Genomic DNA, 113,905 nt, shown 5'->3' on the forward strand with positions numbered 1-113,905 from the left:
GCTCGTGGAGCTGAAATCAGTCGAAGATACCAGCTGGCTGCAACTGTTTATTAAAAACACAGCACTGTGCAAACACGAAAGTGGACGTATACGGTGTGACGCCTGCCCGGTGCCGGAAGGTTAATTGATGGGGTTATCCGTAAGGAGAAGCTCTTGATCGAAGCCCCGGTAAACGGCGGCCGTAACTATAACGGTCCTAAGGTAGCGAAATTCCTTGTCGGGTAAGTTCCGACCTGCACGAATGGCGTAATGATGGCCAGGCTGTCTCCACCCGAGACTCAGTGAAATTGAACTCGCTGTGAAGATGCAGTGTACCCGCGGCAAGACGGAAAGACCCCGTGAACCTTTACTATAGCTTGACACTGAACATTGAGCCTTGATGTGTAGGATAGGTGGGAGGCTTTGAAGCGTGGACGCCAGTCTGCGTGGAGCCAACCTTGAAATACCACCCTTTAATGTTTGATGTTCTAACGTAGACCCCTAATCGGGGTTGCGGACAGTGTCTGGTGGGTAGTTTGACTGGGGCGGTCTCCTCCCAAAGAGTAACGGAGGAGCACGAAGGTTAGCTAATCCTGGTCGGACATCAGGAGGTTAGTGCAATGGCATAAGCTAGCTTGACTGCGAGCGTGACGGCGCGAGCAGGTGCGAAAGCAGGTCATAGTGATCCGGTGGTTCTGAATGGAAGGGCCATCGCTCAACGGATAAAAGGTACTCCGGGGATAACAGGCTGATACCGCCCAAGAGTTCATATCGACGGCGGTGTTTGGCACCTCGATGTCGGCTCATCACATCCTGGGGCTGAAGTAGGTCCCAAGGGTACGGCTGTTCGCCGTTTAAAGTGGTACGCGAGCTGGGTTTAGAACGTCGTGAGACAGTTCGGTCCCTATCTGCCGTGGGCGCTGGAGAATTGAGGGGGGCTGCTCCTAGTACGAGAGGACCGGAGTGGACGCATCACTGGTGTTCGGGTTGTCATGCCAATGGCATTGCCCGGTAGCTAAATGCGGAAAAGATAAGTGCTGAAAGCATCTAAGCACGAAACTTGCCCCGAGATGAGTTCTCCCTGACTCCTTGAGAGTCCTGAAGGAACGTTGAAGACGACGACGTTGATAGGTCGGGTGTGTAAGCGTAGCGATACGTTGAGCTAACCGATACTAATGAACCGTGAGGCTTAACCTTACAACGCCGAAGCTGTTTTGGCGAAGAGACGAATTATCAGCTTGATGACAGATTAGCTGACAGGCCGAAGTGGCATGTTGGTAAACAGAATTTGCCTGGCGGCAACAGCGCGGTGGTCCCACCTGACCCCATGCCGAACTCAGAAGTGAAACGCCGTAGCGCCGATGGTAGTGTGGGGTCTCCCCATGTGAGAGTAGGGAACTGCCAGGCATCAAATTAGCAGTATGGCACTGACTTTCGAGGTAGTTTGCTATTCGAAAGAGTAGCAGAACAAAAGCGAATGCTTTTGAACGTTGCGAAGCAACGGCCCGAAAAGTTATTGCCCGGTAGCAAATTAAGTGTGCTGATATGGCTCAGTTGGTAGAGCGCACCCTTGGTAAGGGTGAGGTCCCCAGTTCGACTCTGGGTATCAGCACCAGTTTTTAAGTTAGAACACAGTATTTTAAAGAATTTGCCTGGCGACGATAGCGCGGTGGTCCCACCTGACCCCATGCCGAACTCAGAAGTGAAACGCCGTAGCGCCGATGGTAGTGTGGGGTCTCCCCATGTGAGAGTAGGGAATTGCCAGGCATCAAATAAAGCAGAAGGCCCAGTCGAAAGACTGGGCCTTTTTGCTTGCCTGCTATAAACGACTGCATCTCTGTGCTCGTAGAGCGGCCTTTATAACCTGCAGTCTACTAAAAAAGGCCCGGTCTCTCGACCAGGCCCTTTCTTTATATCCGTTCTCTCATTGGGGAATGAACCCTGTCCACCGGGAAGGCAAGGGTTAACGGGTCAGCGCTACAATCCCCAGAGTTAATCCCGCTACCGCCGCCGCGCCGCCGGCAATTGCTCCAGCCGTTTCCCAGTTATCCTGAGTCGTGCCTTTCATGCAGGTATTGGTATGAACTAACCTGCCTTCAGAATCGTATACCGGCACGCAGGGAGAGTCATGTGCGCAGCCGGCGAGTAAAGTCGCCAGCAGCGTCACTAAAATAAATTTCTTCATAATATTACCTCTGAATAGTCCGTTTTTCTGCATCGGATGAGATACACGACGGAATAGCTTATTTTAGCATCGCGAATACAGAGGCCGGATAGAGGAAATCATCTCAATTTATGAGCTACGTAAATATCATGGAGATAAGCGAAGGATTGCGTAGAAAATATGCAGAATAAAATGATGAAATAAAGCCAGGGACTGCTGATTTTATAATTATTGAATATAACGGATGGCATCCAACTCATTGATTCTTAGAGCACAGGATAAAAAAAGCGCCGGGGTGGCGCCTTTGATGGGATAAGCACTCCTCGCGCCGGGTAAAGCGGCCCCTTACAGCCACGAAGAACACCTCTACGAAGAGGATTGCCGGCAGCGTAGCGGTTAACATTCCGTCCATTAGGCCGGTGTCCACCGCATTTTTCGCCCCTGGTCCTGGTCTGTGGCTAATAATTAAAAGCAGCACCCCGAGAATAAAAGCCAATGATGTCATGAGGATCGGAGGCAGGTGCATACGCGATATCTCGAGCGTCGGCTCGATAATTCTTTTACCTTCTTTACCCATAAGTTCTTTAGCAGACCCGTCGATCGGAATGGTATTTTTTGCCGATAAGCCAATCGCAGTTAATAAGCCGACCTGGAAATCAACATCATTATTTAGCCCGAGAAACGATGCTGCCGGCAACGCTCCAGGAATCCCTAAGAATGACCAAGGTTACAGAGAGCGGGAGATACCCTCTTTCATAGCGCGCAGGCGCCTGGCTTCCGGAGAGCCGTTCCTGAGACGACATTCCAGTCCAGTCATAGCCAGTTCCGTTCGGCAGCCTGCCTCCATCAGGAGCATTGTATCCCCGGTACTTTTTACCCGGCGCGATGTGACGAACGAAGAGAGTGGCGCCATTTCACCGCTGGCGCTACGCGCATACATATTGTTGATAGTATCCGGCAGCGTACGGAAATACGCGCCAGCTGCTCCGGATGCAGCCGGGCAGCTGATTACGCGCCTGGGTTAGCGCGCTGTGGCCGAGGTTGCCCTGATCGATAAGGTCAAAGTCAAAACCCGCTGCGCTACCGAGTTCGACAATGGCCGGCAGATTGCACGGTAAGACCATAGCGTCCTTCTTGCTGAAGGCGCCGGTAGGCACGTTGGATAATCGCCTTTACGCCGTTCTCTGCGTCGCTGCGTTCCTGCCACGGCCTGAGGCTGCGCAAGGCCATGAGCACCATCGCAGTGCCAACGAGGGCTGTCGTGGAAGGCTCTCTTCAACCATCACGCGCACGACGTTTTCCACCGCTACTGTCGATGCTCTGCGTACCGAATCGTCGGACGGCGAGTTAACTCAGATGAGAAGTCAGCTGTCTGCTGCAGGGAGGGAGTAAACGCGAGGCAGTAAAAAGGCGCTTCCCCATGCCGAAGAGCGCCTTTTATTCAAGCAATTAACTGACTAGTATCAGTTCATGCCGTATTTTTTCAATTTTTTACGCAGTGTACCGCGGTTGATGCCCATCATCAGGGCAGCACGGGTCTGGTTACCGCGGGTGTATTGCATCACCATGTCCAACAGGGGCTGTTCTACTTCAGCCAGTACCAGCTCATACAGGTCACTAACGTCTTGACCGTTCAGTTGAGCAAAATAGTTCTTCAGTGCCTGTTTAACCGAGTCACGCAGGGGTTTTTGAGTTACCTGATCCTGAGAGTTAACGGTAGAAACGGTCAGTACGTCAGAATTTACGCGTTGTTCGAACATAGTTCTGTCAGCTCTTTATTTCTGTTTACGCAAAATTTTCGAAGTATGCCTCCAACGCCTCCAGCTGATCGCTGGCATCCTCTATGGCGTTGAATGTGCGCCGAAACTGGTCATTTGGAGCGTGCTCCTGGAGATACCAGGAAACGTGTTTACGCGCAATTCGGTACCCTTTTGCCTGACCGTAAAAGTCATGCAATTCCCGAACGTGAGCGCAAAGCAAGCGCTTAACCTCTGCCAACGGCAGGGGGGGCAGCAGCTCTCCAGTGTCCAGATAATGCTGGATTTCCCGAAAGATCCAGGGTCTTCCCTGAGCCGCGCGGCCTATCATAAGGGCATCAGCCCCCGTATAGTCGAGCACAGCTCTGGCTTTAAGCGGGTCAGTAATGTCGCCATTCGCGATAATCGGAATGGAAACTTTCTGCTTAACTGCCCGAATACTGTCGTATTCAGCGTCTCCGTTAAACAAACAGGCGCGGGTGCGTCCGTGAATAGTCAGAGCCTGAATGCCACACTCTTCAGCCAGTTGGGCAATTTCTACACAGTTACGGTGTTCCGGCTCCCAACCGGTGCGAATCTTGAGCGTCACGGGAACGTCCACTGCCTTGACGACCGCCGTCAGGATTAACTTCACCTGCTCGGGATGCTGCAAGAGGGCTGAACCTGCGAGCTTGCGATTCACCTTTTTCGCCGGGCACCCCATATTAATATCAATAATTTGGGCGCCGCTTTCCACGTTAATACGGGCGGCTGCGGCCATCTCTTCCGGTACGCTACCGGCGATTTGCACGGTACGAATACCGGGCTCATCAACGTGCACCATCCGTAAACGGGACTTGTCGCTCTCCCAAACCTGCGGGTTGGAGGACATCATCTCGGAAACGGTTAAACCTGCTCCCATCTCATAGCACAGCGTCCTGAATGGTCTGTCAGTAATGCCAGCCATAGGTGCTGCGATCAGGCGATTTCTAAGCTGGTAGTGTCCGATGCGCATGAGTTAAGAAATGACCATACTGTGACTGCAAGGCGGCGTATATTACGCATTTTTTGCACGAGATGAAAGGCCAAACTTTGAGCAATCCCCTGTCACAGATCAATGAATCCAGGGGTAACGAAAATGCCATGAATAAATTACTATATTAATCATTGTGTTAATGATGGGTGGGTAATTTGTGTCCATTTATAAAATCGTAAAACTTCTCTATTTTTCTTAGAAAAAGGGGGGCATTAACGGCATAAAACGCTGTTTTTGTAGCCAAAAAAGCGCTTCGTAGTGCGATCTGGCTCCCATTTCTTGACGTCATTTGGCGGTTACTGGAAACAAAAATGCGGCCCGCAGGCCGCATTGGCGCTTACTTCCGCTGGCCGGTAATGCGGCACCACTCTTCTTTTTCTACCACCGGGTCGAGATTAAAACGATCGGCGTAGGCTTCGCAGACGCCGTCAGCCTGGCTGGCAAGGATGCCGGAGAGGCCCAGCAGGCCGCCTGCAACGGGCAGCACGCTGATTAACGGAGCCAGCTCGCGTAACGGGCCGGCCAGAATGTTGGCGACCACGACGTCGGCGCTGAGAGCTTCTGGCTGATCCTGGGGTAAATAGAGTTCCAGACGCTCTGAGACGCCATTGCGTTCGGCGTTATCGCGGCTGGCCTGAATCGCCTGCGGGTCGATATCGATACCGATAGCCTTCGCCGCACCGAGCTTCAGGGCGGCAATCGCCAGGATCCCGGAACCACAGCCGAAATCAATAATCGTTTTACCCGCCAGATCCAGCCCATCCAGCCACTGCAGGCACAGAGAGGTCGTCGGGTGCGTACCGGTACCGAAGGCGAGGCCCGGATCGAGCATCACGTTAACCGCGTTGGCATCCGGTACTTCACGCCAGCTTGGGCAAATCCACAGCCGCTCGCCGAAGCGCATCGGGTGGAAGTTATCCATCCATTCGCGCTCCCAGTCTTTGTCTTCCAGCTGCTCGATTTTATGCGCGAAGCCGACGCCCAGAAGAGGATGCTGCTCAAGGATGGCAACGACTTCGTCCATATCGCTCTCTGCGTCGAACAGGCCGATAACGTCGGTGTCTCCCCACAGGCGGGTTTCCCCCGGCAGCGGTTCGAATACCGGCGTATCGTGGGTATCCTGGAAGGTGATAGAGACGGCACCGGCCTCCATCAGCGCATCGCTTAAATCTTCAGCGTGTGCGCCGGTCGTGTTCAGTTTCAGTTGGATCCATGGCATGGCAAAACTCTTTATTTATCAGTAGTCATAATAGGGGCTGGAGGGACGGGCTGACCGAAACGGTTGCCAATCACAAAAGCCAGCAAGCTTAACAGCAGCGAGGGCACAATCGGATGAAAGCCCAGGTACTGGATATTGAATGTCGCCAGCACGGCGTAGAGCACGCCGCCAACGATCATCGCGCTCAGGGCACCGGTCGCGTTAGCGCGCTCCCAGTACAGGCCCATAACCAGCGGCCATAAGAACACCGCTTCCAGGCCGCCGAAGGCCAGCAGGTTGAGCCAGATGATCATTTCAGGCGGCCGCCAGGCTGCCAGCATCATCAGGATCCCGATAACCAGGGTGGTGGCGGTGGAGATCCTTTTCAGCTTTTGCTCATTATGCCTTTTGGCAGGGCGAGCGCTGAGCCAAAGATCTTTAACGATCGTAGCCGATGCCTGCAATAAATGGGCGTTAACGTTCGACATGATCGCCGCCATTGGCGCCGCTAAAAACAGGCCTGCGGCCCACGGCGGCAGCACCTGGACCATCAGGGTTGGGATCACCCGATCGGGAACGGTGAGATGCGGCAGCACCGCGCGGCCCAGAGCGCCCGCGAGGTGCATACCAAACATCAGCAGAGCGATGACCACGGTACCGATGATGATCCCGCGGTGAACGGCTTTGCTGTCTTTATAGGAAATGCAGCGTACGGCGGTATGCGGCAGGCCGATCACGCCGAAGCAGACCAGCACCCAAAATGAGGTCATAAAGGTCGGGGTAAGGATGCCGTCGACGCCGTGCGGCGATACCAGCTGCGGATCGATCTTTTGTAAGGTATCAACGGCGTGATGCAGACCGCCCGCAGCGTGAACAACCCCGACCAGCAGCACGATAGTGCCAATCAGCATCACCAGGCCCTGCATGGTGTCATTGAGCACGCTGGCGCGAAAGCCGCCGAACGCGGTGTACAGGGCGATAGTGATGCCGAAGATCAGCAGGCCGTGTTCATATTTAATCCCAGCCGCGGTCTCCAGCAGGCGCGCGCCGCCGATAAACTGCACGGCGATCGCTCCGACGAAGGCAACCAGCAGGCTTATGCTGGCGATCCAGACGACGGCGCGGCTTTGGTAGCGAGCCTGCAGCATGTCGTTGAGGGTGATGGCGTTGTAGCGTCGCGCCAGAATGGCGAACTTCTTGCCGAGGATCCCCAGCGAAAGCCAGATCGTCGGCACCTGGATCATCGCCAGCAGCACCCAGCCGAGCCCGTACTTATAGGCGGCCCCAGGCCCGCCGATAAATGAACTGGCGCTGATATAGGTTGCGGTGAGGGTCATGGCCAGCACGAAGCCGCCCATAGAACGGCTGCCGAGGAAATATTCGCTGAGAAAACTGCCGCTGCTGCGTTTGCGCATGGCGTAAAGCGACAGGCCGAAGACCACGAACAGATAGGCAATCAGGATAACGATGATTTCAAGCTGCATCGCTATCCTCCAGCGGAATGTCGCGGAATACAAAACGCACCATCGCCCAGCACAGCAGGATAAATACCAGCGGCACCAGCAGGCAGGCCATTTCGAACCAGTGCGGCAGCCCGGTGATGCCGATTGCGCTGTCCGGGAGATAGGCCGCAGCCAGCCAGGCGGCAAGATAGAGAAGGGTCAGCCACAGCGCCCAGCGCGCTTCTTTGTGGGCCTGAACAAAACGATTGTCCATTTTTTAGTCCCAGGAGGATGAAGAAAGCGGGGATTGTACCGCATGGCAAAGATGAGGGGAGAGAAAAAGAAAAAAGGCCGGATTATCCGGCCTTTTGCTGCGATACAGGATTATTTTTCCTGCATACCGAGCTTTTTCTCCAGATAGTGGATATTGGTACCACCATGCTGGAAGTGCTCGTCGTTCATGATGCGAATCTGCAGATCGACGTTAGTTTTGATGCCGTCGATGATCAGCTCCTGCAGCGCATTTTTCATGCGTGAAATCGCCACATCACGGTTTTCGCCGTAGCAGATAAGCTTGCCGATCATTGAGTCATAGTAAGGCGGCACGGTATAGCCGGCGTAGATATGAGACTCCCAGCGAACGCCGAAACCGCCCGGCGCGTGGAAGCGGGTAATTTTACCCGGGCTCGGCAGGAAGGTATTCGGGTCTTCGGCGTTAATACGGCATTCAACCGCATGGCCACGGACCTGAACTTCTTCCTGCTTGATAGACAGCGGTTGGCCTGCGGCAATGCGCAGCTGCTCTTTAATCAGATCCACGCCGGTGATCATTTCTGTTACCGGGTGTTCAACCTGAATACGGGTGTTCATTTCGATGAAGTAGAACTCGCCGTTTTCGAACAGGAACTCGAAGGTACCCGCCCCGCGATAGCCGATATCAACGCAGGCCTTGGAGCAGCGCTCGCCGATGTAGCGACGCAGTTCCGGAGTAATGCCCGGCGCCGGCGCTTCTTCGACAACTTTCTGGTGACGGCGCTGCATGGAGCAGTCGCGCTCGGCCAGATAGATAGCGTTACCCTGGCCGTCAGCCAGTACCTGGATCTCGATATGACGAGGATTTTCCAGGTATTTTTCCATATACACCATGTCGTTGCTGAAAGCGGCTTTCGCTTCAGCTTTGGTCATGGAGATGGACTGCGCCAGCTCGGCATCGCTGCGCACAACGCGCATGCCGCGGCCGCCGCCGCCGCCGGAGGCTTTGATGATAACCGGGTAGCCGATGCGTTTCGCATGGGCGCGGTTAGCGTCCATGTCGTCGCCCAGCGGGCCATCGGAGCCAGGAACGGTCGGCACGCCGGCTTTCTTCATGGCGGTAATCGCCGACACTTTGTCGCCCATCAGACGAATAGTGTCGGCCTTCGGGCCGATAAAGATAAAGCCGGAACGTTCAACCTGCTCAGCAAAGTTGGCGTTTTCGGAGAGGAAGCCGTAGCCCGGGTGAATCGCTACCGCGCCGGTGATTTCAGCCGCGCTGATGATCGCCGGAATATTCAGGTAGCTTTTAATGGACGGAGCCGGGCCGATACAGACCGTCTCATCCGCTAACAATACGTGCTTTAAATCGCGATCCGCAGTGGAGTGCACAGCAACGGTCTTGATGCCCAGTTCTTTACAGGCACGCAGGATACGCAGTGCAATCTCGCCACGGTTGGCGATAACAATTTTATCCAGCATGTTCGCCTCGTTACTCGATGACTACCAGCGGCTCGTCAAATTCTACCGGTTGGCCGCTTTCGATCAGAATGGCTTTCACCACGCCGGCTTTGTCGGCTTCGATCTGGTTCATCATTTTCATTGCTTCGACGATGCACAGAGTGTCGCCCACGTTGACTTTCTGGCCGATTTCCACAAACGCTTTAGCGTCCGGGCTCGGGGTGCGGTAGAAAGTACCGACCATCGGGGAACGTACGATGTGACCACTGATTTCCGCTTTCGCCGGAGCTTCTGCCTGCGCGGCTGCCGGTGCTGCGGCAACAGGTGCCTGTGCCTGCATCATCGGAGCGGCATAAGCCTGCTGCATCACTGGATAGCCGGTGTTCGGAGCTGAGCGGCTGATGCGCACAGACTCTTCACCTTCAGAAATTTCCAGTTCGTTGATGCCAGACTCTTCGACCAGCTCGATCAGTTTTTTAATCTTACGAATATCCATGAGTGGGTTCCGTACTCTTTGTTTAGTGTGATTGTGACAGGCGTTTTACCGCCGTCTGTAAAGCGTATGAATAACCGTCCGCCCCGAATCCACAGATAACGCCTGCGGCGATATCCGACAGATAAGAGTGATGACGGAATGGTTCGCGGGCATGTACGTTGCTCAGGTGGATCTCGATAAACGGGATGCTCACCGCAAGTAGCGCGTCGCGGATTGCCACGCTGGTGTGCGTAAACGCGGCCGGATTAATCAGGATATAGTCTACAGCGTCTTTAGCCTGATGAATTCGGTCGATTAACGCGTACTCCGCGTTTGATTGCAGGTGATCCAGCGCCACGTTCAGAGCCGCAGCTTCTGATTCCAGACGGTTAACAATCTCAGAAAGCTTAAGGGTGCCATACTTCTCAGGCTCGCGTGTACCAAGCATGTTAAGGTTGGGTCCGTTCAAAAGCAAAATGCGAAACTTGTCAGCCATTGTGCGGCTATCTCCTGCCATTCTCGGGTAAAAAACAAAATATACCTTCGAAACGCGCTTGTCACCTTTTCAGGGTGTTAAAACCCCTCCAGGAAAACCAAAGTCGCACATTATAACGATTTCGTAGCATTTGGCAGCTAAATACTGGTCTTATCAGGGAAGATTATCAACCGCTATCGTTAAAAGAGTCGCGGTTGATAAAAGATCTGCGGGAAACTGCACATATCCGGGGATTAGCGCCACCACTGGCGGAACTTCTTGTAACGCCATGCCAAAAGCACAACCGCCAGTCCGGCATATATCAACGGCTGTGGGGATAATATCTTCACGGACCATAGATAGTGGATGGGCGCAAGGATCGCCACCAGATAGACGAAGTTATGCAACGTTTGCCAGCGTCGGCCTAATTTTCGCTGCAGCGCCTGAGTTGACGTTACCGCCAGCGCCAGCAGGGTAAGCCAGCTGATAAACCCCAGCGTCAGATATGGCCGGCTAACCAGCTCAGAACCCAGCAGCGCCAGATTGTTAATCCCTAGCTCCAGCAGCGTGTAGCTGGTCAGGTGCAGCGTCGCCCAGGCAAAACACCATAATCCCAACAGGCGACGGGTACGAATCAGCAGCGGCTGTTTAGCGTAGCGCGCCAGCGGTGAGACAAGCAAGGTTGCCAGCAGAAATTTAAGAGCCATCCTACCGGTAAAGTGTTGGATATCCTTTGCCGGATCGGCGCTGAAATACCCCTGCTGTGCAGCCCAGAATAGCCAGATAAAGGGGAGAAGCCCGGCCAGATGAAGGATGACCTTCAGCCAGGTAATCTGTTTTATGCTCAAACGCACTAGTAGTTCTCCCGCAAATTCAGGCCCCGATAGAGCGATGCCACCTCATCAGCATAGCCGTTGAACAGCAGCGTCGGCTGGCGCTTAACGTCCAGCACGCCTCCTGAACCGATAAAACGTTCCGTTGCCTGCGACCAGCGCGGATGATCGACGTGCGGATTGACGTTGGCGTAAAAGCCATACTCATTCGGCCCCGCCAGATTCCAGGTGGTCGGCGGCCGCTCGCGGGTGAGTTCGATACTGACAATCGACTTAATCCCTTTGAAGCCATACTTCCACGGGACCGTCAGCCGCACCGGCGCGCCGTTTTGCGGCGGTAGCGCCTTGCCGTAAACGCCGACGCTTAGCAGGGTGAGGGGATGCATCGCCTCATCCAGACGCAGGCCTTCTACATAAGGATAGGCCAGGCCGCCGCCGATAAAGCGATCCTTCTGCCCCGGCATCTGGTCAGGAGCATAGATGGTTTTAAACGCCACGTAGCGGGCGCTGCTGGTGGGCTCAACCAGTGCCAGCAGCTTATGCAGCGGGAAGCCCACCCACGGCACCACCATCGACCAGGCTTCGACACAGCGCATCCGGTAAATGCGCTCTTCGAGCGGAAAACGGGTGGTCAGATCGTGATGATCGAGCGTCAGCGGTTTGGCAACTTCTCCGCCGATGGTCAGCGTCCACGGATCGGTTCGCAGGCTGCCCGCGTTGGCCGCCGGATCGGCTTTATCCAGACCAAATTCATAGAAGTTGTTGTAGCCGGATACCTTATCCTCCGGCGTGAGCGTCAGCGCGTTTTGCCATTCGGCGGGTTTGTTGAACGTCAGCGCTTTGCCCGCCGGCGCGGGAGGGCGGTCGTGACCTTTGAACCAATCGAGAAGATCGGCTTTTGCCGTGGGGGAAAGAGAAAGGGCCGTAGCGGTAATCCCCAGGGTTTTCAGAACCTGACGACGCTGCAGCATAAACACGGATTCTGCCGTGACGTCGGCTTCCGTTAGCTTTTTGTGTTTCATGACATCCTCCGGCATGCTTTTTCCTAAGCATGACGGAGGCGGAGAGTTATCGCGAATATGTCACGAAAAATTGCATATTAGGCGATTTTCACCAGCGTCCGGCCCTGGATTTGGTTAGCCATAATCTTATCGGCAAAGGCCGGCGCTTCGGCGAGCGTAATTTCCGTGGCGCTTTGCGTATAGAAGGATTCAGGCAGATCGCGAACCAGCCGCTGCCAGGCTTCAGCCCGGCGTGCGGGCGGAGTCATTACCGAATCAACTCCCTGCAGACGGACGTTACGGCATAACCGTCGTCGGCAGAGCAAAGCCGCCGGCCAGGCCGCAGGCGGCCACGCAGCCGCCGTAGTTCATTTGCGCCAGCACTTTCGCCAGCACCTTATCGCCGACGGTATCGACCGCGCCGGCCCACAGCTGTTTCTCCAGCGGACGGGTTTCGGCAAACTCCTCGCGCCCAACGATACGCTGCGCCCCCAAAGCTTTCAGGTAGTCATGGGTGCTTTCGCGACCAGAAACGGCGACAACCTGGTAACCCAGGTGATGCAGCAGGGCAACCGCGGTGCTGCCGACGCCGCCGCTGGCGCCGGTGACGACAACCTCGCCGTCCTGTGGACGAATGCCGGCATCTTCCAGCGCCATGACGCACAGCATGGCGGTGAAACCGGCGGTGCCGATAGCCATCGCTTTTCGGCCGTCCAGCCCTTCAGGCATCGCAACCAGCCAGTCGCCTTTCACGCGCGCCTGCTCGGCCAGGCCGCCCCAATGATTTTCGCCAACGCCCCAGCCGGTGAGAAGCACCTGCTGGCCTGCGTGGAAACGCGGATCTTCGCTGGTATGGACGATACCGGCAAAATCGATGCCAGGAATCATCGGAAAGTTGCGGATGATTTTTCCGCTGCCGGTGATAGCCAGCGCATCTTTATAGTTGAGGCTGGACCACTGGATATCGACGGTGACATCGCCCTGCGGTAGCCGGCTGGCGTCGATGGTTTGCACCGAAGAGATTGTTTTGCCATCCTGCTGTTCTAATATTAAAGCCTGCATATGCGGGTCCTTCTTATTGGTACAAAGATTGGAAAAATTTTTCTGCAGACTATACTCGCTATCGGCATTATTACGCCGATACAGCGCAATAAATTGCCAGATACGTCAGCTTTGATAGTATGCCTCGCACTTTAGAAAGTTAGTGCTTACTTTGGGAAAAGCGCCAGTACCGGAGTCCGAATATCTATCGGGCAGTCATTCACACGCGGAGTTAACACAGGGATGCGATTAACGACGAAATTCTCAGCATTTTTCACGCTGCTAACCAGCCTGACTATCTTTGTCACGCTTATCGGCGCGTCGCTGAGTTTTTATAACGGTATTCAGCAAAAAATGGAGAACCGCGTCCAGGCCGTGGCGACCGTGCTGGATAACCGCCTGATCTCTTCATCCTTTGCCCGGCTCGAACCGCAGATGGATGAGCTGATGACGCCGGTAGATGTTGTGCAGGTTGATTTTCTGCTTAACGGCAAATCGGTGTACAGCCACTCGCGTAGCGACAGCTACCGTCCGCTGGGCAGCAATAACCAGTTTCGGGAAATCACGGTCCCGTCGCTAAAACACCCCGGCATGACGCTTCATCTGGTCTATCTGGACCCGATGGTCAACTACTTCCGCTCGCTGCACATAACCGCACCGCTTTCCGTTGCCATTGGCTTTATGGTGCTGATGATCTTTTTTTCCGTTCGCTGGATCCGCCGTCAGCTGTCAGGGCAGGAGCTGCTGGAGCTGCGGGCGACAAGGATCCTTAACGGCGAGCGCGGGCCTCAGGTGCGGGGATCGGTGCACGAGTGGCCGGTGAGCACCAGCAGCGCGCTGGATATGCTGCTATCAGAACTGCAGTTTGCCAGCGATCAGCGAAGCCGTATGGATACGCTTATTCGCTCCTATGCCGCTCAGGACACCAAAACCGGGCTCAATAACCGTCTGTTTTTCGATAACCAGCTCGCCACGCTGCTGGAAGATCAGGAAAAAGTCGGCTCATACGGCATTGTGATGATGATCCGCCTGCCGGAGTTCGATTTGCTGCGCGATAACTGGGGCCGCGCTGCAGCGGAGGAGCATTACTTCACGCTTATCAACCTGCTTTCTACTTTTATTATGCGTTATCCCGGGGCGCTGCTGGCGCGCTATCACCGCAGCGATTTTGCCGTCCTGCTGCCGCACCGCACCCTGAAGGAGGCGGACAGCATCGCCGGGCTGCTGCTGAAGGCTATGGACGCGCTGCCGCCCACGCGCATCCTTGACCGCGATGACATGATGCATATCGGTATTTGCGCCTTCCGCAGCGGGCAGACGACGGCTCAGGTGATGGAGCGCGCGGAAGCCGCAACGCGCAACGCGGTCCTGCAGGGGAGCAATAGCTGGGCGGTTTATGACGATTCGCTGCCGGAGAAAGGGCGCGGCAACGTGCGCTGGCGTACCCTGATTGAACAGATGCTAAGCCGCGGCGGGCCGCGGTTATATCAGAAACCGGCGGTGAATCGCGACGGTCGCGTCCATCACCGTGAGCTGATGTCCCGCCTGTACGACGGCACGGAAGAGGTGATTGCGGCGGAATATATGCCGATGGTGCAGCAGTTTGGCCTGGCGGAAGAGTATGACCGCCTGCAGATCACGCGGCTGCTGCCGTTTTTAGGCTTCTGGCCGGACGAAAACCTCGCTTTACAGGTGACGGTGGAATCGCTGATCCGTCCTCGATTCCAGCGCTGGCTGCGCGATACTTTGATGCAATGTGAAAAATCGCAACGTCAGCGCATTATTTTTGAACTTGCAGAGGCAGATGTTTGTCAATATATCGGCCGCCTGCAGCCGGTTATGCGGCTGGTTAACGCTTTAGGTATACGAGTCGCCGTTGTTCAGGCCGGATTGACGCTGGTTGGAACCAGCTGGATCAAGCAGTTGGACGTCGAAGTTATCAAGCTACACCCGGGACTGTCGCGTAATATTGAAAAACGCAGTGAGAACCAGCTGCTGGTTCAGAGTCTGGTAGAGGCCTGCAAGGGTATGCCGGTCCAGGTTTTTGCAACCGGAGTACGCAGTCGTAGCGAGTGGCAGGTCCTGTCTCAATGCGGTGTTACCGGTGGCCAGGGGGAATTTTTTGCCGCCTCACAGCCACTTGACACAAATGTGAAAAAATATTCGCAAAGATACTCGGTTTGATCTGCCGTTTGGCGTTATTTCACGTAGAATAACGCGCGCCATAGTGAAGGGGGTGTGCTTGTCTACCTGCCGGATTATCGCAATGTAAATGCCAGTAAATGACCTTTGACAGGTTGCAAATTGAAGCGTGGAGCGCTGCTGAAGATTTCAGCACCGAACGGAGGCGGAAAATTTGTAACGAAGGAAATGAACTGCACTAATTTTCACCGTAGCAGATGATTCTTGCGCCTTGTCGCTGCTGCGTGTGGTTGGTAAAGTAAGCGGATTTTGTTTTCCGCCCCAGCTTTCAGGATTATCCCTTAGTATGTTAAAAAAATTTCGTGGCATGTTTTCCAATGACCTGTCCATTGACCTGGGTACCGCGAATACCCTTATCTATGTAAAAGGACAAGGCATCGTATTGAATGAGCCTTCCGTTGTGGCCATTCGTCAGGATCGTGCTGGATCGCCGAAAAGCGTCGCCGCTGTCGGTCATGAAGCGAAGCAGATGCTCGGGCGTACACCGGGCAACATCGCGGCGATTCGCCCGATGAAAGACGGCGTTATCGCCGACTTCTTTGTTACCGAAAAAATGCTGCAACACTTCATCAAACAGGTGCATAGCAACAGCTTCATGCGTCCGAGCCCGCGCGTTCTGGTATGTGTGCCGGTTGGGGCGACCCAGGTTGAACGCCGTGCAATCCGCGAATCCGCTCAGGGCGCTGGCGCCCGTGAAGTCTTCCTGATCGAAGAGCCGATGGCGGCTGCGATCGGCGCAGGCCTGCCGGTTTCTGAAGCAACCGGGTCGATGGTTGTGGATATTGGTGGCGGTACCACGGAAGTGGCGGTTATCTCCCTGAACGGCGTGGTTTACTCCTCTTCCGTACGTATCGGCGGTGACCGTTTCGATGAAGCCGTGATTAATTATGTGCGTCGTAACTACGGCTCCCTGATCGGTGAAGCGACCGCAGAACGTATCAAGCATGAAATCGGCTCCGCTTATCCGGGCGATGAAGTGCGTGAAATCGAAGTGCGCGGTCGTAACCTGGCTGAAGGCGTTCCACGCGGCTTCACCCTGAACTCGAATGAAATTCTCGAAGCGCTGCAGGAACCGCTGACCGGCATCGTTAGCGCGGTGATGGTGGCTCTTGAGCAGTGCCCGCCAGAGCTGGCTTCTGATATCTCCGAGCGCGGTATGGTCCTGACCGGCGGCGGCGCGCTGCTGCGTAACCTCGACCGCCTGCTGATGGAAGAGACAGGGATCCCTGTCGTAGTTGCAGAAGATCCACTGACTTGCGTCGCGCGTGGCGGCGGTAAAGCGCTGGAAATGATCGATATGCACGGCGGCGACTTGTTTAGCGAAGAGTAGTCAGCCGAAGGTCTGGGGCGGCTCAAGGGCTGCCCCCGGTCTTAACTGACACGAGAATACGCATAGCCTATGAAGCCAATTTTTAGCCGTGGCCCGTCGCTACAGATTCGCCTTATTCTGGCGGTTTTGGTGGCGCTTGGCGTGATTATCGCCGACAGCCGCCTGGGTACGTTCAGCCAAATTCGAACGTACATGGATACAGCCGTCAGTCCTTTCTACTTTATTTCTAATGGTCCTCGGGAATTGCTGGATAGCGTATCGCAAACGCTGGCCACCCGCGATCAGCTCGAACTGGAAAACCGCGCGCTGCGTCAGGAACTGTTGCTGAAGAACAGCGACCTGCTGATGCTGGGCCAGTACAAGCAGGAGAACGCGCGTCTGCGTGAACTGCTGGGCTCCCCGCTGCGCCAGGATGAGCAAAAGATGGTGACCCAGGTCATCTCAACGGTTAACGATCCTTACAGCGATCAGGTGGTTATCGATAAAGGCAGCATCAGCGGCGTTTATGAAGGCCAGCCGGTTATCAGCGATAAGGGCGTTGTCGGCCAGGTTGTTGCCGTCGCGAAAATGACCAGCCGCGTGCTGCTTATCTGTGACGCCACCCATGCGCTGCCGATTCAGGTGCTGCGTAACGATATCCGCGTGATTGCCGCCGGTAATGGTTGTACGGACGATCTGCAGCTGGAGCATCTGCCGGCGAATACCGATATTCGCGTCGGCGACGTGCTGGTGACCTCAGGTCTTGGCGGCCGTTTCCCGGAAGGGTATCCGGTGGGAGTGGTCTCTTCCGTCAAGCTGGATACGCAGCGGGCGTATACCGTTATTCAGGCTCGCCCGACCGCAGGCCTGCAGCGTTTGCGCTATCTGCTGCTGCTGTGGGGGGCCGATCGTAACGGCTCCAACCCGATGACCCCGGAAGAGGTTCATCGGGTAGCGAATGAACGTCTGATGCAGATGATGCCGCAGGTTCTGCCTGCGCCGGATTCCGTCGGGCCACAAATGCCGGCTCCAGCTACCGGCCTGACGCCACCCGCGAAACCTCTGCCTGCAGGGGGGCAATAGTGGCAAGCTACCGTAGCCAGGGACGCTGGGTTATCTGGCTCTCGTTTCTTATTGCACTATTGCTACAGATCATGCCCTGGCCGGCGGACATCAGCGTCTTCCGGCCAAACTGGGTATTACTTATCCTGCTGTACTGGATCCTCGCGTTACCGCATCGGGTGAACGTCGGCACGGGCTTCGTGATGGGCGCTATCCTCGATCTCATCAGCGGCTCGACGCTGGGCGTTCGCGCGCTATCGTTAAGTATCATCGCTTATCTGGTCGCTCTGAAATATCAGCTGTTCCGTAATCTGGCGCTCTGGCAGCAGGCGCTGGTGGTGATGATGCTCTCCCTCGCGGTGGACATCGTTGTTTTCTGGGCAGAGTTTTTAGTGATCAACGTCTCTTTCCGTCCGGAAGTGTTCTGGAGTAGTGTAGTAAACGGTGTGCTCTGGCCATGGCTATTCCTGCTGATGCGTAAAGTTCGTCAGCAATTTGCGGTGCAATAAGGTTGATATGACAACTCTGTATCTTGCTTCAGGTTCTCCACGTCGACAGGAGCTGTTGACTCAGATGGGGCTCTCTTTTGAGCGCGTGGTTCCTGGTATTGAGGAGCGACGCCAGCCGCAGGAGAGCGCTCAGCATTACGTGACTCGCCTGGCGCGGGAAAAAGCGCAGGCAGGCGTTGTGCTGGCATCACGCGATCTGCCGGTGCTGGGGGCGGACACCATTGTCATCCTTAACGGCGAAGTGCTGGAAAAACCGCGCGATGCCGGGCACGCCGCAGAGATGCTGCGGATGCTTTCCGGAAAAACGCATCAGGTTATGACGGCGGTTGCCCTGGCGGATAAGCAGCAGGCGCTGGACTGTCTGGTGATAACGGAGGTGACCTTCCGCCTGCTGGGCGAGCAGGATATCGCCGGCTACGTCGCCAGCGGCGAACCTTTAGATAAAGCAGGTGCATACGGTATTCAAGGGCTGGGTGGCTGTTTTGTCAGGAAGATTAATGGCAGCTATCACGCCGTAGTCGGCTTACCGCTGGTAGAAACGTATGAGTTGCTGAGTAACTTTAACTCACTGCGTGAAGAAAAGGGATAAAGATGACGGCTGAATTATTAGTTAACGTAACGCCATCGGAAACGCGCGTCGCGTACATTGATGGCGGTATTCTGCAGGAAATTCATATTGAGCGCGAAGCGCGGCGTGGGATCGTAGGCAATATCTACAAAGGTCGTGTCAGTCGGGTGCTGCCGGGGATGCAGGCGGCTTTTGTAGATATTGGTCTGGACAAGGCCGCATTTCTGCACGCTTCGGACATTATGCCGCACACCGAGTGCGTCGCCGGGGAAGAGCAAAAGCAGTTCACCGTGCGCGATATTTCCGAGCTGGTGCGTCAGGGCCAGGACCTGATGGTACAGGTGGTGAAAGATCCCCTTGGCACGAAGGGCGCCCGTCTGACAACCGATATCACCATCCCTTCCCGCTATCTGGTGTTTATGCCAGGGGCCTCGCACGTTGGGGTTTCCCAGCGTATAGAGAGCGAAGCGGAGCGCGAGCGGCTGAAGAAAGTTGTCGCCGACTACTGCGATGAGCAGGGCGGATTTATCATCCGTACGGCGGCTGAAGGCGTACACGAGCAGGAAATGGCCGCCGATGCCGCCTACCTCAAGCGCGTCTGGACGAAGGTGATGGAGCGTAAGAAACGCCAGCAGACCCGCTATCAGATGTACGGCGAACTGGCGCTGGCTCAGCGCGTGCTGCGTGATTTTGCCGATGCCCATCTTGACCGCATTCGCGTCGACTCTCGCCTGACCTACGAATCGCTGCTGGAGTTCACCGCCGAATATATGCCGGAGATGACCAGCAAGCTCGAGCATTACAGCGGCCGCCAGCCGATCTTCGATCTCTTTGACGTGGAGAACGAAATTCAGCGCGCGCTGGAGCGTAAAGTGGAGCTGAAGTCCGGCGGCTATCTGGTTATCGATCAGACCGAAGCGATGACCACCGTCGATATCAACACCGGGGCCTTCGTCGGCCACCGCAACCTTGACGATACTATCTTCAATACCAACATTGAGGCGACCCAGGCGATTGCCCGCCAGCTGCGGCTGCGTAACCTCGGCGGGATTATTATCATTGATTTCATTGATATGAATAATGAAGATCACCGCCGCCGGGTGCTGCATTCGCTGGAGCAGGCGCTGAATAAGGATCGGGTGAAAACCAGCATCAACGGCTTCTCCCAGCTTGGGCTGGTGGAGATGACCCGTAAGCGCACCCGCGAAAGCGTGGAGCACGTGCTGTGTAAAGACTGCCCGACCTGCCACGGTCGCGGCACGGTAAAATCGGTTGAAACGGTATGTTATGAAATCATGCGCGAGATCGTGCGCGTACATCATGCCTACGACTCGGATCGTTTCCTGGTCTATGCTTCTCCTGCCGTCGCGGAAACCCTGAAAGGGGAAGAGTCGCACGCGCTGGCGGAAGTCGAAATCTTTGTCGGTAAACAGGTCAAAGTGCAAATTGAACCGCTCTATAATCAAGAGCAGTTTGATGTGGTGATGATGTAATCATCTGGGTTGCCCTCGTTCAGCCTTTCGGGCGCGGTGATGCATTGGCCGGCCGGCACGAATGAACGCAGCGCTGAGGGGCAGCTGAAGGATGAGGTGTAATAGTTTGACAAGGAGAGATGCGTGAGGCGACTGCCCGGGATATTACTGCTCACCGTGGCGACATTGATTGTTGTCATCGCACTGCTGGTGAGCGGTCTGCGTCTCGTGTTGCCGCAGCTTGACGCATGGCGTCCCCAGCTGCTGGAGAAAATCTCCGCGATCTCCGGCTCTCCGGTCGATGCTTCACGGCTGAGCGCCAGCTGGCAGAATTTTGGCCCCACGCTGGACGTCCGCGATGTCAAAGCCGGCCTCAAAGATGGCGGCGAGCTGTCGGTTAAACGCGTCACCCTCGCGCTGGACGTATGGCAAAGCCTGCTTCACATGCGCTGGCAGTTTCGCGATCTCACCTTCTGGCAGTTAAAAATCCACACCAACACGCCGATCCAGACCAACGATGGCGGCGAGAGCCTGAAAACCGACCATATCGGCGATCTGTTCCTGCGCCAGTTCGATCACTTCATTCTCCGCGACAGCCACCTGAGCTTCGTGACCCTCTCCGGCCAGCGCGCCGAGCTGGCCATTCCGCAGCTTACCTGGCTGAACGGTAAAAATCGCCATCGCGCGGAAGGCGAGCTGAGCCTTTCCAGCCTGAACGGCCAGCACGGGGTGATGAAGGTGCGGATGGATCTGCGCGATGAAAACGGCCTGTTGAACCAGGGGCGCGTATGGCTGCAGGCGGATGATATTGACGTGAAGCCGTGGCTGGGCCGCTGGATGCAGGACAATATCGCCCTGCAAAGCGCGCGTTTTAGCCTTGAAGGCTGGATGAGTATCGACAAAGGCGATATCGCCGGCGGCGACGTGTGGCTGAAAAAAGGCGGCGCCAGCTGGCAGGGGGATACGCAGCCCCATCGGCTGGCGGTGGATAACCTGACGGCGCACATCTTCCGCGATAAGCAGAGCTGGGGCTTCCACATCCCCGATACGCGAATCTCTATTGATGGCAAGTCCTGGCCTCGCGGGGCGCTGGCGATGGCGTGGATCCCGGCGCAGGACGTTGGCGGGGACGGCCATTCCCGGAGCGACGAGCTGCGTATCCGCGCGAGCAACCTTGAGCTGAACGGTCTGACCGGGCTACAGCCTTTTGCCGATAAGCTGGCGCCTGCGCTCGGCGAAATCTGGCGTACCACCCAGCCAAACGGCAAAATTAATCTTCTGGCGCTGGATATCCCGCTGCAGGCGGCGGAAGAATCCCGCTTCCAGGCCAGCTGGAGCGATTTCTCGTGGAAGCAGTGGAAGCTGCTGCCCGGCGTGGAGCATTTCTCCGGCAGCGTCGCCGGGAGCGTAGAGAACGGCTCCCTGCATGCCAGCATGACGCAGGCGAAAATGCCCTATGAAACGGTATTTCGCGCGCCGCTGGAAATCGCTCAGGGCGACGCGACCCTTAGCTGGGTGAAAAATGAAAAGGGCTTTATGCTCGACGGGCGCAATATTGACGTCCAGGCAACCGGCGTGCGTGCCCGGGGCGGTTTCCGCTATTTACAGCCGCAGGGTGATGAACCGTGGCTGGGCATTCTGGCAGGGATCAGCACCAATGACGGCGGTCAGGCGTGGCGCTATTTCCCGGAAAACCTGATGGGCAAAGAGCTGGTGGACTACCTCAGCGGCGCGATTCAAGGCGGCCAGTCCACCGATGCCACGCTGGTTTACGGCGGCAACCCGCACCTGTTCCCCTATCTGCACAACGAAGGCCAGTTCCAGGTTTCCGTACCGCTGACCAATGCCACCTTCGCTTTCCAGCCGGACTGGCCGGCGCTGACCGGTCTGGACATCAACCTCGACTTTATCAACAACGGGCTGTGGATGAAGGCCGATAAGGTCATGCTCGGCAAGGTGGCCGCCAGCAACCTTGATGCGGCGATCCCTGACTATTCGCGGGAAAAGCTGCTGATCGACGCGGATATCAACGGTGCGGGCAAAGAGGTTGGCCCTTATTTCAAAGAGACGCCGCTCAAGGAGACGCTGGGCGCCGCGCTGGATGAGCTGCAGCTGGATGGTGGTGTGAGTGCTCGCTTACATCTCGACATTCCGCTGGACGGTGAGCTGACGACCGCCAAAGGCGACGTGAATCTCAAGAATAACAGCCTGTTTATCAAGCCCATCGATGCGACGCTAAACAACCTGAGCGGTAAGTTCAGCTTTGTGAACGGCGATCTGAAAAGCGAGGAGATGAGCGCCAGCTGGTTTAATCAGCCGCTGAATCTTAATTTTTCCACCACCGAGGGGCCGAAAGCCTTCCTGGTTGATGTGGGAATGAACGCCAGCTGGCAGCCGTCGCGAACCGGCCTGCTGCCGAAAGCTATCGATGGAGCGCTGAGCGGCAGCTTGCCGTGGGACGGCAAGGTGGCGATTGAGCTGCCGTATCGCGGCAGCGCAAGCTATAAGGTCGATATCAACGGCGATCTGAAAAATGTGAGCAGTCACTTACCTACACCCGTAGACAAGCCGGCAGGCGAAGCGCTGCCGGTGAAAATCAACGTCGCGGGCGGGCTAAACAGCTTTGATTTGACCGGCTCCATCGGCGCCAAAAACCACATCAACAGCCGCTGGCTGCTGAACCGCAAGCTGACGCTGGATCGGGCGATTTTAACCTCCGACAGCAAGGCCGTTTCTCCGCTCCCCGAGCAGGCTGGCGTAGAGCTCAATATGCCGCCGATGGATGGGGCGCAGTGGCTGGCTCTGTTCCAGGGCGGTGCGGCCAATGAGGTCAGCAGCAATATCATCTTCCCCGAGCGAATTACCCTGCGAACGCCGTCGCTGACCTTTGCCGGGCAGAGCTGGAATAACGTTAGCCTGGTCTCGCGTCCGGAGGCCGGTGGTTCGAAGGTTGAAGCACAGGGGCGGGAAATTAACGCTTCCCTGACGATGCGTCAAAACGCCCCGTGGCTGGCGGCCATTCGCTACCTCTACTACAACCCGGCCGCCGCTCAGAAGAGCGATGCGGCGCCGGGCGGCAGCAATCCTTTAGCCGATAGCCGCATCGATTTTCGCGGCTGGCCGGATCTTCAGCTCCGCTGCGCGGAGTGCTGGCTGTGGGGGCAAAAATACGGGCGTATCGACGGCGACTTTGCGATTAGCGGCGATAAGCTAACCCTTGCAAACGGGCTGGTGGATACCGGCTTCGGCCGTCTGACCGCCGATGGCGTGTGGGTCAATGCGGCAAACGGCGTACGCACGTCGTTGAAAGGTAAGCTCCACGGCAATAAAACGGACTCTTTCGTCGGCTTCTTTGGCGTATCAACGCCGGTGAAAGGCTCGTCGTTTGATGTCGACTACGATCTGCACTGGCGCGCGCCGCCGTGGCAGCCGGATGTGGCCTCGCTTAACGGGGTTCTGAAAAGCCATCTTGGAAAAGGCGAGTTTACCGACATTAGCACCGGTCACGCCGGGCAGCTGCTGCGCCTGCTAAGCGTGGACGCGCTGCTGCGTAAACTGCGTTTCGACTTCAGCGATACCTTCAGCGAAGGGTTCTATTTCGATTCGATCCGCAGCACGGCATGGATTAAAGATGGCGTAATGAATACCGATGATACGCTGGTGGATGGCCTGGAGGCGGATATCGCGATGAAAGGCTCGGTGGACCTCGTGCGCCGCCAGCTGGATCTGCAGGCCGTTGTCGCGCCGGAAATCTCGGCGACCGTCGGCGTGGCGACGGCCTTTGTGATTAACCCGATCGTCGGCGCCGCCGTTTTTGCGGCCAGTAAGGTGCTGGGGCCGCTGTGGAACAAAGTGTCTATCCTGCGCTATCGCATCACTGGTCCTATCGATCAGCCGCAAATCAATGAAGTGCTGCGTCAGGCGCGTAGCGACAAAAAGCAATGATTTGACGATTGCGGGGAATTATCGCACTCTCAATATATAGCGTTCTATACCCGTTATATTTCAAGCTACAGATGCGTTGGCTACGCTTGTTCGCCCCGGTCGCATGGTTATTCTGTGCTGCCGGAGGACTCTCAGCTGGCGCCTTTCTGCAACCTGAACTATTTAGGGTACCTATTTCCGCCTGACAGGCGGCAACAAATGAGTAGCAAACGATGAGTCTGAACCTGGTAAGTGAACAATTACTGTCGGCAAACGGCCTGAACCATCAGGACCTTTTTGCCATTCTTGGCCAGCTGGCCGAGCGCCGTCTTGATTACGGCGATCTCTATTTTCAGTCGAGCTATCACGAATCCTGGGTTCTGGAAGACAGCATCATCAAAGATGGTTCGTATAATATCGATCAGGGCGTCGGCGTTCGCGCGGTAAGCGGCGAAAAGACCGGCTTCGCCTATGCTGACCAAATCAGCCTGCTGGCGCTGGAACAAAGCGCGCAGGCAGCGCGTACCATCGTACGCGACAGAGGCGACGGTAAGGTTCGTACTCTTGGGGCGGTGGAGTATAGCCCGCTGTATGCCAGCATCGATCCGCTGCAAAGCATGAGCCGTGAAGAGAAGCTGGACATTCTGCGTCGCGTAGACAAAGCGGCGCGGGCCGCCGATAAGCGCGTGCAGGAAGTTTCTGCCAGCCTCAGCGGCGTGTATGAACTGATCCTGGTTGCGGCGACCGACGGTACGCTGGCGGCGGACGTTCGACCGCTGGTACGCCTTTCCGTCAGCGTGCTGGTGGAAGATGATGGCAAACGCGAGCGCGGCTCCAGCGGCGGCGGCGGACGTTTTGGCTACGACTATTTTCTCGGCAGTGAAGAAGGCGAGGTTCGTGCTGACGCCTGGGCAAGAGAAGCCGTGCGCATGGCGCTGGTTAATCTGTCCGCCGTTGCGGCCCCGGCCGGCATGCTGCCGGTGGTATTAGGCGCGGGCTGGCCCGGGGTATTGCTGCATGAAGCGGTAGGCCACGGCCTGGAAGGCGACTTTAACCGTCGCGGGACCTCGGTATTCAGCGGCCATATGGGCGAACTGGTGGCATCAGAGCTCTGTACCGTGGTAGATGACGGCACCATTGCCGATCGCCGCGGTTCGCTGGCGGTTGACGATGAGGGAACGCCGGGTCAATACAACGTATTGATTGAGAACGGTATTCTCAAAGGCTATATGCAGGACAAGCTCAACGCCCGCCTGATGGGCGTTGCGCCTACCGGTAACGGCCGTCGCGAGTCCTACGCGCATCTGCCGATGCCGCGTATGACCAACACCTACATGCTGGCGGGTAAATCGACGCCGCAGGAGATTATCGAATCGGTTGATTACGGTATCTTTGCGCCAAACTTCGGCGGTGGTCAGGTTGATATCACCTCCGGTAAGTTTGTTTTCTCCACCTCTGAAGCCTATCTGATTGAAAAAGGTAAGGTGACCAGGGCGGTGAAAGGCGCGACGCTTATCGGCTCCGGGATTGAAGCCATGCAGCAGATTTCAATGGTGGGGAACGATCTGAAGCTGGATAGCGGCGTTGGCGTTTGCGGTAAAGAGGGCCAGAGCGTGCCGGTTGGCGTCGGCCAGCCGACGCTGAAGGTCGATAAGCTCACCGTCGGCGGCACTGCCTGAGTCTCTTCAATACGCCTTCGCATTCGTCGAAGGCGTAACCTTTCCTGTACTTACCCCGCAGCGCGTTATCTCCAGCGGCCACCGGCTAATGGTCAAGCCCGCGGCCGTGCATTCCCTGATAAATTTTCGCCACCTCGACAAAATATTCGGTCAGGTAGTTAATGCACACTTGTACCTTCAGCGGCAGCTTGTCCTTTTCGGTGTACAGCGCGTACACCGGGCGGGGATCCGACTGGTAGCTTGGCAGCAGGATCTCCAGCTCCCCGCGGTTGATCTCTTCGATCGCCCACATTAGCGGAACGTAAGCGACGCCGACGCCGGCGGTCAGCCAGCGCACCAGGGTCATCGGATCGTTAGTGACGAAGCGCCCCTGGGGGATCAGCTTCGTCGAGATCCCTTCCGGGGCGATGATTTCGAATTCGTTATCCGGACGCACGCTGTATTCAAGCCAGGAGTGGCTGGCGAGATCCGCCGGCTTTTCCGGGATCCCCGCCTGCTGAAGGTAGCTCTTTGCCGCACAGAGCAGCATCGGCATCGACCCCAGACGACGTGAGAAGAGGCTGGAATCCTGCAGCGCGCCGACGCGAATAACCACGTCCAGACCGTCGGCAATCAGGTCCGGCGCCGGGATCCCGGTGACCAGATTGACCGACAGTCCGGGGTACTCTTTGAGCATGCCTGCGGTAATATGGGCCAGGACATTCTGTGCCATAGTTGAAGAGCAGCCGACGCGCAGCGTGCCGATGGGCGTGTTGTTAAACGCGTAAAGCTGCTCATGCACGTCCTGGGCTTCAAGCAGCATTCGGCGGCAGCCCTGGTAATAAATTTTCCCGGCTTCCGTTAAGGCAAGGCTACGGGTGCTGCGGTTGAGCAGCTTTACCTGCAGCTCATCTTCCAGCCTGGATACGATCTGGCTGATTGAAGAAACGCTCATCTGGAGCTGGCGGGCCGCGGCGGTAAATGAACCCAGTTCTACCACTTTGGCAAAAACGGACATGCGTTTTAGTCGTTCCATTGTTCACTCTGACTTAAAAGTGATTTAGATCACATAATATAGATCATGCTGCAATTGTTACGTTACTATATTGTTAGCTACATAATAAATGCTTCACGCTTACCACCTGCACGCTTCTTATCAAGGTCATCATGAGTCTGTTTCCTGTCATCGTGATTTTCGGCTTGTCGTTTCCGCCGATCTTCTTTGAGCTGTTAATATCGCTGGCCATTTTCTGGCTGGTGCACCGATTGCTGGTTCCTACCGGTATCTATGACTTCGTCTGGCACCCTGCACTGTTTAATACCGCGTTATATTGCTGCCTTTTTTATCTGATATCGCGTTTGTTCGTTTGAGGTTGATGTGAAAACACTAACAAGAAATATCTTCCGTACCGCAATCACTGTGATACTGGTTATCCTGGCATTTGTCGCAATTTTTCGCGCGTGGGTATACTACACCGCATCGCCGTGGACGCGCGACGCGCGCTTTAGCGCCGACATCGTGGCCATCGCTCCCGACGTCTCGGGGCTGATTTCGCAGGTTAATATCAAGGATAACCAGCTGGTTAAGCAAGGTCAGGTTTTATTCGTGATTGACCAACCGCGTTACCAGAAGGCGCTTGAAGAGGCCGAGGCCGACGTCTCCTATTATCAAACTTTGGCCCAGGAAAAACGCGTTGAAGCCGGGCGTCGTAATCGGCTCGGCGTTCAGGCAATGTCCCGGGAAGAGATAGATCAGGCCAATAACGTCCTGCAAACGGTGGAACACCAGCTGGCGAAATCGGTAGCCAGTCGCGATCTGGCGAAGCTCGATCTTCAGCGGACGGTTATCCGCGCGCCGGCCGACGGCTGGGTGACCAACCTCAACGTCTACGGCGGTGAATTTATTACCCGCGGCTCTACGGCGGTGGCGCTGGTGAAACAGGATACCTTCTACGTGATGGCCTATCTCGAAGAGACCAAGCTGGAAGGCGTGCGTCCGGGCTTCCGGGCGGAGATTACCCCGCTGGGCAGCAGCCGCACGATCAAGGGAACGGTTGACAGTATTGCCGCCGGGGTGACCAACGCCAGCAGTAGCAGCGATGCAAAAGGCATGGCCTCCGTGGACTCGAACCTTGAGTGGGTGCGCCTGGCGCAGCGCGTACCGGTGCGAATTCGCCTCGATCGGCAGCAGGGGAATATCTGGCCGGCGGGGACCACCGCAACGGTGGTGATCACCGGCAAAGAGGACCGCGACGCCCGGCAGGCGAATTTCTTCCAGAAACTGGCCATGCGCCTGCGTGAGTTTGGTTAATCGTCATGGGGATCTTCACTATTGCCCCCCGGCATCTCCGTTTCGCCGTTAAGCTCGCCTGCGCAGTGGTGCTGGCGCTCTTTGTTGGCTTCCACTTTCAGCTGGAAACCCCGCGCTGGGCGGTGCTGACGGCGGCGATCGTTGCCGCGGGTCCGGCATTCGCGGCCGGAGGGGAGCCCTATTCGGGCGCCATCCGCTATCGTGGGATGCTGCGTATTGTCGGTACCTTTATCGGCTGTATTGCGGCGCTGGCCATTATCATCCTGATGATTCGCGCCCCGCTGCTGATGATGCTGGTGTGCTGCCTGTGGGCCGGATTCTGCACCTGGATCTCTTCTCTGGTGCGGGTTGAAAACTCCTACGCCTGGGGGCTGGCGGGCTATACCGCGCTGATCATTGTTATCACCATTCATACCGATCCGATGCTGGCGCCGCAGTTTGCCGTCGAGCGCTGCAGCGAGATTGTGGTCGGTATTGTCAGCGCCATTGTGGCGGACCTGCTGTTTTCGCCGCGGTCGATCAAAAAAGAGATCGACCTGGAGCTGGATAACCTGCTGGTTGAACACTATCGCCTGATGCAGCTCTGCGTGGCGCATGGCGACAGCGAAATCGTGGATAAAGCCTGGGGAGCATTGGTACGCCGGACCAGCGCGCTGGAAGGTATGCGCGGAAACCTGATTATGGAATCCTCGCGCTGGGCGAAGGTCAACCAGCGCCTGAAGGCGATTAATACCCTCTCCCTGACGCTGATTACCCAGGCCTGCGAGACCTACTTAATCCAGAATTCACGCCCGGAAATGGTGACGGATGATTACCGCGAGCTTTTCGCCGAGCCGGTTGAGAACGTGCAGGATGTACATCGACAGCTGAAGAGAATGCGCCGTTTTCTGACCTGGAAAGGGGAGCATAATACGCCGGTAACGATCTATAGCTGGGTCGGGGCCGCCACGCGCTATCTGTTGTTAAAAAGGGGCGTTGTCGGCAATACCAAAATTAGCCGTATTGAAGATGAAGTGCTGCAGGGCGAAGTGGTGATGAAAGCCGAGTCGGCCGAGCGCCATCATGCGATGGTGAACTTCTGGCGCACCTCCATTTCGTGCATTCTCGGCACGCTGTTCTGGCTCTGGACCGGCTGGACCTCCGGCAGCGGGGCAATGGTGATGATCGCGGTGGTCACGGCGCTGGCGATGCGCCTGCCGAACCCGCGCATGGTGGCACTGGACTTCCTCTACGGGATGCTGGCGGCTCTACCGCTGGGGGCGTTTTTCTTCCTCGTGATTATGCCCGCGACCCAGCAAAGCATGCTGCTGCTGTGTATTAGCCTGGCGGTGATGGCATTCTTCATTGGGATTGAAGTACAGAAGCGGCGGCTGGGATCGATGGGGGCGCTGGCCGGCACCATCAATATCCTGGTGCTGGATAACCCGATGCAGTTCCAGTTCAGCCAGTTCCTTGACAGCGCGTTAGGTCAGATAGTTGGCTGTTTCCTCGCGCTGATGGTTATCCTGCTGGTGCGAGATAATTCGCGGGCGCGCACCGGGCGCGTTCTGCTCAATCAGTTTGTCTCGGCAGCGGTCTCATCGCTGACCACCAATACCGCCAGGCGCAAAGAGAACCATCTGCCGGCCCTCTATCAACAGCTCTTCTTATTGTTGAACAAGTTCCCGGACGATATTGCCCGTTTCCGCTTAGCGCTGACGCTGATTATTGCCCATCAGCGCCTGCGGGATGCGCCGGTGCCGGTTAATGACGATCTGTCGGCATACCATCGCCAGCTGCGTCGTACTGCGGATCACGTAATCTCCGCAGGCAATGATGACAAGCGTCGGCGCTATTTCTCCCGCCTGCTCGACGAGCTGGATATTTATCAGGAGAAGCTGCGGCTCTGGGAAGCGTCGCCGCAGGTGACGGAGCCGGTCCGACGGCTGGTGGAGATGCTGCGCAAGTATCAGCATGTGCTGACGAATAGCTAAAGACCAAAACCGACGCCTGAAGCGTCGGTTTTTTTATCGCTATACTTACTCATCAACGGGACCCCTTCGATTCAGAAATATAAGGATGGCAAAGCGACCGTCCGGCGGTATGGTATTTAGCGGGGAATGGCGGCGGGTTTAAGCGGGGGCGGGCGATGACGGTCTACACGTTTGATTTCGATGATATAGCGGAACAGCAGGATTTCTATCGTGAGTTTTCCCGCGTCTTTGAGCTGAGCCGGGAGAGGGTAAACAACCTGGACTCGCTCTGGGAAGTGACCACCGGCGGCCTGCTGCCGCTGCCGTTAGAGATTGAGTTTATTCATTTGAGCGATAAGCAGCGTCGGCGCTTTGGCGCTTTGATTTTGCTGTTTGATGAAGCGGAAGAAGAGCTGGAAGGGGAATTACGTTTTAATGCCAGACAGGCATAAAAAAGCCCCCGACGGGCGGGGGCAAGTCGTCGGATAAGACGACGAGGGTTTATTTGTACAACTCAGCCGTAGCGTGCCAGGTATCGCCGGTACGGGCTTCAATAATACGGTAGCTGCTGGCGCCTTCTTTAGCGGCCTTAGCCGCCAGTTCCTGGCGCATATCCATCGGCGCGCTGCCTACCTGCGAGACAGAAACGGTGCCCATAGACTGTAGGTTTTGAGCCTGTTCGGCGTTGACCTGCTGTACGGCGGCGCTTGCGCCGAAAGAGAGTACGGAGGCCAGGCCCAGGGATGCGATGATCATTGCAGTTTTCATAATTTTTACTCCAACCATGTTGATTGCAGCGGCGGGAGGTTTGTTATGTACCTGGGCCGCTGGAGATATTCTGTATTCAGTGAATAACCGATAAGCGTTAAAACTTATTTATAAAGTTCTGCCGTCGCGTGCCAGTGGTCGCCGGTGCGCGCTTCGATGATGCGATAGGAAGAAGCTCCTTCCTCCTGCGCTTTTTTGTTCAGCATTTCATGCATATCCATCGGGGAAGCACTTACCGCGCCGACGGAAACGGTGCCGATTGGCTGACGGCTTTGAGCCTGATCGCTGTTGATTGAATCAGCGGCGAAAGCGCCAAAAGAGAGTACGGACAGGATACTGAGTGCAGCTACGGTTGTTTTGATTTTCATGATGTTCACCTCGTCGAATCTTATTACTGAGAGCTCTTTGTTTCGTGACCCTCATCACAAAATCAAGTATACACTAATCACCAAAAATATTAATACCGTGCTAATTGTTTTGCGTGTAAATAATTACATAGAAATGTCTTTTTTATAACGTATAAGAATTAGAAATGTCATTTATTAGCCACGGGTTCCCGCTATTTCTAATAAAATCATAAGGATGGATGTATTTGATATTTTGTGCGTTTTCGGCCCTTTCATTCAGTAAAGGAATGTATAGGAGTGAAAAACCACACTAAATGTTAAAGAAATGCTGCATTTTTTGAAGGGCCCTCCGGCGTCAGCCAGAGGGAGAGGGCTTAGAGTTCTTGTTCAAACAGGACCAGAATCGCGTCGTGCAGATCTTTGACGGTAAATCCTCTGGCCGGGGTGGTAAAGATGGTGTCATCACCCGCGATACTGCCAAGGATGCCTTCCGCTTTACCCAGGGAGTCGAGAAGACGCGCGATGAGCTGCGCTGCGCCTGGGCTGGTATGGATAACCACGACGGCATCGTTATAGTCGATGTCCAGGACCAGGTTTTTCAGCGGGCTGGAGGTTGTCGGAACGCCAAGCTCGGCAGGCAGACAGTAGACCATTTCCATTTTGGCATTACGGGTTCGTACCGCGCCAAATTTTGTGAGCATGCGAGAAACTTTCGATTGGTTGATATTATCGAAACCTTCTTCCTGCAGCGCCTGGACGATTTCACCTTGAGAGCTGAATTTTTCTTCTTTAAGCAGCAGTTTAAATGCTTTAACCAGTTCTTCTTGTTTTGCCGAACTTCGCATAAGTCACCCAGATTATGGTGGTAAAAACAACATCATTATGCATAATCATGAATTTTTATGCAAATAATCCGCAAGGGGATAAAGTAAATAATGTTATGAAGGGGGCATATTTTAGCAAATAACCCTGATAAGGAACATGCCTTCATCACAGCGCGTAAATAGCTGTAAAAGTAAATTAAATGTTATGAGATTGGTGTTGTTTTGCCGAACAGGCTGGGTGTATTGTAACCACTAGTCGGTCCGGTACTACGTTTTGCTGGATGGCCAGTCTCAGGGATGAAAATGCGAAGCGGATGCATCGCTGCGCACCAGAACGCATTCTTCAACCATACTTATTGTAATTGTTCATCTTGTGAATTAAGGTCCAGGCGACGGAGTAACGAAAGACGATATTAACCATAATAAGGAGTTTAGGATGAAAGTTGCAGTCCTCGGCGCCGCTGGTGGAATAGGCCAGGCGCTTGCCCTACTACTTAAGACCCAACTGCCTTCAGGTTCAGAACTCTCGTTGTACGACATCGCTCCGGTAACTCCGGGCGTGGCGGTTGATCTTAGCCATATCCCTACCGATGTAAAAATCAAAGGTTTCTCCGGTGAAGACGCGACCCCGGCGCTCGAAGGCGCTGATGTGGTGCTGATTTCCGCTGGCGTTGCGCGTAAGCCAGGCATGGATCGCTCCGATTTATTTAACGTTAACGCCGGTATCGTGAAAAATCTGGTTCAGCAGATTGCCAAAACCAGCCCGCAGGCCTGCATCGGTATTATTACCAACCCGGTGAACACAACGGTGGCTATTGCGGCGGAAGTGCTGAAAAAAGCCGGCGTTTACGATAAGAACAAGCTGTTTGGCGTGACCACGCTGGACATTATCCGCTCTAATACCTTTGTCGCTGAGCTGAAAGGTAAATCCTCATCCGATGTCGAAGTGCCGGTTATTGGCGGCCACTCGGGCGTCACTATTCTGCCATTACTGTCACAGATTGCTGGCGTAAGCTTCAGCGAACAAGAGGTGGCAGACCTCACTAAACGCATTCAAAACGCCGGCACTGAAGTCGTTGAAGCTAAAGCCGGTGGCGGATCGGCAACGCTCTCTATGGGTCAGGCGGCAGCCCGTTTTGGCCTCTCCCTGGTCCGCGCGATGCAGGGTGAGAAGGGCGTGGTGGAATGCGCCTATGTTGAAGGCGATGGTCAGTACGCTCGCTTCTTCTCACAGCCGCTGCTGTTAGGCAAAAATGGTGTGGAAGAGCGCCATTCGATAGGCACGCTCAGCGCCTTTGAACAGCAGGCGCTGGAAGGCATGCTCGATACGCTGAAGAAAGATATCGCCCTGGGCGAAGATTTCGTTAATAAGTGATCGTTCTGATTTGCGAATGATGTAAACGAGCGGGCAGCCTTGCCCGCTCGCTGTTTTTAAAGCCTCCGCCGTTTCGCCCCGCTGTTGATTGTTATCAAAATGTGATCGCCTCTGCAACTTCGGCAATCCCTTCCTGATTCTTGATTTTTTGGTCACGCCCCGCCCGAATTTCCACCCGGCTCTTAAGGCGGCCCGGCTTTTGGCTGGCTTATATTGATTCCACCTTGCCGCCATCACCGGGAAAAACATGACCTCCTTAATGCTCAAGCGCAGTGATTACTTCACTAGTGCCGCCCATCCGGTGGCGGTGGAGCACCGCTGCCCGCAGGATATCTTTCCTCTGCATCGCCATGATTTTGACGAAATCGTTATTGTCTGGCGCGGGAACGGATTACACATCTGGAACGGACTGCCGTACCGCATTACCTACGGTGACGTGCTGTATGTGACCCAGCAGGATAGCCATTACTATCAGTCGGTCGATAACCTCGAGCTGGGCAACATTCTGTTTTGCCGCGACCGCCTGCGCCTGGGCACCGACTGGCACAATCTGCTGCCCGGCACGGAAACCCACCAGCAAAGCCGTAGCTGGCGATTAACCCGGGAGTCGCTGGCGTTGATCCGCCAGCACGTTGAGCGTCTGGCCGGCGAGTGCGGCAGGCGGGACCCCGTTTCTTTACGCCTGAGCGAGTCGATATTTCTCGAACTGGTGCTTCTGCTGATGCGCCACCGCTACGCGCCGGACAAGCTGGCCTCTCACGCCCGCCAGGATATCGATCTGGTCATCGCCAGCCTCGGCTCGCGGCTGAATGAGAAATTTGAGCTGGAATCCCTCTGCGCGCAGCATCAGCTCTCTCCGCGTTCGGTGCGCGACGCCTTCAAACAGATAACCGGTATGACCATCAGCCGCTACCAGATGCAGCGCCGCCTGTGCCGCGCCATAACGCTGCTCGGCACCAGCGAACTCTCCATTGCAGAAGTGGCGGCGGTGAGCGGCTTTAGCGACAGCAACTACTTCTCGGTCATCTTTCAGAAAAGCTTTAACCAGTCCCCCAGCCACTGTCGACGAGCGCTTCAGGCGCGGGGGCTGGGACGCGGACATTTTCCTTTCTCAGACGATTTATCCTCATCAGGAGACAACCTATGAACGCACCCGCCACGCTTAATACCGCGCTGTTTGGTATCGGGCTCAACACCTACTGGCCGCAGTTCAGCGGCCTCGAACAGCGCCTGCTGGGCTATCTGCAGGAGATTGAAGAGCAGCTCTCTGCGCCGTCGCTGACTGTGCTGAACGGCGGGCTGGTGGATTCGCTGGAGAAAAGCGATGCGCTGGCCCTGCGCCTCAGGCAGTTTTCGCCGGACGTCATCGTGATCGCCATCAGCACCTATGCCCTGAGCTCCACGGTGCTGCCGCTGGTGCAGCAGTTCAGCGTGCCGGTGCTGATCCTTGCCCTCCAGCCGGAGCGCACGTTGCCGTACAGCGTGATTCGCGATCTGCCCGATCGCGGGGCGCGCACCGGCGAGTGGCTGGCGCATTGCCAGGCGTGCAGCGCGCCGGAGCTGGCGAACGTCTTTAATCGCGCCGGGATTAGCTGGGAAATGATCGTCGGAGCTTTGCACAACGATCCCCACGTCTGGCGGGAAACCCGCGCCTGGCTGACGGCGCTGACTCTGAAAAAGCAGCTGGCGCAGACGCAGATTGGCGTGCTCGGCCATTACTACAACGGCATGTACGACGTCTATTCCAACATGACGAACCTCTCGGCGAAGCTGGGCGTTCGCTTCCAGCCGCTGGAGATGTGCGAGCTGCTGAGCTGGCGCGAGCAGGTTTCCGACAGGCAAATAGAAGAGAAGCGGCGGGAAATAAGGGAAAAGCTGGTCATCGATGACAGCTGTGATGAGCAGGAACTGCTGCGGGCAACGCACACCGCCGTCGCCCTCGACGACCTGGTCCGGGAAAACAAACTGCACGCGCTGGCGTACTACTACGAAGGCACGCCGGGCAGCGCCCATGAAAATATCGTCACCTCGCTGATTCTGGGCAATACGCTGCTTACCGGTCGGGATATTCCGGTCGCCGGAGAGTACGAAGTTAAAAACGTTATCGCGATGAAAATTCTCTCTTTACTCGGGGCCGGAGGCTCATTTGCCGAACCTTACGGCATTGATTTCGATGATGACGTCGTGCTGTGGGGGCATGACGGCCCGGCTCATCCGGCGATGGCCGAGGGTGAAGTGCGCCTCGTGCCTTTGCCGGTTTATCACGGTAAGCCCGGCAAAGGGATCTCGATCCAGATGAGCGTACGCAACGGGCCGGTCACCTTCCTGTCGGTGGTGGAGGACGTTAACAACCGGGTGATTTTGCAGTACGCCGAAGGAGAATCACTGGCGGGAGAAGTGCTGGATATCGGCAATACCAACAGTCGCTACCGCTTCGCCTGCGGCGCCCGGGCCTTCACCGAAAGCTGGTCGCGCGGCGGGGCGGCTCATCACTGCGCCATCGGTATCGGGCACCACGGTGCGACGCTTGAAAAGCTTGCCAGCCTGCTCGGCGTGACGGCTACCCGGATTGTATAACCGCAAAGGAGAACCTTTATGAGTGCAAAAATTGGTATTTTCGCCATCGGCCTTGAAGCGTACTGGTCGCAGTTTTCGGGCATGAAAGAGCGGCTGATGGAGCATCATCAGCGGCTGCTGGAGAAATTCTCGCCGCGCGACGTCGTTGCCGCAGGCATGGTGGACAATCCGGCAAGGGCGCGGGAGGCGGGGCTGCGCTTTCAGGCGGAAGACGTGGATATTATTTTCTGCCACCTGACAACCTACGCCTCGTCCGAGTCCCTGCTGCCGGTAGTGCGCGCGCTGGGCAACGTGACGCTGGTGCTGCTGAACGTGCAGTCGGTTCCCGCGCTGGATCTGGACCAAACGCAGACGATAGACGACTGGCTGGGCAAAGGCTGTACCTGCGCCGGGCTGCCCGAAATGACCGCCGTGCTGCGCCGTTTCGAGCATCCTTTTGCGGTGGTTTCCGGCTACCTTGAAGGAGATACCATCCTTGATGAGAAGATTAGCCAGTGGTGCGACGCGGCCAACGCCTGCCGTCGCCTGAAGTCGGGGAACATCGGCATTCTTGGCCGTCCGTATCCGGGGATGATGGATCTCAACGTCGATGAGACGCAGATTTTCCGCACCTTCGGCAGCTACGTGAAGCATCTGAACTGGGAAGATATCGCAGCCAATATCGCCCACGGCTTTAACCAGGACGACATCGAGCGGGCGGGCCGGGAAGTGAAAGAGGTTTTCCGTCTGCCGGAGGATCTGGATGAGCAGCATCTGACCTCAATGATTGAGGTCTATCTGGCCACCCGCAGGCTGGTTGATGAGCACCGGCTGATTGCGCTGTCGAACCACTTCGAGGTGCAGCCCAGCGGCTATATGCACCAGATTATCTCCGCGTCGAATCCGGTCTTCTCCATGCTGACCCGGCAAGGGATCGCCTGCCCGGTTGAGGCCGACGTCAAAACGGCGATCGCGCTGACGCTGATGAAATCCCTGGCCGGCAGCGCAACGCTGACCGAGCTGTATTCGATGGATTTCAATCAGGATCTTTGCATCGTCGGGCACAGCGGGGCAGGCGATCCGGACATCGCCGATGAAAAATCCCTGCTCAAAATGAGCTCCGTCTTCCACGGCAAGCCGGGTAGCGGTTTTCTGACCCAGTTTACCCCGGCCACCGGGCCGGTAACCCTGGCTTCCGTTACTCAGGGGGCCGACGGTCAGTACATGCTGGTGCTGGCCGAGGGCGAGCTTGTGGAAGGCAAAACGCTGCAGCTTGGGGATACGAACGCCCTGTTCCGCTTCCGCAAAGGGCTGCGCGCTTTTGTGGATGACTGGTCCGCCTGCGGCCCGACCCATCACTGCGCGATGGGACGGGGATACCACGCCCAGGCGTTTCATAAACTTGGGCAGCTGTTGAAGATCCCTGTCCACGAGGTGTGATCTTCAGGCGCACGATCGTCCTGATCCAATTGCTGTCGCGCGCCGTACGACCTGTGGGAAGCCCGCTTTCTCCCATTTAATCCTTACTTTTTTGTGATACCCGCTATCGCCTGGCCTCCCTTTGCCGAAATTTGGCCCGGGGAGCCTGACTATTCTCTTGTGAGGTTAATATGAACACGTTATCGACCCCTCCCACGGCCGTCGCCCACGGCAGACGCTACAGCTTTCTGGTCGCCATCGGGGCAAGCATCGGCGGCCTGCTGTACGGCTACGACACGGGCATTATTGCCAGCGCCTTGCTCTTTCTGCGCGAGGATTTCGCCATCGCGGACAACGCCTTTATGCAGTCGGTGGTCACCTCCGCCACGCTTCTCGGCGCGATATTTGGCGCGCTGCTGACCGGCCCGCTCTCGGATCGTCTGGGTCGGCGCAGAACCGTCATCGTCATCTCAATACTGTTTGCTTTATTCGCTCTCGGCTGCGCTTTAGCGACCTCCCTCAATATGCTGATTGTCATGCGTTTTTTGCTTGGTCTGGGCGTCGGAGGCTCCTCGCAAATTGTTCCTATGTATATCGCCGAGCTGGCGCCTGCCCATCGGCGGGGCGCTCAGGGCGTGCTGTTCCAGATGATGATCTGCGTCGGCACGCTGCTGGCCTACGCCGTGGGCTATCTGCTTGGTCCATCCGGGGCCTGGGAGTGGATGCTCGGGCTGGCGGTTATCCCGGCGGTGATTTTTATCGTGATGATGCTGTATCTGCCGGAAAGCCCGCGCTGGCTGGTGGGCAAGCAGCAGGCTAAACGGGCGGAGGAAATCCTCGTCCGCGTAGGGCGCACCGGGCACGAAGCCGCTCAGGAAGTAAAGGAGATAGAGCGGCTGCATCAGGACCAGCAGTCGAGCTGGAGAGAACTGTTCCAGCCCTGGGTGCGGCCCGCGCTGGTCGCCGGTCTGGGCATCGCTATTTTCTCTCAGGCTACCGGCATCAGCGCCATCATCTATTACGCCCCTTCCTTGCTGGTGATGGCGCAGTTTGGCAAGTCGGTGGCGATCCTCGGCTCCGTCGGGATCGGCGTGGTGCTCACGGTATTCACCCTGTTAGGGATTTGGCTGCTGGACGTGCTCGGGCGGCGGCGCCTGATGCTGATTGGCCTGCCCGGCGCGGTGGTGGTGCTGGCGGTGATGTCGATGCTGCTGCCCTGGTCCGCCCACGCGCAGGAGCTGCTGAGCGACGGCCATAAAATTATCGTGCTGGCCTGCCTGCTGGGATATTTCGCCTTCAACGGCGGCAGCCTGTCGGTTGTGACCTGGCTGTACTGCGCCGAAATCTTCCCCCTTGGCGTGCGGGGAAAAGGCACAGCTTTGTGTTCGTTTGCGCTGTGGGTCGTCAATTTCCTCGTCACCCTGCTGCTCTATTTCACGGCGGATGCGCTTGGCATCGGCCTGGTGTTCGGCGCGCTGGCGGTGGTCAATGCGCTCGCCTGGGTCTTTGTGTGGCGCTACGCCCCGGAGACGCGGGGGAGAACGCTGGAGGATATCGAACAGAGCCTGCTTAACGGGCAGTTCAATTCGCGCAATGCCGCTTCTTCGGGCGTTTTGCTCAATAAAATCAACTCAGACTGAGAGGTCGTTATGGAATTAAAAACGGAGATTCCGGACAGCCAGCGCGCGCTGTTCCTGATGGCGAAAGAAACCCTTGAGCTACGGACTACCGCCGTGCCGCAGCCGCAGGCCGGGGAAGTGCTGCTGAAAATCGGCTCGGTCGGCGTGTGCGGTTCAGATAAGCATTTTTACTTCGACGGGCGCTGCGGCAGCGAAATGATTACCGCGCCGATGATTATGGGACACGAGTTTGGCGGTGCGATTGTGGCGGTGGGGCAGGGAATTTCGCCGCACCGCGTCGGGCAGCGCGTATCGGTGGATCCGCTGGTACCCTGCGGCCGCTGCCGGCACTGTGTGCAGGGCAATTATAATATCTGTCCGACGCAGAAGTTTTTCGGCGTGCCGGGCACCTACGGCGCCATGCAGCAGTATTTGTGCGTCCCTTCAGGCAACGCGCACGCTATCAGCGACGCCATTAGCGACGGCGCGGCGGCGATGGTCGAAACGATTTCAGTCGCTCTGGCAGGGGCGCAAAAAGGACGGATTGGCCTGGGTTCCCGGGTGTTAGTTACCGGCGGCGGCCCGGTGGGGTTATTCGCCGTTCAGGTTGCTAAAACGCTGGGCGCCACGGAAGTGGTGCTGGTTGAGCCTCAGGAGGGGCGGCGCAAAATTGCCCATGAGCTGGGGGCTGAAACGCTGAGCACTCTGGCCGATAACGACAGGCAGTACGACGTGCTGCTGGAATGCACGGGCGTACAGTCCGTGCGCCACGACGCCTGTCTGAGCGTACTTTCCGGCGGGCGGGCAATCATAATCGGCGTGGGTGAACAGGTGGGCGGCTTTCCCATGTCGGCAGTGATAGAACGTGAAGTCACCATTCATGGGGTTATGCGCTATAAATTCACCTGGCCTGCGGTTATCGCGGCGCTGGAGGAGCAGAGGCTGAACGCCGATATTTTGATAAGCAGACGTTTGCCGCTGGCGCGCGCCCAGGAAGCATGGACGCTCCCGATGACGAATGAAATTAAGACGATGATCGACGTTAACGCCTGATTGACGTTAACGTCAGTATCAAAAGCTAAAGCCCGGCCTGTCGGGCTTTAGTTGGTTGCCGGGTATTCCTGCACGGCGATATGCAGCGTGATTTTCTTATCTTCGCGCATGATCACCACCGGAATTTCTGAACCCGGACGGATCTCAGCAACCTGATCCATAGTTTCGAGGGCGGAAACCGCGGGCTTGTCATTTACCGAGATGATCACGTCGTTAGCGCGGATCCCGGCCTGAGCCGCAGGACCGTCCGGCGCAACGTCGTTAACCACGATCCCCTGCAGCTGATCGATCCCGCCGCCCTGCGCGTGTAACGGCGCGATCTCACGGCCGCTAATGCCGATGTAGCCGCGGATCACGCGGCCGTCGCGGATCAGCTTATCCATGATCTTCGTTGCCAGCTGGAAGGGGATCGCAAAACCGATCCCTTCCGGCGTTTCGCCATCGTTGCTTTTATCAAATGACAGCGTGTTAATGCCCATCAGTTCGCCCAGCGAATTGACCAGCGCGCCGCCGGAGTTACCGTGGTTGATAGAGGCATCGGTTTGCAGGAAGTTTTGTCGACCCGTCGGGTTAAGGCCGATACGACCGGTGGCGCTGATAATCCCCTGGGTAATGGTTTGCCCGAGGTTATAAGGGTTACCAATCGCCAGAACCACATCGCCAATATGCGGCACGCGTTTCGGATTAATCGGGATAACCGGCAGACCGCCGTTGGCGTTGATTTTTAATACCGCCAGATCGGTGAGGGTATCCGAACCGACCAGCAGGGCTTCAAAGACGCGGCCGTCCTGCAGCGCGATGATGATCTGGTCAGCGTCGTTAATGACGTGCTTATTGGTCAGAATATACCCGCGCTGGTCCATGATGACGCCGGAACCAAGAGTCAGCTGATTGTGGCTGGTGCCGTTGAGGGCGCGGTTATAGACGTTGACCACCGCAGGCGCAGCCCGGCGGACGGCAGGATTATAGCTGACGGGCGATTCATCCGCGCTATCGTACTGGGTCGTCGTCGTCAGATGCCATTGACGCAGCGAGGGCATCGCGGCCAGCAGCAGACCCCCGACGATCAAACCAATGAGTACTGAACGTAAAAGCTTTCCAGGCATGATGCAGGTATCGTTGATTAATGGACAGGCGCAGCATAGCACGACTTACAGGCGTCGTCTTTCACGTTACCGGTGCGCAGGCTGCGTCCCGTCGCCCGATATTCCGGACATCGCGGCGATCGCGATGTCCGGATCTGAGCATTAGCGCAGCAGGAGATAAATGCTTTCGTTACCGCGCATCACGTTAAGTGCGATGACCGCCGGTTTACTCTCCAGCACCTTGCGCAGCTCGGCGATAGAGCTAATGCGCTCGCGGTTAAGGCCGATGATAATATCGTCTTTATGCAGGCCGACCTGTGCCGCCGGGCTGGCTTTATCGACGTTATCAACAACCACGCCTTTGGTGCCGTCCTTCATCTGGCCATCGCTCAGCGATGCGCCCTGCAGGGCGGGGATGATCAGCTCGGCGCTGGCGCTGGAAGAGGTACTCTTATCCAGCGTGACGTCAACATTCAATGGCTTACCGTCGCGCAGAAGCCCCAGCTTCACTTTCGTTCCCGGCTCGGTGGTGGCGATACGCGACCGCAGTTCGGCAAAGCTGTTGAGCGGCTTGTCGTTCATGCTGACAATCACGTCCCCGGATTTAATCCCCGCTTTAGCTGAACCGGAGTTCGGCAACACCTCGCTGACGAAAGCGCCGCGCTGAACGTCGATATTCATCGCCTTGGCGATATCGGCGCTCATTTCAGTACCTTTAATTCCCAGCAGGCCGCGTTTGATTTCGCCAAACTGAATCAGCTGCTGAGCGAGTGTTTTCGCCATGTTGCTGGGAATGGCGAAGCCGATGCCGACGCTGCCGCCGCCCGGCGCCAGAATCGCCGTATTGATACCAATAAGTTCGCCATTCAGGTTCAGCAGCGCGCCGCCGGAGTTACCGCGGTTAATAGAGGCATCGGTCTGGATGAAGTTCTCCAGCCCTTCCAGGTTCAGGCCGCTGCGGCCGAGGGCGGAGATAATGCCTGAGGTGGCGGTCTGCCCGAGACCGAAGGGGTTGCCGACGGCGACGGCAAAATCACCCACGCGCAGCTTATCGGAATCGGCGATAGCGATTTGCGTCAGATGGGTCGGTTTTAGCAGCTGCAGCAGGGCGATATCGCTTTGATCATCGCTGCCGACCAGCTTCGCATCAAACTCGCGGCCATCGTTTAGCTGAACGCTTATCTTTTGTGCTTGGCTGATGACGTGATTATTCGTCAGCACATAGCCTTTTTCCGCGTCGATGATAACGCCAGAGCCAAGACCCTCAAAAGGCTGAGCCTGCTCCTGCGGCGCATTGTCGCCAAAGTATTTTTTCAGCTCTTCCGGCATGTTTTGCGCAGGGGAGGCGGTGCCTTCAACCTGGACGCTTACCACCGCAGGCAGCACTTTTTCCAGCATCGGCGCAAGGCTCGGTAGCGCCCCCTGGCCCGGTACCTGCGTGGGGATCGACGCCGTAGCCGTAGGTAAAACGGACAACGATAACCCTATGCTTAACGCTAACGCACTCAACAGCAAAGTCTGTTTCTTCATTAGATGCTGGCTCTCGTAACCTGAGGTGTGTGGAAAATCGTCCCGAATGGCCTGATGTTATTGAATTTTCGACCAGGTAACAACGTGGTCAATGTTTTAAATTGTAGCTGGGATGTAGGGGGGAAGACGGGCGCAAAGAGTGCGCCCGGAAAATATTTTTACGCTAACCTTAGGATTAGTCGCGTTTTGCACCGCCGCGCAGCAGGCCGGATGCGCCTTCAGAATAGTCGCGCGGCATCTGGACCGGCGCCTGATCGTTACCGGCTTCTGATTCCGCCAGGCGGTTGCGGAACGGATTGGCCTCCGCCATGGTATCCGGCAGCAGGTTGCTGGAGCTTTTTGCCATATGCTGGTACAGCTGGCGATAGTCATCGGCCATGTTATCCAGCAGTTCAGCGCTGCGAGCAAAATGGCTGACCAGCTCTTCACGATACTCTTCAAGCTCTGTTTTATTCTTTTCGAGTTCGAACTGCAGCGCCTGTTGTTGACGTAATTTGCGGTTGCCAAAACGCATGGCGACGGCACCGATGATGATACCGACAACTAGCCCAATTAGCGCATATTCCCAGGTCATGTACATCTCCCGTTGTTTTGTGGTTCCGTAGGGTGGCTATGAGGCTCTCCGCCTGCGCCCGATAGTGCCACTATAACCGCTAATTCCACAGAAGTGGAATCCTGGCGTATCATCGCGTAGTGTAGAACGGCCTTTTTTTCGACAATCGTGAGCTTTGACGTTACGATTTTCAAGGAATAACAATTAGATCATGCAAAGCCTGTCCCCAACATCGCGTTACCTTTTAGCTCTTAAAGAGGGCTCTCATCAGCCCGACGACGTCCAGCAAGAAGCGGTAAGCCGCCTCGATACTATCTATCATGAACTGCAGGCAAAACCCGCGCCGACGCCGCAAAGCGGCGGCCTGCGGGCGAAATTAGGCAAACTGCTTGGCAAGCGTGAGCCTGCGCCTGAAACGGGCTCCGCCCGCGGCCTGTACATGTGGGGTGGCGTGGGGCGCGGTAAAACCTGGCTGATGGACCTCTTTTATCAGAGCCTGCCCGGCGAGCGTAAGCAGCGCCTGCACTTTCACCGCTTTATGCTGCGCGTTCATGAAGAGCTGATTGCGCTGCAGGGGCACAGCGACCCGCTGGAGATCCTTGCCGACCGCTTTAAGGCGGAAACCGATGTGCTGTGCTTTGATGAGTTTTTTGTTTCAGACATTACCGATGCCATGCTGTTGGGCGGGTTAATGAAGGCGCTGTTTGCGCGCGGCATCACGCTGGTGGCGACCTCGAATATTCCTCCGGACGATCTGTACCGTAACGGCCTGCAGCGCGCCCGTTTCCTGCCGGCTATCGAGGCGATCAAGCAGCATTGCGATATCATGAACGTCGATGCGGGCATTGATTACCGTTTACGTACGCTCACTCAGGCCCACCTCTGGCTATCGCCGCTCAACGCTCAGACCCAGCAGCAGATGGATAAGCTGTGGCTGGCGCTGGCCGGCGCTAAGCGCGAGCAGATGCCTACGCTGGAGATTAACCACCGCTCCCTGCCCACGCTCGGCGTGGAGAACCAGACCCTGGCGGCGTCGTTCACTACGCTATGCGTAGATGCGAGGAGCCAGCATGACTACATTGCGCTGTCTCGCCTGTTTCATACCGTTATGCTCTTTGATGTTCCGGTTATGACGACGCAGCTGGAGAGCGAGGCGCGGCGTTTCATTGCGCTGGTTGATGAATTCTACGAGCGCCACGTTAAGCTGGCGGTCAGCGCGGCGGTGCCGCTGCACGAAATCTACCAGGGAGAACGCCTGAAATTTGAGTTCCAGCGCTGCCTGTCACGCCTGCAGGAAATGCAGAGCGAGGAGTATTTAAAGCGCCCTCATATGCCGTAACGCGCCTTTCTCCCTCTCCCGGCGGGAGAGGGTTGACGTGGATGCGCCAGGGCGCGCTCCGGTCGCGAAAAAACCAGGCCAAATCACATAAAGGGGTCGATCTTTACTCGTGACTTCTCTATAATCTTGCGACCCCACGTTACGAGAAGGTTTTTTTCCCAAAACTTTCTATGTGCCGGCATAGGCTATTCGAAGGGGTAGGTTTGCTGGACAATGTCGTGTGAACCTCAACTGACTAAACGTTTGGGTGTTCACCAACGTGTAACTTATTATTTGGGTAAGCTTTTAATGAAAACTTTTACAGCTAAACCAGAAACCGTAAAACGCGACTGGTATGTTGTTGACGCGACCGGTAAAACTCTGGGCCGTCTGGCTTCTGAACTGGCTCGTCGCCTGCGCGGTAAGCATAAAGCGGAATACACTCCGCACGTAGATACTGGTGATTACATCATCGTTCTGAACGCAGAAAAAGTTGCTGTAACCGGCAACAAGCGCGAAGACAAAATGTATTACCACCACACCGGCCACATCGGTGGTATCAAAGAAGCGACCTTTGAAGAGATGATTGCCCGCCGTCCTGAGCGTGTGATTGAAATCGCGGTTAAAGGCATGCTGCCAAAAGGCCCGCTGGGTCGTGCTATGTACCGTAAACTGAAAGTTTACGCGGGTAACGAGCACAACCACGCGGCACAGCAACCGCAAGTTCTTGACATCTAATCGGGATTATAGGCAATGGCTGAAAATCAATACTACGGCACTGGTCGCCGCAAAAGTTCCGCAGCTCGCGTTTTCATCAAACCGGGCAACGGCAAAATCGTTATCAACCAACGTTCTCTGGAACAGTACTTCGGTCGTGAAACTGCCCGCATGGTAGTTCGTCAGCCGCTGGAACTGGTCGACATGGTTGAGAAACTGGATCTGTACATCACCGTTAAAGGTGGTGGTATCTCTGGTCAGGCTGGTGCGATCCGTCACGGTATCACCCGCGCTCTGATGGAGTATGATGAGTCCCTGCGTGGCGAACTGCGTAAAGCTGGTTTCGTTACTCGTGATGCTCGTCAGGTTGAACGTAAGAAAGTCGGTCTGCGTAAAGCACGTCGTCGTCCTCAGTTCTCCAAACGTTAATTGTTTTCTGCTCACGCAGAACAATTTGCGAAAAAACCCGCTTCGGCGGGTTTTTTTATGGATAAAACGGTCGCTTTCCATGCCGAAGTCACCCATTCTTACCACTTTTTCAGCATTTCCAGAATCCCCTCACCACAACGTCGTCAAGATCTGGTAAACTATCATCCAATTTTCTGCCCAAATGCTGGTGATTGTTCGTTTTTTGTTTCTTTCATAAACGAGAATGTCTTCCCGCGAATGGGGTTTTTACATCTGGCTAGCCATGCGTGGCTGGTAGCAGTACAAAATTCTGAATATACCTGGAGGTTTTCATGGCTGTCGCTGCCAACAAACGTTCGGTAATGACGCTGTTTTCTGGTCCTACTGACATCTATAGCCACCAAGTCCGCATCGTGCTGGCAGAAAAAGGTGTTAGTTTTGAGATAGAACACGTGGAGAAGGATAACCCACCTCAGGATCTGATTGACCTCAACCCAAATCAAAGCGTACCGACGCTGGTGGATCGTGAGCTCACTCTGTGGGAATCCCGCATCATTATGGAATATCTGGATGAGCGTTTCCCACATCCGCCGTTAATGCCGGTTTATCCGGTGGCGCGTGGTGAAAGCCGTCTGTACATGCAACGTATCGAAAAAGACTGGTATTCGCTGATGAATACCATTCAGACCGGCACCGCCGCACAGGCTGATAACGCGCGTAAGCAGCTGCGTGAAGAGCTGCAGGCGATTGCGCCAGTCTTCACCCAGAAGCCATATTTCCTGAGCGACGAGTTCAGCCTGGTCGATTGCTACCTTGCACCGCTGCTGTGGCGTTTACCGGTACTCGGCGTAGAAGTGATTGGTGCCGGTGCGAAGGAGCTCAAGGGCTATATGACCCGCGTATTTGAACGTGACTCCTTCCTGGCTTCCTTAACTGAACCCGAGCGTGAAATGCGACTCGGTCGAGGCTAACCGATGGATGTATCGCAGCTAACGCCGCGTCGCCCGTACCTGCTACGGGCGTTCTATGAGTGGCTGCTGGATAACCAGCTGACTCCGCATCTGGTCGTCGATGTAACTCTGCCGAACGTTATGGTTCCGATGGAGTATGCACGCGACGGACAAATTGTTCTCAACATTGCTCCGCGCGCCGTCGGTAATCTGGAGCTGGCTAACGATGAAGTGCGATTCAACGCCCGCTTTGGCGGCGTACCGCGCAATGTCTCCGTTCCGCTGGCTGCCGTACTGGCTATCTACGCGCGTGAAAACGGCGCGGGAACCATGTTCGAGCCGGAAGCGGCTTATGATGGGGACGCCATCAGCCTGAATGATGACGAAGCATCGTTAAGCAACGAGAACGAAACGGTAATGTCGGTGATTGACGGCGATAAGCCGGATAATCATGAGGACGACCCTGATGATACGCCGCCGCCTCGCGGTGGGCGACCGGCGCTACGCGTCGTGAAGTAATCCCATCTCGTCGATCGCAGATGACAGACCCTTCGGGGTCTGTTCTGTTTTTGACGCCGCTGCGGCGGTCATTGACTGCTCACGTAATAAAAAGCCCGCTGGCTCTCGCCTGCGGGCTTTGTCGTTTACTGAGCCCGGATGGATTGTTCATCCGGGCCCTGGCGTTACACTTCCAGGTAGTTCAGGATCCCGTCAGCCGCTTTGCGGCCTTCGGCAATCGCCGTAACCACCAGGTCAGAACCGCGCACGATATCGCCGCCGGCGAAGATCTTCGGGTTGCTGGTCTGGAACGCGTTTTCGTTACCTTCAGGGGCAATAATACGGCCCTGTGAGTCGAGCTCAACGCTGTGTTTCGCCAGCCATTCCATGCTGTGCGGACGGAAGCCAAACGCCATAACCACCGCATCTACCGGGATGACGTGCTCGGAACCGGCAACGATTTCGGCCCGACGGCGGCCCTTCGCATCCGGCTGGCCCATCTCGGTGCGCGCCATCTTCACGCCGCACACTTTACCGTTGGCATTCACTTCAACACCCAGCGGCTGAACGTTGAACTGGAACTCAACGCCCTCTTCACGCGCGTTTTTCACTTCGCGTTTGGAGCCCGGCATGTTCTCTTCGTCACGACGGTAGGCGCAGATAACGTGAGTTGCCCCCTGACGTATGGAGGTACGCACGCAGTCCATTGCGGTGTCGCCGCCGCCGAGAACCACGACGCGTTTGCCTTCCATGCTGACGTACGGCTCCTCCGGCGTTTCGCCAAAGCCCATCGTCTGCTTGGTGTTGGCAATCAGGAACGGCAGGGCATCATATACGCCGTTTGCATCTTCGTTTTCCAGTCCGCCGCGCATCGACTGGTAGGTACCTACGCCGAGGAACACGGCATCGTACTCTTTCAGCAGATCGTCGAGCTGTACGTCACGGCCCACTTCAACGTTGAGTTTGAATTCAATCCCCATGCCGGTGAAAATTTCCCGGCGACGGGTCATGACCTCTTTTTCCAGCTTAAATGCCGGAATGCCGAAGGTCAGCAGGCCGCCGATTTCCGGATGGCGGTCGAATACCACGGCCTTCACGCCGTTGCGGGTCAGGACGTCAGCACAGGCGAGGCCCGCCGGGCCCGCACCAATGATGGCGACCGTTTTGCCGACCGGCTTGACGCCGGAAAGGTCGGGACGCCAGCCCATCTCGAACGCTTTATCGTTGATATAGCGCTCGATGTTGCCGATGGTCACGGCGCCAAACTCATCGTTCAGCGTACAGGAACCTTCACACAGGCGATCCTGTGGGCACACGCGGCCGCACACTTCCGGAAGGGTGTTGGTCTGATGCGACAGCTCTGCCGCTTCAAAAATACGACCCTCATTGGCAAGCTTCAGCCAGTTAGGGATGTAGTTGTGAACCGGGCATTTCCATTCACAGTACGGGTTGCCGCAGGACAGGCAGCGGTCTGCCTGCGCCTTAGCCTGGCCCTCTGAAAACGGCTCGTAAATCTCGACAAATTCAATTTTACGGATCTTCAGCGGCTTTTTTGGCGGATCAACGCGCTGTAAGTCGATAAACTGGTATACGTTCTGGCTCATCTGAATTCCTTACTGCGCCTGCACACGCAGCTCTGCTGCGCTACGACTACGGTGACCCAACAGTGCTTTAACATCGCTGGACTTTGGTTTAACCAGCGCGAACTTCGCCGAGAAGGCCGGCCAGTTAGCCAGGATCTCTTCCCCGCGCGACGAGCCGGTCAGATGCACGTGTTCGGTAATCAAACCACGCAGATGCTCTTCGTGGATAGCAAGAGAGTCAACGTCCAGTACTTCCACCAGCTCCTGATTCACGCGTTTGCGGAAGTCGCCGGCTTCATCCAGCACGTAGGCGAAGCCGCCGGTCATCCCTGCGCCAAAGTTGACGCCGGTTTTACCGATCACGCAGACGATGCCGCCGGTCATGTATTCACAGCCGTTATCGCCGATGCCTTCAACGACGGTGATTGCGCCGGAGTTACGTACCGCAAAACGTTCACCTGCGCGCCCTGCTGCGTACAGGCGACCGCCGGTCGCGCCGTACAGGCAGGTATTGCCAATGATGCTCGCTTCATGGCTGCGGAAGGCTGAGCCTACCGGAGGACGAATGGCGAGCAGGCCGCCGGCCATACCTTTACCCACGTAGTCGTTCGCATCGCCGGTCAGGTGCAGCTCCACGCCGCCGGCGTTCCACACGCCGAAGCTCTGGCCCGCGGTACCGCTGAAGTGGGCGGTGATCGGGTCGGCAGCCAGCCCCTGGTCGCCGTGAGTCTGGGCAATGTAGCCAGACAGCGAAGCGCCAACGGAGCGGTCGGTATTGCGGATATCAAACCAGAACGTTTTGCTCTGCTTGCCGTCAACAAACGGTTTTGCCTGCTGCAGCAGCTGCGCGTTCAGCACGCCGTTATCAAACGGCGGGTTGTTCTCGGTGCAGTACAGCGCTTTGCCCGCATGCGGCTCGGCGGTCTCCAGCAGTTTTGACAGATCCAGCTTCTGCTGCTTCGCGGTAAAGCCGTCCAGCACCTTCAGCAGATCGGTACGACCGATCAGATCCACCAGACGCTTCACGCCCAGCTGGGCCATCAGCTCGCGGGTTTCGCGGGCGATGAATTCAAAGTAGTTGGTCACTTTGAACGGCAGGCCGTGGTAGTGGTTCTTACGCAGTTTGTCATCCTGGGTCGCTACGCCGGTTGCGCAGTTGTTCAGATGGCAAATACGCAGATATTTGCAGCCCAACGCCACCATCGGCCCGGTACCGAAGCCGAAGCTTTCCGCACCGAGAATCGCCGCTTTGATGATGTCGAGGCCGGTTTTCAGGCCGCCGTCCACCTGCAGGCGAATCTTATGCCGCAGGCCGTTGGCAACCAGCGCCTGCTGGGTTTCCACCAGGCCCAGCTCCCACGGACATCCCGCATACTTCACTGAAGAGAGCGGGCTGGCGCCGGTACCGCCGTCATAGCCGGCGATGGTGATAAGGTCGGCATAGGCTTTCGCCACGCCGGTCGCGATGGTGCCAACGCCCGGCTCGGAGACCAGCTTCACGGAAATCATCGCTTTCGGATTGACCTGTTTCAGGTCAAAAATCAGCTGCGCCAGATCTTCGATCGAGTAGATATCGTGATGCGGCGGCGGAGAAATCAGCGTGACGCCCGGTACCGAGTAGCGCAGTTTGGCAATGTACGGGGTGACTTTATCACCCGGCAGCTGGCCACCTTCGCCCGGTTTTGCGCCCTGAGCGACTTTAATCTGAATAACGTCGGCGTTAACCAGGTAAGCCGGCGTGACGCCGAAGCGGCCGGAAGCAACCTGCTTGATGCGCGACACTTTGTTGGTGCCGTAGCGCGCCGGATCTTCACCGCCTTCGCCGGAGTTGGAGAAGCCGCCGATGCTGTTCATCGCTTCCGCCAGCGATTCATGCGCTTCCGGGCTTAATGCGCCGATAGACATGGCTGCGGTATCGAAGCGTTTGTACAGCTCTTTTGCCGACTCAACGTGCGCGATATCGATCGCTTCATCGCCAGGATTCAGCGCCAGCAGATCGCGCAGGGTTGCGGCCGGGCGCTCGTTGACCAGCTGCGAATACTGCAGGTAATCGTGGTATTCACCGCTCTGAACCGCCTGCTGCAGCGTGCGTACGACGTCCGGGTTATAGGCGTGGTATTCGCCGCCGTGAACGTATTTCAGCAGACCGCCCTGGCCCAGCGGTTTGCGTACCAGCCAGGCGCGTTTCGACAGATTCAGCAGGTCCTGCTGGAAGTCGTCGAAGCCTGCGCCGCCGATACGGCTGACTACGCCGAGGAAGCAGAGATCGGAAACTTCGCGATGCAGGCCAACGGCTTCAAACAGCTTCGAGCAGCGATAGGACGCGATGGTCGAAATACCCATCTTCGACATGATCTTGTACAGACCTTTGTTGATGCCGTTACGGTAGTTCAGCATCACCGTGCGGTAATCTTTATCGATGGCTTTGCTATCGACCAGTCTTGCCAGCGTTTCATAGGCCAGATACGGATAGATAGCCGTTGCGCCGAAGCCCAACAGTACCGCGAAGTGGTGCGGGTCGCGGGCGCTGGCGGTTTCAACAATGATGTTGGCATCGCAGCGCAGGCTCTTATCGACCAGACGAGTCTGGATGGCGCCGACCGCCATTGGCGCCGGTACCGGCAGGCGATCTTTGGCAATGTTACGATCCGAAAGCACCAGCAGTACGGTACCGTTGCGTACCATCTGTTCCGCTTTGTCGCACAGCGCCTTCACCGTCTCGGCCAGGGTGGTTTCCGCGGCGTTAAAGGTGATATCCAGGGTATCGGCGCGATAGTGCTCCTCTTTCATGGTCGTGAGCTGTTTGAAATCAGAGTACAGCAGGATTGGCGATTTGAAGCTTAGGCGGTGCGCCTGGCCTTCCGCTTCGCAGAAGACGTTCATTTCGCGGCCAATGCTGGTGGCCAGAGACATCACGTGCGCTTCACGCAGCGGGTCGATCGGCGGGTTAGTCACCTGCGCGAACTGCTGGCGGAAGTAGTCGTAAATAATACGCGGCTGGCTTGAGAGCACGGCGAACGGCGTGTCGTCGCCCATGGAGCCGACGGCTTCCTGGCCGTTCTCGCCCAGCACGCGCAGCACGGAATCCAGCTCTTCAGCGCTGTAGTTAAACTGTTTTTGATAGCTGGCGAGCGTATCGTCATCCAGCTGGCGGCTGCCAACGTCTTCGTCAGGCAGGTCTTCGAACGGCACGAGGCGACGAACGTTTTTCTCCATCCACTCTTTGTAAGGGTGGCGGCTTTTCAGGTCGTCGTCGGTTTCCGCCGAGTGCAGAATACGGCCACCGCGGGTATCGATAACCATCAGTTCGCCAGGGCCAACGCGGCCTTTCTCAACCACTTCGTCAGGCTGATAATCCCAGATGCCCACTTCGGAAGCGCAGGTGATCAGCTTATCTTTGGTGATGACGTAGCGCGCCGGGCGCAGACCGTTACGGTCGAGGTTACAGGCAGCGTAGCGCCCATCGGACATGACGATGCCCGCCGGGCCGTCCCACGGCTCCATATGCATGGAGTTAAAGTCGAAGAACGCGCGCAGTTCCGGATCCATATCCGGGTTGTTCTGCCAGGCCGGCGGAACGAGCAGGCGCATCGCGCGAACGATATCCATCCCGCCTGCCAGCAGCAGTTCCAGCATGTTATCCATCGAGCTGGAGTCCGAGCCCGTTTCGTTGACGAACGGTGCGGCATCGTGCAGATCGGGGATCAGCGGGGTCTGGAACTTATAGGTACGCGCGCGTGCCCACTGGCGGTTGCCGGTGATGGTGTTGATTTCGCCGTTGTGCGCCAGGTAGCGGAACGGCTGCGCCAGCGGCCAGCGCGGCACGGTGTTGGTGGAAAAGCGCTGGTGGAACAGGCAGATTGCCGATTCCAGACGCAGGTCCGCAAGGTCCAGATAGAAGCGCGGCAAATCCGCCGGCATACACAGACCTTTATAGATATTCACCAGGTTCGACAGGCTGCAAACGTAAAAATCTTTATCATCCTGCAGGCGTTTTTCAAGGCGACGACGCGCGATGAACAGGCGACGTTCCATATCACGCGGGCGCCAGCCTGCCGGTGCGTTAACAAAAATTTGTTCGATACGGGGCAGCGAGGAGAGGGCGATTTCACCGAGAACCCCTTCGTTGGTTGGCACTTCGCGCCAGCCGACGATAGACAGGGTTTCACGTTGCAGTTCTTCTTCTACGATGCGGCGCGAGGCAGCAGCCAGTTCAGGATCTTTATTAAGGAACAGCATCCCAACGGCGTAATTTTTGGCTAAACGCCAGCCGCGTTCTTCCGCAACGATACGGAAGAAACGATCGGGTTTTTGCAGCAGCAAGCCACAACCGTCGCCGGTTTTACCATCGGCAAGAATCGCGCCGCGGTGCTGCATTCGGGCCAGTGCGTGTATAGCGGTACGCACTACCTTGTGGCTAGGTTCGCCTTCTATGTGGGCGATCAGGCCGAAACCACAGTTATCCCTCTCAAGGGATTTATCGTACAACATATCAGTGAACCTCCCCAGGCTCTACGGGACACCCTCCGATACCGATTGCGCACGGGCACAGAAAGAGCATGGCGACGGGGTTTGCACCTCGCATTCGCCCTCTTTAAATCCTTTTCGCATCGGTACGCAAGTTTGAGGACTTGCTGTAAGAGGGAATCTCAATTACTGCATAAATATGATGAGCAGAGAGCTCATCCAGAAAGCTTCCAGCGGATTCCCAACTTATCGGGAATCCACACTTACGTCAAATGGCAATCTTATTTATACAAAAATGTGCTATGAGGTGTTTAATGATATGATTATTAAAGATATTAACGGGTTTTTAACGCTATTGAAACGTACCGGGAAGCGTAATCTAGTGTGATCTGTCTCACTATATCGATAGCGGAACATTGTCGATCTGTGCTGAAGTGTCTTTTTATTGCAGAATATTTATCTGCTTATTATCTCTGGAGCCAGAAATAACACTGTTTTTAACCCCGGCGAAGATAATGGCAAACCAGAGGTTAAGTATAAGCAAAAGTCATCATAGAAATCGTGAATGAAATTGCAGTTATATTGAGTGTTTATGCAATGAGGTGAGCGGCCACTCTGACGATTGATCCAGGTCATCGCCGTAGGTGACTAAAAATGGCAGGCTTGGCCCCTTTCTTCAGGCCGGTCTATCAGATTATGCAGTTACAAAAATTAGTCAATATGTTTGGTGGGGATCTTATGCGCCGCTATGGCGAAAAGGTTCATAAACTGACGCTGCATGGTGGATTTAGCTGCCCAAATCGCGATGGCACCATCGGCAGAGGGGGCTGTACGTTCTGCAATGTCGCCTCTTTTGCCGACGAAGAGCAGCAGCACCGCTCGATTGCCGAGCAGCTGGCGCTTCAGGCGCAGCGGGTTAACCGCGCGAAGCGCTATCTGGCTTATTTTCAGGCCTACACCAGCACCTTTGCTGAAGTGCAGGTGCTGCGCGGGATGTATCAGCAGGCGGTGAGCCGGGCCAATATTGTCGGGCTCTGCGTTGGCACCCGTCCGGATTGTGTCCCCGCAGCGGTACTGGACCTGCTGACGGAGTACCGGGAGCAGGGCTACGAGGTATGGCTGGAGCTGGGCCTGCAAACGGCGCACGACAAAACGCTGCGGCGGATTAACCGCGGCCATGATTTTGCCTGCTATCAGCGCACGACCCGACTGGCGAGAGCGCGCGGGCTAAAGGTGTGTTCACATTTGATTGTCGGGCTTCCGGGCGAAGGGCAGAGCCACTGCCTGCAAACGCTGGAGCAGGTTGTCGGAACCGGCGTGGATGGCATCAAGCTGCATCCTCTGCATATTGTCACCGGCAGCATTATGGCGAAAGCCTGGCAGGCCGGGCGTCTTAACGGCATTGCGCTGGATGACTATACCGTGACCGCCGGAGAGATGATTCGCCATACGCCGCCGGAGGTGATTTATCACCGAATCTCCGCCAGCGCCCGCCGTCCAACCCTGCTGGCGCCGCTGTGGTGCGAAAATCGCTGGACCGGGATGGTCGAACTGGATCGCTATCTGAACCAACACGGCGTGCAGGGTTCGGCGCTGGGACGCGCGTGGAACCCGCCCGCGGTGTAAGCCAGAACATGGCGCGGCGCCGGGGATAATTCAGCCGGCAGCCCGCGCCGCTGCGGCCTGAAGTATGAAGAGGATCGGCATTTTTCGCACAACTTACGGCGCCTCGCTTAGAATTGGGTATTATTGTGCACAGTTGTGGCGAAGGAATCCCTTATGAAGCAAATCCGTATGCTGGCGCAGTACTATGTTGACCTGATGATGAAGCTAGGTCTGGTGCGTTTTTCCATGCTGTTAGCCCTGGCCCTGGTGGTGCTGGCGATTGTGGTACAGATGGCCGTTACGATGGTGCTGCACGGTCAGGTTGAAAGTATCGATGTGATCCGCTCTATCTTCTTTGGCCTGCTGATTACCCCGTGGGCGGTCTACTTTCTGTCGGTGGTGGTTGAGCAGCTGGAGGAGTCGCGACAGCGCCTCTCGAGGCTGGTGGAGAAGCTGGAGGAGATGCGCGAGCGGGATCTGAAGCTCACCGTGCAGCTCAAAGACAACATCGCGCAGCTCAATCAGGAGATTGGCGAGCGCGAGAAGGCGGAAGCGGAACGCGAAACGACGCTGGAACAGCTGAAGATCGAAATGAAAGAGCGTGAAGAGACGCAAATTCAGCTCGAACAGCAGTCCTCCTTCCTGCGCTCATTCCTCGACGCCTCGCCGGACCTTGTTTTTTATCGCAATGAAGATAAAGAATTTTCCGGATGTAACCGGGCGATGGAGCTGCTGACAGGTAAAAGCGAGAAGCAGCTTATTCACCTCAAGCCGCAGGATGTCTATAACGAGGAAGCGGCGGAGAAAGTGCTGGAAACGGATGAAAAGGTATTCCGACATAACGTCTCTCTGACCTATGAACAGTGGCTGGATTACCCGGACGGGCGCAAGGCCTGCTTCGAAATCCGCAAGGTTCCTTACTACGATCGCGTCGGCAAACGCCGTGGCCTGATGGGCTTCGGTCGCGATATTACCGAACGTAAGCGCTACCAGGACGCTCTGGAGCGCGCCAGCCGCGACAAGACGACCTTTATCTCAACCATCAGCCACGAGCTGCGTACGCCGCTTAACGGCATCGTGGGGCTCAGCCGCATCCTGCTGGATACCGAACTTACCGGCGAGCAGGAAAAATATCTGAAAACGATCCATGTATCGGCGGTGACGCTGGGCAATATCTTCAACGATATTATCGATATGGATAAGATGGAGCGGCGTAAGGTCCAGCTCGATAATCAGCCGGTCGACTTCACCAGCTTCCTCGCCGACCTCGAAAACCTCTCCGGCCTGCAGGCGCAGCAGAAAGGCCTGCGCTTTGTGATGGACCCGACGCTTCCGCTACCGCATAAGGTGGTAACCGACGGTACCCGCCTGCGGCAGATCCTGTGGAACCTCATCAGTAACGCGGTCAAATTTACCCCTCAGGGCGGCAACGTGACCGTACGTATTCGCTACGATGAGGGCGATATTCTGCACTTTGAGGTTGAGGATTCCGGTATCGGCATCCCGCAAGCGGAGCAGGATAAAATCTTCGCGATGTACTACCAGGTTAAGGATAGCCACGGCGGGAAACCTGCCACCGGCACCGGGATTGGCCTGGCGGTGTCGCGCCGGCTGGCGCGCAATATGGGCGGCGACATCAACGTCACCAGCCAGCCGGGGCAGGGCGCAACCTTTACCTTAACCGTGCATGCGCCTGCGGTAGCGGAGGAAGTTGAAGACACGCTGGCGGACGATGAAATGCCGCTCCCGGCGCTGAACGTGCTGCTGGTTGAGGATATTGAACTTAACGTGATTGTCGCCCGCTCGGTGCTGGAAAAGCTGGGCAACAGCGTCGATGTGGCGATGACCGGCAAAGCCGCGCTGGAGATGTTCGAACCCGGTGAATATGACCTGGTGCTGCTGGATATTCAGCTACCGGACATGACCGGCCTCGATATTTCGCGCCACCTGAAGCAGCGCTTTGCCGCCGACGAGCTGCCGCCGCTGGTGGCGCTCACGGCCAACGTCCTGAAGGACAAGAAAGAGTACCTGGATGCCGGCATGGATGATGTGCTGAGTAAACCGCTGTCGGTCCCGGCGCTAACCGCAATTATCAAAAAGTTCTGGGATTCGCCGGACGATGACCAGGATGAGGCGCCGGCCGCTGATATCGCGAAATCGGCGTCGGTGCTGGATATTCCGATGCTGGAGCAGTATATCGAGCTGGTGGGGCCGAAGCTTATCAACGACGGTCTGGCGGTTTTCGAGAAGATGATGCCGGGCTATCTGGCGGTGCTGGAGTCCAACCTCACCGCCCGCGACCAGAAAGGGATTGTCGATGAAGGCCATAAGATTAAGGGCGCCGCGGGCTCTATCGGCCTGCGCCACATTCAGCAGCTTGGACAGCAGATTCAGACGCCGGATCTGCCCGCGTGGTCAGATAACGTTGGTGAATGGGTTGAAGAGATGAAATCGGAGTGGCAGAACGATGTGGCCGTGCTGAAGGCGTGGGTTGCGGCGGCAGATAAAAAATGACCCCGGATAAACCGGGGTGCGCGAACACTGCGCCAACACCAGGGAACTGGTCGTTGCGCCACAATTTTTAGAGATATTTTTTACAGGGCGCAACCCGAGGATTTGGTTTGCTCGCTGATTAAGATAGCAAACCTTAAATTATTTGTTACATGAATCAGTCAAATATGTGAAGCAATGCGGGTAAATCAAAATTTTTGACTGGTTTCAGCAAGTTTGCACTAAGGAGCTGGGGTGATGAAAAAGATTGGTGTCGTATTAAGCGGTTGCGGTGTCTATGACGGCACGGAAATTCATGAGGCGGTTATTACCCTGCTGGCGATTGCTCGCGGCGGCGCCCAGGCGGTGTGCTTTGCTCCTGATAAAGCGCAAACGGATGTTATCAACCATCTGACCGGCGAGCTCCAGTCCGAAAGCCGCAACGTGCTGGTTGAAGCGGCGCGTATCGCCCGCGGTGAGATCCAGCCGCTGTCCGACGCCCGGGCCGATGATCTCGATGCGCTGATTGTTCCCGGCGGATTTGGCGCCGCGAAAAACCTCAGCAGCTTCGCCTCGCAGGGCGGTGAATGTACCGTGGACGACGAGCTGAAGGCGCTGACGCAGGCTATGCATCGGGCCGGTAAACCGCTGGGCTTTATCTGCATCGCGCCGGCGCTGCTGCCAAAAATCCTGCCCGCTCCGCTGCGGGTAACCATTGGCACCGATCTGGATACCGCCGAAGCGCTGGAAGATATGGGGGCCGAGCATGTGCCCTGTCCGGTAGATGACATTGTGGTTGATGAAGAGAATAAAGTCGTGACCACGCCGGCCTATATGCTGGCGCAGAATATAGCCGAAGCGGCGAGCGGGATTGAGAAACTGGTGGCGCGCGTGCTGGTTCTTACGGCATGAAGACCCGCTTTTCACCGCTGCGGATGGTAAAGCGTGGGCTGCTGCGCGTGCTGCTGGTTGCCGCCGCCTTTTGGGGCGGCGGTATAGCGCTGTTTAGCGTGCTGCCGGTGCCTTTCTCGGCGGTAATGCTGGAGCGGCAGGTCGGCGCCTGGCTGAGCGGCAATTTTCACTATGTCGCCCACTCCGATTGGGTGGGGATGGATGAGATATCGCCGTGGATGGGGCTGGCGGTGATGGCGGCTGAGGACCAAAAATTCCCCGACCACTGGGGCTTTGACGTTCCGGCGATAGAAAAAGCGCTGGCGCATAATGAACGTAATGAAAACCGCGTGCGCGGCGCGTCGACCCTGTCGCAGCAGACGGCCAAAAACCTGTTTTTATGGGATGGCCGCAGCTGGCTGCGCAAGGGGCTGGAGGCCGGTCTGACGGTAGGGATAGAAACGGTATGGAGTAAAAAACGCATCCTCACCGTTTATCTGAATATCGCGGAGTTTGGCGAGGGGACGTTTGGTGTTGAAGCCGCGTCACAGCGCTACTTCCATAAGCCGGCAAGCAGGTTGACGCCTGCGGAAGCGGCGCTGCTGGCTGCCGTATTGCCTAATCCGATCCGCTTTCGCGCGGATGCGCCGTCGGGCTATGTTCGCAGTCGACAGGCGTGGATCTTACGTCAGATGCGTCAGCTCGGCGGAGAAGGGTTTATGCGGGAGAACAGGCTGTACTGATGCTGTCGGCAGTTGTTTTTCCCCGGTAAGCATCGCGCGACCGGGGGAATAACGCCAGCGTTAGTCTTCGTCAAAACCGGCGTTAAACAGCGCAATAACCGCGGCCAGCGCTTCGACTTCCTGCGGACCGTTGGCCTCAATCTCAATTTGCCGACCCTTCGCAGAGTCGAGCATCAGCAGAGCAATCACGCTATTGGCTTCCGCCTCCGTGCCCTCATCGTTGCGCAGCAGCACTTCAGCATCGAAATTTTGCATCAGCTCGAACAGCTTCATCGCCGGGCGAGCGTGCATGCCCAGCTTATTGGTGATCTCAACGCTCTGCTTTACGGTCATGATTTGCGTTTTTCCAGAGTCCGGTGACGCGACTGCACGTTTTTACCGCGCGAGCGGAAGTAGTCGGCCAGTTGTTCGGCGATATAGACCGAACGATGTTTACCGCCGGTACAACCGATAGCGACCGTCAGATAGCTGCGGTTATTGGTCTCCAGCATGGGTAACCATAGCTCAAGATAGCTGCGGGTCTGATAAATAAAGTTGTGAACTTCCGTGTGCCGGTCGAGGAAGGCGGCAACGGGCTTATCGAGGCCGGTCATCGGACGCAGCTTGGGGTCCCAGTGCGGGTTAGGCAGGAAGCGCACGTCGAAGACGTAATCGGCATCGATCGGAATACCGTGCTTAAAGCCAAAGGATTCAAAGACCATGGTGAGCTCGCGCTCGCGTTTGCCCAACAGGCGCGTGCGCAGCATTTCTGCCAGCTCATGTACCGACATTTCTGAGGTGTCGACGATCAGGTCGGCGCGGGAGCGCAGCGGCTCCAGCAGCGCGCTCTCTTCATCGATGGCGCTCTCAAGCGACAGGTTTTTACTCGAAAGCGGATGCAGGCGACGCGTGTCGCTGTAGCGACGAATCAGCGTGTTGCGATCGGCATCAAGGAACAGCAGCTGAGGAGAAAACGCCTCAGGCAGGTTCTTCATCGCCTGCTCAAAGATTTCTGGCGACTCCGGCATGTTGCGCACGTCAATGCTGACGGCGGCGGAAATGTTTCTGTCGGCCAGCGATCTCGCCAGTTCGGGCAGCAGCACTACCGGCAGGTTATCTACGCAGTAGAAGCCCATATCTTCCAGCGCCCGCAGGGCGACGGATTTCCCCGATCCTGAGCGGCCGCTGACGATCATCAGTACCATGTACCGTTTCTCCTCAGTACGATAAAGGGGAGGCTATGGCTCCCGTTATGCGTCATCGCTGCTTCCTGCTTCGGTGATAATCTCATACAGCTCTTCGTCGCTTTGCGCGGCGCGCAGGCGGCGGCAAATCGTTTTGTCCGCCAGCCGTTTTGCTACCAGCGACAGCGTATGCAAATGGGTTTTTGTCTGATCGGCCGGCACCAGAAGCGCAAACAGCAGATCGACGGGCTGATTGTCGATCGCATCAAAGGCGATCGGCGTTTCCAGCTGCACAAAAACGCCAACGGCGCGCAGCGTATCCTCTTCAAGCTTACCGTGCGGAATAGCGATGCCGTTGCCAATTCCGGTACTGCCCATTTTCTCGCGGGTGAGGATCGCTTCGAATACCACCTGGGACGGCAGACCTAGCTGCTTTGCCGCCAGCTCGCTGATGATCTCCAGCGCGCGTTTCTTGCTCTGGCAGTGCACCTGGCTACGGGTACATTCCTGGTTAAGGACATTGCTCAGTTGTAGAGCTGAATCGTTGTTCATCATAATTTCACCTGAGCTCGCTCCCTGCCAGCTGCCGACAACAGACGACGGCCGGCAGGGAGGATCGCCCGGACAATTAGTGTTGTTTTAGTTTATCTTTATGTTTTGTTAGCTGTCGTGCCAGCTTATCGATGAGACCATCGATAGCGGCATACATATCCTGCCCTTCCGCACTGGCATGGATTTCGCCACCGTTGACATGCAGATTGGCGTCCGCAATTTGCGTCACCTTCTCTACTTTTAACACAATATAGACCTGATTGATCCTGTCGAAAAACTGCTCCAGTTTGCTGAACTTCGCGTTGACGAACTCGCGCAGTGCCGGGGTTATTTCGACGTTGTGTCCTGTAATGTTGAGCTGCATAGTGTCTTCCTTATCGGTTGGGTCACACCAGCTGTTTACGCTGGTTAGACGGCGGAATGGATAAAGACTCTCGGTACTTAGCGACGGTGCGGCGCGCCACCATGATACCCTGTTCAGACAGAATGGTGGTGAGCTTACTGTCACTCAACGGCTTCGCGGGGTTCTCCGCGGCGATTAACTTCTTCACCAATGCGCGAATTGCGGTCGACGATGCCTCGCCTCCGCCTTCGGTGTTCACGTGGCTGGAGAAGAAATACTTCAGTTCAAAAATACCGCGCGGACTGTGCAGGTACTTTTGCGTGGTAACGCGTGAAATCGTCGATTCATGCATCTCGACGGCCTGAGCGATGTCCGCCAGCACCATCGGTTTCATAAACTCTTCGCCCTGTTCAAAGAAGGCCTGCTGCTGTTCGACGATGCAGCGGCTGACGCGCAGCAGCGTATCGTTGCGGCTTTCCAGGCTTTTTATCAGCCAGCGGGCTTCCTGCAGGTTGCTGCGGATAAACTGGCTATCGGCATCGTTGCGCGTGCTGTTACCCATTGCGGCGTAGTGCTGGTTGATTTTCAGGCGCGGGATGCTATCGGAATTCAGCTCTACCACCCAGCGATCGCTGACCTTGCGCACCAGCACATCGGGAATCACGTATTCCGGTTCGCTGGTTTGGATCGACTGACCCGGACGCGGATCTAACGACTGGATCAGATTAACCGCTTCTTTCAGAACGTCCTCTTTCAGCCGCGTGACGCGCATCAGGGAACGGAAGTCGTGGTTGGCGAGCAGATCGAGATGATCGCTGATGATGAGCCGGGCTTCTTCCAGCCACGGCGTCTCTTTGGCGTATTGTGATAGCTGAACCAGCAGGCAGTCGCGCAGATCTTTTGCCGCCACGCCAACCGGGTCGAAACGCTGGATGCGCTTGAGTACCGCTTCCACTTCTTCGAGGCCGATTTCGTCATCGTCGATGCTCTCGACAATATCTTCCAGGCGAATAGTGAGGTAACCGGTGTCATCAACGGCATCGACGATCGAGGTGGCGATCGCGCGGTCGGTATCGGTGAACGGCGTCAGCTCCACCTGCCACATCAGGTAATCCTGCAGGCTTTGGGTCGTTTCGCCTTGATAAATTGGCAGCTCGTCGTCCTGATAATCGACGCCGTTGCCCGACGGCGTGCCGGCGGTGTAGATTTCATCCCAGCTGGCGTCGAGCGGCAGCTCCTCCGGCATATCTTTTTGTTCAAGAGCGTCTACGCTATCCAGCGATTCGCGGTCCTCGACCTCTTTGGTTTCTACCTCATCGTGAAGATCGGTTTGCTCAAGCAACGGATTACTCTCCAGCGCCTGCTGGAGTTCCTGCTGGAGTTCTAACGTGGACAGCTGCAGCAAACGTATGGCCTGCTGCAGTTGTGGCGTCATGGCAAGCTGTTGGCTTAGCCTTAATTGCAAACCTTGCTTCATATTCAGGGCTAATATCTCCGGCTAAAACGTCTGTAACCTCTACCCTATCAGAGTCTGAAGTCTTCCCCAAGATACACGCGCTTAACCTGCTCGTCTTCAAGGATTTGCTGCGGTGTACCGTGGGCGATCAGGTGGCCCTGGCTGACGATATACGCGCGTTCGCAGACGGCCAGCGTTTCCCTGACGTTATGGTCGGTGATCAGCACGCCAAGACCGCTGTCGCGCAGGTGCTCGATGATGCGTTTGATATCGATAACCGAAATGGGGTCAACGCCGGCAAACGGTTCATCCAGAAGGATAAATTTAGGGTTCGCGGCCAGCGCGCGGGCAATTTCAACGCGGCGACGTTCGCCGCCGGAAAGCGCCTGACCGAGGCTATCGCGCAGATGCTCGATATGGAACTCTTCCATCAGCTCTTTCGCGCGATCGTCACGCTGTTCGCTGCTCAGATCGTCACGGATCTGCAGCACCGCCATCAGGTTGTCGTAGACGCTCAGGCGACGGAAAATCGAGGCTTCCTGCGGCAGGTAGCCAATGCCCCGGCGCGCGCGGGCGTGAAGCGGCAGCAGGCTGATATCTTCATCATCGATGATAATATTACCGGCGTCGCGCGGCACGATCCCGACGACCATGTAGAAGGTGGTGGTTTTGCCGGCGCCGTTCGGGCCGAGCAGGCCGACAATCTCACCGGAGTTGACGGTCAGACTGACGTCTTCCACCACGCGGCGGCCTTTATAAGCTTTGGCGAGATTCTTTGCAGTTAATGTTGCCATAACGAATTACTTACCTTTCTTTGGCTGATCGGTGCCTTTGTCCTGCAGCTGCGAAGGAACCAGAACCGTAGTCACGCGCCCGCCTTTGTTGCTGAACGCCTGCATTTTCTGCTCTTTCACCAGATAGGTGATTTTGTCGCCCTGGATATTGCTATCGATCTGTTCCAGATGCGCATTGCCGGTCAGGACGACGAAATCATTTTGCAGTTCATAATGCATTTTTGACGCGCGGCCTTTAACCGGCTTGCCGTTATCCTGCATCTGGAAGAAGGTTGCCGGATTACCGTATCCGTCGATCACCTCTTTACCCCTCTCGCCGCCGGGACGAGTGACCACGACCTTATCGGCATTGATCTTGATGGTGCCCTGGGTCACGACGACATTACCGGTAAAGGTGACAACATTGCCCTGCATATCCAGCGACTGCTGATCGGATTCGATATGAATCGGCTGATCGGTGTCGCCAGTCTTTGCCAGTGCCGGCAGGCTGACGGCCAGTATGGCGCTGGCGAGCGCAATCTTAAGGCTGAGTTTGTTTGTTCTGAATTTCATAAGAGGTTCTAACCTTTTCAATCAGCTCGGCATTTTTGCTGCGCAGGTTCCCGCGCATTTTTAGGCCACTGGAATTAAATGTTGTCCCGTACAACGTCACCATGTCATCGGAGGTAACATCCTGCGTCACCAGGTTTATCTGGGCGTTATCCGTCGTAATTTTGCGCAGTTGAGAGTCTGGGTTTAGCGCATTTACCTCAACGTGCCCATAAAGATACAGCATACGATCGTTGGTCAGCTTGGCTTTATCCGCTTTGATTGACCAGCTCGGGGCTTTGTTGGTATCAAAGGTGGTCATCACCGGCTGAGTGAACCACGACAGCTCCTGCGCAGAAAAATACGCGACATGCTCGGCGATAAGGCGATAGTTAAGCGCCCCTTCCGGACTGTAAACGACGGTATCGGTATGCTCGCTGGTATAGGTTGGGTCATCAGGATTGACCTCCGGCTGAGCGGTATCGTCGGTACCCGCCAGGTTAAGGCCGATCAGGATCAGCGCGACCAGCGACAGTAAAATGATAACCCAACGTCTGGTTTTACTCATATTGATTGCCCTTTGGCCTCATCCAGCTTGCCCTGCGCCAATAGTAACAAATCGCAGACTTCGCGTACCGCTCCGCGCCCGCCGTTGATGCGGGTAACATAGTCTGCGCGTGGAAGCAGCAGCGGGTGCGCATCCGCCACTGCAACGCTTAAGCCTGTTTCTGCCATTACCGGCCAGTCGATCAGGTCGTCGCCAATATAGGCCACCTCGTCCGGACGGACGGCCAGCTTGCTTAATAAGTCACGGAAGGCCAGCAGCTTATCGGACTGCCCTTGATACAGATGCGTAATGCCTAACGTCTTACAGCGATCTTCTACCAGTTTAGCGTTTCGCCCGGTAATAATCGCCACTTCAATGCCTGAAGTCAGCGCGCAGCGGATCCCGTAGCCATCGCGTACGTTGAACGCTTTCAGCTCTTCGCCGTTGTTGCCCATATAGATAAGACCGTCGGAAAGCACGCCGTCAACGTCGAGGATCAGTAAACGGATCTTCGCCGCGCGTTCGAGAAATTCGGGGCTTACCGGTCCGTAGCAGGTCGCTAGCGGAGCATCAGCATTATTCATTATTTTATCCTTACTTACACTACGCCTGCGCGCAGGAGATCGTGCATATGTACCACACCCAACAGACGGTCGCCATCGGCAACTAATACGCAGGTGATATGACGGGCTTGCATCAGGTTCAGCGCATCGACCGCCAGAATGCCGGGACGGATGCGAATTCCACCCGGCGTCATGACCTCGGCGATGCCGGCATTACGCATATCGACCCCGGAATCGAACACCCGACGCAGGTCGCCGTCGGTGAAAATACCGATGATGTTCATGTCATCATCGCAGATAGCGGTCATGCCTAAATTTTTACGCGTGATTTCCAGCAGCGCGTCGCGCAGCGTGGCCTGCAGAGTAACGTGCGGGATTTCATCTCCGGTGTGCATGATATCATTGACCCGCAGCAGCAGCTTACGGCCCAGCGCGCCGCCGGGGTGGGAGAGCGCGAAATCTTCGGCGGTAAAGCCGCGGGCTTCCAGCAGCGCGACCGCCAGAGCGTCGCCCATCACCAGCGCCGCGGTAGTGCTTGACGTCGGGGCCAGGCCTAGCGGACAGGCTTCTTTTAGCACCTTCACGCACAGGTGGATATCCGCCGCGCGCGCCATGCTGCTTTCCGCACGGCTGGTCATGCAGATAAGCGGCACCCGCTGTCGCTTAAGTACGGGGATCAGCGCTAAAATTTCGTTCGACTCGCCGGAGTTCGACAGGGCGATAACAACGTCCTGCGGCGTGACCATGCCTAAATCGCCGTGGGCCGCTTCGCCGGGATGTACGAAGAACGACGGCGTACCGGTGCTGGCGAAGGTGGCTGCCATTTTACGCGCGATGTGGCCGGACTTGCCCATCCCCATGACCACCACTTTGCCGGCGCAGCGGAAAATCGTTTCGCAGGCGCGCGTAAAATCTTCATTAATGTATTGATCGAGCTGAGCCAGACCTTCACGTTCAATTTCCAGGACCTTGCGGCCTGCCTGTTGAAAGTCAAAATCCGTTGGCAAATCTATTTGCGACATAATGGTATCCCGATTCATTCACCAAAGAGCGGTGCTGCCCAGTACAGCATCGCCAACCAAACCACAAAACCGCCGACCAGCAGCGCCCCGGCGAGCCGGCTGGGCTGCCGTTTTCGGCGCCAGCACAGCAGGGCGAAAATTACGCTGACCAGCATCATGACGGCATAGTCGCGCGTAAACGCTTCGGGGGCGAAGGAGCCCGGCGCGATCAGCGCCGGCAGCCCGAGAACCAGGACGATATTAAGGATATTGGCGCCAATGATATTCCCGATGGCAATATCATCTTCCCCTTTACGTGCGCCAGCAATCGCGGTCGCCAGTTCCGGCAGGCTGGTGCCGATGGCGACCACCGTGAGGCCGACGGTCAGTTCGCTGATGGCGAAGTAGTTCGCCAGCACGGTGGCATTATCCACCACCATGCGGGTCGCCATCGGCATGACAATCATCGCCACCCCCAGCCACAGCAGGGCTACGGGAAGCGAACCTTCTCGCGGCAGCTCCGCTATCTGTTCCCGGGTCAGGCTATCGTTACCCTGACGTTCGGCGATGCGCGCTATTTTTACCGTGAACAGCAGCCATAGTATGGCTAACGCCAGTAAAAAAAGACCGTCCATGCGGGAGAGCTGACCGTCATACAGGACAAAGCTCGCGAGCACGCTGACCAGCAACATTAGCGGCAGTTCGCGGCGCAGGATATCAGAATGTACGGTAAATGGATGAAGTAAGGCGGCGAGGCCAAGAATTAATAAGATATTGGTGATGTTCGATCCGATCGCCGTGCCGATGGCCAGATCGGTCTGTCCGTGCAGGGAGGCGGCCGCGGAGACGATGATCTCGGGCAGGCTGGTACCGATGCTCACCACCGTCATACCAATGATAAGCGGCGGGATCCCTATCATGCGGCACAATATTGAAGCGGCGTAGACCAGACGATCGGCGCTGTAGACCACCAGCAGTAAACCAATTATTAACAGAGCCGTCGCTAAGAGCATCTAAAGTCCTTTCTTCAGGTATAATCGTCGCCTCGCTGACCGTCCGTACGCAGCGTAACGAATTCTTAATTTTGACTTTATGTTTGTCAAAAGTAAAACAAATGCCAGCTTTCGCTAACCCGGGCAGGTAAGATTCTGTAAAAATGTTGGGTTTATGGTGGAAGAAAGCACCATGCTTAGCCTGAGGGATGTTTTGTAAGGATGATTTTATGAGCCAAACTCTGGCGAATTTAGTCGAAGTACGCGGTATCAGCTTCTCCCGAGGCGATCGCGCGATCTTTGATGATATCTCGCTGTCAGTGCCGCGCGGTAAGATCACGGCGATCATGGGGCCATCGGGAATCGGTAAAACGACCCTGCTGCGCCTGATCGGCGGTCAAATCCCGCCGGATAGCGGCGAGATCCTGTTTGATGGCGAAAACGTGCCGCAGATGTCGCGTTCGCGCCTGTATACCGTGCGTAAGCGCATGAGCATGCTGTTTCAGTCAGGCGCGCTGTTCACCGATATGAACGTCTTTAATAACGTGGCCTATCCGCTGCGTGAGCACACTCATCTGCCCGAAGCGCTGCTGCATACTACCGTGATGATGAAGCTTGAGGCCGTTGGCCTGCGCGGAGCGGCAATGCTGATGCCTTCTGAGCTATCCGGTGGCATGGCGCGCCGCGCGGCGCTGGCAAGAGCTATTGCGCTGGAGCCGGATCTCATCATGTTCGACGAACCGTTTGTCGGGCAGGACCCCATCACTATGGGCGTGCTGGTTAAGCTGATTTCCGAACTCAATAGCACCCTGGGCGTTACGTGTATCGTGGTATCGCACGACGTACCGGAAGTGCTCAGTATTGCGGATTACGCCTATATCGTGGCCGACAAGAAAATTGTCGCCCACGGCAGCGCCCGCTCGCTGCGGGAAAATGCCGACCCTCGGGTTCGCCAGTTTATTGATGGTATCGCCGACGGCCCGGTGCCGTTCCGCTATCCGGCAGGCGACTATCAGCATGATTTATTAGGCATAGGGAGTTAAACGACTGATGCTGCTAAATATGCTGGCATCGCTCGGGCATCGGGGGATTAAAACCACCGCGGCTTTTGGGCGTGCCGGATTAATGCTTTTCAACGCCGTAGTGGGCAAGCCGGAGTTTCGTAAGCACGCGCCGCTGCTGGTGCGCCAGCTGTACAACGTTGGCGTGCTGTCGATGCTGATCATCATCGTGTCGGGGCTGTTCATCGGCATGGTGCTGGGCCTGCAGGGCTATCTGGTGTTGACCACCTACAGCGCGGAAACCAGTCTTGGTATGCTGGTGGCGCTCTCTCTGCTGCGCGAGCTGGGGCCGGTGGTTGCCGCGCTGCTGTTCGCCGGGCGTGCCGGCTCGGCGTTGACCGCCGAAATAGGGCTGATGCGCGCGACCGAACAGCTCTCGAGCATGGAGATGATGGCCGTCGATCCGCTGCGTCGCGTAATATCGCCGCGCTTCTGGGCCGGGGTGATCTCACTGCCGCTGCTGACGGTTATTTTTGTCGCGGTGGGGATCTGGGGCGGTTCGCTGGTTGGTGTTAACTGGAAAGGTATCGACAGCGGGTTCTTCTGGACCGCGATGCAAAATGCCGTCGACTGGCGAATGGATCTGGTTAACTGCCTGATTAAGAGTCTGGTTTTCGCCATTACGGTGACATGGGTAGCGTTATTTAACGGTTATGATGCTATCCCCACTTCCGCAGGGATTAGCCGGGCAACGACGCGCACCGTGGTGCATTCGTCGCTGGCGGTTCTGGGGCTGGATTTTGTGCTGACTGCGCTGATGTTTGGGAATTGAGTTCATGCAAACGAAAAAAAGTGAAATCTGGGTAGGCGTATTTTTACTGGTGGCGCTGCTGGCGGCACTGTTTGTATGCCTGAAAGCAGCGAACGTGACCTCTCTGCGGACCGAGCCGACGTATCGTCTTTACGCGACGTTCGACAATATCGGTGGCCTGAAGGCGCGGTCGCCGGTACGCATTGGCGGCGTGGTCGTGGGCCGGGTGGCGGATATCACGCTCGATACAAAAACCTATCTGCCGCGGGTGGCCATCGATATCGATGAGAGCTACAACCATATTCCTGACTCCAGTTCGCTGGCCATTCGTACTTCGGGCCTGCTGGGCGAGCAGTACCTGGCTCTGAACATGGGTTTTGAAGACCCGGAGCTGGGGACATCTATCCTTAAAGACGGCGGGACGATTCAGGACACGAAATCGGCCATGGTTCTGGAAGATCTGATTGGCCAGTTCCTTTACAACAGTAAAGGCAGCGACAATAAGAATTCTGGCGATGATCCGACGGCCCAGGAAAGTCATACTGACGCAGCGCAGCCTGCCGCCACGACGCACTAATTTCAGGAGAGACCCGATATGTTTAAACGCTTACTGATGATCGCCATGCTGGCGATTGCGCCATTGACTGCTGCGACCGCAGCGGATCAGTCCAATCCGTACAAGCTGATGGATGAAGCCGCGCAGAAAACCTTCGACCGCCTGAAAAACGAGCAGCCGAAGATTCAGGCTAACCCGAACTATCTGCGCGAGATCGTCGACCAGGAGCTGATGCCGTATGTGCAGGTGAAGTACGCTGGCGCGCTGGTGCTGGGCCGTTATTACAAAGATGCGACCCCGGCGCAGCGTGAGGCCTACTTTACCGCCTTCCGCGAATATCTGAAGCAGGCATACGGTCAGGCGCTGGCGATGTATCACGGTCAGACCTATCAAATCGCGCCGGAACAGGCGCTGGGCGATGCGACCATCGTCCCTATCCGCGTGACGATCCTCGATCCTAACGGCCGTCCGCCGGTGCGCCTGGACTTCCAGTGGCGTAAAAACACCCAGACCGGCAACTGGCAGGCTTACGACATGATTGCTGAGGGGGTGAGCATGATCACCACCAAGCAGAACGAGTGGAGCGATCTGCTGCGTACTAAAGGCGTTGACGGCCTGACCGCGCAGCTGAAATCGATCTCCGCGCAGCCGATTACGCTGGAACAGAAAAAATAATGACCGGGCAGCTGAGCTGGACTCGCCGCGGCGACTGCCTGGCGCTGCAGGGGGAGCTGGACCAGGATCTGCTGGTCCCGCTCTGGGACGACCGTGCGCAGGCGACTGAAGGCGTATCGGCTATCGACCTGAGCGCGGTAACCCGGGTCGATACCGCCGGCCTTGCGCTGCTGGTGCATTTCGTGGCGCTGATTCGTCGTCAGGGCAGGGAGGCGCGGCTGATCGGCAAGAGCGATAATTTGCAAACGCTGGTCGGTCTTTACAACCTTCCTGCCGATATGATCCCATAGTTTTTCAGAGTGTTACTGCTGACGCTATCCGCAAAGCCTCATCAATATTTTCGATGGGGCTTTTTGCTTGTTTAAGACCGCGTCACTTTCCTCTAAGATGTTGGGCTATTTTCACTACCAGATAAAATTTGAACCCATGGAAAATCATGAAATTCAGACCGTGCTGATGAACGCACTCTCCCTCCAGGAAGTCCACGTCTCTGGCGATGGCAGTCACTTTCAGGTTATTGCTGTGGGCGAGCTGTTCGACGGCATAAGCCGGGTGAAGAAGCAGCAGACTATCTACGCCCCGCTGATGGAATATATTGCCGACAACCGCATCCATGCTCTGTCGATCAAGGCGTATACCCCGCAGGAATGGGCCCGCGATCGCAAACTAAATGGCTTTTAAGCTGTAGGGATGCTCCCTGCAGCGTATATGAATTCTTAACAGAGAACAGAATCAATGGATAAATTCCGTGTTCAGGGTCCGACTCGTCTCCAGGGCGAAGTCACCATCTCCGGTGCGAAAAACGCAGCTCTGCCGATCCTCTTTGCCGCACTGCTGGCAGACGAGCCGATTGAAATCCAGAATGTACCGAAGCTGAAAGACATCGATACCACGATGAAACTGCTGAGCCAGCTAGGTGCCAAAGTTGAGCGTAACGGTTCCGTATGGATTGATGCGGGCCCGGTTGACGTCTTCTGTGCTCCGTACGATTTAGTCAAAACCATGCGCGCCTCTATCTGGGCGCTGGGGCCGCTGGTGGCGCGTTTTGGCCAGGGCCAGGTTTCGCTGCCGGGCGGCTGTGCGATCGGCGCCCGTCCGGTTGACCTGCATATTACCGGCCTGGAGCAGCTGGGTGCCGAGATCAAGCTGGAAGAGGGCTACGTCAAGGCATCGGTCAATGGACGTCTCAAGGGCGCGCATATCGTTATGGATAAGGTCAGCGTTGGCGCGACCGTCACCATTATGAGCGCCGCGACGCTGGCTGAAGGCACAACCATCATCGAAAACGCCGCGCGTGAGCCGGAAATCGTCGATACGGCCAACTTCCTCGTTGCGCTGGGTGCGAAAATTAAGGGCCAGGGTTCTGACCGTATTACCATTGAAGGCGTAGAGCGTCTGGGCGGCGGCGTATATCGCGTGCTGCCGGACCGTATCGAAACCGGGACCTTCCTGGTCGCTGCGGCAATCTCCGGCGGTAAAATCGTCTGCCGCAATGCGCAGCCTGATACCCTCGACGTCGTACTGGCCAAGCTGCGCGATGCGGGTGCCGATATTGAGACCGGCGAAGACTGGATTAGCCTTGATATGCACGGTAATCGTCCTAAAGCCGTCAACGTACGCACCGCGCCGCACCCGGGATTCCCGACCGACATGCAGGCGCAGTTTACGCTGCTAAACCTGGTGGCGGAAGGCACCGGCGTGATTACCGAAACCATTTTCGAAAACCGCTTTATGCACATTCCGGAGCTGATCCGTATGGGCGCGCACGCGGAAATCGAAAGCAATACGGCGATCTGCCACGGCGTGGCCCAGCTCTCCGGCGCTCAGGTCATGGCAACCGACCTGCGTGCATCGGCAAGCCTGGTGCTGGCGGGTTGTATTGCAGAAGGCACCACGATTGTCGATCGTATTTATCACATCGATCGTGGATACGAGCGTATTGAAGATAAGCTGCAGGCGCTGGGCGCGAATATCGAACGCGTAAAAGGCGAGTAAACCTGTTGTAGCAGCCCTCTGACGTCTGTCCGGGGGCTGTAGTACCCTCTATTACCTCGACTCACTTCTCACTTTTCTTTTGGCGTATCATCTGCGTTCTGTCGATAAACTGATGGGTAATCGGGTCGTGGTAGCGTGACGGCCAAATAGCCCAGGGTGTGGTTTCCAGCGCATTAGCAATAATCAGTTCGCCTTTGGGCCACGGCCGGGTTAGTGCATTGGCCAGGGTAGAGGAGCTCAATCCGTTGCGTCGTGATTCCGCCGCCAGCGACGTTCCTTTTTTGCGTAATCCGGCGATAATATCGGCCGGGTGCCAATCGATGAACTTATCCATAAATTCTCCTGCTGATAAGGTTCCAGATCGCCCCAAGCGGACGACTGAATAACTATACCCCTGGTTTATTAAAGTTCTAACAAGTTCCAGTAAATGGATCGAATATTCAGAATTCATCAAGGTTAAAGGCGGGGTTTAGCGGGGAAGGTTTTTTTTTGGAACTTTCCCGCGCCGGGCGCGGGAAGGGCGAAAGGGTCGTTAACGATCGCGCTGCACGGCGATGTGCGCAAGGCCGATGAGCGCTTCGCGCCACGGCGAGTCGGGTAAAACCTGAAGCGCGACAATCGCCTTATCGGCTTCTTCCTCCGCGCGTTTTTGCGTCCATTCCAGCGAACCGCAGGCTGCCATTGCCTCGAGGACTGCCGCCAGCAGGTGACGTCCGTTACCCTGTTCGATTGCGCCTCGAATCATTGCGGACTGCTCTGGGGTGCCATGACGCATCGCATGCAGCAGCGGTAGCGTAGGTTTACCTTCGTTCAGGTCATCGCCCACGTTTTTACCAAGACGTTCGCCGTCGGAGCTATAGTCCAGCAAATCATCGATCAGCTGGAAAGCGGTGCCCAAATAGCGGCCGTAATCCTGTAATGCCCGCTCCTGTTCCTCGGTACAGCCGGCGAGAATCCCGGAACATTGTGCGGCCGCTTCGAACAGTCGGGCTGTTTTGCTGTAAATCACCCGCATGTAGTTTTCTTCCGTGATGTCCGGGTCGTTAACGTTCATCAGCTGCAGGACTTCACCTTCGGCAATCACGTTAACGGCTTTCGACATAACTTCCAGCACCTTCAGCGAACCGAGGCTGGTCATCATCTGGAAAGAGCGAGTATAGATAAAATCACCAACCAGCACGCTGGCTGCATTGCCAAAAGCCGCATTGGCCGTGGCTTTGCCACGACGCATATCCGACTCATCAACAACATCATCATGAAGCAGGGTCGCGGTATGGATAAATTCGATCAGCGCGGCAATGGTGACGTGCGCATTCCCCTGGTAACCGACGGCGCGCGCCGCGAGGACCGCAATCATCGGACGAATACGTTTACCGCCTCCGCTGACGATGTAATAGCCTAACTGATTGATAAGCTGAACATCTGAGTCGAGTTGCTCAAGGATTGTCGCATTGACACCCGCCATATCTTGCGCGGTTAACTCATTGATTTTTTCTAAATTCATCGCAAAAGCCGGGCCACATGTCCTGTAACCGCGAATCCAGGTGGGTTCACAGCAGGATTAAGATAGAATTAAAAGAAGATACGATTGTACTGAAAAAATGGCATAGATAAACGTTAGCGTGAAAGTTGTGTTTTTTTTCTGCGTTGAGCGACGATCGCTCTTGTCAAAGGCTCGCCTTTTGCGTAATATTCGCGCCCTATTGTGAATATTTATAGCGCACTCTAAATCACATTAAGAGGTGCGCGGAAGCGGAGTTTTATATGTACGCGGTTTTCCAAAGTGGTGGTAAACAACACCGAGTAAGCGAAGGTCAGACCATTCGCCTGGAAAAGCTGGACATCGCAACTGGCGAAGCTGTTGAGTTCGCTGAAGTGCTGATGGTCGCAAACGGTGAAGAAATCAAGATCGGCGTTCCTTTCGTTGAGGGCGGCGTAATCAAAGCTGAAGTTGTTGCTCACGGTCGTGGCGAGAAAGTTAAAATCGTTAAGTTTCGTCGTCGTAAACACTACCGTAAGCAGCAGGGCCATCGTCAGTGGTTCACTGATGTGAAAATTACTGGCATCAGCGCCTAAGACCTGAGGAGAGATTTAAATGGCACATAAAAAGGCTGGCGGCTCAACTCGTAACGGTCGCGACTCAGAAGCTAAACGCCTGGGCGTTAAGCGTTTCGGTGGCGAAACCGTTCTGGCGGGTAGCATCATCGTTCGTCAACGTGGCACTAAATTCCACGCTGGTAACAACGTAGGTTGCGGTCGTGACCACACTCTGTTTGCTAAAGCAGACGGTAAAGTGAAATTTGAAGTTAAAGGCCCGAACAACCGTAAATATATCAGCATCGTTGCTGAGTAAGGTTTTCGAGGTCCGGTAACGGATTAAAGCCCCGCAACGTGTTGCGGGGCTTTTTACATTAGAAGTCCGGAAAATTTTCCGCAGGTAAAACGGGCATGAAGCAGCAGGCCGGCATAGGTATTGTTTTGGCGCTCACCACCGCAATGTGCTGGGGTGCGCTGCCCATCGCAATGAAGCAGGTTCTGGAAGTGATGGAACCGCCAACGGTGGTGTTCTATCGCTTTTTAATGGCGAGTATTGGCCTCGGGTTGATCCTGGCGATTAAAGGTAAGCTGCCGCCGCTGCGTATTTTCCGTAAACCTCGCTGGCTAATTTTACTGGCTATCGCGACGGGCGGCCTGTTCGGTAACTTCATTCTGTTCAGCTCGTCCTTGCAATATTTAAGCCCGACGGCCTCGCAGGTGATTGGTCAGCTGTCCCCGGTTGGCATGATGGTCGCCAGCGTCTTTATCCTCAAGGAGAAGATGCGCGGGACGCAGGTTATCGGCGCGATAATGCTGCTCTGCGGGCTGGTGATGTTCTTCAACACCAGCCTGATCGAGATTTTTACCCGCCTGACGGATTACACCTGGGGTGTGATTTTTGGCGTGGCTGCAGCGACGGTGTGGGTGAGCTATGGCGTCGCGCAAAAGGTGTTATTGCGTCGTCTGGCATCACAGCAAATCCTGTTTTTGCTGTACACTTTATGTACTATCGCATTATTGCCGCTGGCAAAGCCGGGCGTGATATCCCAGCTAAGCGACTGGCAGCTGGCGTGCCTGATCTTTTGTGGTTTGAACACGCTGGTAGGTTATGGCGCACTCGCGGAAGCGATGGCGCGTTGGCAGGCAGCGCAGGTGAGCGCATTAATTACGCTAACTCCGCTGTTTACGCTGTTATTTTCAGATTTATTATCAATGGCCTGGCCCGATTTCTTCGTCAAACCGATGTTAAACCTGTTGGGTTATCTCGGTGCGTTTGTCGTGGTTGCGGGCGCGATGTTTTCCGCCATTGGTCATCGTCTTTGGGGACGCTGGCGTAAAAATGAAGCGGTAGTATATCCAAAATAATTCGGGTTGCAGGAAGGCGGCAAGAGAGCGAATTCCCGGGAACATAGATAGCTATGTCTCTGGAGTGAGCGAGCTCCGCCAACGCGCGTGCAGCTTGAAGTATGAAGGATATTTGTCCCCCGCTCAGGCGAATGATTTACGGAGAGTAAAATGAAGTTTGTTGATGAAGCAACGATCCTGGTCGTAGCAGGTGATGGCGGCAATGGTTGCGTGAGCTTCCGCCGTGAAAAATATATCCCGAGAGGCGGCCCGGACGGCGGCGACGGCGGTGATGGCGGCGACGTTTGGCTGGAAGCGGACGAGAACCTCAACACCCTGATCGACTACCGTTTTGAGAAAGCTTTCCGCGCTGAACGTGGGCAGAACGGGCAAAGCCGTGACTGTACCGGTAAGCGTGGTAAAGACGTATCGGTTAAGGTGCCCGTAGGGACCCGTGTTATCGATCAGGGGACCGGCGAGACCATGGGCGATATGACCAAACACGGTCAGCGTCTGATGGTCGCTAAAGGCGGCTGGCACGGCCTGGGTAACACCCGCTTTAAATCGTCCGTCAACCGTACCCCGCGTCAGAAGACGATGGGTACGCCGGGCGATAAGCGCGACCTGCAGCTTGAGCTGATGCTGCTGGCAGACGTTGGGATGCTGGGGATGCCGAATGCCGGTAAATCCACCTTCATTCGCGCCGTTTCTGCTGCGAAGCCGAAAGTCGCGGATTATCCGTTTACCACGCTGGTACCTAGTCTCGGCGTTGTGCGTATGGATAACGAGAAGAGCTTCGTCGTGGCGGATATCCCTGGGCTGATTGAGGGCGCTGCTGAAGGCGCAGGCCTCGGTATTCGCTTCCTCAAGCACCTTGAGCGCTGCCGCGTGCTGCTGCATCTCATCGATATTGAGCCGATCGACGGTTCCGATCCGGTAGAGAATGCGCGCATTATCATCGGTGAGCTGGAAAAATACAGCGAAGATCTGGCGTCGAAACCACGCTGGCTGGTCTTCAACAAGATCGACCTGATGGATAAAGCGGAAGCCGAAGCGAAGGCGAAAGCCATTGCCGAGGCGCTGGGTTGGGAAGAGAAGTTCTACCTGATTTCTGCGGCGAGCCAGCAGGGCGTGAAAGACCTGTGCTGGGATGTGATGACCTTTATCATCGAAAACCCAATCGTGCATGCGCAGGAAGATAAGCCGGCTGAAAAAGTCGAGTTTATGTGGGATGACTACCATCGCGAGCAGCTCGAAAGCGCTGAGATCGAAGTGGAAGATGACGAAGACTGGGATGACGACTGGGACGAAGACGACGAAGAAGGCGTTGAGTTCATCTACAAGCGTTAATTCTGGTTTGCATCCGTTCCCCGCGGCGTAATGCTAAGCGGGAAACGTCGCCGGATAGAACGAAAAGGGCCGCATCTGATGCGGCCCTTTTGTATTAGTTGTTTTGGTACAAATCCTTATACAGCCGGCTCTCGAAGCGCACCAGCGGAATTCGACGATTGCGCTGATCGGCTGGCGGTACCGCATAGCCTGACAGGTACTGCACGAAGGCGATTTTCTGCCCGCTGGCGCCGGTGATGAAGCCCGCCAGATTATAAACCCCCTGCAGGGAACCGGTCTTCGCGGAAACTTTACCATCAACGCCCGCCTGATGCAGCCCGGCACGGTACTGCAGCGACCCGTCATGACCGGCGAGCGGAAGCATCGAGATGAAGTTGAGTTCATTATCGTGCTGGGCAATATATTGCAGCACCTGCATCATCGTGGCGGGGGCAATCAGGTTATGGCGCGACAGGCCGGAACCGTCGGCAATAATCGTATTGCCCAAATCGACGCCGGCCTGCTGGCGCAGGATTTGGCGTACCGCATCGGAACCCGCGCGCCAGGTGCCCGGCACGCCGAGACGCGCGTGACCAATGGTGCGGAATACGGTATCGGCAATCATGTTGTCTGATTTTTTCAGCATGATGCGCAGGAGATCGTGCAGCGGAGCCGACTGGGTGGTCGCCAGCACGGTACCGGGATCGTTGGCCAGGGTTTGGCGTAGCAGGGTGCCGCTGTAGGTGATGCCGGCCTGGGTCAGTTCAGACTTAAGAATTACGCCGGCATAGCTGGCGCCGTCCTGAATGGCAAAGGCCAGCGGCAGCGGCTCGCTACGCTGCGGCAGACAGCCGGTCAGGGTGTAGCGGTTAAGATCGCCGGGAACCACGTCGAGCTCGCAGTACTGGGCTTCCGCAGAGCCGCGGGCCAGCGTGCGGACCTGGCTGAACATGGTGACCGGGTAATACGAGGCGACGCGAATAAATGCCAGGTCGCCGGGTTTCTGCGCGCTGTACAGCGAGATCGAGAAACAGTTGCGATCGACGATCGCGGCCGCCGGCGGGGCGCTAAAGCACTGCGTCATATCGTTCCACGGCCAGCCCGGCGCTTTGTCATGGCTGGCGAAGACCGAGGTATCGATCAGGACGTTCCCTTCGATCCGCTGGACGCCGGCCTTTTTGAGCGTGGCCACCATATTGCGAATATCCTGACGCCTGAGCGTAGGATCGCCGCCAAACCGGGCAATCAGGTCACCTTTCAGCACGCCGCCGTCGAGACTGCCTTTGGTTTCCAGGGTGGTGGTGAAACGGAAGTCTGGACCCAGCTGGAGAAGGGCAGCCAGGGCGGTGATCACCTTCTGAGTACTAGCCGGTAGCGCCATTTGCTGGCTGTGAAAGTCTATCTCCGGCGTCGGGGAGCCAACCTTTTGCGCCATAAAGGCGAGGTTAGCACCCGCAGGAAGCTGGTTGATGTACTCGTCAATGTTCGCCGCCTGAGCGCTAAACGCAATGCCGGCAGTCAATCCGATGATAAATCTGGAAAATCGCATAATCTCGCGCTAACAACCTGAAACCGAGCCGTCATACTACGGTGCAACACCCTGTAAAGTAAACGATGACCCATAGTGAACTTCAGGGTAAAATACGTATCAAATTGAAAATTGCTGCTGACCTGGGGAATGTTTCCCGGGTTGGTTTTCTTTTTGCTCCTGTCCTGCTTTTTGCCTGGCAGGTTGCGGAACGGGGATATCCGTTCCATGAAGGAATGATAAAGAGGTATAACAAATGCAAGCTATTCCGATGACCTTACGTGGCGCTGAAAAACTGCGCGAAGAGCTGGATTTTCTGAAATCCGTTCGTCGCCCTGAAATCATTGCAGCCATCGCCGATGCCCGCGAACATGGCGATCTCAAAGAGAACGCTGAGTACCATGCGGCCCGCGAACAGCAGGGTTTCTGTGAAGGACGTATCAAAGATATTGAGGCCAAGCTGTCCAATGCGCAGGTTATCGATATCACCAAAATGCCGAATAACGGCCGCGTGATTTTTGGTTCGACGGTGAACGTTCTGAACCTTGATACCGACGAAGAACAGATTTATCGCATCGTGGGCGACGACGAAGCTGATTTTAAGCAGAATCTTATCTCCGTGAACTCCCCGATCGCTCGCGGGCTGATCGGTAAAGAGCAGGATGATGTTGTGACAATCCGCACGCCAGGTGGCGAGGTCGAATACGAAATTATCAAGGTTGAGTACCTTTAATTCGCATTTCCCGCTACGCTGTTGATGGATTGTAAAGAAAGGAAAAAGGCCGCATAGCGGCCTTTTATCAACGTCCAGAGCATGGCATTTTGCTCGTCTACCTGCAGAAATCCCTCGTTTTACACAATGTTGTGTCGAGATTCAGGATATTCTTAGCGTGGCAGCGAGATTTTACGCTCTTTAGATGGGCGGTACAGGACCAGCGTTTTACCGATGACCTGTACGTTACAGGCGCCGGTTTCGCGTACGATAGCTTCCACGATCAGGGTTTTAGTCTCGCGGTCTTCCGAGGCAATTTTCACCTTGATGAGCTCATGGTGCTCTAACGCTTGTTCGATCTCGGCCAGTACCCCTTCGGTCAAACCATTATTGCCAAGCATAACTACCGGCTTGAGCGGATGTGCCAGACCTTTCAGGTGCTGTTTTTGTTTAGTACTCAGATTCATCGTATTTTTTTGCTTACGTTGGGATTGAAAACGGTTCATTCTACCGCCATCTCCCATATATCGCCAAACTACAGTGTCGATTTTTACGTCGCAAAGTATGATGAACCCGAAATGGGAATGTTAAATGACAGGTAAAAAGCGTTCTGCCAGTTCCAGCCGCTGGCTTCAGGAACACTTTAGCGATAAATATGTTCTCCAGGCACAGAAAAAGGGGTTACGTTCCCGAGCCTGGTTTAAACTTGATGAAATACAGCAGAGTGACAAGATTTTTAAGCCGGGGATGACGATTGTTGACCTCGGTGCTGCACCCGGAGGCTGGTCGCAATATGCGGTCACGCAGATCGGAAACAGCGGCCGCATCATCGCTTGCGATCTTTTACCGATGGATCCAATCGTTGGTGTGGACTTCCTTCAGGGCGACTTTCGTGATGAATTAGTCCTGAAAGCGTTACTTGAGCGCGTAGGTGACAGTAAAGTACAAGTTGTCATGTCCGATATGGCGCCAAACATGTGCGGAACACCGGCGGTGGATATCCCCCGGGCCATGTATTTGGTGGAACTGGCGCTTGGAATGGCTCGTGATGTATTAGCGCCAGGTGGTAGTTTTGTAGTTAAGGTGTTCCAGGGCGAAGGCTTCGATGAGTATCTAAGAGAAATTCGCTCCCTGTTTACGAAGGTCAAAGTTCGTAAGCCGGACTCTTCCCGTGCTCGTTCGCGTGAAGTGTACATTGTAGCGACCGGGCGAAAACCATAACCGGTAGATTTCAAACGAAAGTTTGAAAGAAACTGGATATAGAGTATCCTGACGCTGTTTTTAACACAGTTGTAATAAGAGGTTAATCCCTTGAGTGACATGGCGAAAAACCTAATACTCTGGCTGGTCATTGCCGTCGTGCTGATGTCAGTATTCCAGAGCTTTGGGCCCAGCGAGTCTAATGGCCGTAAGGTGGATTATTCAACCTTCCTGCAAGAGGTCAATCAGGACCAGGTTCGCGAAGCGCGTATCAACGGACGTGAGATCAACGTTACCAAGAAAGATAGTAACCGTTACACGACTTACATTCCGGTTAACGATCCGAAGCTGCTCGATAACCTGTTGACGAAAAACGTCAAAGTGGTTGGCGAACCGCCGGAAGAGCCGAGCCTGCTGGCTTCCATCTTTATTTCCTGGTTCCCGATGCTGTTGCTGATCGGCGTCTGGATCTTCTTTATGCGGCAAATGCAGGGCGGCGGCGGAAAGGGCGCGATGTCCTTCGGCAAAAGCAAAGCCCGTATGCTGACGGAAGACCAGATCAAAACCACTTTTGCTGATGTCGCGGGCTGCGATGAAGCGAAAGATGAAGTGGCCGAACTGGTGGAGTATCTGCGTGAGCCGAGCCGTTTCCAGAAGCTGGGCGGTAAAATCCCGAAAGGCGTCCTGATGGTCGGCCCTCCGGGTACGGGTAAAACGCTGCTGGCGAAAGCGATCGCCGGTGAAGCGAAAGTGCCGTTCTTTACAATTTCCGGTTCTGACTTCGTAGAAATGTTCGTCGGTGTTGGTGCATCTCGCGTGCGCGACATGTTTGAACAGGCTAAGAAAGCGGCTCCGTGCATTATCTTCATCGATGAAATCGACGCCGTCGGTCGCCAGCGTGGCGCTGGTCTGGGCGGTGGTCACGATGAGCGTGAGCAGACGCTGAACCAGATGCTGGTTGAGATGGATGGTTTCGAAGGTAACGAAGGTATTATCGTTATCGCCGCAACAAACCGTCCGGACGTTCTGGACCCTGCGCTGCTGCGTCCGGGCCGCTTCGACCGTCAGGTCGTCGTTGGTCTGCCGGATGTCCGCGGCCGTGAGCAGATCCTGAAAGTTCATATGCGTCGCGTTCCGCTGTCGCCTGATATCGATGCGGCAATCATCGCGCGTGGTACCCCGGGCTTCTCTGGTGCTGACCTGGCGAACCTGGTGAACGAAGCCGCTCTGTTTGCTGCCCGTGGCAACAAGCGTGTGGTATCGATGGTTGAGTTCGAAAAGGCAAAAGACAAAATCATGATGGGTGCGGAACGTCGCTCCATGGTGATGACGGAAGCACAGAAAGAGTCGACCGCTTACCACGAAGCAGGCCATGCGATTATCGGTCGCCTGGTGCCGGAACACGATCCGGTGCATAAGGTCACTATTATTCCGCGCGGCCGTGCGCTGGGCGTCACGTTCTTCCTGCCGGAAGGCGATGCAATCAGCGCCAGCCGTCAGAAGCTGGAGAGCCAGATTTCGACCCTGTACGGCGGCCGTCTGGCAGAAGAGATTATCTACGGCGTAGAGCATGTTTCTACCGGCGCGTCGAACGACATCAAAGTCGCGACCAACCTGGCACGTAACATGGTGACTCAGTGGGGCTTCTCCGACAAACTCGGTCCGCTGCTGTATGCGGAAGAAGAGGGTGAAGTATTCCTGGGACGTAGCGTAGCGAAAGCGAAGCATATGTCCGATGAGACCGCGCGTATCATCGACCAGGAAGTGAAATCACTGGTTGAGCGTAACTACAACCGCGCCCGTCAGATCCTCAATGACAATCTGGATATTCTGCATTCGATGAAAGATGCGCTCATGAAATATGAGACCATCGATGCACCGCAGATTGATGACCTGATGGCACGTCGTGACGTTCGTCCGCCAGCTGGTTGGGAAGATCCTGGCACCAACAATTCTGGCAATAACGGCACCCCGAGTGCGCCGCGTCCGGTCGACGAACCGCGTACGCCAAACCCGGGTAACACGATGTCAGAGCAGTTAGGCGACAAATAAGTTAGCCGCTGTTGATGTGGTTGTGCATATCTAAACCCTGGGGCGTCCGCTCTGGGGTTTTTCTTTTTATTAATCTCTCCTGATTCAGGGATCTCGTGATGAAACTTGTAGCCCAGGGCTCAACCCTCGATCTCACCCACCCGCACGTGATGGGTATCCTTAACGTTACGCCAGACTCCTTCTCCGACGGCGGGACGCACAATTCGCTGGTAGACGCGGTGAAGCACGCCAATCTGATGATTAATGCCGGCGCGACTATCATTGATATCGGCGGCGAATCGACGCGTCCGGGAGCTCTGGATGTCAGCGTTGAGGAAGAGCTGGCGCGAGTGATCCCGGTTGTGGAAGCCATTGCTCAGCGTTTTGAGGTGTGGATTTCGGTCGATACGTCGAAGCCTGAAGTGATCCGTGAGGCCGCACGGGTAGGGGCGCATATCATCAACGATATCCGTTCGTTAACGGAGCCAGGCGCGCTGGAGGCGGCGGCAGAGACCGGGCTACCGGTGTGTCTGATGCATATGCAGGGGCAGCCGAAAACCATGCAGGCTGCGCCAAAGTACGAAGACGTCTTCGCCGATGTGACGCGTTTTTTCACGGAGCATATCGTGCGCTGCGAGCGGGCTGGGATCGCAAAAGATAAATTGTTGCTCGACCCAGGATTCGGTTTCGGTAAAAATCTTTCCCATAATTATGAGCTGCTTGCTCGACTCGGTGAGTTCCATCATTTTGGTCTCCCGCTGTTGGTAGGCATGTCGCGTAAGTCGATGGTCGGCCAGTTACTGAACGTTGGGCCGACGGAGCGCCTCAGCGGTAGCCTGGCTTGCGCAGTAATTGCGGCGATGCAGGGCGCGCAGATAGTTCGCGTCCATGACGTCAAAGAAACGGTAGAAGCGCTGCGCGTGGTGGAAGCCACACTGGCCACAAAGGAAAATAAACGTTATGAGTAACCGTAAGTATTTTGGCACCGATGGTATCCGTGGCCGCGTTGGCGATGCGCCAATTACGCCGGAATTTGTGCTTAAACTGGGCTGGGCTGCAGGAAAAGTTCTCGCGCGTCACGGTTCGCGTAAAATCATTATCGGTAAAGATACCCGCATCTCTGGCTATATGCTGGAGTCGGCCCTCGAAGCAGGCCTGGCCGCTGCCGGTCTCTCCGCCTCATTTACTGGCCCAATGCCAACGCCGGCGGTGGCTTATCTGACCCGTGCTTTCCGCGCGGAGGCCGGGATCGTCATTTCAGCGTCGCATAACCCTTTCTACGATAACGGTATCAAGTTCTTTTCTATTGAAGGCACTAAGCTGCCGGATAACGTCGAAGAAGCGATTGAAGCCGAGATGGAGAAAGAGCTGACCTGCGTCGATTCCGCTGAACTAGGCAAAGCCAGCCGGATTGTCGATGCGGCCGGCCGCTACATCGAGTTCTGCAAAGGCACTTTCCCGAATGAGCTGAGCCTGAACGAGCTGAAGGTGGTTGTCGACTGCGCCCACGGCGCGACCTACCACATTGCGCCTAACGTCTTCCGCGAGCTCGGGGCACAGGTTATTGCCATGGGCTGTGAGCCCAACGGCCTTAATATCAACGAAGAGGTCGGAGCCACCGATGTTCGGGCCCTACAGGCTCGGGTGCTGGCGGAAAAGGCCGATTTGGGCATTGCCTACGACGGCGATGGCGACCGCGTCATTATGGTCGACCATGAAGGCAATAAGGTCGATGGCGACCAGATTCTCTACATCATTGCCCGCGAAGGCCTGCGTCAGGGCCAGCTGCGCGGCGGCGCCGTGGGCACGCTAATGAGTAATATGGGACTGGAGCTGGCGCTCAAACAGCTGGGCATCCCGTTTGCTCGCGCAAAAGTGGGCGACCGCTATGTGCTGGAGAAAATGCAGGAGAAAGGCTGGCGTATTGGCGCCGAAAACTCCGGCCACGTTATCCTGCTGGATAAGACGACGACCGGCGACGGCATTGTTGCAAGCCTGCAGGTCGTTGCCGCGATGGTACGTAACCATATGAGCCTGCACGATCTGTGTAGCGGCGTGAAGATGTTCCCGCAGATTCTGGTCAACGTGCGCTTTACCGATAGCAGCAGCAATCCGCTTGAGCATGAGAACGTAAAAGCGGTCACCGCAGAGGTTGAGGCGGCGTTGGGTAAACGCGGCCGGGTGCTGCTACGTAAATCCGGCACCGAGCCGTTGATTCGCGTGATGGTTGAAGGCGAGCACGAAGAGCAGGTGCACGAATTCGCTCACCGCATCGCTGATGCGGTTAAAAACGCATAGCTTGTGGCGCTAAGTGATTAAAAAGGCGGCGCTTGCCGCTTTTTTAATTGCCAATAAACGGTTTTTTGCTGTTTTTTTCTGCAGTTGATACAATGCGTCGAAATTGCCCTTGCGAAGGTCATTCGCTTTGGTTAGTATTCACACCCGCTTCAGTGGGAAACGTTAATGCGTCCCGCTTTATTGGTCGAAGCAATTGGTATGCGGCGAATCCGCAAGGAACAGGTTGATTATGCAAGAAGCTCTTTTAGTTGTTTTCCTTATTGTGGCGATTGGCCTTGTTGGTCTGATCATGCTGCAGCAAGGTAAAGGCGCTGATATGGGAGCCTCGTTCGGAGCAGGCGCTTCCGGCACGTTGTTCGGTTCCAGCGGTTCTGGTAACTTCATGACCCGCATGACCGGTATTCTGGCTGCGTTGTTCTTCATCATTAGTTTGGTGCTGGGCAATATCAACAGCAACAAGACCAGTAAAGGAAGTGAGTGGGATAATCTGAGCGCGCCGAAATCCGAGCAGACTCAGCCAGCAGCGCCGGCGCAGCCGAGCAGCGATATCCCGCACTGATAAGTAGTATCTGTACCGAGGTGGTGGAATTGGTAGACACGCTACCTTGAGGTGGTAGTGCCCTAACGGGCTTGTGGGTTCGAGTCCCATCCTCGGTACCAATATTCCAAAAAAAAGACGCTGAAAAGCGTCTTTTTTTTGCCTTAAATCGACGGCTGTTTGTTTATAAATAACTCTCCGCTGGCCTTGATCCCATCCAGGTCGCTAAAGTCGCGCTCATCTATTTATAAGAGATGGGTAACGCCATGCAGCATTGCAGGCTGTTAACCGTTGCCGGGTTAATGAAGAGATCGATAAGGTACTGAAGGCCGTCCGTTTGGTAGCGTAAGGTTCAAGCGTCGCCAGCAGGCGATCAATCTCCCGCGGTGGTCTGACATAGGCAATGATTATTAGATACTGCGGCCGGTAAAATTATGGGCCCCAGGTTTTATGGCGCAATTCTGGGGAAAGAAAAAAGCCGACGGATTAGCGTCGGCTGAAAGAGGAGATGAAGATAGATTATTTGTCTCTATTTTCCAGATTCTCAACCTGCGGAAGACCGGTAGTTGAAGAGGCGCTGAGCAGGCCGGATTGCGCGTAACCGAACAGCTTATCGCGGGTATCGGTAATATCCAGATTGCGCATGGTCAGCTGGCCAATACGGTCCTCTGCGGAGAACATGGAGTCGCCTTTTTCCATCGTCAGACGTTCTGCTTTATAGGTCAGGTTGTCGGAGACGGTGTTCAGAATGGAGTAATCATTACCGCGACGCAGCTCCAGCGTGACCTCACCGGTAATCGCGCTCGCCACCCAACGTTGCAGCGCGTCACGCAGCATCAGCGCCTGAGAATCAAACCAGCGTCCCTGGTACAGCAGACGACCCAGCTGACGACCGTGGGCATGGTACTGCTCAATGGTATCTTCGTTATGGATACCGGTCAGCAGACGCTCATAGGCAATATGCAGCAGCGCCATCCCCGGTGCTTCATAGATGCCGCGGCTTTTTGCTTCGATAATGCGGTTTTCAATCTGGTCACTCATGCCCAGCCCGTGACGACCGCCGATGCGGTTTGCTTCCAGCATCAGTTCCACATCATCGCTGAAGGTTTGGCCGTTGAGCGCGACCGGATGACCCTGCTCAAAGCGAATGGTCACTTCTTCCGCCGGGATCTTAACGCTCTCATCCCAGAACTTAACCCCCATGATCGGGTTGACGATTTTGACGCTGGAGTTAAGGAATTCCAGGTCCTTCGCTTCGTGGGTTGCGCCCAGCATGTTGGAGTCAGTAGAGTAGGCTTTCTCGACGGACATTTTGTAGTCAAAGCCGCAGGCAATCATAAACTCGGACATTTCCTGACGTCCGCCGAGCTCATCGATAAAGTCACTATCCAGCCACGGTTTGTAAATTTTCAGCTCAGCGTTGGTCAGCAGGCCGTAACGATAGAAGCGCTCGATATCGTTGCCTTTATAAGTGCTGCCGTCACCCCAGATGTTAACGCCATCTTCTTTCATCGCGGCAACCAGCATGGTGCCGGTAACGGCACGACCGAGCGGGGTGGTGTTAAAATAGGTCAGACCGCCGGTGGTGTTATGGAATGCGCCGCACTGGATCGCGGCAATGCCTTCGGCAACCAGCTGTTTGCGGCAGTCGATCAGACGAGCGCCCTCGGCACCGTACTCTTTGGCGCGGCGAGGAATAGCATCGTAATCCTCTTCGTCCGGCTGGCCCAGGTTAGCGGTATAGGCGTACGGCACCGCGCCTTTTTTACGCATCCACAGCAGGGCGGCGCTGGTATCCAGTCCACCAGAGAAAGCGATACCAATACGTTGACCAATCGGGAGATGCTTAAGAATCGTCGTCATAAAATAAAACCCTGCTAGATAGACTGTTGTGAGTTCGGTTTACCAGGTCCAGAACCTGTCCCATTTGACTATTCCGTTTGCCATTGAGGTTCAGGGTCATGCTTAAAAACCTTTATGTATAACCATACACGCCGGTCTTCTCGCGCTCTCCATGCCAAGGTGGCGTAAAAATTACGTCAAATGGGATATGTCCCTGTTGCATGTTTATGCATTAATTGTGAGTTTTCATTTAATCATCTTTTATGGATGACAGGAAGTGATTCATTACTTTTTTGCTAAAAAAGGGCGAAATGCCAGCACAAACGGGAAGCGGGCAATGTGAAATACATGTTGACAAAATATAGGGTTTATCAATACACTTTACCACGATTTTATGTCCCGTCCTCGGTACCAAATCCCAGCAGTATTTGCGTCTTTTGCTCAATAAGAGTAAAATATGCCACGTTTCAGGCGCGGGGTGGAGCAGCCTGGTAGCTCGTCGGGCTCATAACCCGAAGGTCGTCGGTTCAAATCCGGCCCCCGCAACCACTTTCCCTTTGAGTACTTTTTCAAATATACTGTGAGGACCTGGTCCTTCGTAGCCGAATTTGAAAGAATTCTCCTGGAAGTGTTCCAGATCGCAGTTGCGATCGCAGGGTTCAGTTATCTAAAACCCCGATTTATCGGGGTTTTTTGTTATCTGACTTCAGAATAACTGGGCTATACGCCCTTTTTTTATGTCTTGGGGGTGGGTTTGTCCACATTAGAGCAAAAATTAACAGAGATGCTCACTGCGCCGGTTGAAGCGCTTGGCTTTGAGCTGGTCGGCATCGAATTCGTTCGTGGTCGCACTTCCACACTGCGCATCTATATTGATAGTGATAATGGCATCAATGTTGATGATTGTGCTGATGTTAGCCACCAGGTCAGTGCTGTCATGGACGTCGAAGATCCGATCACCGTTGCTTATAACCTGGAAGTGTCTTCACCTGGTCTCGATCGCCCGATGTTTACCGCCGAACACTATGCGCGTTTTTCCGGTGAGGAAGTTTCGCTGGTACTGCGTATGGCGGTTCAAAATCGCCGCAAATGGCAGGGCATTATCAAAGCGGTCGATGGTGAAATGATCACGGTAACCGTCGAAGGCAAAGATGAAGTGTTCGCGCTGAGTAACATCCAGAAGGCGAACCTGGTTCCCCACTTTTAACAGTCTGGATTGAGGTGAAAGGCCCCGATGAACAAAGAAATTTTGGCTGTTGTTGAAGCCGTTTCCAACGAAAAGGCGCTGCCGCGCGAGAAGATTTTCGAAGCGCTGGAAAGCGCTCTGGCAACGGCTACAAAGAAAAAATACGAACAAGAGATCGACGTGCGTGTGAGCATCGATCGTCGTAGCGGTGATTTTGATACCTTCCGTCGCTGGTTGGTCGTTGAAGAAGTTACCCAGCCGACTCGCGAAATTACGCTTGAAGCGGCGCGTTACGAAGACGAAAGCATGAATCCTGGTGACTTTGTCGAAGACCAGATTGAATCCGTCACCTTCGACCGCATCACCACGCAAACGGCAAAACAGGTTATCGTACAGAAAGTACGTGAAGCCGAACGTGCAATGGTTGTCGATCAGTTCCGCGAGCACGAAGGTGAAATCATCACCGGCGTGGTGAAAAAAGTGAACCGCGATAACATCACTCTGGATCTGGGCAGCAATGCTGAAGCCGTGATCCTGCGTGAAGATATGCTGCCGCGTGAAAACTTCCGTCCAGGCGACCGTATTCGCGGCGTTCTGTACGCGGTACGTCCGGAAGCGCGCGGCGCTCAGCTGTTCGTTACCCGTTCTAAGCCGGAAATGCTGATCGAACTGTTCCGCATTGAGGTGCCGGAAATCGGTGAAGAAGTCCTCGAGATTAAAGCCGCCGCTCGCGATCCGGGTTCCCGTGCGAAAATCGCGGTGAAAACCAACGATAAGCGTATCGATCCAGTTGGCGCCTGCGTCGGCATGCGCGGTGCGCGCGTTCAGGCGGTTTCTACCGAACTGGGCGGCGAGCGTATCGATATCGTCCTGTGGGATGATAACCCGGCGCAGTTCGTGATTAACGCGATGGCTCCGGCTGACGTGGCGTCTATCGTGGTGGATGAAGACAAACACACCATGGATATCGCCGTTGAAGCGGGCAATCTGGCGCAGGCGATCGGCCGTAACGGTCAGAACGTGCGTCTGGCATCGCAGCTGAGCGGCTGGGAACTCAACGTGATGACCGTTGATGACCTGCAGGCTAAGCATCAGGCTGAAGCCCATGCGGCGATTGATACTTTCACCAAGTATCTCGATATTGATGAAGATTTCGCTACGATGTTGGTTGAAGAAGGTTTCGCCACTCTGGAAGAACTGGCCTATGTGCCGGTGAAAGAACTGCTGGAAATCGACGGTCTGGATGAAGCCACCGTTGAAGCACTTCGTGAGCGTGCGAAAAATGCGCTGACCACGTTGGCGCTGGCTCAGGAAGAAAGCCTGGGAGACACTAAACCTGCCGATGATTTACTGAATCTGGAAGGTCTGGAACGTCTGATGGCTTTCAAACTGGCTGCCCGTGGCGTTTGTACGCTGGAAGATCTCGCCGAGCAGGGCATTGATGATCTGGCTGATATCGAAGGGTTGACCGACGAAAAAGCCGGAGAGCTCATCATGGCCGCCCGTAATATTTGTTGGTTCGGCGACGAAGCGTAATAAACTGTAGCAGGAAGGAACAGCATGACAGATGTGACCATTAAAGCGCTGGCCTCAGAGATTCAGACCTCTGTGGATCGCCTGATACAGCAATTTGCTGATGCAGGGATCCGCAAATCGGTCGATGACTCTGTGACCGCGCAAGAGAAGCAAACCTTGTTGACGCACCTGAACCGTGAACACGGCTCGGCGCCCGACAAGCTGACGCTGCAGCGCAAAACGCGCAGCACGTTAAATATTCCAGGTACCGGTGGAAAGAGCAAATCGGTACAAATCGAAGTCCGCAAGAAACGCACCTTTGTGAAACGCGATCCGCAAGAGGCAGAACGCCTTGCCGCGGAAGAGCAGGCGCAGCGTGAAGCGGAAGAGCAGGCCCATCGTGAAGCTGAAGAAACGGCTAAGCGAGAGGCGCAATTAAAAGCTGAACGTGAGGCCGCAGAACAAGCTAAACGTGAAGTCGCTGATAAAGCGAAACGTGAAGCTGCGGAAAAAGACAAAGTGAGCAATCAACAAACCGACGACATGACTAAAACCGCCCAGGCTGAAAAGAGCCGCCGTGAAAACGAAGCTGCAGAGCTGAAGCGTAAATCGGAAGAAGAAGCACGTCGCAAGCTTGAAGAAGAAGCGCGCCGCGTGGCGGACGATGCACGCCGTATGGCTGCCGAAAATGAAAAGAACTGGACCGAAACGCCAGAAACGCCTCCTGAAGAAACCTCTGACTATCACGTGACCACGTCTCAGCATGCCCGTCAGGCAGAAGACGACAACGACCGTGAAGTTGAAGGCGGTCGCGGCCGTGGCCGTAACGCCAAAGCAGCACGCCCTCAGAAGAAAGGCAACAAGCACGCTGAATCCAAAGCCGATCGCGAAGAAGCCCGTGCGGCCGTACGCGGTGGTAAAGGCGGCAAGCGTAAAGGTTCTTCCCTGCAGCAGGGCTTCCAGAAGCCGGCTCAGGCCGTGAACCGTGACGTCATCATTGGCGAAACCATCACCGTTGGCGATCTGGCTAACAAGATGGCGGTCAAAGGCTCTCAGGTCATCAAAGCGATGATGAAGCTGGGCGCAATGGCGACCATCAACCAGGTCATCGACCAGGAAACCGCACAGCTGGTTGCCGAAGAGATGGGCCACAAAGTTATCCTGCGTCGTGAGAACGAGCTGGAAGAAGCGGTAATGAGCGACCGTGATACCGGCGCCGCGGCAGAAGCCCGTGCACCGGTTGTGACCATCATGGGTCACGTTGACCACGGTAAAACCTCTCTGCTCGACTATATCCGTTCAACGAAAGTTGCCTCCGGCGAAGCGGGTGGTATTACCCAGCACATTGGTGCGTACCACGTTGAAACTGAAAACGGCATGATCACCTTCCTGGATACCCCAGGCCACGCCGCGTTCACCTCAATGCGTGCTCGTGGTGCTCAGGCAACGGATATCGTTGTTCTGGTTGTTGCCGCGGACGATGGCGTGATGCCGCAGACTATCGAAGCTATCCAGCATGCGAAAGCAGCGCAGGTGCCGGTCGTCGTTGCGGTCAACAAAATCGATAAGCCAGAAGCTGATATGGACCGTGTTAAAACCGAACTGTCTCAGTACGGCGTTATGCCGGAAGAGTGGGGCGGCGAGTCTCAGTTCATCCCTGTTTCTGCGAAAGCCGGTACCGGTATTGACGATCTGCTGAACGCCATCCTGCTGCAGGCTGAAGTTCTGGAGCTGAAAGCCGTTCGCAACGGTATGGCAAGCGGCGCGGTCATCGAATCCTTCCTGGATAAAGGTCGTGGTCCGGTAGCTACCGTTCTGGTACGTGAAGGTACTCTGAACAAGGGCGATATCGTTCTGTGTGGCTTCGAATACGGCCGCGTTCGTGCAATGCGTAACGAACTGGGTCAGGAAGTGCTGGAAGCAGGTCCGTCCATTCCGGTTGAAATCCTCGGCCTGTCCGGCGTTCCGGCTGCGGGCGACGAAGTGACCGTTGTTCGTGACGAGAAAAAAGCGCGTGAAGTTGCGCTGTATCGTCAGGGCAAATTCCGCGAAGTCAAACTGGCGCGTCAGCAGAAGTCTAAGCTTGAGAACATGTTCGCTAACATGACCGAAGGCGAAGTTCACGAAGTGAACGTGGTACTGAAAGCGGACGTTCAGGGCTCTGTAGAAGCTATCTCTGACTCTTTACTGAAACTGTCCACCGACGAAGTTAAAGTGAAGATCATTGGTTCTGGCGTAGGTGGTATCACCGAAACCGACGCGACCCTGGCTGCGGCATCCAACGCTATCCTGGTTGGCTTCAACGTGCGTGCTGATGCATCTGCTCGCAAAGTGATTGAATCTGAAAGCCTGGATCTGCGCTACTACTCCGTCATCTATAACCTGATCGACGAAGTTAAAGCAGCAATGAGCGGCATGCTGTCTCCGGAACTGAAACAGCAGATCATTGGTCTGGCTGAAGTGCGTGATGTGTTCAAATCGCCGAAATTTGGCGCCATCGCGGGCTGTATGGTTACCGAAGGCACGATTAAGCGTCACAACCCAATCCGCGTACTGCGTGACAACGTGGTTATCTATGAAGGCGAGCTGGAATCCCTGCGCCGCTTCAAAGATGACGTTAACGAAGTCCGTAACGGTATGGAATGTGGTATCGGCGTTAAGAACTACAACGACGTTCGCGTTGGCGATATGATCGAAGTGTTCGAAATCATCGAAATCCAACGTACCATCGCGTAATCTTGGTCGACTATTGGGCCGCAGCGCCTTGTGCTGCAGCTCAAAATTGACGGAAGATCGCCGAGGGTAAGCCGGGTCAGCGAAGCGCCACCCGGCAATCATTTTAAAAAGGGGCTTATAGCCCCTTTTTTGTCTTTATTCTGGAGAATTTATTATGGCGAAAGAATTTGGTCGCCCGCAGCGCGTAGCTCAGGAGATGCAAAAAGAGATTGCTATCATCCTGCAGCGCGAAATTAAAGATCCGCGCCTGGGCATGATGACTACCGTCTCTGGTGTAGAAATGTCCCGCGATCTGGCCTATGCCAAAGTGTTTGTGACGTTCCTGAACGACAAAGATGAAGCCGCTGTTAAAGCGGGCATTAAAGCGCTGCAGGAAGCATCCGGATTTATCCGCTCGCTGCTGGGTAAAGCGATGCGTCTGCGTATCGTGCCGGAACTGACCTTCTTCTACGACAACTCGCTGGTCGAAGGGATGCGCATGTCTAACCTGGTGACCAGCGTGGTGAAGCATGACGATGAGCGTCGTGTGAATCCGGACGACGTCAAGGAGGACTAATGAGTCGTCCTCGTCGTCGCGGCCGAGATGTGCACGGCGTACTTTTGCTGGATAAACCCCAGGGGGCTTCCAGCAATGACGTACTGCAAAAAGTAAAACGTATTTATAACGCTAACCGGGCAGGACATACCGGTGCGCTGGATCCGCTGGCAACCGGCATGCTGCCGATTTGCCTCGGAGAAGCGACCAAGTTTTCCCAGTACCTGCTCGATTCTGACAAGCGTTACCGCGTAATTGCCAAACTGGGTCAACGCACCGATACCTCTGATGCCGATGGTCAGGTGGTGGAAGAGCGTCCGCTGGCCTTCAGCGACGCTCAGCTGGCCTCCGCGCTGGAAGGCTTTCGCGGCGAGACTCAGCAGGTGCCGTCAATGTATTCGGCGCTGAAGTACCAGGGTAAAAAGCTGTACGAATATGCCCGCCAGGGGATTGACGTCCCGCGCGAAGCCCGGCCGATTACCGTCTACGAGCTGCTGTTTATTCGCCATGAAGGCGATGAGCTTGAGCTGGAAATCCACTGTTCAAAAGGGACGTATATTCGTACGATTATCGACGATTTAGGCGAAAAGCTGGGCTGTGGCGCGCACGTGATTTTCCTGCGCCGCCTGGCCGTCAGCAAATATCCTGTTGAACGTATGGTGACGCTCGAACAGCTGCAGGCGCTGGTTGAACAGGCGCAAGAGCAGGATATTCCTGCCGCGCAGCTGCTCGACCCGCTGCTGATGCCGATGGACAGCCCGGCGTCGGATTATCCGCTGGTTAATATTCCAGAAACGTCGGCGGTATACTTTAAAAACGGTAATCCGGTCCGCACTTCGGGAGCGCCGAAGCAGGGGCTGGTACGCGTAACGGAAGGCGAAGACGAGAAGTTTCTCGGGATGGGTGAAATTGATGACGAGGGCCGCGTGGCGCCGCGTCGTCTGGTCGTTGAATACCCTGCCTGAGGGCTGTTCTTGCGATAAAAGCTGGCTGCGAGTAGAATATCGCCGCCTGACGTCCGCAAAAGTGTTTTAACATTTTCGGGCGTCGCATCAGGGGTCGCTGAATTAGAGATCGGCACCCTTTCTTTCTTTTAATTTTTGGAGTTTTAAAATGTCTCTAAGCGTTGAAGCTAAAGCAAAAATCGTTTCTGAGTTTGGTCGTGGCGAAAACGACAGCGGTTCTACCGAAGTTCAGGTTGCACTGCTGACTGCCCAGATTAACCATCTGCAGGGTCACTTTTCCGAGCATAAAAAAGATCACCACAGCCGTCGTGGTCTGCTGCGCATGGTTTCCCAGCGTCGTAAACTGCTCGACTACCTGAAACGTAAAGATGTTGCACGTTACTCTTCGCTGATCGAGCGTCTGGGTCTGCGTCGCTAATTCTGCGAGTTTCAGAAAAAGGGGCCTCAGGGCCCCTTTTTTCGACCAGGCGGCAGCAATTAGCTAAAAACTCATGTATTGTTGCTATTAATGATCTTCGTGCAGAGGTTCGCGCGGCTAATGAGAGGCTTCATCCGCAGGGGCGGGTAAAGGTTGTCATTAGTCGCGAGGATGCAGAAGATCGGGTCATCTGACGCTATATCCTCGATATAGCGTCACTTTTTGATAAAAGGATAGAATTTTGCTAAATCCGATCGTTCGTAAATTCCAGTACGGCCAACACACCGTCACTCTGGAAACCGGCATGATGGCACGTCAGGCCACTGCCGCCGTCATGGTAAGCATGGATGACACTGCGGTATTCGTTACCGTTGTCGGCCAGAAGAAAGCGAAGCCAGGCCAGGACTTCTTCCCGCTGACCGTAAACTATCAAGAACGTACCTACGCAGCAGGTAAAATCCCGGGTGGTTTCTTCCGTCGCGAAGGCCGTCCAAGCGAAGGCGAAACCCTGATTGCGCGTCTGATTGACCGCCCGGTTCGTCCGCTGTTCCCGGAAGGTTTCGTTAATGAAGTTCAGGTTATTGCCACCGTTGTTTCCGTTAACCCGCAGGTTAACCCGGACATCGTTGCGATGATCGGTGCTTCCGCTGCGCTGTCTCTGTCCGGTATTCCGTTTAACGGTCCTATCGGCTCCGCGCGCGTGGGCTACATTAACGACCAGTACGTACTGAACCCGACTCAGGATGAGCTGAAAGAAAGTAAGCTGGACCTGGTTGTTGCCGGTACCGAAGCTGCGGTCCTGATGGTTGAATCCGAAGCAGAACTGCTGAGCGAAGACCAGATGCTGGGCGCGGTGGTATTCGGCCACGAGCAGCAGCAGATTGTTATTCAGACCATCAATGACCTGGTGAAAGAAGCGGGTAAACCGCGCTGGGAATGGCAGCCGGAAGTCGTAGACGCCGCGCTGAATGCCCGCGTTGCAGCCCTGGCTGAAGCTCGCCTGAGCGATGCTTACCGCATCACTGACAAACAAGAGCGCTATGCTCAGATTGGTGTGATCAAAGCTGAAACAATCGCCACGCTGACTGCTGAAGATGAAGCCCTGGACGCTAACGAACTGGGTGAAATTCTGCACGCTATCGAGAAAAATGCCGTTCGTAGCCGCGTACTGGCAGGCGAGCCGCGCATCGATGGTCGTGAAAAAGATATGATTCGTGGTCTGGACGTTCGTACCGGCGTACTGCCGCGTACCCACGGTTCCGCACTGTTCACCCGTGGTGAAACTCAGGCGCTGGTTACCGCGACCCTGGGCACCGCGCGTGACGCGCAGAACATCGATGAGCTGATGGGCGATCGTACCGACTCCTTCCTGTTCCACTACAACTTCCCTCCGTACTCCGTAGGCGAGACCGGAATGGTAGGTTCACCGAAGCGTCGTGAAATTGGTCACGGTCGTCTGGCTAAGCGCGGCGTGCTGGCCGTAATGCCGACCACCGAAGAATTCCCGTACACCGTCCGCGTGGTTTCTGAAATCACCGAATCTAACGGTTCTTCTTCCATGGCTTCCGTTTGTGGTGCCTCTCTGGCGCTGATGGACGCTGGCGTGCCGATTAAAGCCTCCGTTGCGGGTATCGCAATGGGTCTGGTGAAAGAAGGCGACAACTATGTCGTTCTCTCCGATATTCTCGGCGACGAAGATCACCTGGGCGATATGGACTTCAAAGTTGCGGGTTCCCGCGACGGTATCTCTGCGCTGCAGATGGATATCAAAATTGAAGGTATCACCAAAGAGATCATGCAGGTTGCGCTGAACCAGGCTAAAGGTGCGCGTCTGCACATCCTGGGCGTAATGGAGCAGGCGATTAACGCGCCGCGCGGCGACATCTCCGAATTCGCACCGCGTATCCACACCATCAAGATCAGCCCGGACAAGATCAAAGACGTGATCGGTAAGGGTGGTTCCGTCATCCGTGCGCTGACTGAAGAAACCGGCACCACCATCGAAATCGAAGATGACGGTACCGTGAAAATCGCAGCGACCGACGGCGACAAAGCGTTGCACGCTATTCGTCGTATCGAAGAGATTACCGCTGAGATCGAAGTTGGTCGTATCTACAATGGTAAAGTGACCCGTATCGTTGACTTTGGCGCATTCGTTGCCATCGGCGGCGGTAAAGAAGGTCTGGTGCATATTTCTCAGATCGCCGACAAGCGCGTTGAGAAAGTGACCGATTACCTGCAGATGGGTCAGGAAGTGCCGGTTAAGGTTCTGGAAGTTGACCGTCAGGGCCGCGTCCGTCTGAGCATCAAAGAAGCAACTGAGCAGACTCAGCCTGTAAGCGCACCGGAAGCTCCGGTCGCTGAGCAGGGCGAGTAAGGTTGCCGTTTGCCCTCCGCGTTTGCGGAGGGTGTATTACGGGCAGGACGCCTTGTTTGCAGCCGGGGAACTGGACGTTCATCCAATCGTTGTCTTCGGGAGTGGGAAATGAAGCCTTTTTTGCGCTGGTGTTTCGTGGCGACAGCTCTCACGCTGGCAGGATGCAGCAACTCTGCCTGGCGTAAGGACGCAGTCCTCGCGGTGCCATTGCAACCGACTTTGCAGCAAGAAGTGATTCTGGCGCGCATGGAACAAATTCTTGCCAGTCGGGCTTTAACCGATGATGAACGCGCACAGCTTTTATATGAGCGCGGAGTGTTGTATGATAGTCTCGGTCTGAGGGCATTAGCGCGAAACGATTTTTCACAAGCGCTGGCAATCCGACCTGATATGCCCGAAGTATTCAACTACTTAGGCATATATTTAACGCAGGCAGGTAATTTTGATGCTGCCTATGAAGCGTTTGATTCTGTACTTGAGCTTGATCCAACTTATAACTACGCGCACTTAAATCGCGGCATCGCCCTGTATTACGGGGGTCGTGCTAAGTTAGCGCAAGATGATCTGCTGGCGTTTTATCAAGACGATCCCAATGATCCTTTCCGTAGCCTGTGGCTTTACCTCGCTGAGCGCAAACTCGACGAGAAGCAGGCGCTTGAAGCACTGAAACAGCGCTTCGAGAAATCGGACAAAGAGCAATGGGGATGGAACATTGTCGAGTTCTACCTTAACGATATTAGCGAAAAAACGCTGATGGATCGTTTGAAGGCAGACGCAACGGATAACACCTCGCTCGCTGAGCATCTCAGTGAAACCAACTTCTATTTAGGTAAGTACTACCTAAGTCTGGGGGACAAGGACAGCGCTACGGCACTGTTCAAACTGGCGGTCGCAAACAACGTTCATAACTACGTTGAGCACCGATACGCATTGTTGGAATTATCGCTCTTGGGCCAGGAGCAAGATGACCTGGCAGAATCGGACCAGCAATAGCTGACGAACAAACATCAGCCCTTTTTTTTATTGCCATCACCTTCGCGGGTGAGGGCGTTGTTGTTCGTTAATACACCTACTTTGAGCCGGTTCACACTTTTCAATGAAAATTACTGTAAATTTTCACGTTGAGTTATGTAGACTGGCCGCCATTAATTTTGAGGCACACGTACTACATGGCTGAATTCGAAACCACTTTTGCAGATCTGGGCCTGAAGGCTCCTATCCTTGAAGCCCTTAACGATCTGGGTTACGAAAAACCATCTCCGATCCAGGCTGAGTGCATTCCGCACCTGCTGGGCGGCCGCGACGTTCTGGGTATGGCCCAGACGGGTAGCGGTAAAACCGCAGCGTTCTCTTTACCGCTGTTGAACAATCTTGATCCTGAGCTCAAAGCACCGCAAATTCTGGTGCTGGCGCCGACCCGCGAACTGGCGGTACAGGTTGCTGAAGCGATGACGGACTTCTCTAAACATATGCGCGGCGTAAACGTGGTAGCCCTTTACGGCGGCCAGCGTTATGACGTGCAGCTGCGTGCTCTGCGCCAGGGACCACAAATTGTTGTGGGTACCCCGGGTCGTCTGCTTGACCACCTGAAGCGCGGTACTCTGGATCTCTCTAAGCTGAGCGGTCTGGTGCTGGATGAAGCTGACGAAATGCTGCGCATGGGCTTCATCGAAGACGTAGAAACGATTATGGCTCAGATCCCGGAAGGTCATCAGACCGCTCTGTTCTCTGCCACTATGCCGGAAGCGATCCGTCGTATTACCCGCCGCTTTATGAAAGAGCCGCAGGAAGTGCGCATCCAGTCCAGCGTAACCACTCGCCCGGACATCAGCCAGAGCTACTGGACTGCTTACGGTATGCGTAAAAACGAAGCGCTGGTGCGTTTCCTGGAAGCGGAAGATTTTGATGCGGCGATTATCTTCGTGCGTACCAAAAACGCGACTCTGGAAGTGGCCGAAGCGCTGGAGCGTAGCGGCTATAACAGCGCCGCGCTGAACGGTGATATGAACCAGTCCCTGCGTGAGCAGACTCTGGAACGTCTGAAAGACGGTCGTCTGGACATCCTGATTGCTACCGACGTTGCGGCCCGCGGCCTTGACGTAGAGCGTATCAGCCTGGTTGTTAACTACGACATCCCAATGGACTCCGAATCTTACGTTCACCGTATCGGCCGTACCGGTCGTGCAGGTCGTGCAGGTCGTGCGCTGCTGTTCGTTGAGAACCGCGAACGCCGTCTGCTGCGTAACATCGAACGCACCATGAAGCTGACCATTCCGGAAGTCGAGCTGCCGAACGCAGAGCTGCTGGGCAAACGCCGTCTGGAAAAATTCGCCGCTAAGGTTCAGCAGCAGCTGGAAAGCAGCGATCTGGATCAGTACCGTGCGCTGCTGGCGAACATCAAACCGTCCGCTGAAGGTGAAGAGCTGGATATCGAAACTCTGGCCGCAGCTCTGCTGAAAATGGCTCAGGGCGAACGTCCTCTGATCCTGCCGCCGGATGCGCCGATGCGTCCTAAACGCGAATTCCGCGATCGCGACGATCGTTTTGAACGTCGTAATGACCGTAACGATCGCAATGACCGTGGCCCGCGCGGCGACCGTCCTGAGCGTAGCGGTGAAGATCGTCCTAAACGCGAGCGTCGCGATGTTGGCGATATGGAACTGTATCGTATTGAAGTGGGCCGCGACGATGGTGTTGAAGTTCGTCACATTGTTGGCGCTATCGCTAACGAAGGCGACATCAGCAGCCGTTACATCGGTAACATCAAGCTGTTTGGCACCCACTCCACGATCGAGCTGCCGAAAGGCATGCCGGGCGAAGTGCTGCAGCACTTTACTCGTACCCGTATCCTGAACAAACCGATGAACATGCAGCTGATGGGCGATGCCCAGCCGCGCCCTGAGCGTAGCGGTGAACGTCGTGGCGGCGGTGAGCGTCGTGAAGGCGGCCGTGCCTTCGGTGGCGAACGTCGTGAAGGCGGTCGTGCTTTCGGCGGTGAACGTCGCGAAGGCGGTCGTGGTGATGGTCGTCGTTTCAGCGGCGAACGTCGTGAAGGCCATGCTCCTCGTCGTGAAGGTCATGCTCCGCGCCGTGATGATTCAGCGCCGCGTCGCGAAGATTCCGCCCCGCGTCGTGATGACTCATCAAGCCGTCGTCGTTTCGGTGGCGATGCGTAATTAGCGCTCGCTAGCGTAAAGTAAATGATACAGCCCCGATCTTAACGATTGGGGCTTTTTTTATTTCAATCGTACTCGTGTACTGGTACAGTGCTGCACGCTAACGATGAGCAAAGTATTATTGACTGGAGATTACGCTAAATGGCGACACTAACCACTACGGCATCGCGCCCGTCCTTATTCGGCGGCGTGGTGATTATCGGCGGAACCATTATTGGCGCGGGCATGTTCTCGCTGCCGGTAGTTATGTCCGGCGCGTGGTTCTTCTGGTCGCTGGCGGCTCTGGTTTTCACCTGGTTCTGCATGCTGCATTCCGGGCTGATGATTCTGGAAGCCAACCTGAATTACCGCATTGGGTCCAGCTTCGATACCATCACCAAAGATCTGCTCGGCAAGGGCTGGAACCTGATTAACGGCGTGTCGATTGCCTTTGTGCTCTATATTCTGACCTACGCCTACATCTCGGCTAGCGGCTCAATTCTGCATCATACCTTTTCCGAGATGTCGCTCAACGTTCCGGCGCGAGCGGCAGGATTTGGCTTTGCCCTGCTGGTGGCGTTTGTCGTGTGGCTGAGTACCAAAGCGGTAAGCCGAATGACGGCGATTGTTCTGGGGGCGAAGGTCATTACGTTCTTTCTGACCTTCGGGAGCCTGCTGGGGCACGTACAGCCGACGACGTTGTTCAACGTTGCCGAACAAAACGCATCCTATATGCCGTACCTGCTGATGACCCTGCCGTTCTGCCTGGCATCCTTCGGCTATCACGGCAACGTCCCAAGCCTGATGAAGTACTACGGCAAAGATCCCCGCACCATTACCCGCTGTCTGGTCTACGGCACGCTGCTGGCGCTGGGGCTGTACGTAATCTGGCTGCTGGTGACCATGGGCAATATCCCGCGCGCGGAGTTTATCGGCATCGCGCAGAAGGGCGGTAACATTGATGTGCTGGTACAGGCGCTGAGTGGCGTGCTGAACAGCCGCAGCCTGGATCTGCTGCTGGTGGTGTTCTCAAACTTTGCGGTGGCCAGCTCGTTCCTCGGAGTTACGCTGGGACTGTTTGACTATCTGGCTGACCTGTTCGGTTTTGATGACTCTGCGCTGGGGCGCTTTAAGACCGCGATCCTGACCTTCGTACCGCCGGTTATCGGCGGCCTGCTGTGGCCGAACGGCTTCCTGTATGCCATCGGCTATGCGGGACTGGCGGCAACGATCTGGGCGGCAATCGTCCCGGCTCTGCTGGCCCGCGCATCGCGTAAACGCTTCGGTAGCCCACAATTCCGCGTTTGGGGTGGAAAGCCGATGATTGCGCTGATCCTGTTATTCGGCGTCGGCAACGTTATCGTGCACTTCTTATCGAGCTTTAACCTACTGCCGGTTTATCAATAAATTCGTCAGCTTCCCGGCTGGGGCTACGCTCAGCCGGGAAGCTGCGACAGATGTTAACCCAATAATTCCTCTTTCACCTGCATCGCCAGCTCAAACGAGTGCAGGCGCGCCTGATGATCGAAAATCTGGCCGTTAACCATCAGCTCGTCGGCCTGCGTTTCGCGCAATATCGACTCCAGACCGTGACGTACCTTCGCTTTATCCCCAACCAGAGACATGCTCAGCGCCTGCTGTACGCCGTATTGCTCGGAGGCGGACCACAGCTGGTGCATATTCTCCACCGGCGGCGGCAACTGGCCGGTTTCACCGCGGCGTAGCTTAGCGAAAGCCTGCTGCATTGAGGTGAACAGGAACTCCGCATCGCGGTTGCTGTCGGCGGCAATAATATTGATGCAGACCATCGCGTACGGTTTTTCCAGCCGCGCGGAGGGCTTGAAATGAGTACGGTAGAGGTGCAGGGCCTGGAACAGCATCTCCGGCGCAAAGTGCGAAGCGAAGGCAAACGGCAGGCCGAGCTGCGCTGCCAGCTGGGCGCCGTAGAGGCTGGAGCCAAGCAGCCACACCGGGATCTGCTCGCCATAGCCGGGCACCGGGCGCACGTGCGGATTCGGGTCGCGGGCATCGAACCAGTCAACCAGCTCCGCAACATCGCGCGGGAAGTTATCGACGTCACCGCTCATATGGCGGCGCAGCGCGCGCATGGTGGGCTGATCGCTACCCGGGGCGCGCCCGAGACCGAGGTCGATACGGCCGGGGTAGAGGGTATTCAGCGTGCCAAACTGTTCGGCAATCACCAGCGGCGAGTGGTTGGGCAGCATCACGCCGCCGGAACCGAGGCGCAGGGTGCGGGTGTTGGCCGCCAGATAGCCGATAAGCACCGAGGTCGCGGCGCTGGCAATACCGACCATATTATGGTGCTCTGCCAGCCAGTAGCGGTGATAGCCGCGTTTTTCAGCCAGCTGCGCCAGGTCTAACGAGTGGGAGAAGGCTTCTTTTGCCGAAGAACCCTGCGGGATCGGCGCCAGATCGAGCACCGAGAACGGAACAGATTTGTCAGTCATAAAGGCTCACTTTGCTACAGCATAGTCATCAGATTGAAGGTCTTCTTCCAGCCTGGCGCATCCGGGACGCGCTGGCCAGAAAAGCTGCGACTTCAATAGTGCATTAAAAAGTGATGATAGCTATTAACAAAGTGAGCGGTTTATCAGCTCTGTAATTCCAGTCCTGCCAGCCGCTTCCAGTAACCATTGCACTCGCTGTTGGCGGTGAGCGGCAGCGGCGAGGCGCCGTTTTCGTTTGCCCGGAAGGCGTCAAGCATGGCAAAGACGTTGTTATCCAGCGCCGACAGGCGAACCATATCGACCAGGCCGCGCATCGACGCCAGCTCGTTACCAAGGTTATAGACGTATCCGCTCATGGTCTGAATGCCGTTGAGCACGAACACCTGCTGGTTTTCCTGCGAAAGCACGTCGCGCCCGTTGGGGTATTTGATGCAGCAGGTTTCACACTCATCCTTCGGTTTGTCTTCAGAGCGGGCGGTAAAGCAACGCGCAGAGTAGGCCAGCGGCAGATGGCCATAACTCAGCACTTCAACCTCGAACTGCTTGCGGATCCCCAGCTCTTCACACTGCGTCAGCAGGTTCATCAGCCAGTCGCGGGAAAGCTCGACCGGCATGCACCAGCGCACCATTCCCTGCCTGAGCAGCAGGCGCAGGGTCACGGCGTTATAGCAGTTGAGCGCATGGCCGGCGACAAACGGCAGCTTACGCTCAGCGCACATATTGACGACGCCCAGATCGCTGGCCTCAATCAAAAACTCGCCGTTCTCGACGTAGCGTTTTAGCTCCCCCAGCTCAGAGGAGGCCTGAACCAGGGCTAGGGTCGAGAGGACCACCTGCTTACCGCTGGCCGCCAGCATTTTCGCCATATCGATCCAGTCGCCGACCTTGGTCGCGCGGCGCTTGCTGCACACCGCTTCGCCGAGATAAATCGTGTCGGCGCTACAGCCTGCCGCCTGCTGATAAAAATCTTCCAGCGTCTCTTTTGGCCAGTAATACAGCACCGGCCCTAACGAATATTTCATCACGTTTCTCACTGCCATTTACGGTGATATGCGCCAAGGGTGGTTTGCGTCCCCTCGGACATTGAGCCGAGAGTCTCCATCCATGCGGATTGTGGGACAAAATCTTGTGGGGAGGCCTTGCAGCGATCGATTGCCTGACGCCAGACTTTCGCCACCTGGGTGACATAGGCCGGGCTGCGCTGTCGGCCCTCAATTTTCACCGAGGCAATATTCGCCGCCATCAGCTCCGGCAGCAGCTCAAGGGTATTCAGGCTGGTTGGCTCTTCCAGCGCGTGATAGCGCTCGCCGTCCACCAGATAGCGGCCTTTACATAGGGTGGGGTAGCCGGCATTTTCGCCGTCCTGATAACGGTCAATCAGGACTTCGTTAAGGCGTGACTCCAGGCCCTGCGGAGTCTGCTGCCAGCGAACGAAGCGCGCGGGCGAACAGGCGCCGACGGTATTCGGCGACTCGCCGGTCAGATACGAGGAGAGATAGCAGCGGCCTTCCGCCATAATGCACAGGCTGCCGAAGGCGAAGACCTCCAGCGGAACCGGGGTGACGCGCGCCAGCTGCTTGACCTGGTGGATGGAGAGCACGCGCGGCAGCACCACGCGGGCGACGTCGAAATTGCGGTGATAGAAGCGCACCGCCTCTTCGTTGGTCGCAGACGCCTGAACCGAAACGTGACGCTCAATATGCGGATAGCGCTCGGCGGCATATTCCAGCATGGCGATATCGGCGAGGATCAGGGCATCGGCTCCCAGCTGGGCGGCCATATCCACCGCGCGCTGCCAGCGGGCGTAGCCGTCCGGGTGGGCGAAGGTGTTGATCGCAATATGCAGCTTGCGGCGATGCTGATGGACGAAGCTGACGGCTTCCTGCAGCTTCTTTTCGGTGAAATTAAGACCGGCAAAGTGGCGGGCGTTGGTGTCATCTTTCAGCCCGATATACACGGCATCGGCACCGTTTTCGATGGCCGCCTTAAGCGCCGGGAGGTTACCGGCTGGGCAGAGCAGCTCCATAATTTTTCCTGAAAAACGCGGCCTGTCGGCGACGCTGAATGGTTAATGAGCAGGGATTTTAGTTAACCTTCTGGTGACAATTTTTGATTTGAGGCAGTTAAAAGCGTATTGGCGGCGCCAATAATAGGTACCCGTCATGGTGATTTTGTTGATTTACGCCGCTATGTTGTTTATTTGATATGGCACAATAGCGGAACTGTCGCTTTCATGGAGTAAAGCTTGTGTTGGATAAATTGCGTTCCCGGCTGGTCCACTTTGGCCCGTCTTTGATGAGCGTGCCGGTTAAGCTGGCGCCTTTTGCCCTCAAGCGTCAGGTGCTGGAACAGGTGCTCAGCTGGCAGTTTCGTCAGGCGCTGGCGGATGGAGAGCTGGATTTTCTCGAGGGTCGCTGGTTAAGTATAAATGTGCGCGATATTGGCCTGCTGTGGTATACCTCAGTAAACGAGGGTCGGCTGGTGGTTAGCCCAACGGCAGAGGCGGACGTCAGCTTTAGCGCTGATGCCAGCGATCTGCTGATGATTGCGGCGCGTAAGCAGGACCCGGATACGCTATTCTTCCAGCGTCGGCTGGTTATCGAAGGCGATACAGAGCTGGGGCTGTATGTAAAAAACCTGATGGATGCCATTGAGCTGGAGCAGATGCCGAAAGCGCTGCGCATAATGCTGCTGCAACTGGCGGATTTTGTTGAAGCAGGCTTAAACAGCCCGCGGAAACCTGAACAGACATCGGTAGGTGAGGCATGCTGATTCGAGTTGAAATTGGAATTGATGCACCGGGAATCGACGCTCTGCTGCGCCGAACCTTCGGCGGCGATGCCGAAGCGCAACTGGTGCACGATTTACGGGAAGACGGCCTGATCACGCTAGGCGTGGTGGCAACGGACGATGAAGGTCAGGTTATTGGCTACGTGGCCTTCAGCCCGGTCTCCGTAGAAGGCGAAGAGCTGCAGTGGGTTGGCATGGCGCCGCTGGCGGTAGAAGAGAGCTACCGTGGTCAGGGGATCGGTCGCCAGCTGGTCTATGAAGGGCTGGATTCGCTGAATGAATTTAGCTACGCCGCGGTCGTTACGCTCGGCGAACCGGCGCTGTATGGCCGCCTGGGCTTTGAACCGGCCGCGCGTTTTGATCTGCGCTGCCGCTGGCCGGACACCGCTGAGGCGTTTCAGGTACATCCTCTGGCCGACGACGCGCTGGAAGGGGTACACGGACTGGTTGAGTACAGCGACCACTTCAATCGCTTCTAAGGCTCTCCAGCAGGGTTTCAAACGAGCCATCTCCGGCAACGAGGCGCTCTTTCTGGCGCTTCGTTAGCTGCTTGATGCGATACTCCAGCCGTAGTGCTAGTGAGTGTTCACCAACTTCCTGACTAAAGGCCAGCTGCAGCACGCCTTTCCCACGTAAAGCTTTCGCTCCTTTGCCATCCTGATGCTGGCAAAAGCGACGAGAGACGTCGGTGGTAATCCCGGTATAGAGGCGATTATCGGCGGTACGAATCAGATAGAGAAACCAGCGCACGGTCCAAAGGTCGGTATGTTAAGGTGTGTGCACCATAGCATACTGGAGAAAAAAGATGGATACGCTTGCCGCGATCGGCCGCTGGCTGAGCAAACAGCACGTCATCACCTGGTGCGTCGCCAGCGAGGGCGAGCTCTGGTGTGCCAATGCTTTCTATATTTATGATCCTGAAAACGTAGCATTTTATCTCCTTAGCGATGAAAAAACTCGCCACGGGCAAATGACCGGCGAGCGCGCTAAGGTTGCCGGGACGGTGAATGGTCAGCCGAAAACCGTGGCGCTGATCCGCGGAGTTCAGTTTAAAGGTGAAATCCGCCGGCTCCACGGAGAAGAGGAGGCAGAGATGCGTCAGCGCTACGTGAGGCGCTTTCCGGTTGCCCGCGCGCTACCGGCAGCGGTGTGGGAAATCCGCCCCGACGAGCTCAAGTTTACCGACAATACCCTCGGCTTCGGCAAGAAGCTGCACTGGCAGCGCGACGCTGCGATAGAGTAATTCCCCCTGCAAACGTGCAAATCCTTCCTTTTCTTGCATACTTTTTCTCAGGCTATCCGCCGCCTGTCGCGGCGGGACTTCAGGAGACATCATGAGCCAGGTGCTGATAACAGGCGCGACCGGTTTGGTTGGCGGGCACTTACTTCGAATGCTGGTGAGCGAACCGACTATTTCGGCGATAACCGCGCCCACTCGCCGCCCGCTGGCGGATACGCAAGGCGTATTTAATCCCCATGACCCTCAGCTGAGCGACGCGTTGGCCCAGGTCGTTGACCCGATAGACACCGTCTTTTGCTGCCTGGGCACGACCCTGCGCGATGCGGGGAGCAAAGCGGCCTTTATCCATGCTGACTATACGCTGGTGGTGGATACGGCGCTGACCGGGCTACGGCTGGGGGCAAAGCATATGCTGGTCGTCAGCGCCATGGGCGCCGACCCGCATTCGCTGTTTTTCTACAACCGCGTCAAAGGGGAAATGGAGCAGGCGCTGCGCGCCCAGGCGTGGCGGAATCTGACGATCCTTCGCCCCTCTATGCTGCTGGGCGAGCGTGATAAAAAACGCGCGAATGAAGTGCTGATGGCGCCGCTGTTTCGCCTGCTGCCGGGGAACTGGAAGTCTATCGATGCCCGCGACGTCGCGCGGGGGATGCTCAGTGAAGCGCTCGCGCCCTCCCAGGAAGGCGTCACCGTTCTGCCATCGGCAAAATTGCGTGAAATCGCCGCCGGCGAGGCGTAGTATTCAGCGCTTCGCTTTATAACCATATTTCTTGCTGGGGAATGCTATGGCCGATCGGTCTTCATCTCAGGCGGCATCATCTTTTCAATGGTGGAAGCCCGCGCTCTTTTTCCTCGTTGTCATCGTCGGCCTGTGGTTTGTCAAATGGCAGCCATATTACGGTAAGGCCTTCACTGCCGCAGAAACGCACAGCATTGGAAAATCTATTCTGGCCCAGGCCGATAGCAATCCGCTAAAAGCCGCGTGGGATTACGCGCTGGTCTACTTCCTGGCGGTCTGGAAAGCGGCGGTGCTGGGCGTGCTGCTGGGTTCGCTGATTCAGGTGCTGATCCCGCGTAACTGGCTGCTGCGCACCCTCGGGCAATCGCGTTTTCGCGGTACGTTGCTGGGGGCGATTTTCTCTCTGCCCGGCATGATGTGCACCTGCTGCGCCGCGCCGGTGGCGGCAGGCATGCGTAAACAGCAGGTGTCGATGGGCGGCGCGCTGGCGTTCTGGATGGGTAATCCGCTGCTGAACCCGGCGACGCTGGTGTTTATGGGATTTGTGCTCGGCTGGCAGTTTGCCTTGATTCGCCTGGTGGCTGGCCTCGCGACCGTGCTGGTGGTGGCGACGCTGGTACAAAAATGGGTTCAGGAAGCCGCTACTCAGCCGGCAGTCGTGCCCGACCTTTCCCCACAAATTGCTGAGGGCGGTTTTTTCAGCCGCTGGCTGCGGGCGCTGTGGACGCTGTTCTGGAACACGATCCCGGTCTATATTCTGGCGGTGCTGGCGCTGGGGGCCGCGCGCGTCTGGCTGTTCCCGCACGCCGACGGCGTGGTCGGTAACACGCTGTTCTGGGTCATTGCGATGGCGATAGCCGGCTGCCTGTTCGTTATCCCGACGGCGGCGGAGATCCCTATCGTACAGACCATGATGCTGGCGGGAATGGGGTTTGCGCCAGCGCTGGCTCTGCTGATCACGCTGCCTGCGGTCAGCGTACCGTCGCTGATTATGCTGCATAAGGCGTTTCCGGCGAAGGCCCTTTGGCTGACCGGCGGGCTGGTGGCGCTGTGCGGCGCGGTTGTTGGCGGGCTGGCGTTAATCTGATGATTTTACCGGGCTACAAAGCACAAGGTTTGTAGCCCGGTAAGCGGTGCTTATTTGATATAGGTAAACGCGGTTGTTACGCGAGAAACGCCGCTTACCCGGCTGGCGATATCCGCCGCCGCGCGACCTTCGCGGTCGGTAACCAGCCCCATCAGGAACACTTCTCCGTTCTCGGTTGTCACCTTCACGTTTGATGATTTAACCTGGTCAGTGCCCAGCAGCTGGGAGCGCACCTTGGTGGTAATCCAGGTATCCGAAGAGGCGGTCCCTAAGCCTATCGGCTGACCCTGACGCACTTCATTAAAGACTTCCGTGGTTCCTTCGACGCCCATCGCAATTTGCTTCGCGCGCGCGGAGAGATCGGCCACCGGAGATTGACCGGTCAGCAGCACTTTGCCCTGGTAGGCGGTGACGTTAATGCGGGCCTGCTTCTTAATTTGTTCATCTTTCGACAACGCGCTGTTGACGCGTAGCTCAAGCGTACTGTCATCGACCTGTGTGCCGACCGTCCGCGGGTCCGTTGCGGCTTTGGTGCCGACTGCTGCCGTTCCGACTACTGCTGCGGCAACGCATCCCTGAAGCAGTAGCGCAGAAAGAAGGATGGCGAGGGGCGAGAGAGCCTTCATGTGTTCTCCTTATTCGTCCTGGTGTGGAAAAAGCGTGTTATCAATCAAATCACACAGACAGTTGACGGTAAGCATATGCATTTCCTGAATACGCGCGCTGCGATGTGAGGGAATGCGAATTTCGACGTCCTGCTGACCCAGCAGGCCAGCCAGCTCACCGCCGTCATAGCCGGTTAACGCAACGATGGTCATATCGCGAGTGACGGCCGCTTCAACGGCTTTCACGATATCCCGACTATTGCCGCGGGTGGAGATCGCCAGCAGTACGTCGCCGGCGTGCCCAAGCGCGCGCACCTGCTTGGCGTAAACCTCGTCATGCAGGCGATCGTTGGCTATTGCCGTTAAGACCACATTATCGGTATTTAGTGCAATGGCAGGTAAACCAGGGCGCTCCGTTTCGAAACGATTGATCATGCTGGCAGCAAAATGCTGTGCGTTGGCGGCAGAGGTGCCATTGCCACAACAGAGGATTTTGTTGCCGTTGAGAAGTGACTGCACGAGGGTCATCGCCGCGCGGGAGATGGCGTCCGGGAGTGCTTCCGCTGCTGCAATTTGGGTTTGAATGCTTTCAGTGAAGCAGGCTTTAATTCTATCGAGCACGGGATCCCTTAAATTCGTTTACGCTATTCGCCAAAGGCGTTTTTCAGCCATTGGATGTCGTTTCCGGTGAAGGCTACCACATCGAAACGGCAATCCACAGTATCAAAGCTCCCATTATGTCGGGAGAGCCACAGACGCGCGGCATGGAGGAGTCGTTGTTGCTTTTTCAGCGTGACGCTGGAGGCGGCATCACCGTAGCTTGCGCTACGACGATAGCGCACTTCAACAAATACGGTAACCGCCCCGTCGCGCATAATAAGGTCAATCTCGCCGCCCCGTTCGCGAACGTTGGCGGCGGTAAAACGCAGTCCCTGACTTTCCAGCCAGCGGCGGGCCTGGGCTTCCCAGGCGTCGCCGGTTTGTTTGGTTAGTTGGCTGCGACGATCTGTCCGCGCTGGTACTTGAGCCATGACAGTTTCCTGTTGATCACGCAGTCCTGCGTGGCCGTCAGATCGCCGGTGTTACCGTTCAGCTCAAAGCCCGGTACCTGACGTATTTGCGAGAAATGGTTGGCCAGTGACCAGGCATCGGCGCCCATCGCATACAGGCGAGCCAGCGAGTAGTCGTTACGCACGGCGGACAGCGCCTGCTGCATCAGCGCCGGGTTGCTGCCTGCCAGCATTGGGATTTCGCTGTACTGCAAGCCGTCCATTTCCAGACGGAAATCCGGGCCTGCTGTGCCCTGAGCGCTGCGGGAGCTGGCGTACAGCGTCACGTTGCTTTGGCTACCGTTGCGCAGGGCGATCATCGGTTTGATGTAGCCAATTTGTTCCGGCGTCGCCAGGATCCATGCGGCATCGACGCTGCCGCCGCTGCTGACCGGCACGTCGCTCGGGCTACCCAGCGCGCTGTCCTGGGCGGAAGGCAGGGTCGACACCGGGCTACCGGTTAACGAGATGCCGCTGTTGACGCTGGACTTCAGCTCAGAGGTTGAGCCAAAACGCTGCTCTAAAACCGTGCCGCCGCCGATCTTAAGCCACTCGTTGGCAAAGGCGCTGACCACGCGATCGCCCAGCGATCCGCGTGGAACCAGCAGCAGCGGAGTCTGTTTGCCCTGATCGTGAATATGGTGTGCCGCATCGCGCGCTTCGTCTTCCGGAGAGAGGGCGAAATAGCAGATATTGGCGCGGTTCTCGACTTTTTCCGGCTGGTTCAGCGCAAGGACGTTCAGCGAGGTGTTGCTTTTAATGACCTCTTCCACGTTGTTTTTGAGCAACGGCCCAACGACGATGGTAGCGCCGTCCTGCTGCACCTGGGCCAGCAGCTGGCTCATCGGCTGGCTGGTTGTGTCATAGATTTTCAGTTCGGCGGCAGGGTTCGCCGGGGTTGAGGCAACCGGCTGGGTCTGCGGCGCCGTAACCGGCGGCTGAGCGGCGTCGGCAGGCGCGGCGCTGGTGGCGGCCGGCGTAGCGCCCTGTGCGGCCGCCGGATCGGCGGTGGGTGCCGCGGTCGGCGCCGTCGCCTGGTCCGCTGCCGGAGTCTGTACCGGCGCCTGAGCGGCGTTTGCGGAGGTGAGATCGCTGATTTCCGCCTGCGACGGGCTGACTACTTCGCTACCGGCGGCGTTTGCCGCCTGTGCGACCTGCGCAGGCACCGCGCTTCCGGCAACCGCCGGGGCGCCGTTTTTCGCCGCTTCAAATCCCTGCTGGATCGTGCGGCCAAATACAGCGGCCTGGCCGTTTAGCGGCAGCAGCAGGGCGATTTTATTGGTTGATGCCGGCTTATAATTTTGCATATTCACCAGCGCCGTCGGCAGCATTTTAGCGCCCGGGTTCTGCGGGTAGCGGGTCTGCCAGTCTTTCACCCCGGCTTTGAGCAGGGTCGGATCGTTACGATTATCAAACCACATGCGCTGCAGATCCAGCCAGCCCTGCAGGACGTTCTCGTCGGCATTGATAACCAGCGCGTTGGCCTGATCCTGGGTCATCGAAGTCAGCGCTTTCCAGGTCTCGTCGATATTCTTCTGCTGCTGTTTCGGCTGGCTTAGCAGCGGCTGCTGGGCGATAAGTGCGCGCAGCAGGGTAATCGACGGGCGTCCCTGGCTGGCATCGATTTGCGCCTGCCAGTAGCGGGGCTGCTGATTCGTCTCGAAGCTTGCCGGATCGAGCTTGCTCAGCAGCGCCTGAGCGCCCGGGAAATCGTTCTGAGCCAGCTTAACTTCGACCGCCAGAAGCGACTGCTCGCGGGCCTGAGTTTTATCGAGGTTAGCCGGCAGCTGGTTGAACAGATCGATGGCCTGCTGCTTTTTGCCCTCCTGCAGCAGTGCACGAATGGCGAGTAATTGCCAGTTGGTCTTGCTATCATTCGAGCTTTGCTGCATTTGCTGCAGGTAGTAACTGGAGTTTGCCTGTGCCGTACCCTGTAAAAACGCCGTGCTTTGATCCGGGGTATGGGTGCCGCAGCCAGCGAAGATCAGAGCAGCCAGCAGTACGGGCAGACAACGCGCGGGTTTAGAACGAAGAAATGTTGACGGTACCATATGTATCCAGTGATATTTTTTTGGCTCAATGCTCAATATTAATTCGGCAATACGGACGAGACAATGAAACAACACGAATCAGCAGATAATTCTCAGGGGCAGCTCTATATTGTGCCCACGCCGATAGGTAATCTGTCTGATATCACGCAGCGTGCGCTGGAGGTGTTGCAAGCCGTTGATTTAATTGCTGCAGAAGATACCCGCCATACCGGTTTACTGCTCCAGCATTTTGGAATTAACGCCCGATTATTTGCCCTGCACGACCATAATGAACAGCAAAAAGCTGAAACACTTCTGGCAAAATTGCAGGACGGGCAAAACATCGCGCTGGTATCTGATGCCGGTACCCCGCTGATCAACGATCCCGGCTATCATCTGGTGCGCACCTGCCGCGAAGCCAATATCCGCGTGGTGCCGCTGCCGGGGCCGTGCGCAGCGATTGCCGCTCTGAGCGCGGCGGGCCTGCCGTCCGACCGCTTCTGCTATGAAGGCTTTCTGCCGGCAAAGTCGAAGGGGCGTCGCGATACGCTGAAGGCGCTGGAAGAAGAGCCGCGGACGATTATTTTCTATGAATCCACCCACCGCCTGCTGGAGAGCCTGGAAGATATCTGCACGGTGCTGGGAGAGTCCCGCTACGTGGTGCTGGCGCGCGAACTGACTAAAACCTGGGAATCTATCCACGGCGCGCCAATCGGCGAGCTGCTGGCGTGGGTGAAGGAAGATGAGAACCGTCGTAAAGGCGAAATGGTGCTGATCGTCGAAGGATTCAAAGCCCAGGAAGAGGCCCTGCCAGCGGACGCGCTGCGTACGCTGGCCTTGCTGCAGGCGGAGCTGCCGCTGAAAAAAGCCGCCGCGCTGGCCGCTGAAATTCACGGCGTGAAGAAAAACGCGCTGTACAAGCACGCGCTGGAGCAGCAGGGCGAGTAGATTGCCCTGTATTCAATAAGCCGGGCGGGAGCAGCTCCGCCCGGCTGCTCCTACATTGCGTAGTACAAACAGGTTGCCTGCGAGTGTAGCCACAGGAACGATGCCGGAACGCGAGTTGATACTTTCCCTTCTCTGAACGCGGCGAACGCCTGCTGTTTTCCCTCACCTGCAACCAGCAGTAACACCTCTTTTGCCGCCAGAATATCCCTAAGACCGAGGGTGATCCCCTGCTCGACGGGCGCTGACGCCTGTTTCAGCATATCGTGCAGGCGGGTACGCTCATCGAGATAGGTAATATGGCAGGCGGGTTCCAGGACGTCATCCGGTTCGTTAAGCCCTAAATGGCCGTTCTTACCTATCCCCAACAGGCAAAGGTCTAAACCGCCACACCGTGCAATCTGTTCAACAACCCGTTGGCATTCCTGTTCGTCAGCCTTATCGGAAGCAAACGCAATATAGCGATCGGGCGTGACGGCGAGCGGCAGGATAATCTGCTGCTGCAAAAACGCTTCGCAGGTCGCCGGGTTATCGGCTGACAGGCCAACCCATTCGTCGAGCTTCACGAAGATGACCCGACTGGTATCCGCTTTTTGTGCCAGCGCCTTTTCAACAAACATTTGATAGGCCAGCAGCGGCGTCGCGCCCGTCGCCAGACAAATCACCGCGTCGGGCTTACGCTTAATGAGCGCCAGCAATCGCTCGCTGACCTCCTCGCTCAGCGCACGGTAATCGCTCAGTTCCTGAAACGTCATCCTGCTCATTTACAAAATCCCCAGCGCGGAACCCAGAATCGCCAGCACGAAGGTGACGGCAATCAGCAATACAGGGTGCGCTTTTTTCACCCGCAGCAGGTAATACATCAGCAGGGTATAGCCCATTGGTAAGATGTTTGGGAACACCTTGTCGAAAAAGTCCTGCTGCAGCGCAACGTTATGCGTGGCGTCGATGGCAAAGGTGGTGACGACGTTAATATGCACGTAGGACGCAATCAGGCCGCCAATTACCGTGATACCAAGTATCGTCGCCGAACGGGCGATCATCTGCGAGTTTTCCCGTACCTTATCGATCGCTTTTATCCCCACCGAATAGCCGACATGCGTCCAGCCCACGCGCAGGAAGAAGATGGCAAGATAGACCGCGAAGAACAAAATAGGCCCCAGCAGGTTGCCCTGGCTGGCGAAGGAGGAGCAGATCCCGGCCATAATCGGCAACAGGGTGAACCAGAATATTGCGTCGCCGATGCCGGCGATAGGTCCGAAAAGCGCGACTTTCAGCCCTTTGATGGTGCTGCGGTCTTCGCCTTTTTCTTCCATTGAAATCAGCAGACCCATCAGGAAGCCTACCAGGTTCGGGTGCGTGTTAATGAA

General features: G+C 56.0%; 107 protein-coding genes, 3 tRNA genes, 3 rRNA genes and 2 pseudogenes (1 of these 115 cut by a window edge). 67 read left to right on the plus strand and 48 right to left on the minus strand.

Annotated elements, in window-relative coordinates:
- From QFI97_RS03720 to rrf (QFI97_RS03735), 4 genes are all read left to right on the plus strand, one after another.
- Positions 1 to 1,176, plus strand: a 23S ribosomal RNA gene (locus QFI97_RS03720); the annotation flags it as partial.
- Positions 1,177 to 1,270: 94 nt separating this feature from the next.
- Positions 1,271 to 1,386: ribosomal RNA gene (gene rrf / locus QFI97_RS03725) — 5S ribosomal RNA — on the plus strand.
- A 132-nt stretch (positions 1,387 to 1,518) separates the two neighbouring features.
- Positions 1,519 to 1,594: transfer RNA gene (locus tag QFI97_RS03730), tRNA-Thr, on the plus strand.
- A 36-nt stretch (positions 1,595 to 1,630) separates the two neighbouring features.
- Positions 1,631 to 1,746: ribosomal RNA gene (gene rrf, locus QFI97_RS03735) — 5S ribosomal RNA — on the plus strand.
- Between the two features lie 196 nt (positions 1,747 to 1,942).
- On the opposite strand, the gene QFI97_RS03740 is transcribed toward rrf (QFI97_RS03735), so the two are convergent.
- The 13 genes and pseudogenes from QFI97_RS03740 to QFI97_RS03800 all read right to left on the minus strand — a co-directional run bounded on the left by QFI97_RS03740 (position 1,943) and on the right by QFI97_RS03800 (position 13,114).
- Positions 1,943 to 2,164, minus strand: coding sequence for a lipoprotein (locus QFI97_RS03740; RefSeq protein WP_041147475.1), 222 nt, complete (start codon positions 2,162 to 2,164; stop codon positions 1,943 to 1,945).
- A 235-nt stretch (positions 2,165 to 2,399) separates the two neighbouring features.
- A pseudogene (locus QFI97_RS03745) lies at positions 2,400 to 3,373 on the minus strand (efflux RND transporter permease subunit); the annotation flags it as partial.
- A 233-nt stretch (positions 3,374 to 3,606) separates the two neighbouring features.
- Positions 3,607 to 3,903: a DNA-binding transcriptional regulator Fis gene (fis, locus tag QFI97_RS03750; RefSeq protein WP_003855228.1), complete on the minus strand. Its 297-nt coding sequence runs from the start codon at positions 3,901 to 3,903 to the stop codon at positions 3,607 to 3,609.
- 25 nt (positions 3,904 to 3,928) lie between these two features.
- On the minus strand, positions 3,929 to 4,894 hold the full coding sequence (dusB, locus tag QFI97_RS03755; protein WP_041147471.1) for a tRNA dihydrouridine synthase DusB: 966 nt from the start codon (positions 4,892 to 4,894) through the stop codon (positions 3,929 to 3,931).
- Positions 4,895 to 5,252: 358 nt separating this feature from the next.
- Entirely contained in the window at positions 5,253 to 6,134 is an 882-nt protein-coding gene (prmA, locus tag QFI97_RS03760) for a 50S ribosomal protein L11 methyltransferase (RefSeq protein ID WP_095100050.1), read from the minus strand.
- Positions 6,135 to 6,145: 11 nt separating this feature from the next.
- Positions 6,146 to 7,597: a sodium/pantothenate symporter gene (panF, locus tag QFI97_RS03765; protein WP_095100047.1), complete on the minus strand. Its 1,452-nt coding sequence runs from the start codon at positions 7,595 to 7,597 to the stop codon at positions 6,146 to 6,148.
- The gene (locus QFI97_RS03770; protein WP_159237021.1) at positions 7,587 to 7,829 is read right to left on the minus strand and encodes a YhdT family protein; all 243 of its coding nucleotides are present in this window, start codon (positions 7,827 to 7,829) and stop codon (positions 7,587 to 7,589) included. Before QFI97_RS03770 ends, panF begins: the two co-directional genes overlap by 11 nt.
- Before the next feature lie 110 nt (positions 7,830 to 7,939).
- Positions 7,940 to 9,289 carry an acetyl-CoA carboxylase biotin carboxylase subunit gene (accC, locus tag QFI97_RS03775; RefSeq protein WP_041147467.1) on the minus strand — a complete coding sequence of 450 codons (1,350 nt, stop codon included), beginning with the start codon at positions 9,287 to 9,289 and terminating at the stop codon, positions 7,940 to 7,942.
- Positions 9,290 to 9,299: 10 nt separating this feature from the next.
- Positions 9,300 to 9,764 (minus strand): acetyl-CoA carboxylase biotin carboxyl carrier protein, encoded by a 465-nt coding sequence (accB, locus tag QFI97_RS03780; RefSeq protein WP_041147466.1) that lies wholly within the window; start codon positions 9,762 to 9,764, stop codon positions 9,300 to 9,302.
- A gap of 22 nt (positions 9,765 to 9,786) precedes the next feature.
- Positions 9,787 to 10,239: a type II 3-dehydroquinate dehydratase gene (gene aroQ, locus QFI97_RS03785; protein WP_095100041.1), complete on the minus strand. Its 453-nt coding sequence runs from the start codon at positions 10,237 to 10,239 to the stop codon at positions 9,787 to 9,789.
- Positions 10,240 to 10,472: 233 nt separating this feature from the next.
- Complete coding sequence (gene msrQ / locus QFI97_RS03790; protein ID WP_095100034.1) at positions 10,473 to 11,072, minus strand: protein-methionine-sulfoxide reductase heme-binding subunit MsrQ; 600 nt, start codon at positions 11,070 to 11,072, stop codon at positions 10,473 to 10,475.
- Entirely contained in the window at positions 11,072 to 12,073 is a 1,002-nt protein-coding gene (gene msrP / locus QFI97_RS03795) for a protein-methionine-sulfoxide reductase catalytic subunit MsrP (RefSeq protein ID WP_095100029.1), read from the minus strand. Before msrP ends, msrQ begins: the two co-directional genes overlap by 1 nt.
- A gap of 77 nt (positions 12,074 to 12,150) precedes the next feature.
- A pseudogene (locus QFI97_RS03800) lies at positions 12,151 to 13,114 on the minus strand (MDR family oxidoreductase).
- 222 nt (positions 13,115 to 13,336) lie between these two features.
- Between QFI97_RS03800 and csrD the strand changes: the two are divergent.
- From csrD to tldD, 8 genes are all read left to right on the plus strand, one after another.
- Complete coding sequence (gene csrD, locus QFI97_RS03805) at positions 13,337 to 15,277, plus strand: RNase E specificity factor CsrD (protein ID WP_095100022.1); 1,941 nt, start codon at positions 13,337 to 13,339, stop codon at positions 15,275 to 15,277.
- Positions 15,278 to 15,581: 304 nt separating this feature from the next.
- The gene (gene mreB, locus QFI97_RS03810) at positions 15,582 to 16,625 is read left to right on the plus strand and encodes a rod shape-determining protein MreB (RefSeq protein WP_002918653.1); all 1,044 of its coding nucleotides are present in this window, start codon (positions 15,582 to 15,584) and stop codon (positions 16,623 to 16,625) included.
- Between the two features lie 69 nt (positions 16,626 to 16,694).
- Positions 16,695 to 17,687, plus strand: a complete 993-nt coding sequence (gene mreC / locus QFI97_RS03815) for a rod shape-determining protein MreC (protein WP_095100019.1) — start codon at positions 16,695 to 16,697, stop codon at positions 17,685 to 17,687.
- Positions 17,687 to 18,175, plus strand: coding sequence for a rod shape-determining protein MreD (gene mreD / locus QFI97_RS03820; protein ID WP_095100016.1), 489 nt, complete (start codon positions 17,687 to 17,689; stop codon positions 18,173 to 18,175). Before mreC ends, mreD begins: the two co-directional genes overlap by 1 nt.
- A 7-nt stretch (positions 18,176 to 18,182) precedes the next feature.
- On the plus strand, positions 18,183 to 18,764 hold the full coding sequence (locus QFI97_RS03825; RefSeq protein WP_346430600.1) for a Maf family protein: 582 nt from the start codon (positions 18,183 to 18,185) through the stop codon (positions 18,762 to 18,764).
- Positions 18,765 to 18,766: 2 nt separating this feature from the next.
- Positions 18,767 to 20,236 carry a ribonuclease G gene (gene rng, locus QFI97_RS03830; RefSeq protein ID WP_041147457.1) on the plus strand — a complete coding sequence of 490 codons (1,470 nt, stop codon included), beginning with the start codon at positions 18,767 to 18,769 and terminating at the stop codon, positions 20,234 to 20,236.
- Positions 20,237 to 20,359: 123 nt separating this feature from the next.
- On the plus strand, positions 20,360 to 24,160 hold the full coding sequence (yhdP, locus tag QFI97_RS03835; RefSeq protein WP_346430601.1) for an AsmA2 domain-containing protein YhdP: 3,801 nt from the start codon (positions 20,360 to 20,362) through the stop codon (positions 24,158 to 24,160).
- Positions 24,161 to 24,372: 212 nt separating this feature from the next.
- A complete protein-coding gene (gene tldD, locus QFI97_RS03840) occupies positions 24,373 to 25,818 on the plus strand; it encodes a metalloprotease TldD (RefSeq protein ID WP_095100006.1) in 1,446 nt (481 codons plus the stop codon).
- Positions 25,819 to 25,903: 85 nt separating this feature from the next.
- Here tldD and aaeR read toward each other — a convergent pair whose 3' ends face one another.
- Entirely contained in the window at positions 25,904 to 26,833 is a 930-nt protein-coding gene (gene aaeR, locus QFI97_RS03845) for an HTH-type transcriptional activator AaeR (protein ID WP_346430602.1), read from the minus strand.
- Between the two features lie 131 nt (positions 26,834 to 26,964).
- On the opposite strand from aaeR, the gene aaeX reads away from it, so the two are divergent.
- From aaeX to QFI97_RS03865, 4 genes are all read left to right on the plus strand, one after another.
- Entirely contained in the window at positions 26,965 to 27,168 is a 204-nt protein-coding gene (gene aaeX, locus QFI97_RS03850) for a p-hydroxybenzoic acid efflux pump operon protein AaeX (protein WP_004868260.1), read from the plus strand.
- Between the two features lie 7 nt (positions 27,169 to 27,175).
- Positions 27,176 to 28,108 (plus strand): p-hydroxybenzoic acid efflux pump subunit AaeA, encoded by a 933-nt coding sequence (gene aaeA / locus QFI97_RS03855; RefSeq protein WP_095100000.1) that lies wholly within the window; start codon positions 27,176 to 27,178, stop codon positions 28,106 to 28,108.
- 5 nt (positions 28,109 to 28,113) lie between these two features.
- Entirely contained in the window at positions 28,114 to 30,081 is a 1,968-nt protein-coding gene (gene aaeB / locus QFI97_RS03860; protein WP_095099997.1) for a p-hydroxybenzoic acid efflux pump subunit AaeB, read from the plus strand.
- 155 nt (positions 30,082 to 30,236) lie between these two features.
- Positions 30,237 to 30,512: a barstar family protein gene (locus tag QFI97_RS03865; protein WP_095099994.1), complete on the plus strand. Its 276-nt coding sequence runs from the start codon at positions 30,237 to 30,239 to the stop codon at positions 30,510 to 30,512.
- A gap of 49 nt (positions 30,513 to 30,561) precedes the next feature.
- On the opposite strand, the gene yhcN-B is transcribed toward QFI97_RS03865, so the two are convergent.
- The 3 genes from yhcN-B to argR form a co-directional block, all read right to left on the minus strand.
- On the minus strand, positions 30,562 to 30,828 hold the full coding sequence (gene yhcN-B, locus QFI97_RS03870; protein ID WP_095100131.1) for a DUF1471 family stress response protein YhcN-B: 267 nt from the start codon (positions 30,826 to 30,828) through the stop codon (positions 30,562 to 30,564).
- Positions 30,829 to 30,932: 104 nt separating this feature from the next.
- Positions 30,933 to 31,196 (minus strand): peroxide/acid stress response protein YhcN, encoded by a 264-nt coding sequence (gene yhcN, locus QFI97_RS03875; RefSeq protein ID WP_095099991.1) that lies wholly within the window; start codon positions 31,194 to 31,196, stop codon positions 30,933 to 30,935.
- A 353-nt stretch (positions 31,197 to 31,549) separates the two neighbouring features.
- Complete coding sequence (gene argR, locus QFI97_RS03880) at positions 31,550 to 32,020, minus strand: transcriptional regulator ArgR (protein ID WP_041147448.1); 471 nt, start codon at positions 32,018 to 32,020, stop codon at positions 31,550 to 31,552.
- 415 nt (positions 32,021 to 32,435) lie between these two features.
- Here argR and mdh point away from each other — a divergent pair, with 415 nt between their 5' ends.
- From mdh to QFI97_RS03910, 6 genes are all read left to right on the plus strand, one after another.
- Complete coding sequence (mdh, locus tag QFI97_RS03885; RefSeq protein WP_095099988.1) at positions 32,436 to 33,374, plus strand: malate dehydrogenase; 939 nt, start codon at positions 32,436 to 32,438, stop codon at positions 33,372 to 33,374.
- A 247-nt stretch (positions 33,375 to 33,621) separates the two neighbouring features.
- Positions 33,622 to 34,521: a helix-turn-helix domain-containing protein gene (locus tag QFI97_RS03890; protein ID WP_065907145.1), complete on the plus strand. Its 900-nt coding sequence runs from the start codon at positions 33,622 to 33,624 to the stop codon at positions 34,519 to 34,521.
- Positions 34,518 to 35,951, plus strand: a complete 1,434-nt coding sequence (locus QFI97_RS03895) for an L-fucose/L-arabinose isomerase family protein (protein ID WP_346430603.1) — start codon at positions 34,518 to 34,520, stop codon at positions 35,949 to 35,951. The genes QFI97_RS03890 and QFI97_RS03895 overlap by 4 nt, the downstream gene beginning before the upstream one ends.
- An 18-nt stretch (positions 35,952 to 35,969) precedes the next feature.
- Entirely contained in the window at positions 35,970 to 37,370 is a 1,401-nt protein-coding gene (locus QFI97_RS03900) for a sugar isomerase (protein WP_346430604.1), read from the plus strand.
- A gap of 170 nt (positions 37,371 to 37,540) precedes the next feature.
- The gene (locus tag QFI97_RS03905) at positions 37,541 to 38,989 is read left to right on the plus strand and encodes a sugar porter family MFS transporter (RefSeq protein ID WP_095099978.1); all 1,449 of its coding nucleotides are present in this window, start codon (positions 37,541 to 37,543) and stop codon (positions 38,987 to 38,989) included.
- A gap of 9 nt (positions 38,990 to 38,998) precedes the next feature.
- Complete coding sequence (locus QFI97_RS03910) at positions 38,999 to 40,021, plus strand: alcohol dehydrogenase catalytic domain-containing protein (protein WP_346430605.1); 1,023 nt, start codon at positions 38,999 to 39,001, stop codon at positions 40,019 to 40,021.
- A gap of 47 nt (positions 40,022 to 40,068) precedes the next feature.
- Here the strand turns inward: QFI97_RS03910 and degS are convergent, their stop codons facing one another.
- The 3 genes from degS to zapG form a co-directional block, all read right to left on the minus strand.
- Positions 40,069 to 41,127, minus strand: a complete 1,059-nt coding sequence (degS, locus tag QFI97_RS03915) for an outer membrane-stress sensor serine endopeptidase DegS (protein ID WP_095099972.1) — start codon at positions 41,125 to 41,127, stop codon at positions 40,069 to 40,071.
- A 141-nt stretch (positions 41,128 to 41,268) separates the two neighbouring features.
- Positions 41,269 to 42,636: a serine endoprotease DegQ gene (degQ, locus tag QFI97_RS03920; RefSeq protein WP_095099969.1), complete on the minus strand. Its 1,368-nt coding sequence runs from the start codon at positions 42,634 to 42,636 to the stop codon at positions 41,269 to 41,271.
- 175 nt (positions 42,637 to 42,811) lie between these two features.
- Positions 42,812 to 43,210 carry a Z-ring associated protein ZapG gene (zapG, locus tag QFI97_RS03925; RefSeq protein WP_095099966.1) on the minus strand — a complete coding sequence of 133 codons (399 nt, stop codon included), beginning with the start codon at positions 43,208 to 43,210 and terminating at the stop codon, positions 42,812 to 42,814.
- 190 nt (positions 43,211 to 43,400) lie between these two features.
- Between zapG and zapE the strand changes: the two genes are divergently transcribed.
- From zapE to sspB, 5 genes are all read left to right on the plus strand, one after another.
- Positions 43,401 to 44,528 (plus strand): cell division protein ZapE, encoded by a 1,128-nt coding sequence (zapE, locus tag QFI97_RS03930; protein ID WP_346430606.1) that lies wholly within the window; start codon positions 43,401 to 43,403, stop codon positions 44,526 to 44,528.
- Between the two features lie 288 nt (positions 44,529 to 44,816).
- Entirely contained in the window at positions 44,817 to 45,245 is a 429-nt protein-coding gene (gene rplM / locus QFI97_RS03935; protein ID WP_004868222.1) for a 50S ribosomal protein L13, read from the plus strand.
- A gap of 15 nt (positions 45,246 to 45,260) precedes the next feature.
- Positions 45,261 to 45,653, plus strand: a complete 393-nt coding sequence (rpsI, locus tag QFI97_RS03940) for a 30S ribosomal protein S9 (protein ID WP_000829815.1) — start codon at positions 45,261 to 45,263, stop codon at positions 45,651 to 45,653.
- Positions 45,654 to 45,964: 311 nt separating this feature from the next.
- Complete coding sequence (gene sspA / locus QFI97_RS03945) at positions 45,965 to 46,603, plus strand: stringent starvation protein SspA (protein ID WP_041147437.1); 639 nt, start codon at positions 45,965 to 45,967, stop codon at positions 46,601 to 46,603.
- Positions 46,604 to 46,606: 3 nt separating this feature from the next.
- Entirely contained in the window at positions 46,607 to 47,101 is a 495-nt protein-coding gene (gene sspB / locus QFI97_RS03950; RefSeq protein WP_095099960.1) for a ClpXP protease specificity-enhancing factor, read from the plus strand.
- A gap of 164 nt (positions 47,102 to 47,265) precedes the next feature.
- Here the strand turns inward: sspB and QFI97_RS03955 are convergent, their stop codons facing one another.
- Positions 47,266 to 48,684: a glutamate synthase small subunit gene (locus tag QFI97_RS03955; protein ID WP_095099957.1), complete on the minus strand. Its 1,419-nt coding sequence runs from the start codon at positions 48,682 to 48,684 to the stop codon at positions 47,266 to 47,268.
- 9 nt (positions 48,685 to 48,693) lie between these two features.
- Positions 48,694 to 53,154, minus strand: a complete 4,461-nt coding sequence (gene gltB, locus QFI97_RS03960; protein ID WP_095099955.1) for a glutamate synthase large subunit — start codon at positions 53,152 to 53,154, stop codon at positions 48,694 to 48,696.
- A 672-nt stretch (positions 53,155 to 53,826) separates the two neighbouring features.
- Between gltB and mnmL the strand changes: the two genes are divergently transcribed.
- The 4 genes from mnmL (at position 53,827) to mtgA (ending at position 58,859) form a co-directional block, all read left to right on the plus strand.
- Complete coding sequence (gene mnmL, locus QFI97_RS03965; RefSeq protein WP_346430852.1) at positions 53,827 to 54,756, plus strand: tRNA modification radical SAM protein MnmL/YtqA; 930 nt, start codon at positions 53,827 to 53,829, stop codon at positions 54,754 to 54,756.
- Positions 54,757 to 54,909: 153 nt separating this feature from the next.
- Complete coding sequence (gene arcB / locus QFI97_RS03970; protein WP_095099946.1) at positions 54,910 to 57,249, plus strand: aerobic respiration two-component sensor histidine kinase ArcB; 2,340 nt, start codon at positions 54,910 to 54,912, stop codon at positions 57,247 to 57,249.
- A gap of 234 nt (positions 57,250 to 57,483) precedes the next feature.
- Positions 57,484 to 58,137, plus strand: coding sequence for an isoprenoid biosynthesis glyoxalase ElbB (gene elbB, locus QFI97_RS03975; protein WP_095099943.1), 654 nt, complete (start codon positions 57,484 to 57,486; stop codon positions 58,135 to 58,137).
- Positions 58,134 to 58,859 (plus strand): monofunctional biosynthetic peptidoglycan transglycosylase, encoded by a 726-nt coding sequence (gene mtgA / locus QFI97_RS03980; protein ID WP_095099940.1) that lies wholly within the window; start codon positions 58,134 to 58,136, stop codon positions 58,857 to 58,859. Before elbB ends, mtgA begins: the two co-directional genes overlap by 4 nt.
- A gap of 60 nt (positions 58,860 to 58,919) precedes the next feature.
- Here mtgA and npr read toward each other — a convergent pair whose 3' ends face one another.
- The 11 genes from npr to QFI97_RS04035 all read right to left on the minus strand — a co-directional run bounded on the left by npr (position 58,920) and on the right by QFI97_RS04035 (position 66,819).
- Complete coding sequence (npr, locus tag QFI97_RS03985) at positions 58,920 to 59,192, minus strand: PTS phosphocarrier protein NPr (protein ID WP_095099937.1); 273 nt, start codon at positions 59,190 to 59,192, stop codon at positions 58,920 to 58,922.
- Positions 59,189 to 60,043: an RNase adapter RapZ gene (gene rapZ / locus QFI97_RS03990; RefSeq protein WP_004868172.1), complete on the minus strand. Its 855-nt coding sequence runs from the start codon at positions 60,041 to 60,043 to the stop codon at positions 59,189 to 59,191. The genes npr and rapZ overlap by 4 nt, the downstream gene beginning before the upstream one ends.
- A gap of 45 nt (positions 60,044 to 60,088) precedes the next feature.
- Positions 60,089 to 60,577 carry a PTS IIA-like nitrogen regulatory protein PtsN gene (gene ptsN, locus QFI97_RS03995; RefSeq protein WP_041147421.1) on the minus strand — a complete coding sequence of 163 codons (489 nt, stop codon included), beginning with the start codon at positions 60,575 to 60,577 and terminating at the stop codon, positions 60,089 to 60,091.
- A 73-nt stretch (positions 60,578 to 60,650) separates the two neighbouring features.
- Positions 60,651 to 60,938 (minus strand): ribosome hibernation promoting factor, encoded by a 288-nt coding sequence (gene hpf, locus QFI97_RS04000; protein WP_004868168.1) that lies wholly within the window; start codon positions 60,936 to 60,938, stop codon positions 60,651 to 60,653.
- Between the two features lie 22 nt (positions 60,939 to 60,960).
- Positions 60,961 to 62,394, minus strand: coding sequence for an RNA polymerase factor sigma-54 (gene rpoN, locus QFI97_RS04005; RefSeq protein ID WP_095099934.1), 1,434 nt, complete (start codon positions 62,392 to 62,394; stop codon positions 60,961 to 60,963).
- Positions 62,395 to 62,441: 47 nt separating this feature from the next.
- A complete protein-coding gene (gene lptB, locus QFI97_RS04010; RefSeq protein ID WP_045856575.1) occupies positions 62,442 to 63,167 on the minus strand; it encodes an LPS export ABC transporter ATP-binding protein in 726 nt (241 codons plus the stop codon).
- A 6-nt stretch (positions 63,168 to 63,173) separates the two neighbouring features.
- Positions 63,174 to 63,719 carry a lipopolysaccharide ABC transporter substrate-binding protein LptA gene (lptA, locus tag QFI97_RS04015; protein WP_095099931.1) on the minus strand — a complete coding sequence of 182 codons (546 nt, stop codon included), beginning with the start codon at positions 63,717 to 63,719 and terminating at the stop codon, positions 63,174 to 63,176.
- Positions 63,688 to 64,263 (minus strand): LPS export ABC transporter periplasmic protein LptC, encoded by a 576-nt coding sequence (lptC, locus tag QFI97_RS04020; RefSeq protein WP_346430607.1) that lies wholly within the window; start codon positions 64,261 to 64,263, stop codon positions 63,688 to 63,690. Before lptC ends, lptA begins: the two co-directional genes overlap by 32 nt.
- Positions 64,260 to 64,826 carry a 3-deoxy-manno-octulosonate-8-phosphatase KdsC gene (gene kdsC / locus QFI97_RS04025; protein ID WP_095099925.1) on the minus strand — a complete coding sequence of 189 codons (567 nt, stop codon included), beginning with the start codon at positions 64,824 to 64,826 and terminating at the stop codon, positions 64,260 to 64,262. The genes lptC and kdsC overlap by 4 nt, the downstream gene beginning before the upstream one ends.
- A gap of 14 nt (positions 64,827 to 64,840) precedes the next feature.
- Complete coding sequence (kdsD, locus tag QFI97_RS04030; RefSeq protein WP_375215849.1) at positions 64,841 to 65,845, minus strand: arabinose-5-phosphate isomerase KdsD; 1,005 nt, start codon at positions 65,843 to 65,845, stop codon at positions 64,841 to 64,843.
- The gene (locus QFI97_RS04035; RefSeq protein ID WP_346430609.1) at positions 65,842 to 66,819 is read right to left on the minus strand and encodes a calcium/sodium antiporter; all 978 of its coding nucleotides are present in this window, start codon (positions 66,817 to 66,819) and stop codon (positions 65,842 to 65,844) included. The genes kdsD and QFI97_RS04035 overlap by 4 nt, the downstream gene beginning before the upstream one ends.
- Positions 66,820 to 67,028: 209 nt before the next feature.
- Here QFI97_RS04035 and mlaF point away from each other — a divergent pair, with 209 nt between their 5' ends.
- From mlaF to murA, 7 genes are all read left to right on the plus strand, one after another.
- Complete coding sequence (mlaF, locus tag QFI97_RS04040; RefSeq protein ID WP_095099923.1) at positions 67,029 to 67,841, plus strand: phospholipid ABC transporter ATP-binding protein MlaF; 813 nt, start codon at positions 67,029 to 67,031, stop codon at positions 67,839 to 67,841.
- 7 nt (positions 67,842 to 67,848) lie between these two features.
- Positions 67,849 to 68,631 (plus strand): lipid asymmetry maintenance ABC transporter permease subunit MlaE, encoded by a 783-nt coding sequence (gene mlaE / locus QFI97_RS04045; protein ID WP_041147414.1) that lies wholly within the window; start codon positions 67,849 to 67,851, stop codon positions 68,629 to 68,631.
- A gap of 4 nt (positions 68,632 to 68,635) precedes the next feature.
- Positions 68,636 to 69,187 carry an outer membrane lipid asymmetry maintenance protein MlaD gene (mlaD, locus tag QFI97_RS04050; RefSeq protein ID WP_346430610.1) on the plus strand — a complete coding sequence of 184 codons (552 nt, stop codon included), beginning with the start codon at positions 68,636 to 68,638 and terminating at the stop codon, positions 69,185 to 69,187.
- An 18-nt stretch (positions 69,188 to 69,205) separates the two neighbouring features.
- A complete protein-coding gene (mlaC, locus tag QFI97_RS04055) occupies positions 69,206 to 69,841 on the plus strand; it encodes a phospholipid-binding protein MlaC (protein WP_095099920.1) in 636 nt (211 codons plus the stop codon).
- A complete protein-coding gene (mlaB, locus tag QFI97_RS04060) occupies positions 69,841 to 70,131 on the plus strand; it encodes a lipid asymmetry maintenance protein MlaB (RefSeq protein WP_095099918.1) in 291 nt (96 codons plus the stop codon). The genes mlaC and mlaB overlap by 1 nt, the downstream gene beginning before the upstream one ends.
- A gap of 136 nt (positions 70,132 to 70,267) precedes the next feature.
- Positions 70,268 to 70,522 carry a BolA family iron metabolism protein IbaG gene (ibaG, locus tag QFI97_RS04065; protein ID WP_346430611.1) on the plus strand — a complete coding sequence of 85 codons (255 nt, stop codon included), beginning with the start codon at positions 70,268 to 70,270 and terminating at the stop codon, positions 70,520 to 70,522.
- 54 nt (positions 70,523 to 70,576) lie between these two features.
- On the plus strand, positions 70,577 to 71,836 hold the full coding sequence (gene murA, locus QFI97_RS04070) for a UDP-N-acetylglucosamine 1-carboxyvinyltransferase (RefSeq protein WP_095099915.1): 1,260 nt from the start codon (positions 70,577 to 70,579) through the stop codon (positions 71,834 to 71,836).
- 61 nt (positions 71,837 to 71,897) lie between these two features.
- On the opposite strand, the gene sfsB is transcribed toward murA, so the two are convergent.
- Both sfsB and ispB read right to left on the minus strand, forming a co-directional pair.
- Positions 71,898 to 72,170, minus strand: a complete 273-nt coding sequence (sfsB, locus tag QFI97_RS04075) for a DNA-binding transcriptional regulator SfsB (RefSeq protein WP_095099912.1) — start codon at positions 72,168 to 72,170, stop codon at positions 71,898 to 71,900.
- Positions 72,171 to 72,368: 198 nt separating this feature from the next.
- On the minus strand, positions 72,369 to 73,340 hold the full coding sequence (gene ispB / locus QFI97_RS04080) for an octaprenyl diphosphate synthase (protein ID WP_041147408.1): 972 nt from the start codon (positions 73,338 to 73,340) through the stop codon (positions 72,369 to 72,371).
- A 260-nt stretch (positions 73,341 to 73,600) separates the two neighbouring features.
- Between ispB and rplU the strand changes: the two genes are divergently transcribed.
- The 4 genes from rplU to cgtA all read left to right on the plus strand — a co-directional run bounded on the left by rplU (position 73,601) and on the right by cgtA (position 76,567).
- Positions 73,601 to 73,912 carry a 50S ribosomal protein L21 gene (gene rplU / locus QFI97_RS04085; RefSeq protein ID WP_041147407.1) on the plus strand — a complete coding sequence of 104 codons (312 nt, stop codon included), beginning with the start codon at positions 73,601 to 73,603 and terminating at the stop codon, positions 73,910 to 73,912.
- A 19-nt stretch (positions 73,913 to 73,931) separates the two neighbouring features.
- Entirely contained in the window at positions 73,932 to 74,189 is a 258-nt protein-coding gene (gene rpmA, locus QFI97_RS04090) for a 50S ribosomal protein L27 (protein WP_007673187.1), read from the plus strand.
- Between the two features lie 95 nt (positions 74,190 to 74,284).
- Entirely contained in the window at positions 74,285 to 75,238 is a 954-nt protein-coding gene (locus tag QFI97_RS04095) for a DMT family transporter (protein ID WP_331834978.1), read from the plus strand.
- A 150-nt stretch (positions 75,239 to 75,388) separates the two neighbouring features.
- On the plus strand, positions 75,389 to 76,567 hold the full coding sequence (cgtA, locus tag QFI97_RS04100; RefSeq protein ID WP_095099906.1) for an Obg family GTPase CgtA: 1,179 nt from the start codon (positions 75,389 to 75,391) through the stop codon (positions 76,565 to 76,567).
- Between the two features lie 94 nt (positions 76,568 to 76,661).
- On the opposite strand, the gene dacB is transcribed toward cgtA, so the two are convergent.
- On the minus strand, positions 76,662 to 78,095 hold the full coding sequence (dacB, locus tag QFI97_RS04105; protein WP_095099903.1) for a serine-type D-Ala-D-Ala carboxypeptidase: 1,434 nt from the start codon (positions 78,093 to 78,095) through the stop codon (positions 76,662 to 76,664).
- Between the two features lie 235 nt (positions 78,096 to 78,330).
- Between dacB and greA the strand changes: the two genes are divergently transcribed.
- Entirely contained in the window at positions 78,331 to 78,807 is a 477-nt protein-coding gene (greA, locus tag QFI97_RS04110; RefSeq protein ID WP_095099900.1) for a transcription elongation factor GreA, read from the plus strand.
- Positions 78,808 to 78,959: 152 nt separating this feature from the next.
- On the opposite strand, the gene yhbY is transcribed toward greA, so the two are convergent.
- Positions 78,960 to 79,253, minus strand: a complete 294-nt coding sequence (gene yhbY / locus QFI97_RS04115) for a ribosome assembly RNA-binding protein YhbY (RefSeq protein WP_095099897.1) — start codon at positions 79,251 to 79,253, stop codon at positions 78,960 to 78,962.
- 124 nt (positions 79,254 to 79,377) lie between these two features.
- On the opposite strand from yhbY, the gene rlmE reads away from it, so the two are divergent.
- The 6 genes from rlmE to QFI97_RS04145 all read left to right on the plus strand — a co-directional run bounded on the left by rlmE (position 79,378) and on the right by QFI97_RS04145 (position 84,975).
- Complete coding sequence (gene rlmE, locus QFI97_RS04120; protein ID WP_095099894.1) at positions 79,378 to 80,007, plus strand: 23S rRNA (uridine(2552)-2'-O)-methyltransferase RlmE; 630 nt, start codon at positions 79,378 to 79,380, stop codon at positions 80,005 to 80,007.
- A 99-nt stretch (positions 80,008 to 80,106) separates the two neighbouring features.
- Positions 80,107 to 82,038, plus strand: coding sequence for an ATP-dependent zinc metalloprotease FtsH (ftsH, locus tag QFI97_RS04125; RefSeq protein ID WP_041147400.1), 1,932 nt, complete (start codon positions 80,107 to 80,109; stop codon positions 82,036 to 82,038).
- A gap of 98 nt (positions 82,039 to 82,136) precedes the next feature.
- Positions 82,137 to 82,985 (plus strand): dihydropteroate synthase, encoded by an 849-nt coding sequence (gene folP / locus QFI97_RS04130; RefSeq protein ID WP_095099891.1) that lies wholly within the window; start codon positions 82,137 to 82,139, stop codon positions 82,983 to 82,985.
- Positions 82,978 to 84,315 carry a phosphoglucosamine mutase gene (gene glmM, locus QFI97_RS04135; RefSeq protein WP_095099889.1) on the plus strand — a complete coding sequence of 446 codons (1,338 nt, stop codon included), beginning with the start codon at positions 82,978 to 82,980 and terminating at the stop codon, positions 84,313 to 84,315. The genes folP and glmM overlap by 8 nt, the downstream gene beginning before the upstream one ends.
- Positions 84,316 to 84,544: 229 nt before the next feature.
- On the plus strand, positions 84,545 to 84,874 hold the full coding sequence (secG, locus tag QFI97_RS04140; protein ID WP_041147397.1) for a preprotein translocase subunit SecG: 330 nt from the start codon (positions 84,545 to 84,547) through the stop codon (positions 84,872 to 84,874).
- 14 nt (positions 84,875 to 84,888) lie between these two features.
- A tRNA-Leu gene (locus QFI97_RS04145) sits at positions 84,889 to 84,975 on the plus strand.
- A gap of 397 nt (positions 84,976 to 85,372) precedes the next feature.
- Here the strand turns inward: QFI97_RS04145 and argG are convergent.
- Positions 85,373 to 86,716: an argininosuccinate synthase gene (gene argG / locus QFI97_RS04150; protein ID WP_095099886.1), complete on the minus strand. Its 1,344-nt coding sequence runs from the start codon at positions 86,714 to 86,716 to the stop codon at positions 85,373 to 85,375.
- A gap of 451 nt (positions 86,717 to 87,167) precedes the next feature.
- On the opposite strand from argG, the gene QFI97_RS04155 reads away from it, so the two are divergent.
- From QFI97_RS04155 to mtr, 12 genes are all read left to right on the plus strand, one after another.
- Positions 87,168 to 87,244, plus strand: a tRNA-Met gene (locus QFI97_RS04155).
- A gap of 205 nt (positions 87,245 to 87,449) precedes the next feature.
- On the plus strand, positions 87,450 to 87,902 hold the full coding sequence (rimP, locus tag QFI97_RS04160) for a ribosome maturation factor RimP (RefSeq protein WP_143350162.1): 453 nt from the start codon (positions 87,450 to 87,452) through the stop codon (positions 87,900 to 87,902).
- 27 nt (positions 87,903 to 87,929) lie between these two features.
- Positions 87,930 to 89,417: a transcription termination factor NusA gene (nusA, locus tag QFI97_RS04165; protein WP_331834977.1), complete on the plus strand. Its 1,488-nt coding sequence runs from the start codon at positions 87,930 to 87,932 to the stop codon at positions 89,415 to 89,417.
- A gap of 24 nt (positions 89,418 to 89,441) precedes the next feature.
- Entirely contained in the window at positions 89,442 to 92,132 is a 2,691-nt protein-coding gene (gene infB, locus QFI97_RS04170) for a translation initiation factor IF-2 (RefSeq protein ID WP_095099877.1), read from the plus strand.
- Positions 92,133 to 92,286: 154 nt separating this feature from the next.
- Positions 92,287 to 92,688 (plus strand): 30S ribosome-binding factor RbfA, encoded by a 402-nt coding sequence (gene rbfA, locus QFI97_RS04175; RefSeq protein WP_041147389.1) that lies wholly within the window; start codon positions 92,287 to 92,289, stop codon positions 92,686 to 92,688.
- Positions 92,688 to 93,632, plus strand: coding sequence for a tRNA pseudouridine(55) synthase TruB (gene truB / locus QFI97_RS04180; protein WP_346430612.1), 945 nt, complete (start codon positions 92,688 to 92,690; stop codon positions 93,630 to 93,632). Before rbfA ends, truB begins: the two co-directional genes overlap by 1 nt.
- Positions 93,633 to 93,780: 148 nt before the next feature.
- Positions 93,781 to 94,050 carry a 30S ribosomal protein S15 gene (gene rpsO, locus QFI97_RS04185; RefSeq protein ID WP_004868066.1) on the plus strand — a complete coding sequence of 90 codons (270 nt, stop codon included), beginning with the start codon at positions 93,781 to 93,783 and terminating at the stop codon, positions 94,048 to 94,050.
- Positions 94,051 to 94,291: 241 nt separating this feature from the next.
- Positions 94,292 to 96,427 carry a polyribonucleotide nucleotidyltransferase gene (gene pnp / locus QFI97_RS04190; protein ID WP_331834975.1) on the plus strand — a complete coding sequence of 712 codons (2,136 nt, stop codon included), beginning with the start codon at positions 94,292 to 94,294 and terminating at the stop codon, positions 96,425 to 96,427.
- A gap of 108 nt (positions 96,428 to 96,535) precedes the next feature.
- On the plus strand, positions 96,536 to 97,420 hold the full coding sequence (nlpI, locus tag QFI97_RS04195; protein WP_095099867.1) for a lipoprotein NlpI: 885 nt from the start codon (positions 96,536 to 96,538) through the stop codon (positions 97,418 to 97,420).
- Positions 97,421 to 97,523: 103 nt separating this feature from the next.
- Entirely contained in the window at positions 97,524 to 97,604 is an 81-nt protein-coding gene (yrbN, locus tag QFI97_RS04200; RefSeq protein WP_115191791.1) for a protein YrbN, read from the plus strand.
- Positions 97,597 to 99,603, plus strand: coding sequence for a DEAD/DEAH family ATP-dependent RNA helicase (locus QFI97_RS04205; protein ID WP_095099864.1), 2,007 nt, complete (start codon positions 97,597 to 97,599; stop codon positions 99,601 to 99,603). The genes yrbN and QFI97_RS04205 overlap by 8 nt, the downstream gene beginning before the upstream one ends.
- Positions 99,604 to 99,744: 141 nt before the next feature.
- Positions 99,745 to 100,989, plus strand: a complete 1,245-nt coding sequence (mtr, locus tag QFI97_RS04210) for a tryptophan permease (protein ID WP_095099861.1) — start codon at positions 99,745 to 99,747, stop codon at positions 100,987 to 100,989.
- A 53-nt stretch (positions 100,990 to 101,042) separates the two neighbouring features.
- On the opposite strand, the gene QFI97_RS04215 is transcribed toward mtr, so the two are convergent.
- The 3 genes from QFI97_RS04215 to ubiU form a co-directional block, all read right to left on the minus strand.
- Entirely contained in the window at positions 101,043 to 102,050 is a 1,008-nt protein-coding gene (locus QFI97_RS04215; protein WP_331834973.1) for a luciferase-like monooxygenase, read from the minus strand.
- Positions 102,051 to 102,193: 143 nt separating this feature from the next.
- The gene (locus QFI97_RS04220; protein WP_095099856.1) at positions 102,194 to 103,072 is read right to left on the minus strand and encodes a U32 family peptidase; all 879 of its coding nucleotides are present in this window, start codon (positions 103,070 to 103,072) and stop codon (positions 102,194 to 102,196) included.
- 8 nt (positions 103,073 to 103,080) lie between these two features.
- Positions 103,081 to 104,076 carry a ubiquinone anaerobic biosynthesis protein UbiU gene (gene ubiU / locus QFI97_RS04225; protein WP_095099853.1) on the minus strand — a complete coding sequence of 332 codons (996 nt, stop codon included), beginning with the start codon at positions 104,074 to 104,076 and terminating at the stop codon, positions 103,081 to 103,083.
- A 221-nt stretch (positions 104,077 to 104,297) separates the two neighbouring features.
- On the opposite strand from ubiU, the gene ubiT reads away from it, so the two are divergent.
- The gene (ubiT, locus tag QFI97_RS04230; protein ID WP_095099851.1) at positions 104,298 to 104,822 is read left to right on the plus strand and encodes a ubiquinone anaerobic biosynthesis accessory factor UbiT; all 525 of its coding nucleotides are present in this window, start codon (positions 104,298 to 104,300) and stop codon (positions 104,820 to 104,822) included.
- The gene (locus QFI97_RS04235; RefSeq protein WP_095099848.1) at positions 104,816 to 105,319 is read left to right on the plus strand and encodes a GNAT family N-acetyltransferase; all 504 of its coding nucleotides are present in this window, start codon (positions 104,816 to 104,818) and stop codon (positions 105,317 to 105,319) included. The genes ubiT and QFI97_RS04235 overlap by 7 nt, the downstream gene beginning before the upstream one ends.
- On the opposite strand, the gene QFI97_RS04240 is transcribed toward QFI97_RS04235, so the two are convergent.
- Positions 105,306 to 105,590: a GIY-YIG nuclease family protein gene (locus tag QFI97_RS04240; protein WP_095099845.1), complete on the minus strand. Its 285-nt coding sequence runs from the start codon at positions 105,588 to 105,590 to the stop codon at positions 105,306 to 105,308. The two genes, QFI97_RS04235 and QFI97_RS04240, sit on opposite strands and share 14 nt — an antisense overlap.
- Positions 105,591 to 105,645: 55 nt before the next feature.
- Here QFI97_RS04240 and QFI97_RS04245 point away from each other — a divergent pair, with 55 nt between their 5' ends.
- From QFI97_RS04245 to QFI97_RS04255, 3 genes are all read left to right on the plus strand, one after another.
- Positions 105,646 to 106,083, plus strand: a complete 438-nt coding sequence (locus QFI97_RS04245) for a YhbP family protein (RefSeq protein WP_095099842.1) — start codon at positions 105,646 to 105,648, stop codon at positions 106,081 to 106,083.
- Positions 106,084 to 106,174: 91 nt separating this feature from the next.
- A complete protein-coding gene (locus QFI97_RS04250; RefSeq protein ID WP_331834970.1) occupies positions 106,175 to 106,819 on the plus strand; it encodes an NAD(P)H-binding protein in 645 nt (214 codons plus the stop codon).
- Between the two features lie 46 nt (positions 106,820 to 106,865).
- The gene (locus QFI97_RS04255) at positions 106,866 to 107,906 is read left to right on the plus strand and encodes a permease (RefSeq protein WP_095099836.1); all 1,041 of its coding nucleotides are present in this window, start codon (positions 106,866 to 106,868) and stop codon (positions 107,904 to 107,906) included.
- A 50-nt stretch (positions 107,907 to 107,956) separates the two neighbouring features.
- Here the strand turns inward: QFI97_RS04255 and dolP are convergent, their stop codons facing one another.
- From dolP to QFI97_RS04275, 4 genes are read right to left on the minus strand one after another with little or no spacing between them, the layout of a single operon-like run.
- Positions 107,957 to 108,532, minus strand: coding sequence for a division/outer membrane stress-associated lipid-binding lipoprotein (gene dolP, locus QFI97_RS04260; RefSeq protein WP_045856646.1), 576 nt, complete (start codon positions 108,530 to 108,532; stop codon positions 107,957 to 107,959).
- Between the two features lie 9 nt (positions 108,533 to 108,541).
- On the minus strand, positions 108,542 to 109,132 hold the full coding sequence (gene diaA, locus QFI97_RS04265) for a DnaA initiator-associating protein DiaA (RefSeq protein ID WP_041147373.1): 591 nt from the start codon (positions 109,130 to 109,132) through the stop codon (positions 108,542 to 108,544).
- A 23-nt stretch (positions 109,133 to 109,155) separates the two neighbouring features.
- The gene (locus QFI97_RS04270) at positions 109,156 to 109,542 is read right to left on the minus strand and encodes a YraN family protein (RefSeq protein WP_346430613.1); all 387 of its coding nucleotides are present in this window, start codon (positions 109,540 to 109,542) and stop codon (positions 109,156 to 109,158) included.
- On the minus strand, positions 109,500 to 111,611 hold the full coding sequence (locus tag QFI97_RS04275) for a penicillin-binding protein activator (RefSeq protein ID WP_346430614.1): 2,112 nt from the start codon (positions 111,609 to 111,611) through the stop codon (positions 109,500 to 109,502). The genes QFI97_RS04270 and QFI97_RS04275 overlap by 43 nt, the downstream gene beginning before the upstream one ends.
- Before the next feature lie 63 nt (positions 111,612 to 111,674).
- On the opposite strand from QFI97_RS04275, the gene rsmI reads away from it, so the two are divergent.
- Positions 111,675 to 112,538: a 16S rRNA (cytidine(1402)-2'-O)-methyltransferase gene (gene rsmI, locus QFI97_RS04280; RefSeq protein ID WP_095099828.1), complete on the plus strand. Its 864-nt coding sequence runs from the start codon at positions 111,675 to 111,677 to the stop codon at positions 112,536 to 112,538.
- 50 nt (positions 112,539 to 112,588) lie between these two features.
- On the opposite strand, the gene QFI97_RS04285 is transcribed toward rsmI, so the two are convergent.
- A complete protein-coding gene (locus tag QFI97_RS04285; protein WP_346430615.1) occupies positions 112,589 to 113,299 on the minus strand; it encodes a galactosamine-6-phosphate isomerase in 711 nt (236 codons plus the stop codon).
- A protein-coding gene (gene agaD / locus QFI97_RS04290; protein ID WP_095099821.1) for a PTS galactosamine transporter subunit IID crosses the window boundary here: on the minus strand, positions 113,300 to 113,905 show its 3' portion. 186 nt of this gene lie beyond the right edge of the window; only the last 606 of its 792 coding nucleotides appear in the window; its start codon lies off the right edge, out of view — the gene reads right to left on this strand; it ends in the stop codon at positions 113,300 to 113,302.

The organism is Klebsiella scottii (assembly GCF_036561945.1).
Classification (GTDB): Bacteria; Pseudomonadota; Gammaproteobacteria; order Enterobacterales; family Enterobacteriaceae; genus Klebsiella; species Klebsiella scottii.

Bases quoted from the DNA above. Each gene is read 5' to 3' on its own strand.
- QFI97_RS03740 (WP_041147475.1), bottom strand. From the start codon at position 2,164: ATGAAGAAATTTATTTTAGTGACGCTGCTGGCGACTTTACTCGCCGGC.
- fis (WP_003855228.1), bottom strand. From the start codon at position 3,903: ATGTTCGAACAACGCGTAAATTCTGACGTACTGACCGTTTCTACCGTT.
- dusB (WP_041147471.1), bottom strand. From the start codon at position 4,894: ATGCGCATCGGACACTACCAGCTTAGAAATCGCCTGATCGCAGCACCT.
- prmA (WP_095100050.1), bottom strand. From the start codon at position 6,134: ATGCCATGGATCCAACTGAAACTGAACACGACCGGCGCACACGCTGAA.
- panF (WP_095100047.1), bottom strand. From the start codon at position 7,597: ATGCAGCTTGAAATCATCGTTATCCTGATTGCCTATCTGTTCGTGGTC.
- QFI97_RS03770 (WP_159237021.1), bottom strand. From the start codon at position 7,829: ATGGACAATCGTTTTGTTCAGGCCCACAAAGAAGCGCGCTGGGCGCTG.
- accC (WP_041147467.1), bottom strand. From the start codon at position 9,289: ATGCTGGATAAAATTGTTATCGCCAACCGTGGCGAGATTGCACTGCGT.
- accB (WP_041147466.1), bottom strand. From the start codon at position 9,764: ATGGATATTCGTAAGATTAAAAAACTGATCGAGCTGGTCGAAGAGTCT.
- aroQ (WP_095100041.1), bottom strand. From the start codon at position 10,239: ATGGCTGACAAGTTTCGCATTTTGCTTTTGAACGGACCCAACCTTAAC.
- msrP (WP_095100029.1), bottom strand. From the start codon at position 12,073: ATGAAACACAAAAAGCTAACGGAAGCCGACGTCACGGCAGAATCCGTG.
- csrD (WP_095100022.1), top strand. From the start codon at position 13,337: ATGCGATTAACGACGAAATTCTCAGCATTTTTCACGCTGCTAACCAGC.
- mreB (WP_002918653.1), top strand. From the start codon at position 15,582: ATGTTAAAAAAATTTCGTGGCATGTTTTCCAATGACCTGTCCATTGAC.
- mreC (WP_095100019.1), top strand. From the start codon at position 16,695: ATGAAGCCAATTTTTAGCCGTGGCCCGTCGCTACAGATTCGCCTTATT.
- QFI97_RS03825 (WP_346430600.1), top strand. From the start codon at position 18,183: ATGACAACTCTGTATCTTGCTTCAGGTTCTCCACGTCGACAGGAGCTG.
- rng (WP_041147457.1), top strand. From the start codon at position 18,767: ATGACGGCTGAATTATTAGTTAACGTAACGCCATCGGAAACGCGCGTC.
- tldD (WP_095100006.1), top strand. From the start codon at position 24,373: ATGAGTCTGAACCTGGTAAGTGAACAATTACTGTCGGCAAACGGCCTG.
- aaeR (WP_346430602.1), bottom strand. From the start codon at position 26,833: ATGGAACGACTAAAACGCATGTCCGTTTTTGCCAAAGTGGTAGAACTG.
- aaeX (WP_004868260.1), top strand. From the start codon at position 26,965: ATGAGTCTGTTTCCTGTCATCGTGATTTTCGGCTTGTCGTTTCCGCCG.
- aaeB (WP_095099997.1), top strand. From the start codon at position 28,114: ATGGGGATCTTCACTATTGCCCCCCGGCATCTCCGTTTCGCCGTTAAG.
- QFI97_RS03865 (WP_095099994.1), top strand. From the start codon at position 30,237: ATGACGGTCTACACGTTTGATTTCGATGATATAGCGGAACAGCAGGAT.
- yhcN-B (WP_095100131.1), bottom strand. From the start codon at position 30,828: ATGAAAACTGCAATGATCATCGCATCCCTGGGCCTGGCCTCCGTACTC.
- yhcN (WP_095099991.1), bottom strand. From the start codon at position 31,196: ATGAAAATCAAAACAACCGTAGCTGCACTCAGTATCCTGTCCGTACTC.
- argR (WP_041147448.1), bottom strand. From the start codon at position 32,020: ATGCGAAGTTCGGCAAAACAAGAAGAACTGGTTAAAGCATTTAAACTG.
- mdh (WP_095099988.1), top strand. From the start codon at position 32,436: ATGAAAGTTGCAGTCCTCGGCGCCGCTGGTGGAATAGGCCAGGCGCTT.
- QFI97_RS03890 (WP_065907145.1), top strand. From the start codon at position 33,622: ATGACCTCCTTAATGCTCAAGCGCAGTGATTACTTCACTAGTGCCGCC.
- QFI97_RS03895 (WP_346430603.1), top strand. From the start codon at position 34,518: ATGAACGCACCCGCCACGCTTAATACCGCGCTGTTTGGTATCGGGCTC.
- QFI97_RS03900 (WP_346430604.1), top strand. From the start codon at position 35,970: ATGAGTGCAAAAATTGGTATTTTCGCCATCGGCCTTGAAGCGTACTGG.
- QFI97_RS03905 (WP_095099978.1), top strand. From the start codon at position 37,541: ATGAACACGTTATCGACCCCTCCCACGGCCGTCGCCCACGGCAGACGC.
- QFI97_RS03910 (WP_346430605.1), top strand. From the start codon at position 38,999: ATGGAATTAAAAACGGAGATTCCGGACAGCCAGCGCGCGCTGTTCCTG.
- degS (WP_095099972.1), bottom strand. From the start codon at position 41,127: ATGCCTGGAAAGCTTTTACGTTCAGTACTCATTGGTTTGATCGTCGGG.
- degQ (WP_095099969.1), bottom strand. From the start codon at position 42,636: ATGAAGAAACAGACTTTGCTGTTGAGTGCGTTAGCGTTAAGCATAGGG.
- zapG (WP_095099966.1), bottom strand. From the start codon at position 43,210: ATGACCTGGGAATATGCGCTAATTGGGCTAGTTGTCGGTATCATCATC.
- zapE (WP_346430606.1), top strand. From the start codon at position 43,401: ATGCAAAGCCTGTCCCCAACATCGCGTTACCTTTTAGCTCTTAAAGAG.
- rplM (WP_004868222.1), top strand. From the start codon at position 44,817: ATGAAAACTTTTACAGCTAAACCAGAAACCGTAAAACGCGACTGGTAT.
- rpsI (WP_000829815.1), top strand. From the start codon at position 45,261: ATGGCTGAAAATCAATACTACGGCACTGGTCGCCGCAAAAGTTCCGCA.
- sspA (WP_041147437.1), top strand. From the start codon at position 45,965: ATGGCTGTCGCTGCCAACAAACGTTCGGTAATGACGCTGTTTTCTGGT.
- sspB (WP_095099960.1), top strand. From the start codon at position 46,607: ATGGATGTATCGCAGCTAACGCCGCGTCGCCCGTACCTGCTACGGGCG.
- QFI97_RS03955 (WP_095099957.1), bottom strand. From the start codon at position 48,684: ATGAGCCAGAACGTATACCAGTTTATCGACTTACAGCGCGTTGATCCG.
- gltB (WP_095099955.1), bottom strand. From the start codon at position 53,154: ATGTTGTACGATAAATCCCTTGAGAGGGATAACTGTGGTTTCGGCCTG.
- mnmL (WP_346430852.1), top strand. From the start codon at position 53,827: ATGCAGTTACAAAAATTAGTCAATATGTTTGGTGGGGATCTTATGCGC.
- arcB (WP_095099946.1), top strand. From the start codon at position 54,910: ATGAAGCAAATCCGTATGCTGGCGCAGTACTATGTTGACCTGATGATG.
- elbB (WP_095099943.1), top strand. From the start codon at position 57,484: ATGAAAAAGATTGGTGTCGTATTAAGCGGTTGCGGTGTCTATGACGGC.
- mtgA (WP_095099940.1), top strand. From the start codon at position 58,134: ATGAAGACCCGCTTTTCACCGCTGCGGATGGTAAAGCGTGGGCTGCTG.
- npr (WP_095099937.1), bottom strand. From the start codon at position 59,192: ATGACCGTAAAGCAGAGCGTTGAGATCACCAATAAGCTGGGCATGCAC.
- rapZ (WP_004868172.1), bottom strand. From the start codon at position 60,043: ATGGTACTGATGATCGTCAGCGGCCGCTCAGGATCGGGGAAATCCGTC.
- ptsN (WP_041147421.1), bottom strand. From the start codon at position 60,577: ATGATGAACAACGATTCAGCTCTACAACTGAGCAATGTCCTTAACCAG.
- hpf (WP_004868168.1), bottom strand. From the start codon at position 60,938: ATGCAGCTCAACATTACAGGACACAACGTCGAAATAACCCCGGCACTG.
- rpoN (WP_095099934.1), bottom strand. From the start codon at position 62,394: ATGAAGCAAGGTTTGCAATTAAGGCTAAGCCAACAGCTTGCCATGACG.
- lptB (WP_045856575.1), bottom strand. From the start codon at position 63,167: ATGGCAACATTAACTGCAAAGAATCTCGCCAAAGCTTATAAAGGCCGC.
- lptA (WP_095099931.1), bottom strand. From the start codon at position 63,719: ATGAAATTCAGAACAAACAAACTCAGCCTTAAGATTGCGCTCGCCAGC.
- lptC (WP_346430607.1), bottom strand. From the start codon at position 64,263: ATGAGTAAAACCAGACGTTGGGTTATCATTTTACTGTCGCTGGTCGCG.
- kdsC (WP_095099925.1), bottom strand. From the start codon at position 64,826: ATGAATAATGCTGATGCTCCGCTAGCGACCTGCTACGGACCGGTAAGC.
- kdsD (WP_375215849.1), bottom strand. From the start codon at position 65,845: ATGAATCGGGATACCATTATGTCGCAAATAGATTTGCCAACGGATTTT.
- QFI97_RS04035 (WP_346430609.1), bottom strand. From the start codon at position 66,819: ATGCTCTTAGCGACGGCTCTGTTAATAATTGGTTTACTGCTGGTGGTC.
- mlaF (WP_095099923.1), top strand. From the start codon at position 67,029: ATGAGCCAAACTCTGGCGAATTTAGTCGAAGTACGCGGTATCAGCTTC.
- mlaE (WP_041147414.1), top strand. From the start codon at position 67,849: ATGCTGCTAAATATGCTGGCATCGCTCGGGCATCGGGGGATTAAAACC.
- mlaD (WP_346430610.1), top strand. From the start codon at position 68,636: ATGCAAACGAAAAAAAGTGAAATCTGGGTAGGCGTATTTTTACTGGTG.
- mlaC (WP_095099920.1), top strand. From the start codon at position 69,206: ATGTTTAAACGCTTACTGATGATCGCCATGCTGGCGATTGCGCCATTG.
- mlaB (WP_095099918.1), top strand. From the start codon at position 69,841: ATGACCGGGCAGCTGAGCTGGACTCGCCGCGGCGACTGCCTGGCGCTG.
- ibaG (WP_346430611.1), top strand. From the start codon at position 70,268: ATGGAAAATCATGAAATTCAGACCGTGCTGATGAACGCACTCTCCCTC.
- murA (WP_095099915.1), top strand. From the start codon at position 70,577: ATGGATAAATTCCGTGTTCAGGGTCCGACTCGTCTCCAGGGCGAAGTC.
- sfsB (WP_095099912.1), bottom strand. From the start codon at position 72,170: ATGGATAAGTTCATCGATTGGCACCCGGCCGATATTATCGCCGGATTA.
- ispB (WP_041147408.1), bottom strand. From the start codon at position 73,340: ATGAATTTAGAAAAAATCAATGAGTTAACCGCGCAAGATATGGCGGGT.
- rplU (WP_041147407.1), top strand. From the start codon at position 73,601: ATGTACGCGGTTTTCCAAAGTGGTGGTAAACAACACCGAGTAAGCGAA.
- rpmA (WP_007673187.1), top strand. From the start codon at position 73,932: ATGGCACATAAAAAGGCTGGCGGCTCAACTCGTAACGGTCGCGACTCA.
- QFI97_RS04095 (WP_331834978.1), top strand. From the start codon at position 74,285: ATGAAGCAGCAGGCCGGCATAGGTATTGTTTTGGCGCTCACCACCGCA.
- cgtA (WP_095099906.1), top strand. From the start codon at position 75,389: ATGAAGTTTGTTGATGAAGCAACGATCCTGGTCGTAGCAGGTGATGGC.
- dacB (WP_095099903.1), bottom strand. From the start codon at position 78,095: ATGCGATTTTCCAGATTTATCATCGGATTGACTGCCGGCATTGCGTTT.
- greA (WP_095099900.1), top strand. From the start codon at position 78,331: ATGCAAGCTATTCCGATGACCTTACGTGGCGCTGAAAAACTGCGCGAA.
- yhbY (WP_095099897.1), bottom strand. From the start codon at position 79,253: ATGAATCTGAGTACTAAACAAAAACAGCACCTGAAAGGTCTGGCACAT.
- rlmE (WP_095099894.1), top strand. From the start codon at position 79,378: ATGACAGGTAAAAAGCGTTCTGCCAGTTCCAGCCGCTGGCTTCAGGAA.
- ftsH (WP_041147400.1), top strand. From the start codon at position 80,107: ATGGCGAAAAACCTAATACTCTGGCTGGTCATTGCCGTCGTGCTGATG.
- folP (WP_095099891.1), top strand. From the start codon at position 82,137: ATGAAACTTGTAGCCCAGGGCTCAACCCTCGATCTCACCCACCCGCAC.
- glmM (WP_095099889.1), top strand. From the start codon at position 82,978: ATGAGTAACCGTAAGTATTTTGGCACCGATGGTATCCGTGGCCGCGTT.
- secG (WP_041147397.1), top strand. From the start codon at position 84,545: ATGCAAGAAGCTCTTTTAGTTGTTTTCCTTATTGTGGCGATTGGCCTT.
- argG (WP_095099886.1), bottom strand. From the start codon at position 86,716: ATGACGACGATTCTTAAGCATCTCCCGATTGGTCAACGTATTGGTATC.
- nusA (WP_331834977.1), top strand. From the start codon at position 87,930: ATGAACAAAGAAATTTTGGCTGTTGTTGAAGCCGTTTCCAACGAAAAG.
- infB (WP_095099877.1), top strand. From the start codon at position 89,442: ATGACAGATGTGACCATTAAAGCGCTGGCCTCAGAGATTCAGACCTCT.
- rbfA (WP_041147389.1), top strand. From the start codon at position 92,287: ATGGCGAAAGAATTTGGTCGCCCGCAGCGCGTAGCTCAGGAGATGCAA.
- truB (WP_346430612.1), top strand. From the start codon at position 92,688: ATGAGTCGTCCTCGTCGTCGCGGCCGAGATGTGCACGGCGTACTTTTG.
- rpsO (WP_004868066.1), top strand. From the start codon at position 93,781: ATGTCTCTAAGCGTTGAAGCTAAAGCAAAAATCGTTTCTGAGTTTGGT.
- nlpI (WP_095099867.1), top strand. From the start codon at position 96,536: ATGAAGCCTTTTTTGCGCTGGTGTTTCGTGGCGACAGCTCTCACGCTG.
- yrbN (WP_115191791.1), top strand. From the start codon at position 97,524: ATGAAAATTACTGTAAATTTTCACGTTGAGTTATGTAGACTGGCCGCC.
- QFI97_RS04205 (WP_095099864.1), top strand. From the start codon at position 97,597: ATGGCTGAATTCGAAACCACTTTTGCAGATCTGGGCCTGAAGGCTCCT.
- mtr (WP_095099861.1), top strand. From the start codon at position 99,745: ATGGCGACACTAACCACTACGGCATCGCGCCCGTCCTTATTCGGCGGC.
- QFI97_RS04215 (WP_331834973.1), bottom strand. From the start codon at position 102,050: ATGACTGACAAATCTGTTCCGTTCTCGGTGCTCGATCTGGCGCCGATC.
- QFI97_RS04220 (WP_095099856.1), bottom strand. From the start codon at position 103,072: ATGAAATATTCGTTAGGGCCGGTGCTGTATTACTGGCCAAAAGAGACG.
- ubiU (WP_095099853.1), bottom strand. From the start codon at position 104,076: ATGGAGCTGCTCTGCCCAGCCGGTAACCTCCCGGCGCTTAAGGCGGCC.
- QFI97_RS04235 (WP_095099848.1), top strand. From the start codon at position 104,816: ATGCTGATTCGAGTTGAAATTGGAATTGATGCACCGGGAATCGACGCT.
- QFI97_RS04245 (WP_095099842.1), top strand. From the start codon at position 105,646: ATGGATACGCTTGCCGCGATCGGCCGCTGGCTGAGCAAACAGCACGTC.
- QFI97_RS04250 (WP_331834970.1), top strand. From the start codon at position 106,175: ATGAGCCAGGTGCTGATAACAGGCGCGACCGGTTTGGTTGGCGGGCAC.
- QFI97_RS04255 (WP_095099836.1), top strand. From the start codon at position 106,866: ATGGCCGATCGGTCTTCATCTCAGGCGGCATCATCTTTTCAATGGTGG.
- dolP (WP_045856646.1), bottom strand. From the start codon at position 108,532: ATGAAGGCTCTCTCGCCCCTCGCCATCCTTCTTTCTGCGCTACTGCTT.
- QFI97_RS04270 (WP_346430613.1), bottom strand. From the start codon at position 109,542: ATGGCTCAAGTACCAGCGCGGACAGATCGTCGCAGCCAACTAACCAAA.
- QFI97_RS04275 (WP_346430614.1), bottom strand. From the start codon at position 111,611: ATGGTACCGTCAACATTTCTTCGTTCTAAACCCGCGCGTTGTCTGCCC.
- rsmI (WP_095099828.1), top strand. From the start codon at position 111,675: ATGAAACAACACGAATCAGCAGATAATTCTCAGGGGCAGCTCTATATT.
- QFI97_RS04285 (WP_346430615.1), bottom strand. From the start codon at position 113,299: ATGAGCAGGATGACGTTTCAGGAACTGAGCGATTACCGTGCGCTGAGC.